Below are 97,345 nucleotides of genomic sequence, written 5' to 3' on the forward strand. Positions count from 1 at the left end.
GGGAATACCGCGACATCAACACCGCTTGGCAAGGCCAGATGACGAAGGCCGTTGATCAGCTCAGCGACGCTGGCGCGGGTACCGTGCATCTTCCAGTTACCAGCTACCATAGGGCGACGCATGCTGTACCTCGTCGGTCAAAGTGGGCGCAGATGTTACCCAACACAATCATGGCTTGCAAGCCGTATCAGGCAGAAACTTCAGTTACCAGTTTTGCCAGCTCTTCGGCGTAGTTGCGAACCTGGGTTTCATCCTCGCCTTCGACCATTACCCGCACCAAAGGCTCTGTCCCGGACTTGCGCAAAAGCACGCGCCCGCGTCCCGCCATTGCCTGGGTGACGCGCGCACTGGCCTCCTTGACAGCCGGGTGCTCCAGCGGACTTTCGCCACCACCAAAACGCACATTGATCAGTACCTGAGGGCACTTGCGCAATGCCTGGCGGGTTTGCGCCAAACCTTCATTACGGGTCTTCAGCGCCATCAGCACCTGCAACGCAGCGATGATCGCATCACCGGTCGTGGTGTGATTGAAGCAAACGATATGTCCCGAGTTCTCTCCGCCGACCAGCCAGTTGCGTTCAAGCAACTCGGCTATCACGTAGCGGTCACCCACATTGGCACGAATGAATGGAATCGAAAGATCCGCCAGCGCGAGTTCCAGCCCCAGATTACTCATCAGGGTACCAACGACACCGCCCTGCAATTTGCCCCGCTCATGCAGATCACGAGCGATGATAAACAGCAATTCGTCACCGTCGACGATGGCGCCAGTGTGATCGACCATCAGCACCCGATCACCATCACCATCGAAAGCGATACCCAGGTCGGCATGCTCGGCGAGCACCGCAGCCTGCAACTGACCCATATGGGTCGAGCCGCAGTTTTCATTGATATTCAGACCGTTTGGCTGCGCTGAAAGCACAACGACTTCTGCCCCCAATTCGCGGAAGACGCTCGGAGCCACCTTATAGGTCGCACCATGCGCACAGTCGATAACGATCTTGAGACCGGAAAAACTGGTCCCGGTTGGCACACTGCTTTTGCAGAACTCAATGTAGCGACCTGATGCATCGTTGATTCGCGACACTTTGCCGATCTTGCTCGACTCGACCACAGTCATCGGGGTATCGAGCAGCTCCTCAATCATCAGCTCCAGCTCATCCGGCAGCTTGGTGCCTTTACCGGAGAAAAACTTGATGCCGTTATCGTCATGCGGATTGTGCGAAGCACTGATCACGATACCGGCCTCAGCCTGGAACGTTCGCGACAGATAGGCGATAGCCGGCGTCGGCATAGGGCCCAGCAGCATCACATCAGCGCCCGCTGATGTCAGACCAGCCTCAAGTGCCGATTCGAACATATAACCGGAAATACGCGTGTCCTTGCCGACCAGCACCTTGCAAGCGCCCATTTTGCGGAACGCCATGCCGGCAGCCCAGCCGAGCTTGAGCATGAAGTCAGGAGTAATCGGGTATTCACCGACTCGACCACGAATGCCGTCAGTACCAAAGTATTTCTTGCTCATAAGTGCTCCATCATTCTTATTCGGCTGATTCCACGGCCGCGATCATGCGCACCACGTCTACCGTTTCCGCTACATCATGGACGCGCAATATACGCGCTCCCTTCACCGATGCCAGCGCCGCCAGTGCCAGACCACCGTGCAGCCGCTCGCCCACAGGACGATTAAGGGCGTGGCCAATCATGCTTTTTCGAGAAACACCAACAAGCAGAGGCCGACCCAACGCATGCAGGGCCTCCATGTGTTTGAACAAGCTTAGATTGTGCTGCAGGGTTTTGGCGAAACCGAAACCCGGGTCAAGAATGATCCGCCTCTCAGGAATACCGGCCGCCGCACACTGCGCCATGCGCTCGGCTAGAAAATCACCGACTTCGCGCGTGACATCCTGATACTGCGGATTGTCCTGCATATCCCCAGGCTCACCGAGCATATGCATGAGACACACCGGCAAACCCGTAGCCGCCGCCGCATCCAGCGCGCCATCGCGCTGCAGCGAACGCACATCGTTGATCAACCCGGCCCCTAACCGCGCGGTTTCGCGCATCACGGCGGGTGTGGAGGTATCCACCGAAATGATCACATCAAGCTCACGATTGATCAGCTCGACGATCGGCGCCACACGTTCAAGCTCTTCGAGCGGGGACACTGCTCGCGCGCCAGGACGAGTAGATTCACCACCGACATCAATCAGCGTCGCACCGGCAGCAACCATGGCTGCAGCGTGGCGCAAGGCCGCGTCCAGCTGGCTGTATTGGCCGCCGTCGGAGAAAGAATCAGGGGTTACATTAAGAATACCCATGACATGCGTCTGGGCTAAATCAAGAACCCGGTTGCCGCAAGGCAACCGGGTCAGGGACTGTACAGAAGTCATTTCAAACCTTAAACGTCAGCAGCCGGACCGCCAATCGGTGTTTCCGGACGCTCGTCACGAACCACCGGAGGAGGTGGTGTACCAGTGCCCCCCGACCAGTCACGTGGCTCGCGTGGTGTACGACCCGCCATGATGTCGTCGATCTGTTCAGCATCGATCGTTTCATACTTCATCAACGCATCAGCCATGGCATCAAGCTTGTCACGGTTGTCCGTGAGGATCTGCTTCGCAGTGCCGTAGCACTGATCAATGATGCTGCGCACTTCGGAGTCAATCAGCTTGGCCGTCTCGCCGGAGAAGCTGGCAGCCTGACCACCACCGCCGCGACCAAGGAATACCTCACCCTCTTCTTCTGCGTACATCAACGGACCGAGTTTTTCCGACAGACCCCACTTGGTCACCATGTTCCGCGCAATCTGGCTGGCACGCATGATGTCGTTGGAAGCACCGGTGGTGACTCCGTCGAAGCCCAAGGTCATCTCTTCAGCGATACGGCCGCCGTACAGCGAGCAGATCTGGCTGATCAGCGCACGCTTGGACAGACTGTAACGATCTTCTTCCGGCAGGAACATGGTCACACCCAGCGCACGACCGCGCGGAATGATCGATACCTTGTAGACCGGATCATGCTCAGGCACGACGCGACCGACAATGGCGTGGCCAGCTTCGTGATAAGCGGTGTTCTGTTTCTCTTTCTCGGACATGACCATGGATTTGCGCTCGGCGCCCATCATGATCTTGTCTTTGGCCAGTTCGAACTCTTTCATTTCGACGATGCGCTTGCCGCTACGTGCAGCGAACAAAGACGCTTCGTTGACCAGGTTAGCCAGGTCAGCACCGGAGAAGCCCGGAGTACCACGCGCGATAACGGCCGGAGCGACGTCGTCACCCATTGGCACTTTGCGCATGTGTACTTTGAGAATCTGCTCGCGACCACGGATATCCGGCAGCCCCACCACGACCTGACGGTCGAAGCGGCCCGGACGCAGTAGCGCAGGGTCGAGGACGTCTGGGCGGTTGGTTGCAGCGATAACAATGATGCCATCGTTCATTTCGAAGCCGTCCATCTCAACCAGCAACTGGTTGAGGGTCTGCTCACGCTCATCGTGACCGCCACCCATGCCGGCGCCACGATGGCGACCGACGGCGTCGATTTCGTCGATGAAGATGATGCAAGGAGCGTGCTTCTTGGCCTGCTCGAACATGTCGCGAACACGGCTGGCACCGACACCGACGAACATCTCGACGAAGTCAGAACCGGAAATGGTGAAGAACGGAACCTTGGCTTCGCCAGCAATCGCCTTGGCCAGCAAGGTTTTACCGGTACCCGGAGGACCGACCATCAGCACACCACGAGGAATACGACCGCCCAAGCGCTGGAACTTGCCCGGGTCACGGAGGAATTCAACCAGCTCGCCGACTTCTTCCTTGGCTTCGTCGCAACCGGCAACGTCAGCCAGAGTGGTTTTAACCTGATCTTCGGAGAGCAGGCGCGCCTTGCTCTTGCCGAAGCTCATCGGTCCGCCCTTGCCGCCGGCACCGCCCTGCATCTGGCGCATGAAGAACATGAACACCGCGATGATCACCAGGATCGGGAAGCTGGCTACCAGCAATTGGGTCCAGATGCTTTGCTGCTCAGGCTGCTTGCCTTCAACCACAACGTGGTTGTCGACCAGGTCGCCGATCAGGCCATTGTCCTGGATTGCCGGACGAATGGTCTTGAAGCTGTCACCATCGTTGCGCTTGCCGGTAATCACATAACCATCAACGGCTACGCGCTCGACCTTGCCATCCTTGACCTGCTGGATGAAGTCGGAATAGTTGAGGGTCTGCGGCTCGTTAGGGCTGGAGAAGTTGTTCATCACCGTCACCAGGACAGCCGCGATGATCAACCACAGGATCAGATTCTTTGCCATATCGTTCAATTAACTACCCTCTGAAGCAAGCTCCGCTACTGGCGCGCGCTTCGCATGATATTCACCGGCCTAACTTACTACATTACCTACAACTCTGGCAGGCGCCGTCTGTAACCCTTTGTGAAACACTTTCTACACAATATTCGCTTATGCACGCGGAGCGAAATACGAAAAACCTATCACCCCACCAAAAAACCTCGTTTTACTCGCTACGACCGCGGTAGCCCCAAGCCAACATGTATTGCTCACGGGAACTGCCACGGGAAGAGTCTGGCTTGATCATCTGGATCTTGTCGAACTTCTTCCGAGCATCCTTCAGGTAAACATCAAACCCTTCGCCCTGAAAAATCTTGATCACAAAATTTCCACCCGGCTTGAGGATCCGTTCCGCCAGATCAAGCGCCAGCTCGCAAAGGAACATGGCTTTCGGCATATCCACTTCAGGCGTACCACTCATATTGGGGGCCATATCGGAAATCACAAGGTCCACCTGCGAATTACCCACGGCGTCTAGAATCCGCCCGAGCACTTCGTCCTCGGTGAAATCGCCCTGAATGAAAGTCACGTCCGGAATGCTGTCCATTTCCAGGATGTCCGAAGCGATCAGACGTCCCTGACCACCGATCAGCCGGCTAGTCACCTGCGACCAGCCACCGGGCGCAGCACCCAGGTCGACAACGCTCATACCGGGACGGATCAGCTTGTATTTCTCCTGGATCTCCAGAAGTTTGTAACTCGCACGCGAGCGGTAGCCATCCTTCTGTGCTTGCTTCACATAGGGATCGTTGACATGTCGTTTCAGCCAACCAAGGCTTGTCTTGGAACGCGCCATTGGGCACCTCGATGATTAGGGTCGTGATTAATTGGGCGGATCCACGAACCCTCGGGTAAAATGGCCGCCATTTTACAGAATCCAGACGAAAGGGTCAGATTATGCCGCTCACTCCAGAGCAGAAGAAACAGTACAAATCCATTGGCCACCACCTGAAACCGGTTTTGACGGTGGCTGACAATGGTTTGACTGAAGGTGTGTTAGCCGAACTTGAACGCGCTTTGGCGGATCACGAGCTGATCAAGATCAAGCTCAACATCCTCGATCGCGAATCGCGCCTGGCGCACATCGCAGAGCTGTGCAAGGTCGGCAAAGCGGATCTGGTACAGGTCATCGGCAAGATGGCACTGGTTTACCGCAAGAACTTCAGCGTCAACAAGCAGCTGTCGAACGTTCATCGCTTCAAGTGATGACAAGGGTCAAGGGTGTGCTTCGCGCACCCTGCCACTCCACCCCGGTACAGGTTGCATCACCAGCACCAGCCCGGAAAAGCCCAGGATCAGAAAGCTGAATACCTGCCAGCGCTGCGCATCCGGCCAGCCGACACGCACTGCGACGAACATCGCACACGCATACAACGCCATCAACAGCACCTGCCCGCGAAAATCCCGCCATAGACTGGCAAGGCCCTCGGCCTGTACCAGCACCAAAACCTGAAAAATCACACAGGCGGCGGCAAACCCCACCACCAGCACTTCAAATGCACTGGCCACTTCATCGATCAGCAACGGCGCGAGGCCGATTTTGCCCAACGCCGGCTGCAAACCGAGATGAATCAGCCATAGGCCACCGACCCAAAGCATCTGGGTCAGCTGCCAAAGCATGGCGCCCGCATGCAGCGGGCGCCCGTTTTCAGATGTGACGGACTTCGACAATCTCGTACTCGATAACGCCACCAGGCGTTTTCACGGCGACCACATCGCCCTCTTCCTTGCCGATCAAGGCACGGGCCAAAGGCGAGCCGACGGAAATCTTGCCGAGTTTGAAGTCAGCCTCATCCTCACCCACGATGTGGTAAGTGACGCTTTCATCGGTCTCGACGTTGGCGATTTCGACGGTGGTGCCGAAAATCACCTTGCCGGTGTGAGGAATGGTCGTGACGTCGATGATGACCTGATTCTGAATCCTGCCTTCGATGTCACGAATCCGCGCCTCGACCATGCCTTGCTGTTCGCGAGCGGCATGGTATTCAGCGTTTTCTTTCAAGTCACCCAACTCGCGGGCCGTACCGATGTCCTGGCTGAGCTTCGGACGAACGACCTTGGTCAGGTGAGTGTGCTCTTCTTCCAGGGCGCGAGCGCCCTGAACAGTCATTGGGTACTTGGTTATGCTCATGCCTTCAATCCTGCGTGTAGATCCTGCAAGCGGCGCACGGTCTTTTCCGGACCGAACTTCAGCGCTTCACAGATAGCTTCGCCAGCAGCAATGGTGGTGGTGCAGTAAATCTTGTGCTGCAAGGCATTACGACGAATGGAGTACGAATCAGCGATCGATTGGCGACCTTCGGTGGTGTTGATGATCAGGGTGACTTCGTCATTCTTGATCATGTCGACCACGTGTGGACGACCCTCGGTCACCTTGTTCACACGGCGCACTTTCAGGCCTGCCGCTTCGATCAGCTTGGCAGTGCCGGCAGTGGCAACCACTTCGAAGCCCAAGTTGATCAGATCACGGGCCACGCCTGCAACCAGCGGCTTGTCGTCGTCGCGCACGCTGATGAACGCAGTACCGCCGGTCGGCAGCACTTCGCTGGCACCCATCTGGGCTTTGGCGAATGCTTCACCGAAGGTGTCACCGACGCCCATCACTTCACCGGTCGACTTCATCTCTGGGCCGAGGATCGGGTCAACGCCAGGGAATTTGGCGAACGGGAACACCGCCTCTTTCACGCTGTAGAAGTTCGGGATAATTTCTTTGGTGAAGCCGATTTCTTTCAGGGTCTTACCGGCCATTACGCGGGCAGCGATCATGGCCAGGGACACACCGATGCACTTCGACACGAACGGTACGGTACGCGAAGCGCGCGGGTTGACTTCGATGACGTAGATGTCTTCGCCTTGCAAAGCCAACTGCACGTTCATCAGGCCGACAACGCCGAGCTCGAGGGCCATTTTCTTGACCTGCTCGCGCATCTCGTCCTGGATGTGGGCCGGCAGCGAGTACGGCGGCAGCGAGCACGCGGAGTCACCAGAGTGAACACCAGCCTGCTCGATGTGCTGCATGATCGCGCCGATCACCACGTCTTTGCCGTCGCAGACCGCATCTACGTCCATTTCGATGGCGCAGTTGAGGAAGTGGTCGAGCAGCACCGGGCTGTCGTTGGACACTTGCACCGCGTCACGCAGGTAACGCTTGAGCTCGTCTTCCTTGTAAACGATTTCCATCGCACGGCCGCCCAGTACATAGGACGGACGCACCACCAGCGGATAACCGATTTTCGCGGCAGCACGAACAGCTTCGTCTTCGCTGCGCACGGTGGCGTTTGGCGGCTGACGCAGGTTCAGGCGCTCAACCATTTGCTGGAAACGCTCACGGTCTTCGGCACGGTCGATGGCGTCTGGGCTGGTGCCGATGATCGGCACGCCAGCGGCTTCCAGGGCACGAGCCAGTTTCAGCGGAGTCTGGCCGCCGTACTGGACGATCACGCCTTTCGGCTTCTCGACGCGGCAGATTTCCAGCACGTCTTCCAGAGTTACCGGCTCGAAGTACAGACGGTCGGAAGTGTCGTAGTCAGTGGAAACGGTTTCCGGGTTGCAGTTGACCATGATGGTTTCGTAGCCGTCTTCGCGCAGAGCGAGGGCAGCGTGAACGCAGCAATAGTCGAACTCGATGCCCTGGCCGATACGGTTTGGACCACCACCCAGAATCATGATTTTGTCGCGACCCGACGGCGCAGCTTCACACTCTTCCTCGTAGGTGGAGTAGAGGTAAGCGGTGTCAGTGGCGAACTCGGCGGCGCAGGTGTCAACGCGCTTGTAGACCGGGAACACTTCCAGCTTCTGGCGATGAGTGCGCAGGTTCTTCTCGGTCACGCCCAACAGTTTGGCCAGACGCTGATCGGAGAAGCCTTTACGCTTGAGCTTGAACATCAGGTCGCGGTCGATAGCGGACAGACCGAGGGTCTTGACCTTCTCTTCTTCCTTGATCAGATCTTCGATCTGCACCAGGAACCACGGGTCGATCATGTTCATGCCGAAGATGTCTTCGACCGACAGGCCAGCGCGGAAAGCGTCCGCCACGTACCAGATACGCTCGGCGCCCGGCACGGTCAGTTCGCGCTTGAGCACGCTCATGCTTTCCGGGTTGCTCAGGTCGAGCTTCTCGTCCAGACCGCAAACGCCGACTTCCAGACCGCGCAGGGCTTTCTGCAGGGATTCCTGGAAGGTACGGCCGATGGCCATGACTTCACCGACCGACTTCATTTGCGTGGTCAGGCGCGCGTCAGCCTTGGCAAATTTTTCGAAGGCGAAGCGTGGCAGCTTGGTGACGACGTAGTCGATCGACGGTTCGAAGGACGCCGGGGTCTTGCCGCCGGTGATGTCGTTCGACAGTTCGTCGAGGGTGTAACCCACTGCCAGTTTGGCCGCGACTTTGGCGATCGGGAAACCGGTGGCTTTCGAAGCCAGTGCCGAGGAACGCGATACGCGCGGGTTCATTTCGATCACGACCATACGGCCGGTGTTCGGGCAGATACCGAATTGAACGTTGGAACCGCCAGTCTCGACGCCGATCTCGCGCAGTACCGCCAGGGAGGCGTTACGCAGGATCTGGTATTCCTTGTCGGTCAGGGTTTGTGCTGGAGCCACGGTGATCGAGTCACCGGTGTGCACGCCCATCGGGTCGAAGTTTTCGATCGAGCAGACGATGATGCAGTTGTCCTTTTTGTCGCGGACAACTTCCATTTCATATTCTTTCCAGCCGATCAGCGATTCGTCGATCAGCAGCTCTTTGGTCGGCGACAGGTCCAGACCACGGGCGCAGATTTCTTCGAACTCTTCACGGTTGTACGCGATACCGCCACCGGTGCCGCCCATGGTGAAGGACGGACGGATGATGCACGGGAAGCCCAGGGTTTCGAGAACCGCGTTGGCTTCTTCCATGCTGTGGGCGATACCGGAACGCGGGCACGCCAGGCCGATGGACTTCATCGCCTTGTCGAAACGCGAACGATCTTCAGCCTTGTCGATGGTGTCAGCGTTGGCGCCGATCATTTCCACGCCGAACTTCTCCAGAACGCCTTCGCGCTCCAGATCCAGGGCGCAGTTCAGAGCAGTCTGGCCGCCCATGGTTGGCAGCACGGCGTCCGGGCGTTCTTTTTCGATGATCTTGGCAACGGTCTGCCACTTGATCGGCTCGATGTAGGTGGCGTCGGCCATGTCCGGGTCGGTCATGATGGTGGCCGGGTTGGAGTTCACCAGGATGACGCGGTAACCCTCTTCGCGCAGGGCTTTACAGGCCTGGGCGCCGGAGTAGTCGAATTCGCAGGCCTGGCCGATAACGATCGGGCCAGCGCCGAGAATCAGGATGCTTTTAATGTCTGTACGTTTTGGCATGGGTTTGTCACTCAAATCCGCAGGTCAGTCGGCAAGCCGTCTTGATCGATTTCTGAAGTCTCGAAGGGGCCGCCGGGATCGGGGCCACCCTCGAGGGGCTTCTCTCTACAGTCTCAAGGCGAACGCTTAGCGTCGCTTGGCCATCTCGTTGATGAAGCGGTCGAACAGTGGCGCGACATCGTTCGGGCCCGGACTCGCTTCAGGGTGACCCTGGAAGCTGAACGCGCTTTTGTCGGTGCGCTCGATGCCTTGCAGGGTGCCGTCGAACAGCGATTTGTGGATCGCACGTACGTTGGCAGGCAGGGTTTCTTCGTCTACCGCGAAACCGTGGTTCTGGCTGGTGATCATTACAACGCCAGTGTCCAGATCCTGCACCGGGTGGTTGGCACCGTGGTGGCCGTGGCCCATTTTCAGGGTCTTGGCGCCGGAGGCCAGAGCCAGCAGTTGGTGACCGAGGCAGATGCCGAATACCGGAATTTCGGTTTCCAGGACTTCCTTGATCGCCTTGATCGCGTAGTCGCACGGCTCCGGATCACCAGGGCCGTTGGACAGGAACACGCCGTCCGGCTTCAGTGCCAGCACATCAGCAGCTGGCGTCTGTGCAGGTACGACGGTGACGCGGCAGCCGCGCTCGACCAGCATGCGCAGGATGTTGACCTTGACGCCGTAGTCGTAGGCAACCACGTGGTATGGCAGCTCGGAAGCGTCGATGGTCGCGTGGCTGTCGGTTTTCAGATCCCAGACAGTCGAGCGCCATTCGTATTGGGTCTTGGTGCTGACGACTTTCGCCAGATCCATGCCTTTCAGGCCCGGGAAGCCTTGCGCCGCGGCGATGGCCGCTTCTTCGGAGATGTTGTCGCCGGCCATGATGCAGCCGTTCTGTGCGCCTTTTTCACGCAGGATGCGGGTCAGGCGACGGGTGTCGATACCGGCGATTGCCACAACGTTGTTGGCTTTCAGGTAGTCGGACAGGGACATCGTGTTACGCCAGTTGCTCGCTACCAGCGGCAGGTCACGAATGACCAGGCCAGCGGACCAGACGCGGTCGGACTCAGCATCTTCCGGCGTGGTGCCGGTGTTGCCGATGTGCGGGTAAGTCAGGGTAACGATCTGTTGGGCGTAGGAAGGATCGGTAAGGATTTCCTGATAGCCGGTCATTGCGGTGTTGAACACCACCTCACCAACGGTTTGACCGTCGGCACCAATGGCTTCGCCGCGAAAAATGCTGCCATCAGCAAGGGCAAGTATGGCTGGCTTAGTCAAGAAGACCTCCCGTAAATAACGCATGAAAGGGCGATCGCAGGTTGTAAAAAAGCGGAGTGACGTATGGACACGTCACCCCGCTTCTTCACTGAATTATTCTGCGCGCTTTTAGTGGACACACTAAAGCTGTAGCTTACAGAAAAAGGCTTTTTTGGTCCACCGCTAAAGAGCCGAAAAGGCCGGAGAATGCGACAGGTCGTCGCCGAGCGGAGAAAAACCAGCGCAAACAGGGCGTTTGCGCCGGGTTCAGCAGTGTATCAACGCAGGTCGAGCACGTCTTGCATGTCGTACAGACCCGGCTCGCGACCATCCAGCCACAACGCCGCACGCACCGCGCCCTTGGCGAATGTCATGCGGCTTGAGGCCTTGTGCGTGATCTCCAGGCGCTCACCTTCGCAGGCGAACAGCACGGTGTGGTCACCCACCACGTCACCGCCGCGCACGGTGGCAAAACCGATGGTTTCACGCTCGCGAGCACCGGTATGACCTTCGCGACCGTACACCGCGACTTTCTGCAGATCACGATCCAGCGCACTGGCAATCACTTCACCCATGCGCAACGCCGTACCCGACGGCGCATCGATCTTGTGCCGGTGATGGGCTTCGATGATTTCGATATCCGCATCATCACCCAGCACGCGCGCCGCCATGTCGAGCAGCTTCAGCGACAGATTGACGCCGACACTGAAGTTGGCCGCGAACACGATCGGGATATCTTTGCCCGCGTCGGCCAGCACCTGCTTCTGCGCCGCATCCAACCCGGTGGTGCCAATGACCATGGCCTTGCCGGCCTTGCGGCAGAACGCGAGGTTTTTCAGCATCACTTCCGGCAGCGTGAAGTCGATCAACACATCGAACTCTTCAGCCACGGCTTCGATATGCCCGGACAGTGGCACACCGATACGCCCCAGCGAGGCCAGCTCCCCCGCATCGACGCCGATCAGCGTGCTGCCAGGACGAACCACCGCGGCGGTCAAACCGGTCAGCGGCGCGCGCTGCTGCACGGCCTCGACCAGAATCTTACCCATGCGCCCAGCAGCGCCCATCACAGCTATACGTCGCATGCCGACTCCTTACAGATCGCCGAAGAAACGCTTCACACCGTCGAACCAACCGGTGGTTTTCGGCGAATGGCTATTGTCGTCCGCCAGCGAGCTGCGGAATTCTTCCAACAGTTCGCGCTGACGACGATTCAGATTGACCGGAGTTTCCACCGCAACGCGGCACATCAAATCGCCCGCACCGCCGCCACGCACCGGCGCCACGCCTTTACCGCGTACGCGGAACTGCTTGCCGGTCTGGGTGCCTTCAGGGATTTTCAGCTTGACGCGACCGTCGAGGGTCGGAATTTCCAGCTCGCCGCCCAGCGCCGCATCAACGAAGCTGATCGGCACTTCGCAGAACAGATGCTTGCCATCGCGCTGGAAGATGTCGTGTTCGCGGACATTGATAACCACATACAGGTCGCCCGTCGGGCCGCCCTGCGTACCCGCTTCGCCTTCGCCGGACAGGCGAATGCGGTCACCGGTATCGACGCCGGCCGGCACTTTGACCGACAGGGTTTTGTACTCTTCAACACGACCGTCACCGTGGCAGGAGTCGCACGGATCGGAAATGATCTTGCCCTGGCCATGGCAGCGCGGGCAGGTTTGCTGCACCGAGAAGAAGCCCTGCTGCATGCGCACCTGACCGATGCCGCCGCAGGTCGGGCAGGTCGATGGCGACGAGCCTTTCTTGGCGCCCGAGCCATCGCACGGCTTGCAATTGACCAGTGTCGGAACGCGGATATTCACGGTCGTGCCGCGCACCGCTTCTTCCAGATTCAGCTCGAGGGTGTAGCGCAAGTCGCTGCCACGCTGAGCGCCGCCACGGGAACCGCCGCGACCACCACCGAAGAAATCACTGAAGACATCACCAAAGATGTCCGAGAAGTTCTGACCGCCAAAACCGGCGCCACCGCCACCCATGCTCGGGTCGACGCCAGCATGGCCGTACTGATCGTACGCCGCACGCTTGCTCGAGTCGGACAGCACTTCATAGGCCTCGTTGGCCTCTTTGAACATTTCTTCCGACGCTTTGTCATCGGGATTACGGTCCGGGTGGTGCTTCATCGCCAGACGACGGTAAGCCTTCTTCAGGTCCGCATCGCTTGAGCCGCGCTCAACACCCAACACTTCGTAATAGTCACGCTTTGCCATAAGTCTTCTGCACTCTTGAGGACGTTCGGCAAACCCCTCCTGAGGATGGCCAAACTCGTTGAGCCCCAATACAGGCCCGGACCCAACTCACGTCAATTCAACGATCCTGGTCTTTGTTTCTTGCGGTACTTGCGGCGCGAAAAGCAGGAGCATTCCCGGCCATACCACCAGCACCCGAACCTTGTCGCATGCTGTAAAAATTCGCGTATTCCAGATACGCCAACGCGGGAGCTAGCTCCCGCGCGGCGACATCCTACCAGTCACTGCCTAAAGGCAGTCAACCGGCCGACCAACAACTTACTTGTGGTCTTTGACTTCTTCGAACTCTGCATCGACAACGTCGTCAGCCTTCTCAGCCGATTCGCCTTGCGGGGCTGCGCCATCAGCTGGCTGAGCCTGTTCGGCGTACATCTTCTGAGCAACCGGAGCGGAGACTTTCGACAGCTCTTCAACCTTGGCTTCGATAGCGGCCTTGTCGTCGCCTTTGACAGCAGCTTCCAGAGCAACCACAGCAGCCTCGATCGCAGTCTTCTCTTCGGCGGTGACCTTGTCGCCCGCGTCAGCAATCATTTTGCGCGTCGAGTGAACCAGTGCGTCACCCTGGTTACGGGCAGCGGCCAGCTCTTCGAACTTGCGGTCTTCCTCAGCGTTGGCTTCGGCGTCACGCACCATGCGCTCGATTTCTTCGTCGGACAGACCGGAGTTGGCCTTGATCACGATCGACTGGGTCTTGCCGGTAGCCTTGTCTTTCGCACCAACATGCAGGATGCCGTTAGCGTCGATGTCGAAGGTCACTTCGATCTGCGGCACGCCACGTGGAGCAGGTGGAATGTCGGCCAGGTCGAACTTGCCCAGGGACTTGTTCTGAGTGGCTTGCTTACGCTCGCCCTGCAGAACGTGAATGGTCACAGCACCCTGGTTGTCGTCAGCAGTCGAGAACACTTGCGATTTCTTGGTAGGAATCGTGGTGTTTTTCTCGATCAGCGCGGTCATCACGCCACCCATGGTTTCGATACCCAGGGTCAGCGGGCTGACGTCGAGCAGCAGAACGTCTTTCACGTCACCAGCCAGCACGGCGCCCTGAATCGCAGCACCCATGGCAACGGCTTCGTCCGGGTTAACGTCTTTGCGAGCTTCTTTACCGAAGAAATCGGTAACCAGCTTCTGTACCAGCGGCATACGGGTCTGACCACCGACCAGAATCACGTCGTTGATCGCGCCAACGTCCAGACCTGCGTCTTTCATGGCGATGCGGCAAGGCTCGATGGTGCGCTGAACCAGGTCTTCAACCAGTGCTTCGAGCTTGGCACGCGAGATCTTCACGTTCAGGTGCTTAGGACCGGTGGCGTCTGCAGTGATGTACGGCAGGTTGACGTCGGTCGACTGCGCGGACGACAGCTCGATCTTGGCTTTCTCAGCGGCTTCTTTCAGGCGCTGCATGGCCAGCGGGTCACCTTTGAGGTTCATGCCGCTTTCTTTCTTGAATTCGTCAACGAGGTAGTCGATCAGACGAATGTCAAAGTCTTCACCACCCAGGAACGTGTCACCGTTGGTGGCCAGAACTTCAAACTGGTGCTCGCCATCAACTTCAGCGATCTCGATCACGGAAACGTCGAAAGTACCGCCACCCAGGTCATAAACGATCACGGTGTGATCGCCCTTGGCCTTGTCCATACCGTAAGCCAGAGCAGCTGCGGTCGGTTCGTTGATGATACGTTTTACGTCCAGACCGGCGATGCGGCCGGCGTCTTTGGTCGCCTGACGCTGGCTGTCGTTGAAGTAGGCCGGAACGGTGATTACCGCTTCGGTCACGGTCTCGCCGAGGTAGTCTTCGGCGGTCTTCTTCATCTTCTTCAGAATTTCAGCCGAGATTTGTGGCGGTGCCATTTTCTGGCCGTTCACTTCAACCCAGGCGTCGTTGTTGTCAGCCTTGACGATCTTGTAAGGGACCATCTGGATGTCTTTCTGCACAACTTCTTCGTCGAAACGACGACCGATCAGACGCTTTACTGCGTACAGGGTGTTGTGCGGGTTGGTCACAGCCTGACGCTTGGCCGACTGACCTACCAGAATTTCGCCATCGTTGGCGTAAGCGATGATCGACGGCGTGGTACGCGCGCCTTCAGCGTTTTCAATAACTTTTGCTTTGCCGTTTTCCAGCACGGAGACGCAGGAGTTGGTGGTCCCCAGGTCGATACCGATAATTTTGCCCATGTTAACTCTCCCGAAACTTTGGATTTTTTTGCCGCAGCAGTGGTGGCTGACTGCGGTAATACTTAAACGCTTGACTTCTAAATGGGGGCCTTGCGGCTAATTTCAAGCCTTCTCGTCAATCGAAGGCGAAATTGGCGCAGGCGCCTTGCTGACCACAACCATGGCCGGACGCAACAGGCGACCGTTGAGCTGGTAGCCCTTCTGGAACACCTTCAGAACGCTGTTCGGTTCTACGTCGGCGCTTTCTTGCATGGCCATCGCCTGATGCTGAACGGCGTTGAACGGTTCGCCGTGCGGATCGATCGCTTCCAACTGATAACGCTTGAGGGTGTCGTGGAACATTTTCAGCGTCAGCTCGATGCCTTCGCGCATCGGACGAATGCTTTCGTCGTCCGGGTTCGACAGCTCGAGGCCGCGCTCCAGGCTGTCGACGATCGGCAACAGGTCGCCGGCGAATTTTTCCAGGGCAAACTTGTGCGCCTTCTCGACGTCCTGCTCGGCACGGCGACGGACGTTCTGCAGATCGGCAGCAACACGCAGAGATTGATCCTGCGCGGCGGCCAATTGCTCTTCGAGCACTTGTACACGGGTCGCCAGGTCATCACCCGAACCTTCGGGCGCCTGATTGGCTTCTGGGTTTTGCGTATCTACTGTCTGTTCGTCAGCCATAGAATTCTCCTTTCAATTTCGTCCGCGAGCCTGACTCGCGCTTCTGCCCCAATATATGGGGCCGCAAAATCAGGCTTCAAGGGCCTTCAAACATTAACCCTACAAAAAAGTGTCGAATATTCATTCCTCAATGCACTAAGCAGATTTACGGTTCAAGCAAATCGACCTAAGGGAGGGCATTGTCAGCGCGAAACAAAACACTGTATAAATAACCAGACCTTTTGCTTGGGAGCGGCCTTTATGCTGGTGCACCTGTCCGTACATAACTACGCCATCGTTGAACATCTCGATCTCGAACTTGATCGCGGGATGAGCGTGATCACGGGTGAAACCGGCGCCGGCAAGTCGATCATGCTCGACGCGCTGGGCCTGACCCTCGGCGATCGCGCCGACAGCGGCGTGGTGCGCCCCGGCGCCGACAAGGCCGACATCCTCGCGACTTTCGATCTGGCGGACATCCCTGAAGCCAGCGCATGGCTGGCCGAGCGCGATCTGGAGACCGATGGCCCGTGCATTCTGCGCCGGGTGATCACCTCCGAAGGTCGTTCACGCGGCTACATCAACGGCACCCCCTGCCCGCTCGGCGACCTCAAGTCATTGGGCGAGTTGTTGATCGATATCCACAGCCAGCATGAACACCAGTCCCTGCTGAAAACCGATACCCATCGTCGCTTGCTGGACGAGTACGCCGGCGCTACTGACCTGGCCCGCCAGGTTCAGCTTGCCGCCCAACGCTGGCGCCAGACTCGCCAGGAGCTGGAACGCCTTTCCAATTCCGGCGACGAACAACGCGCACGCCATCAATTGCTGAGCTATCAGCTTGAAGAGCTGGAAAACCTCGGCCTCGGTGATAACGAGCTGGAGCAACTGGAGCAGGAACACAAAAACCTGACCAACGCCGAAACCTTGCTGGGCATTTGTCGGCAAGTGGTCGAACAATGCAGCGAAAGCGATTCCGGCAATGTATTGAATGCACTGACTGCCAGCCTCAATCGCCTGTCGAGCGTGAACAATTCCGTTGGCGCACTGGGCGAAGCGAGCAGTTTGCTCACCAGCGCACAGATTCAGGTCGAAGAAGCCGTTGGCGAACTCAATCGCTTCCTCGATAACTTCGATGCCGATCCGGCGCGCCTGCAATATCTGGAAGAACGTCTCGACGCTATTTATACCCTGGCGCGCAAACACCGGATTCAACCCACCGAAGTCGGCGAAATGCAGCAGAAACTGCTGGATGAGATCGAAACCCTCAACGCCAATGACGAATCCATTGAGCGCCTGGGTGAAGAATTGGCCTCCTACGCCCGCCACTATCAGGAGAAAGCCCGAGAACTGAGCGATTTGCGTCATCAGGCCGCCGGCAGTCTCGCCAGTGCTGTTGAGCAGGAAATTCAGCGACTGGGCATGCCGGGGGGACGCTTCACCATCGAATTGAAGGCCAACAGCAGCGACGAGTTATTGCCCAACGGGCTGGAGCAGGTCGAATTGCTGGTCAGCGCCAACCCGGGCCAGCCGCTGAAGGCGCTGGCGAAAGTCGCTTCCGGCGGTGAGCTGTCACGGATCAGCCTGGCGATTCAGGTCATCACCGCACAGACATCCCGTGTTCCGACGCTGGTATTCGACGAAGTGGACGTCGGCATCGGTGGCCCGACCGCAGAAATTGTCGGCCAACTGTTGCGCCGTCTCGGCGATCGCGGCCAGGTACTGACTGTCACGCACTTGCCGCAAGTGGCCGCGCAAGGCCATCAGCATCTGTTCGTGCACAAGGTGCGCGGTGAAGAGGCGACGCACACTGCCGTTTCCAAGCTGAGCAAGAACGACCGTATAGAAGAAGTGGCGCGCATGCTCGGCGGCATTGACCTGACCAAGGAATCCCTGGCCCACGCGAAAAAAATGGTGGTCACTGCCAAGGTTTAGCAATGACAGAAAGCACGAAGGCGACCCTTGGGTCGCCTTCGTTCGTTTCGCGAATGTGAAATTCGCGCGACATGCTTACTTTTTCTTGCGCACGTACAGCACCAGATTGTGATCTACCAGATCAACACCGTGCTCCTCGGCAATTGCCTTCTGGAGCTTTTCGATTTCCGGGCTGACGAATTCGACGACTTCACCGGTTTCCACGTTGACCATATGGTCGTGGTGGCCACCGTCGGCCAATTCGAATACCGCATGGCCGCCGTCGAAGTTGTGACGGACCACGAGGCCAGCCGCTTCGAACTGGGTCAGAACACGGTAAACCGTGGCCAGACCGACGTCCTCACCAGCCTCCATCAACGCCTTGTAGACGTCCTCGGCACTCATGTGACGCTGCTCTGTAGAGTCGAGCATTTGCAGGATCTTGACCCGTGGCAGGGTCACTTTGAGGCCGGCTTTGCGTAGTTCGCTATTTTCAACCATGGTCAGCTTTCTCGCGATGCTGCTTCGCAGCTTCTCTTAATGCGGGTATGATCGGCGTTTACGTTGTCCCAGCCAAGATAGTGGAAGTCGCCCACCGATGCAAAACACCAAGCTCTTGCTAACCAGTTTCACCTTTGTGGGACTGCTCGCACTCGCCGGTTGTTCATTCCCCGGGGTTTACAAAATCGACATCCAGCAGGGCAATGTCGTCACGCAGGACATGATAGACCAGTTACGCCCGGGAATGACCCGGCCGCAAGTACGGTTTATCATGGGTAACCCTCTGCTTGTCGACACGTTCCATGCCGATCGCTGGGATTATCTGTACAGCCTGCAACCGGGTGGCGGTGAACGCCAACAGGAACGCATCAGCGTTATTTTCAACTCAAACGACCAGCTTGTCAGCCTGTCCGGTGACTTTATGCCGGGCGTAAGCCGTGATGAAGCCATTCTCGGCAAGGACAATGGCACGACCGTGACCGCTCCTGCTGAGAACGCCGAGAAGCCAAAACCGGAAAAACCGGTCAAGCCAGGTTCCTTGCTGGATCAGATCCAGAAGGACGTCGATGGTGTAGAAACCGTTCCGGTTCCAACACCAGAGCCGCTGGACACCTCGCCGCAATAATTTGCGACGCAATAAAAAACCCGGAAATTCCGGGTTTTTTATTGCCTGCGATTTGGCTTTTTACGCGTTTCGCGCTTTGGCCTCGGCAGCCTTGGCCGCTCGCAAGCGTCGAACCTCTTTCGGATCGGCAAGCAATGGGCGGTAAATCTCGATGCGCTCCCCTGCCTGAATAACCCGCGAGTCCCGGTCAGCAACCACTTTGCCAAAGATGCCCAGCGGGCACTCCGCCAGATTCAACTCGGGAAACTCGCTAGCGATACCCGACGCAAGCACCGCAGCCCGCACCGTCGCACCTTCATTGACGCTGAATGAGCGCAATACCTGACGATCCACCGCCGCGTATACCACCTCTATCTCGATCACCGGCTCAACCATACATCTGCTTGGCGCGCTGACAGAACGCGTCCACCAGCGTATTGGCCGCCTGATTGAACAGCGGCCCCAGCGTCGCGCGCACCAGCGGCCCGGCGTAATCGAACGACAGATCCAGACTGATCTTGCAGGCCTTCTCGTTCAACACCTTGAACACCCACACACCGTGCAACTGATTGAACGGGCCTTCTTCCAGGTTCATTTCAATCGACTGCCCCGGCACCAGCGTATTACGCGTCACGAAATGCTGACTGAGCCCGCCCTTGGCTACGCCAACACTGGCGCGCATATGCTCCGGCGAGCTTTCCAGCACTTCCGCCGAGGAGCACCACGGCAGAAATTCCGGGTAGCGCGCCACGTCGTTGACCAGGTCATAGAGAAATTGCGCCGGGTACGGCAGCAACGCCGATCGTTGAATATGTGTCGTCATGTGAGCGTTACTTCCAGAGCTGAGCGGCAAACACTACAAGAATGCCGATGGGCGCCACGTAGCGCATCAAGAACAAAGACAGGGCGAACAGTAGCGGATTGCGGATCGACAACTCGTCGCGTACCGCTTCACGCCCCATCACCCATCCGGCAAACAGCACGAAACACAGGCCACCGAGCGGCAGCATGATCCGTGAGGTGAAGAAATCGATCACACCAAAGAAGTCCAGACCGCTCTGCGCACCCCATTGGTAGAGATGGAACATCCCGCCTTCGTTCACGAAAAATTTGGCTTCCTTCCAGATATTGAAGGAGAACACCGTGCCCAGACCGACGAACCAGCAAGTGAAGGCAAGCCAGAAAGTCACCCACGCGCGGCTGACTTTGGTGCGCTCAACCAGATAGGCAACCATCGGTTCCAACAGGGAGATCGCCGAACTCCAGGCAGCAATCGCCACCAGCACAAAGAACACCACGCCCATCAGTTGCCCGAACGCGACGTTGCCAAATGCAAATGGCAGGCTGACGAACATCAGCCCCGGCCCTTCGCTAGGGTTCAGGCCTCCGGCAAATACAATCGGGAACAAGGCCAGACCGGCGATCAGCGAAACAAAGGTATCGAGCAGTGCCACGCCGACAACGGTGCCCGACAACGATGAGCTCTTCGGCATATAAGCACCGTAGATCATGATCGAACCGACACCGACGCTCAGCGAGAAGAACGCGTGCCCCATGGCCGGCAACAAGCCGTCGAGGACTTTTTCCGGGTGGAAGTCGAACATGAAATGCACGCCCTCCATGAAATGCCCGGTGGTCATGCTGTAACCCAGCAACACCAGAATCATCACGAACAGCAGCGGCATCATGATGCGCAGGCTGCGCTCAAGCCCGGCGACCACGCCCTTGGCGATGACGAAGGCCGACAGCAGCATGAAAATCGTATGCCAAAGTGTCAGACGCCATGGATTGGAGATGACATTGCCGAAATAGGCGCCGACTTGATCGGCTGTGGCGCCCTGGAAGTCGCCGCGGCCCATATCGACAATGTAGTCCAGCGACCAACCGCCGACCACACTATAGAAAGACAGGATCAACAATGCCGTGATCATCCCGGCAAATGCGCCCCACGACCATTTGCCCGAGTGCCCGGCTTCCAGTGCCAGCACCTTCAAGGCGTTCGCCGGACTTTGCCGGGCGCGCCGGCCGATCAGGGTTTCAGCGAGCATGACCGGGATGCCGATCAGCGCGATGCACGCCAGAAACATCAGCACAAAGGCGCCGCCGCCGTAGACCCCGACCATGTAGGGGAACTTCCAGATACTACCCAGTCCCACGGCCGAACCGGTCGCGGCGAGTATGAATACCCAGCGGCTAGCCCAACTGCCGTGGACAGAAACCTTGTCTGTCGACATCGTTTATCACGCCCAAGCGTTAGAAAAAGAGGCCGCATTGTCCGGGATTCACTCAACCTGCTCAAGCACGCAGCAACACCGTAGCCGACGGCGGTTTATCTCCATATAATGCCGCCCCTATGGCTAAACAGAAGAAACACCCAACAGGGACCATCGCGCAGAACAAAAAGGCGCGACACGATTACTTCATCGAGCATAAGTTCGAGGCTGGTCTGGTCCTGGCCGGCTGGGAAGTAAAAAGTCTGCGGGCAAGCAAGCTACAGCTGGTCGACAGCTATGTTCTGCTCAAGGATGGCGAAGCATGGTTGCTCGGCAGCCACATCACGCCTCTGATGACCGCAAGTACCCACGTCATCGCTGACCCGGTGCGCACACGCAAATTGCTGCTCAACCGCCGCGAGCTGGAAAAGCTTGCCGCCGCTGTGCAGCAAAAGGGTTACGCCTGCGTCTGCCTGTCCTGGTACTGGAGCAAGCACATGGTCAAGTGCGAAATTGCTCTGGGCAAGGGCAAGAAGGAATACGACAAGCGTGATACCGAGCGCGAGCGTGATGCCGGTCGTGAACTGCAACGTGCGGTGCGCAATAAGGGCAAGGAAGACTAGTCTTCCCCCCCTTGAAAGCAAAGATCGCAGCCTTCGGCAGCTCCTACACTGGGATTCGCCTTTCCCTGTAGGAGCTGCCGCAGGCTGCGATCTTTTGCTTTAAAGAATCACATCCCCTTGCGTCGCTCCGCCCGGGCCATGCGCTGAACCTCTTGCCGCACCTCTTCCAGCACTTCCTGCACATACAAGATATGTCGGCTGGAGACTTCTCGCGCCTGCTCCGCGCGACCTTCAATAATCGCCAGATACAATTCCCGATGCTGGGTAATCAGCATGTCGCGAGTTTCCGTACGCTGCTTGTACATGCCGCCGATGTTGGTGACGACGTTGCGCTTAAGCAGATCGAACAGCCCGCGAATGGTGTGCAACAGCACGGCGTTATGGCTGGCTTCGGCAATCGCCAGGTGGAATTTCGCATCTGCCGCGCCCTCCTCCGCCCGACTGACTTCATCGTGACGCGAATAGCAGTCCTGCAACTCTTCAAACGCGGCGGTCAGCCGCTCACGATCGACATCGGTGGCGCGCAATGCGGCGTAATAGGCGCACGATGCCTCCAAAGTATGCCGAAACTCCAGCAGATCGCGCTGTGCCTCAGGATTGCTTTCGAGCAACTGCAGCAGCGGATCACTGAACGTCGAGCCGAGGCTTTCCACGACATAGTTGCCGCCGCCCTGACGACTGACCAGCAGACCTTTGGCCGCCAGTTTCTGAATCGCTTCACGCAGCGACGGCCGTGATACGCCAAATTGTTCTGCCAGCGTGCGCTCCGCCGGCAACCGCTCACCGGACTTCAGCGTGCCCTCAAGGATCATCCCCTCAAGTCGCTCGACAATATCGTCAGACAAACGGCGCTGACGTATCTGATCAAACCCCATAACTCATTTCTCCACGATCCCGACCGCTCGCCGGGCTCTCTATTCTGGCCTATCGGCGCCTTGCCGACACCTACCAGACACCACTTGCGCAAACCAGATCAGATGCGATCTGCACCGCTTGTTCGACAAAAGTTTCAGGGCGACAAATTGACACACCGACACCAAGGCTTTTACCCTAGCCAACAGCGATTGTAAATTGGTCTTACCAATTATCCAAGAACGCTGACAGTGCCTGACCAACAACAATTAGGGGCCACCCCATATGCAAACCTGGCAACAGCTCTACAGCCCGCTCGGCAGTCTCGGCGTATCCGCACTCGCGGCCGTCATTCCCATCGTGTTCTTTTTCCTCGCATTGGCGGTGTTCCGCCTCAAAGGCCACGTGGCCGGGAGCATCACCCTCGCACTGTCGATTGCCGTGGCGATCTTCGCGTTCCACATGCCGGTCGACATGGCCTTCGCCGCTGCCGGGTATGGCTTCGCCTACGGCCTGTGGCCGATTGCCTGGATCATTGTCGCGGCGGTGTTCCTTTACAAACTGACGGTCAAAAGTGGTCAGTTCGAGGTCATTCGCAGTTCGGTGCTATCGATCACTGACGACCAGCGTCTGCAGGTGCTGCTGATCGGCTTCTGCTTCGGCGCATTTCTGGAAGGCGCCGCCGGTTTCGGCGCGCCCGTGGCGATTACTGCCGCGCTGCTGGTCGGACTCGGCTTCAACCCGCTGTACGCCGCCGGCCTGTGCCTGATTGCCAACACCGCACCAGTGGCGTTCGGCGCCCTGGGGATTCCGATCATCGTTGCCGGCCAAGTCACCGGTATCGACGCGTTCAAGATCGGCGCCATGACCGGTCGCCAACTGCCGTTGCTGTCGCTGTTCGTGCCGTTCTGGCTGGTTTTCATGATGGACGGCCTGCGCGGCGTACGTGAAACCTGGCCGGCTGCGCTGGTTGCAGGCCTGAGCTTCGCCATCACCCAATACTTCACCTCGAACTTCATTGGGCCAGAATTGCCGGACATCACCTCGGCGCTGGCCAGCCTGATATCGCTGACCCTGTTCCTGAAAATCTGGCAGCCAAAACGCACCGCAGGCGCGCAAATCGCCGGCGCCACGTCGAGCGCAGCGATCACCGCCAGCGTCGGCGGTTTCGGCCAGAAGCGCACCACCGTGGCGTCGCCTTACAGCCTCGGAGAAATTTTCAAAGCCTGGTCGCCGTTCCTGATCCTCACCGTACTGGTGACCATCTGGACACTGAAGCCTTTCAAAGCGATGTTCGCCGCTGGCGGTTCGATGTACAGCTGGGTATTCAACTTCGCGATTCCGCACCTTGATCAATTAGTGATCAAAAGTGCGCCCATCGTGGCCACCCCTACCGCCATTCCCGCGGTGTTCAAACTCGACCCGATTTCCGCGACCGGCACGGCGATTTTCTTCTCCGCACTGATCTCGATGCTGGTCTTGAAGATCAACTTCAAAACTGGTCTGACCACTTTGAAAGAGACCTTCTACGAACTGCGCTGGCCCATTCTGTCGATCGGCATGGTGCTGGCGTTCGCCTTCGTCACCAACTACTCCGGCATGTCTTCGACCATGGCGCTGGTATTGGCAGCGACCGGCGCGGCGTTCCCGTTCTTCTCGCCATTCCTCGGCTGGCTGGGCGTGTTCCTCACCGGTTCGGATACTTCATCCAACGCCCTGTTCAGCTCGCTGCAAGCGACCACCGCTCACCAAATCGGCGTCAATGACACCCTGCTGGTGGCAGCGAACACCAGCGGCGGCGTGACCGGCAAGATGATCTCGCCGCAATCGATCGCCGTGGCCTGCGCCGCGACCGGCCTGGTGGGCAAGGAGTCGGATCTGTTCCGCTTCACCCTCAAGCACAGCCTATTCTTTGCAACGATTGTCGGTTTGATCACCCTGGCTCAGGCCTACTGGTTCACTGGCATGTTGGTGCACTAAACCTACACCCGAAATGGAAATAACCGACGCCGATCCGTGATTTCGGCGTCCGCAATTCACAACCCGGTCTGTAAGGCTGCTGAAAGCAACGCTCTTTATATTCAGCAGCCGCCACAGACGGATAACCGGGCCCACCCGGAGACACGCCTGATGAGCGAGCTTTTTTACAACGCTGTGCCAAACGCGACCCGCGTGGCACCGCCACTGCCCGAACCTCGGCAATACCCCAGCGAGAAACCGTCGCGGGTCTACCTGTTCGGCACGTGTGTGGTCGACCTGTTCTACCCCGAAGCCGGGATGGACGCGATCCACTTGCTGGAGCGCGAAGGGATCCGAGTCGAGTACCCGCAAGGGCAGAGCTGCTGCGGCCAACCAGCCTACACCTCGGGTTACACCGAGCAGGCGCGGACGGTAGCGCGCTCGCAACTGGCGCTGTTTGCCGGGGATTATCCGGTGGTGGTGCCGTCGGGTTCGTGCGCCGGCATGCTGCGTGAGCATTACGCCGACTTGTTCAAGGACGAGCCGGAGACGTTGAAACAGGTTCAGGCACTTGCGGCCCGCACCTATGAACTGGCCGAGTTTCTGCTGTTCGTCTGCAAGGTGCAGCTCAAGGACAGCGGCGCACCGGTCAAAGTCGCGCTGCACACTTCGTGTTCGGCACGCCGCGAAATGAACACCCACCTGCACGGCCGCGAGTTGTTGGCGCAGTTGAGCAACGTGGAACGGGTCAACCACGACCACGAAAGCGAATGCTGTGGCTTCGGCGGAACATTCAGCGTCCGTATGCCAGACATTTCCGGCGCGATGGTGGCTGACAAAACCAAAGCGTTGAAGGATTCCGGCGCGCACAAGGTATTGAGCGCCGACTGTGGCTGTTTGATGAACATCAACGGCGCATTGGAGAAACAAAAAGAAGCGCTGCGCGGGCAACATCTCGCGAGCTTTCTGTGGCAACGAACCGGGGGTGCGCAATGAGCACTTCCGCGATTATTCCTACGGTCGCCGTAGAAGAAGATTTCCGCACCCGGGCACACAATGCCTTGGGCGATCAGCAGCTACGGAACAATTTCCGCACTGCCATGGACTCACTGATGGTCAAGCGGGCAGCCGCTTTCAGCGATGCCCACGAAAGAGAACATTTGCGCGCACTGGGCAATTCGATCAAGGCCCGCGCGCTGTCCAAGCTGCCCGACCTGCTCGAGCAACTGGAACAGAACCTGACCCGCAACGGTGTGACAGTGCACTGGGCGGAAACGGTGGACGAGGCCAATGGCATCGTCTTATCGATCATCCGCGCTCACGAGGCGCGGCAAGTGATCAAGGGCAAATCGATGGTCAGCGAAGAGATGGAGATGAACCATTTCCTCGAGGCTCGGGACATTGAATGTCTGGAGTCCGATATGGGGGAATACATCGTCCAGCTCGACCACGAGAAGCCTTCACACATCATTATGCCGGCGATCCACAAGAATGCCGGTCAGGTCGCGTCCTTGTTCCACGACAAACTTGGCGTGGAATACACCAAGGACGTTGACCAACTCATTCAGATCGGTCGCAGAGTCCTGCGGCAGAAATTCTTCGAAGCGGACATCGGCGTCTCCGGTGTCAACTTCGCCGTCGCCGAAACCGGCACCCTGCTGCTGGTGGAAAACGAAGGCAACGGCCGCATGACCACCACCGTGCCGCCGGTGCACATCGCTGTCACCGGCATCGAAAAAGTCGTGGAAAACCTGCGTGACGTGGTGCCGCTGCTGTCATTGCTGACCCGCTCGGCGCTGGGCATTCCGATCACCACTTACGTCAACATGATCTCCGGCCCGCGCAAGGAGCACGAACTCGACGGCCCGCAGGAAGTGCACCTGGTGCTGCTCGACAACGGTCGCAGCCAGGCTTTCGCCGACAGTGAACTGCGTCAGACCTTGAACTGCATCCGCTGCGGCGCCTGCATGAACCATTGCCCAGTCTACACCCGCGTCGGCGGCCACACCTATGGCGAGGTGTACCCGGGACCGATCGGCAAAATCATCACCCCGCACATGGTCGGCCTGGCCAAAGTCCCCGATCACCCGAGCGCTTCGTCGCTGTGCGGTGCCTGCGGTGAAGTCTGCCCGGTAAAAATTCCGATCCCGGCGATCCTGCGACGCCTGCGCGAAGAGAACGTCAAAGCCCCGGACAGCCCGAATCAAGTGATGCGCGGTCAGGGCAGCAAGTATTCGCGCAAGGAACGTTTCATCTGGAACGCCTGGGCCAAGCTCAACAGTTCTCCGACGCTGTATCGATTGTTCGGTTTCTTCGCCACGCGCCTGCGTGCCCTGACCCCGAGCAATGTCGGCCCATGGACACAAAATCACAGCGCGCCGAAACCCGCTGCCCGCTCACTGCACGACATGGCCCGCGAGCATCTGGCCAAACAGGGAGACCGCTGATGAGCGCCAAGCAAAATATCCTCGCCAAGCTACGGAAAAGTCTGACTGGCGCCACACCGATTGCCGACAACTTCGATGTCGATCTGGTGACGCAGCCTTACACCTACAGCGCCGAACAACGCATCCCGCAACTGCGCAAATTGATGGAAGCGGTGCACACCGAAATCCACCTGACCTCGGGCGAAGAATGGCCGGCGCTGCTTGCGCAATTGTTGCGCGACCGCCAGTTGCCGAGTCTGTTGATCGCACCGACGACAGCGCACGGGCAGAAAATCACACAGCATTGGGCGAACAATCCTGATCTGCCGACACTGAAATCCTACGACCGACCGATGGAAGAGTGGAAAGCCGAACTGTTCAACGACACTCCGGCCAGCCTCACCGGCACCCTCGGTGCGATCGCCGCCACCGGCAGCCTGATCCTCTGGCCAACCCGCGAAGAACCACGGTTGATGAGCCTGGTGCCGCCGGTACATTTCGCCCTGCTCAAGGCCAGCGAAATCCGTGACAACTTCTATCAGGTGCAAGAGGAATTCGCGTGGGCCCAAGGCATGCCGACCAACGCATTGCTGGTGTCCGGCCCGTCGAAAACCGCTGACATCGAGCAAGTGCTGGCTTACGGCGCCCACGGCCCGAAAGACCTCGTGGTGCTGATCCTGGAGGACCAATGACGCTTCCTGCGAATTTCCTGCGTGATGCGCAACAACTGATTCCAGACGAGCGCCGTTTTGATGACCCGTTATCGACTCTGGCCTTTGGTACGGATGCCAGTTTTTATCGACTGATTCCGAAGCTGGTAATCCGCGTCGAGTCCGAAGATGAAGTGGTGGCGCTGTTGAAACTGGCTCAGCGTGACCACGTTCCGGTGACGTTCCGCGCGGCCGGCACCAGCCTGTCCGGTCAGGCGATCAGTGATTCCGTTTTGATCGTGCTTGGGGATAACTGGAACGCTCGCGAAATCCGTGGCCAAGGCACGCAGATTCGCCTGCAACCGGGGGTGATCGGCGCGCAGGCCAACGCGTGGCTGGCGCCGTTCGGGCGCAAGATCGGCCCGGATCCGGCGTCGATCAACGCCTGCAAGATCGGCGGCATCGTCGCCAACAATGCCAGCGGTATGTGCTGCGGCACCGCGCAAAACACTTATCACACGCTCGCGGGGATTCGTTTGGTACTCGCCGATGGCACGCGTCTGGATACCGAAGACCCGGCGAGTGTTGCGGCATTCCAAGTCAGCCACGGTGATCTCCTCGAACGCTTGGCGACATTGGGCCGCGAGACCCGCGCCAATGCCGAACTGGCTGCACGAATCCGCCACAAATACCGTCTGAAAAATACCACCGGCCTGTCGCTCAACGCCTTGGTGGATTTCGATGAGCCTGTGGATATCTTGAGCCACTTGCTGGTCGGCTCCGAAGGCACCCTCGGCTTCATCAGCGCGGTGACCTACGACACCGTGATCGATCACCCGAACAAGGCCTCGGCGCTGATTGTGTTTCCGGATGTGGAAACCTGCTGCAACGCGGTCGCCGTGTTGAAAAGCCAACCGGTGTCCGCCGTAGAACTCCTGGATCGACGCAGCCTGCGCTCGGTGCAAGACAAACCGGGCATGCCCGCTTTCGTACAGCAGCTGTCGAACAATGCCTGCGCGCTGCTGATCGAATCCCGCGCCGCATCTTCCACTTTGCTACAGGAACAACTGGCGCAGATCATGGCGTCGCTCAGCGACTTCCCAGTGGAGAAGCAAGTCGACTTTACCGAAGACCCTGCCGAGAACGCCAAGCTCTGGGCGATCCGCAAGGACACCTTCCCCGCCGTCGGCGCCGTACGCAAAACCGGCACCACGGTGATCATCGAAGACGTGACCTTCCCGGTCGAACAACTGGCCATCGGCGTCAATCGCCTGATCGAGCTGTTCGACAAACATGCCTACGACGAAGCGATCCTTTTCGGACACGCACTGGAAGGCAATCTGCACTTTGTCTTCACCCAAGGCTTCAACAACCCGGAAGAAGTCGCACGCTATCAAGCGTTCATGGACGACGTCGCGCAACTGGTCGCGGTGGAATTCGGTGGTTCGCTGAAAGCCGAACACGGCACCGGACGCAACATGGCACCGTTCGTGGAACTGGAATGGGGCAGCGACGCCTATCAACTGATGTGGCAGCTCAAACGTCTGCTCGACCCGAACGGGATTCTCAATCCCGACGTGGTGCTCAGCGAAGATCCACAGATCCACCTCAAAAATCTGAAGCCGCTGCCGGCGGCGGATGAGATTGTGGATAAGTGCATCGAGTGCGGGTTCTGCGAACCGGTCTGCCCGTCAAAAGGCCTGACCCTCAGCCCGCGCCAGCGCATCGTGATCTGGCGCGATATTCAGGCGAAAAAACGTGCCGGAGTCGATACCCGAGAACTGGAAGAAGCCTACGAGTACCAAGGCATCGACACCTGCGCCGCGACCGGTCTGTGCGCGCAACGTTGCCCTGTAGGTATCAATACCGGTGAGCTGGTGAAAAAACTCCGTGGCCGACACGCAACGCATCAGAAAACCGCTGACTGGATCGAAGGAAATTTCGCCAAGACCCTGCAAGGCGCGCGCTTCACCCTGCATGTGGCCAACGGCGCACGAATGATGCTTGGCGCGCCGCGTCTGGCGAAACTTTCGGCAACCATTACGCGCCTGTCCAAAGGCCAGGTGCCGTTGTGGACGAATGCGATGCCGCAACCGGAGAAGGCCATTCGCTTCAGCCCCAGCGTGTCGGACGAGCGCCCGCGTGTGGTCTATCTGGCTGCCTGCGTGTCACGAGTCATGGGCCCGGCGGCAGGTGATAAAGAGCAGATGTCGCTGTACGACAAAACCCGTGGCCTGCTGGAAAAGGCCGGTTACCAAGTGGTGTTCCCGGACAATCAGGACAACCTCTGCTGCGGCCAGCCCTTCGCCTCCAAAGGCTACGCCGAACAGGCCGAGCACAAGCGCCAGGAGCTGATCAGCGCACTGCTGCATGCGAGTCGCGGCGGACTCGATCCGATCTACTGCGACACCAGTCCGTGCACGTTGCGCCTGGTGCAGGACGTAGGAGAAAACCGTCTGGATCTGTACGACCCGGTGCGCTTCATCCGTACGCACCTTCTCGATCGACTCGAGTTCTCCCCGCAAGACGCACCGATTGCCGTACACGTGACCTGCAGCACGCAGCATCTGGGCGAAAGCCAGGCGTTGATCGATCTGGCGCGTAAGTGCAGCAATAACGTGGTGATCCCGGAAGGCATTCACTGCTGCGGGTTTGCCGGCGACAAAGGCTTCACCACGCCGGAGCTGAACAGCCACTCGCTGCGCACGCTCAAGGATGCCGTACAGCATTGCAGCGAGGGGATTTCCACCAGTCGGACTTGTGAGATCGGTCTGACGCAACATGGCGGAATTGACTACCACGGGCTGGTCTATCTGGTGGATCGCGTGACCCGGGCGAAGGCCTGTTGAAGAAAAATAGAACCCTTGAGTTCGACTGTAGTCCACAGAATAACCCCGGCTGATCGGGGTTTTTCTTCCATACGGTTGCCCGTCCTGACGGCCAGCGAAGTCTGGACCCACTCGGTTCAAGGAGATACACATGAAACGTTCTGTACTGTTAGGTCTGTTCGTTACTGCATCGATGATGGCGTCCGCTTCGTTTGCTGACGGCAAACCTGCCGACCTGTGTGATGCCAATATTCAGACCATCAACAATGCCAAGGGGCAGCTGTCAGCGAATCCGGAACTGAGCCAGCGCGCTAACGCCAGTGTGAGCAAGGCCGAGGCGCTCAAGGCTCAAGGCAAAATCGACGATTGCATTGCGGAAACCTCGCAAACCATCGTGGAACTGCGCAAATCCACCGGCACCAACAACTGATCAGCGCCCCGGCCAACCTTCGGGTTGGCCTTGCGGGCTGATTGGCGTACACTGCGCAGGCTTGTTGCTCAAACAGATGTACTGAGCAATGAGTTCGGGGCCGTTTAGGATTCGACGCCGGTTGCGAAACTTTAGGTGCATGCCGACTTGGTAACAGAAGTCGTAAATCCACTGTTGCAACTACTTATAGTTGCCAATGACGACCAATACGGTGTTGCTCTCGCTGCTTAATTGCAGCTGACAATGCTCCTGGTACCTTCGGGTCCAGCAATCATCAGGGGATGTCTGTAAACCCAAAATGATTGTCATATAGAACAGAATCGCCGTGCAGTACGTTGTGGACGAAGCGGCTAAAACTTACACAACTCGCCCAAAGCACCCTGCCCTTCGGGTCGCTGAGGGTTAACTTAATAGAAAAGGCTACGCATGTAGTACCGACAGCGGAGTACTGGCGGACGGGGGTTCAAATCCCCCCGGCTCCACCACTTCATCATCTAAAGACGTCCACGGACGTCTTTTTTTGTGCCTGAAATCCAGAAAAATCAAGGGTTTAAGCGCTACTTGGCTCCGCAGAGGGTTTTTGAGTTCCAGCCGTTTGGGTATTCCAAATGGTATTCCAAGCCATCCGGTGCTATTTTTTGGAATACCAAAACGGTGTCAGAGGTAGCTCTCATGCCTGCTCCAGCCCTTCGCCTTTCCGACCGCCAGCTCAAGGCAGTCAAGGCAAAAGACAAGGATTACGTCCTCAGCGATGGTGACGGCCTCCTGCTCCGAGTCAGGAGCAACGGCTCGATGCTGTGGAACTTCAACTACCGCGAGCCGGTAACCAAAAGTCGTATCAATATGGGGCTGGGCACGTACCCAGAGCTCTCACTAGCGAACGCCAGGAAAAAAGTGGTGGAAGCACGCGAACTGCTTGCACAAGGCATTGATCCCAAGGTGCAACGCAATGCACAGGACGAAGCCAAACGAGCGGAGACGGAACATACGTTCGAGAACGTGGCCACCGCCTGGTTCGAGCTGAAGAAGGACTCCGTCACGCCGGCATACGCCGAAGACATTTGGCGATCGCTCACGCTGCATGTATTTCCAGACCTGAAAACAACGCCGCTCTCGAAAATTACCGCACCGATGGTCATCGAACTGCTTCGCCCAATCGAGGCCAAAGGCAGCCTCGAGACAGTGAAGCGATTGAGCCAACGGCTCAACGAGATCATGACCTACGGGGTGAACTCCGGGTTGATTTTCGCTAACCCCCTCAGCGGCATTCGGGCGGTATTCAAGAAGCCCAAAAAACAGAACATGGCCGCGCTACGACCCGATGAGCTTTCCGAGCTCATGATCGAAATCGCGAACGCCAGCATCAAGCGGATCACCCGCTGCCTGATCGAATGGCAACTGCACACTATGACCCGTCCTGCCGAAGCGGCTACCGCCCGATGGGTAGACATCGACTTTGACAAACGCATCTGGACCATCCCGCCGGAGCGCATGAAAAAGCGTCGCCCGCACACCATCCCGCTGACCGAACAGGCACTCGCGTTACTGGAGGCGCTCAAGCCCCACAGCGGCCACAGGGAATACGTGTTCCCGGCAGATAGAAACCCGCGCACCCACGCCAACAGCCAGACCGCCAACATGGCGTTGAAACGCATGGGCTTCCAGGACCGCTTGGTCAGCCACGGCATGCGCTCCATGGCCAGCACCATCCTGAACGAGCATGGGTGGGATCCGGAGCTGATCGAAGTCGCGCTGGCGCATGTCGACAAGGATGAAGTCCGTAGTGCCTACAACCGGGCGGATTACATCGAACGCCGGCGTCCAATGATGGCTTGGTGGAGTGAGCATATCCAAAAAGCAGCAACAGGCAGTCTGTCCGCAGCTGCCATCAATGACACCAGGAACGGCAATGTCGTGCCGATACACTGAGCACTCACTGCCGACAAACTGCCTTCCGGGTACAGCTGGCGCTCCTACCCACCGCGCGCGCTTTATCCGCTGGTACAGCTCACGTGCGAATACCTAGATATCGAGCCAAGTGGCCGACTGCCAAATGCGGAAGGAGATGCGGCCAGTGGGGCGTGAAGGTGTAGGACCTGGATTATCGTTGGGGCCATGTACTAAGGACGACTGACTGTACTTCCCCTGGAAAGCGATCCTAGTACCGACACGTATCGCTCAATTCGAGGTAGTTCAGGAGGTAGCTCAACTGCGCGAGCCGTTCCATACTCCCGCGTTCTGTTTACGCGTAGAGCGCGCCACACATGATTTCGCGCAGCGAAAGACTTGGCTGGCTTAACACGGAATTGATGTCGAAGGGATCTGAGAACCATGGCGGACTATTTCACTACCGAACACTTCGAGTTGCTGAACAAGTGGATAGGGCAAAAGCGTGACGAATCAAACCCTGAACAAAATCAGGCCTACGATGATCTGAAGAAGGCCTACGAGGTAACAGAAACGTGGGCGAAAAAGCTAAAGACTGAGTTGTTTCCAATGGGCCGCGTGGAGATTCGCAAGCGCCCTACCAACCAAGGTAATAATTTCGCTGGCTACAACTGGGCAAAAATCTACCCCTCGTCCGAGGCGCCGAAGGAGTTGGCCTACACCGTAGGCATCGATGCCGATGACGGCTTCGTGGTCAAGATTGATACCGTGGGACTAGATGAGTCCGGTGCGCTGCGAAAAGCCTATCTAGCGTTGCGCGGCCCCTATAACAACTCATCCCCCTTTATCACCAAAATGCCTACAGGCGATGGTCTGGAGAAATCACTGGACCAGCTCGTTTCGTGGAGTATCGAAGCGATCCGTAGCTTCAAGCTGCGCTACGACGAAGTGGTTACCAAATTGAACCTCGGTAAGACACTGAGCGACGAGGACCTGCTCAAGCACTTCGACAGTAAACCCGCATTCCAGACTTTCCGTGCCTCGTGGTCACCACCTGATAAAGCGCTGTTCTGTCGATTGGCGCGGGCTGTCCATACGGCAGGCCTGGACTGGTGGCACATGAATAAGGGCGTCCAAGTGCGGTTTGGCCGCAAGAATCCCGGAAGCGAGCGCGCGGTTGGTGTGCTTGGCGTGATTCGGGGCACACGGACGCGGAAGCTCTCATGGACGCGGGAGATGGGTGTGTTAACCAAGCTCAACCGCGAACCGCTGACTGAGGAATTAGTCTCGAAGATCGAAACAGCCCTTACTGCCGAGCGTGAATCACTCGACGACTGGCTGGCGCTTGAAACGGAGCGGCCGGGACTGTGGCCGGATCAACTGCGGGATGATCCAGTGGAGCAAGGTGATGATGCCGACGAAGACGAAGTAGCCGACTCTGATGCAGCGAGGTTTCCCATAAACCGTATCTACTACGGCCCTCCCGGCACGGGGAAGACCTACGAGTTGTCGAAGCTGCTTAAGCGAGAGTATGAGCAGGCCATGACCTCCGTATCCAAGGAAGAGTGGCAAAATCAATTTGTGGGCGAAAAGGCAGTGGGCCTCACCTGGTGGGAGGCAGCTGCAGCGGCTCTCTACCATCTGGGCGGGAAAGCGAGCGTCGACACACTGCTCAACCACCCTTTCATGAAAGCTATTGCCGTCGCCAAGAGTGCGAACAAGAATGTACGAAACACCGTTTGGGGTGCCCTTCAGTACCACACGATTGAATCATCTGAAACTGTCAAGATGAGCAAACGGATGGCACCGGCTGTATTTGACAAGCTACCGGATTCGTCCTGGATACTTGCAGGGGACTGGGAGGACGCAGCCGCCGACCTGAAAAAGCTCGTGGATGAGTACGATGCCGGCCCACCCTCAGCCGAATACATCAAACGCTACAGTTTCGTTACCTTTCACCAATCCTATGGTTACGAGGAATTCGTAGAGGGGCTCCGACCGGTTCTCAACGGCGATACAGAGACCGGTGAAATCCATTACGAGATCCGCGCGGGGGCTTTCAAGGATCTGTGCCGGAAGGCACGATTGGCACCGGATCAGCAATTCGCGATGGTGATCGATGAGATCAACCGAGGCAACATCAGCAAGATCTTCGGCGAGTTGATCACCCTGATTGAAGCTGATAAGCGCGAAGGAGCTGTAAACGCCATTTCGGTGACGTTGCCGTATTCCGGCGAAAGTTTTTCGGTGCCAGCCAACATCGACATTATCGGCACAATGAACACGGCAGACCGATCGCTCGCGTTGCTGGATACCGCGCTGCGCCGTAGATTCGAATTTGTGCCGGTGATGCCGGACGCTCGCGATGAGCCGGGTGCACCGCTCGCAGGCCTGCGGGTCAGTATGGGCGAGCAACTGGTAGACGTGCCTCGCATGCTTGATGCCATAAACCAGCGCATTGAGATGCTCTACGACCGCGATCATTGTATCGGCCACGCATACTTCACACCATTAGCGACGGTTCCTGATGGGGATGAACGATTTGTAGCATTGCAACAGGTGTTCAGTACTCGCATTTTGCCCCTGCTCGAAGAGTACTTTTTTGAAGACTGGCAAAAGATCCGTCTTGTATTGGCGGATAACCAAAAATCCCCCGCCGCAAGTTTTGTTGTAGAGGGGCAAGATCAGGAGGACGATTTGGCTCGTCTGTTCGGCAGCGACCATGGCATGTACAGCTACTCCACTAAGCGCCACTACGCTGTGCAGGAGGCTGCATTCTCAAATCCAGATGCCTACATCGGCATCTACCTGACGTTGTCGACTTGAATGGTGAGGGGCGCGTGAGCGGCATCTCGATCTACGAATTTGACGTGCTAACAGCTGCGACGTCGAATGATGTGCATTCCGAGGGTTTGCACACGGTTCCGGACAAGGTCTACGGATGGCTCGAACACCAGTGCCTGCGGGCAGCCAACGAAAGTGGTGCGCAATGGCTACGTCTGACTCAGCGGCGTGGGTATCGTGTCGTTCAGGTCACCAGTTTTGTCGGAGTGATCCGCGCACCGGACGGTTACCAGATCGAGGTGCTACCCAAGGTCGGCAAAGCGATAGGCGGAGGCGCGATGGAGGCGCGTCAGCTTCTAATTGAGATGCTCTGCTGTCTTCAAGGCTTCCGTCACGTTCAAACCGACAGCGCCAAGCTCTCGGCGACACGAATGCCCTTGCTGGAAGTTTTTATTGCCGAGTTTCTGCGCGCGGTTGAGCACATCGTCAAACGAGGGTTGCGCAGCAACTATTCCTGTCGGCAGGACAACCTGTTTGCACTTCGCGGCAAGCTGATGATGGCATCGCATCTGCGGCAAAACCTATATCGGGCAGACCGTTTCTTCACAGAGCACGACGAGTTTTCGATCGATCGCCCGGAAAACCGCTTGCTGCACACCGCATTGCGACGAGTACTAATGCTGTCGGCGTCTCAGACTCATCAGCAGTTGGCCTGTGAGTTGGAGTTCGTGTTTGCAGAGGTCCCGATGTCAATGCAGCCACGGATCGATTTCCAGCGGGTGCGGCTTGACCGGGGCATGGGCTACTACAGCGATGCGCTGGCTTGGGCGAGATTGATTCTAGAAGAGCAGTCGCCCTTGACTGGCCGCGGCGGTCACAATGCTCCATCACTTCTGTTTCCAATGGAGGCAGTGTTCGAAGCGTTCGTCTCCAAGCATCTCGCTAAACAACTGGCGAGACCGCTTGTCTTGAAAACTCAAGCACGCAGTCATCACCTGGTTCGCCATCGAGAGCAGAACTGGTTTTGCCTAAAACCAGACCTGTTGATTCGGGATACCAACAAGGATTTGCTGGTTCTCGACACAAAATGGAAACTTTTGGATGGACTGAAGGCGAATGGCACGAACAAATACGGCCTCGCGCAAGGCGATTTCTACCAATTACAGGCCTACGGACAGAGCTATCTGAATGGAAAGGGGGATGTGGTGCTGATTTACCCTAAGACGGCCGCATTCGACCTGCCGCTCTCAGTATTCGAGTTCCCCAAGGTAGACGGTCTGCGGCTGTGGGTACTACCCTTTTGCCTGAAGTCACGCCAGCTTTTGGTTCCGGGCAGTGCTTCGTTTACTGCAGTTTTCAAGGGCACGCAAAGGGAAATTACCTCCGAACTTGAGCTGCCGGTATTAGACTGACAACTGTCCACTCGTAGATCGCCAGAGCAACAATAGCCAGACCGCCAACATGGCCGTGAAACGCATGGCTTTGAGGGCGGTCGCGGTATCCAAACCTTTCTTGATTCTCTCGAAGCTACCCAGAAAGGTGTTGAGCTTATTGAATACAGCCTCGGCTTTGTTGGCCAATGCCGCAGTGTGTTTGTTCTGGTCTTCGTAACGCCACAGTTGCCGCACTATGTTCAGGCTGGTCAGCAAGGTGGTCGGCGTTGCGACCAGTACATGGTTTTCGATGGCTTGCTGGAACAGGGCTTCGTCGGCCTTCAATGCTTCCACAAAGGCGGACTCAATGGGGATAAACATGAACACCATATCCGGCGATTTCAGGCCGGGCAGCTTATAGTAGTTACGGTCAGCCAGCTCTTTGATACGGCTGCTTACGGCGCGTACATGTTCCTTTAAAGCCAAAGCACGTTCGGTCTCGTCCAAGGCGTTGACGTAGCGTGTATAGGCGTTAAGGGAGACCTTGGCATCAATGATCAGATGCTTGCCCTGCGGCAAATAGACGATGGCGTCTGGCCGCTGGCTTCCCTCTTCGGTCTTGATGCTCACTTCTCGCTGATAGTCCTTGCCCAGGACCAGGCCGGAACGGTCCAGCACGTTCTCGAGTATCAGTTCGCCCCAATTACCCTGCAGCTTTTTCTGGCCACGCAAGGCCGTGGAAAGCTCATGTGCTTCGGTGGTGATTTGCTGATTGAGCGCCTTGAGAGATTCCAGTTCTTTGCGTAACTCGCCCTGCTGAGTGGTTTCGCGGTGGTGGATCTCTTGCACCTCCTTCTTGAAGCTATCAATAGATTGCTGGAAGGGGCTCATTACAGAGCTCAAGGTGAGCTTGCTGCTTTCTTGCAGTGACTTGGCTTTGGCCTCCAGAATATCATTGGACAGCAGCTTGAACTGTTCCGCGAGACTGGCTTTTTGCTGTTCGAAGCTAGCCACCTCACGAACATGGCTGGCATCGCGCTCGTCCAGCTCTGTATTGAGCTTGGTGTACTGGCTATGGAGCTGTGTCAAACGCTCCTGTAGGGCATCGTGTTTTTCGGCTGCAGCACCCAGTGCTAGTTTTCGCTCCTGCAGTTGCTCGCGCGCCTCTTTCTCGCCCGCTTCGAAGGTCTTCGCTTTTTTACCTTCCTGCGCCAGTTCTTCCTTCAGATCACTGACAACCTTGCGCTCTTCCTGCACCGCAGATTCAGCCTGCCCGAGGCGATCACGCAGCTCTGATATTTGTGCTTTCAAGGCCCGAATATCAACCTGCGCGTTTTCATTTTGCTTTTCAACCGAATGACCCTGCTGAATGGCCTGTTCCAGTTTCTGAGCCAAAGCGTCCAAATCTGCAGTGCGGCCGATCAACTCCGCAGATAACCGGTCTGCGGTCGACTTCGCAGAGCTTAGCTGCTCCTGCACCCGACTTTCCGTTACCTGCTGCTGGTGATTGAGCATCTCTGCACTCTTGAGCTGTGCATGAGCCTCAAGCTGCTCAGAAGTAACTTTCTCGAGCGCCTGCTGACTCTGCTCAAGACGGGCCGAGAGTTCGCTCACCTTGCGCCCTTGCCGCAAGCCCGCGAACAGATAGGCGATAGTGGCGCTAGCAATCATTGCGAACACACAGATTGCGATGAAGTCGGCGGTCCATTGACTGGCTGGCATGGTCACTCCTGTGGATTGGCAGGCGGGGCATCGGCCCGCAGAAAGGGTTTAAGCACCAAGATCAATTCGCTCGCATCACTAGGAGCAAAAACGCCGTCGATACCCTCATGGGAGATGCTATCGAACGGCGGCTCATAGAGCTTGTCCACCACGATGGAGCCATGTTGGGCGATGTAGTTTTTCAACAGGTTCATGAAGCGCACCTGCTGGGCAGTGAGTCCGGGGTGAGCATGCAGAAAGCTCTGGAAGTGCTGCTCGATCGCCTGAGGATCCAGACCGATGATTTCACGGACTGTCAGGTGCAACTGATCAGCTGTACGCCCATAGAACTCATTTAACAGATCCAGGCTTACGCCGGGATGACTCGTCAGGATGGTGGAAGTCAGCGTTTTCAGCTCGGGCTCGGCAATCGGCTCGCCCTTGTGGATTTTCTGCAGTGTCGGATTGGCCGCCAGCATCACGGCGAGAATATCCTTGAAACGGCGTCGATAAATCATCATCTCATTGGCACCTGCGAACGTAACCTCCCGTTCCTTGACCTGCAGGCCCGTATCCCCGGCTCTGGTGGCTGGCATGGCGTATGGCCGTGGTCATGCTGCTGTTGGTGATGTCGGTGCTGCAGAAGACCTACTCCGACCTCAAGCACAAACAGGAGATGGAAAAGAGCAGCACCTCACAGCGCGAAAAGGTCGGCGTAATCCTCAGCCAGCTCAAAGCCTCGCTCGAGACCAGTGAGAACGACGGGCTGGTGGTACTGGATGTCAACGCCCAGAAGATGACCCTGCGCGACGGTATTTTCGGCCGCGGCAGCGCCTGCGTGACTGACCAGGCCAAGCAGGCATTCGCCAGCATCGAAGCGCGCATCGCCGATTTCCTGGCCACGTTCAGCAACGGCAAAGTGTATGTCGAGGGGCACACCGACAACCTGCCGGTATCGCGCCCAGTCACCAACTTCGAAGCGTTCTGCACGGTATACGACGACAACTTCACACTTTCCGCCGCTCGCGCACGCGAGGCCCGCAAGCTGATCATCGGCGACCTTGATACGGCCAGCGCCAAGCGCGTCGTGGTGGCCGGTTACGGCGACTCCCAGCCTATCCCTGGTATCGCACCAGAGGATGCCCAGCAACGGCGCATCGAAGTGCGTTGGGTGATACAGGAAGATCGCTAGACCGGGTTCGCCATACTTTTCACCACAAATAAAGGATTCCAGAAATGGGTATCACCTACAGACAAGATGACGACCTGGCGTTTCTCCAGTACTGCACGGAGGCAGACATCCGCCAGCTGGCCAAGTACCTGATGCTCGATAACGATGGCGAAAAACGGGTTGCCAGTGAGATCGCTAACGATGAGCAATTCAAAAAACTGGAGGGCCAACCGGACCAGTGGCGCCAGTGCTGGAAACTGGTGGCCGGTGAACTGCAGCATTTCGGTGGCGACTCGATCGTCAACTTGTTTCGCCGCCAGGGCGTGCTGTACAAGGAAATGCTTTGCGACGTTTGCGACAAGGCGAAAGCCAAGTACAACAGCAAAGCGTCTGCCTATGACATCGAAAACAAACTGATCGAGCGCCTGGTCGAGCAGTCTTGGGACAGCATGTCTGACGCCGAAAAACGCAAGGCCATGGAATCGATGAATATTCCTGGTGCCATTGAATCCATGCCCCTGGCCGCAATCATCAAAGCTATCAGTTCAGGTGGCATAGGGTCCTTTGAATGGTCTGCCTGGCTCGCCAATTCCGCCCGCCAGTACTTCGGCAATGCCTTGGTCATGGGTGCCGGTGGCGCCGCTGCGCTGATTGGCGGACGCGCCGTGGCCGCCTTCGCCGGGCCGGTCGCGGCGATCGCTGTGACCATACCGTTGCTGAGCGGCACCGCCTACCGGGTTACCATTCCAGCGGTCATCCAGATCGCCTACATGCGCCGCAAATACGAAAAAGAGGACCGTTTCTGATGCAAGCCGCCGCCGACCTACTGCAGAAAATCTGGGTTCTCGATGAAGCCGCCTTCTCCAAAAAACTGCTCGACGCCTTGGCTCAGGGTAAAGCTGTGATCCATGACGGCGTGGCCTACTGGAAAGCAGGTAGTGGCGAGAGTGGGATTATTCAACACCTGCCATTCAAGGAAACCATGATCAAGTCCGCCGAAGAAGCGATCAAAGCCGCACAAATGACAACCGTCATGGCCGCAGCCGCTTCCACCTGCGTGATCCTCGGCGCGTTGATCATCCAGACCAAATATCTGGCCGCAAAACTCGACAAGATCCAGAACACCGTCGACGAAATCGCCAAAGACCTGCACGCCCAGAACATTGTCTATTACATGGACAAAGTCACCGATTACATCGGAGGGATAGAAGTTGCCCGCACCCTGCTGAAGGACCGCAGCCTGGCCCATGAGATCAGGGAAGTGGCCTACCCACTGCTGGCCACCTCAGCGGCCAAGCGCAACCACGCGCTGTCCTTCATCGACAATATCCTCAACCTGGCGCATAACAGCAACGAACTGACCAACAAACACTACGAACTGGTGGTCAACTTCGCCCACATGATGCTGGAAATCATGCCCCTGGGAATGCACACCGAATACCTGCTGGCCGCCCGCGTCGGCAAACCACAATTGGCCCAGCAAATCCTGGAGGACGGTGCCGAGCGCTACCAGGGAGCCATGAATCTCTACAAAAACTTCCTAAACGAACAACACCGCAATCTGATCCGCGGCAGCATCGGCGAAAAGGCCGAAATCTTCCATCGCATCGAACACAAAGCCAAACAACTGATCCACTCGGAAGAAAACCGGCTGCTGCTGTCCCTGCCCAATGGTCGTATGGCTATTCTGGAAGCGGCCTGAGTCCCAGCCCTAGAGCTGAAGCCTGATCGCTTGTTACAGCTTGCATGCAAGCGATCAGGCCCGGATCTTCAACTGGGATGTAAGCTGCCTTCTGAGGGTGCTCAGCTGATCAAACTCAGGGCCTCACAATGCCGTTTACCAAGTCATAGACCAGCGTAAACGCTACGTCCGCTCGCGAGGTGTAATTGCTGCCCTTACTTACAGCCATAAACACCGCCGCAAAAACTCCGCCACCGCTTTCTCCAACCACCCTGCCGCCCGCATCCTCAATTCCTTGCTCCCACACTTCGGGCAGCGCTCAAACCACTCCCCAGGCCGCAGTGCATCGCTCAGGGGCACCACGGTTTGCTTCCAACCACAGTTGTCACATACAAAGGTAAAAGGCCTCGGAGGCATCGGCATCACTGTTCTCCTGAAGTCGTTTCAATAGCCGGGATACGCCCGCTCGATCTGCTCATCAAACTCCCCGCCAACCCCGCAGTACTCACGCGGAACACGGTCAATGTCCTCGGCCATTTGCTCGATCACCTCACGCAGTTCCAACTGGATGAGCCAGCGCGCCGGGATAGCGGCAGCGCCGTATTGCACGCCGAGCAGGTGGCCTGCTATCAGGCCGGTGCTATCGCTGTCGCCGCTGTGGTTTACGGCCGTGATGACGCCGCTTTCCAATGAGTCCGCAAACAACGCACACCATAGACCGATGGCCAGGGCTTCTTCGGCGACCCAGCCGCCACCGAGTTCGCCAATACGTTGTGGAGTGGGCTGGTAGCCTTCGTAAAAGAAGAACAACACGCGCTCTATGAGGCTACGAGTTTCTTCCATACCGGGATTTTGCCCGTAATGGGCCAAGCTCTGAGTGACTGCGTGCTCCAGGCTGTCTTGCCGATCGACAATGCGCTGGAGAATATCGGCGAACAGCCCGGCCGCCAGATAGCCCGTCGGATGTCCATGTGTCAGGCGCCCTGACTGGGCAGCGTAGTCAAAGGCATTAGCAAAGAAAGCACAGGGCGCAACACGCACCAAGGCGCCACAACCTTTGCTATTGTTCACGGCCACAGCGCCCAGCCGCGGACTGGTCTTGAGTGCACCGAGGCACGCAGTGCCAGGGGCGCGGCGAGACCAGAGCGCCAGTTGCTCGATCAGCCACCCATCCCTGCTGACTGGTATCGCCGCAGGGTTCCTGTTGACCTTGGCCGATGTTCTGCTTGATCGACTCAACAAAAGCCTGGAGATTCTCAGCCATTGCCTGTTGGCGAGCCTCGCTTTGAGCAAACAACTTCTCCAACTGCTCGGCCATTCGAGCACCTGCCCCCTCCCCTTCGTTGCCGATACGGGCAACCGAAGCCTGGAGATTGGCGAGCATCTCGTTCATCCCCGCTTGCATGGCGTTCTGTCCGGCCTGCATATCGGAGAGTAACTGAGCGATCATAGTCGAGCTGTTTTGGGTCGAGGACTCGCTAGCCGAACGCATATCTTGGATCAGCGTCGAAAAGCCTTGCTGCATCGACTGCATTGCGGCAACGGACTGACCCATCAGTTCGTGTAGACCGTTGAACTGTTGGCCGAACGTACCTTCCAGCTTATTCATGAAGGCAACTAGAACATCCTGAAGAAGGTTCTGTACTTGCCCTGACTGGTCGCCACTGGCGGCCTGAACCGCACCCGCAATAGCTTCAAGAGGGGATTTGAGACTGTTCTCAATCGCACTGCTTACCTGATCGGCCAACAACTGCCCAGAGTCACGGTAAGTCGTTGACAAGGTATCCGCTAATTTGAGGCTTTCGCGGACTTGGGTATCAACGAGGTTCTGCAGCATTTCCCGCAGATCGGTTACCAGGCTGTCCTTGAGCTGACGGGTTTGCACGGAGCTTTCAGCACTCGAGCGCACAAGCTCCGCTAGATATTCCTCACCGACACCGCTGTCGAAAAGCCCGTCGATGGTTTCGTTGAACGCTTCAAGAAGCCTGTAGCATTGGCCCAGACGCCACTTTTCAGTAATCGTGACGGCTATAGAGGCCATGATTGAAATAAAGGAGCCGATGAACGCAAACAACACGTCCTTGAGCAGCTTATCGACGCTGGCATTTACCTGCTCAGGGGTGCTTGGATCAAAATGCTGTAGGCCTAGCATCAAGCCGAAGAAGGTTCCGACAATACCGATGCCGGTCAAAATACCAGGCAGGTGTTTATAAAACTCGGTTCCCAGCGGGGTATCAACCACGCTTTGAGGTGAGAAAAAATGCGCGGCTCCGGCGGTGGCGCGCGACCGGACAAGAACCTGTTCGCCTTCTTGAAACTCAAACTGGTCGTGCAGCGTTTCAGCGTATTCGTGCCAAGAGTGCTCCAGCTTGCTTCCATTGAACAGTTGCTCCAATTCAGAGCGCCGTTGAGACGGGGCGAGCGCTTTCACACCGTGCACACGTTTAGTCAGTTTTTTCAGCTGACTGCTAAGTTTGAAGGATGGACAAAAATAACGGACAAAGTACCAAGCGCACAAAATGAAAACGAAGCCAACTACCGTTATTGGCGCGATCAGCTGCTCGGAGCTTGCTGCACCCCATAGATGCAACAGCGTCGAAAAATCCATACTTTCCGCCTTCAATTTAGCAATTTTTTGATGTTCGGGACGCTTGCAACAACCACATTGATGCGTCAATCGCCAATCCCGTTGGTGATCGATGACAGCACCTTGCTCGGCACGCGTTTTTCAGGGCACAACAAAGTCGGAAAGGAAGGGCGGTAGTTTCATTACGACTGATCAGGAACCTTCCGTGGACAAATGTTAGAGAATCATGTCCTTATGCCAGCACCTTAGCCTGAGCCTTGACCGTCGTAAAGCCGGACGCGATCAATGGATCCCTGATCTGAGAGATCCGATAGGCTTATCGGGTGTGTGCTCCGCGACCACTGTACAGAGACACCAAATCCCCTCCAGCCCCTCTGCAATTTAATCCGTGTCGAAACTTTGATTCTGCACAGCCAACTCGCGAACCATCAGCTCAATACGAGCGACATCTTCTGCATCGTCTGTTTGTGAGTACTGCTCGCGCAGCCTATTCACATCGGCCTGCACCGCGCGAAATCCGCCCCGCTCCTCGACAAAACTGATGCTATCAATTAAGAAGCCTGTCCAGCTCCGGTGCTGGTAAAGCTTGTTGTTCACAAAATAGCTAAACCATTTCTCTTCCATCGCAGACGGAATGTAACCTTTGCGGATCGCCTCACCGTCCTTAGGCCCAAGATAGAAGTCCAGGGGCAAGGTCACAAAACGGTCCGGCATTTCCTCGGTCATCCAGTCTCCTTTGATGGCCCATCCGCTTGAGCCTCTTTGTTCAAACGCAATCACCCCTTTGTAATTGACCTCCAACCATCGCTGAGTGGCCTCGAGTATCTGCAGGTCACGCTGCCGGCCTACGTGGTTGGTGGTCATTTTTATCAACACCCGTGCTTCTTCGTAGCTTGCCCAGCGAATGCTTTGGGTCTCTTGACTGGCCGAACCATGCCCATGGTCGGAAATCATCAAGAAATATGCGTTGGTCGTGGTCCCACCCCTATAGACACCTGGTAGTACGCCTATAACCTTCGCATCGTGCCCAACCTCTCCGCGCACTCCACGACGAGCCGTTTGCTCCGGTTTCTCATCACCCAGGGGCCGCGTTTTGGCGAATGTCCAGACATACCCATCGTAATGATTGGCTGGCTCGCGCAGGAGAACCTGACCACCGGAGTTCAAGAGGATGCCGCCGTAAGCGGTGGCCTCAGGGATGACCCATGTCATGATTGCTCCTCGAGTTCTTTGAAGGTTTCATACAATTTGCTGGATCCTTCTATTCGCATTGGCATCAATCGCCCAGAGCACTTTTTACATCCAAGTTCCAGCCCTTCATTGAGCTACGGTCAGCCCCGTGTTTGCGAATTTCCGCGCACATTAAGCCCCTGAGCCGCCGTCGCCAAGGCTGGACGTGCGCACAGGTAAACAATTCAAGCAGGCTTCCCTGACGACTCTGCGTCAGAATCGTAGGCTCGCTTACGCCGAGGCGTCTCCCGATGGCGAGGATTGGGTGGAGGAGTTGGAGCACGAGCGCATTTGCCGTACGCGACAGCAATAAGGCACGCGCCGACTCGCCAGAGCGAGTGAAGGAATGAACCAGGCGCCAGCAATCGCTATCAGTAGCCGTTGGTTCCGCTCAAAGGCGAAATCCGAAGTACAGCTGTGGAATTGAGCTTTGGTCGACGTAAAGGCAGGAATTTAAGAAGATTCGCGAATGGTATTCCATAAGGTATTCCAATAGAAAATCTAACCGAAAATAATCAATAAAAATCAATATGATACAGAATCAATTCAGATTACCCCGGCCCAACTCTAAACGACAAGGCCCGCCAAGTGCGGGCTTTGTCGCATCTGGACATCGGCCAAACCGGACACACAAGACCGCAGCCTGCAATCGATCAGGTTCGATAGCCCCGGCGATACGCCGCCCACACAAAGGACGACCTAATGTCGTGCTTTTCCATACCTGCACTCATAAACAATCAATGAGCAACGCCAAGCAAATCCGGACGACTAGACTTAAGCATCGCCTCATTAACCTTGCCCTGAATCGAGCAAGTAAACATCCCCTTACTCCCAGCGCTCAGCTCTTCCGGAGCCGGTTCAATCAAGAACACCCGCTCGGCACTGTCGACCACCAGCTTACCGGCAGTGGCAGCAGGATCTTCCGGCTGCCAGCTGGATTTGCCATGGGACCAGATTTCCGCGCGAGCGTAGAGTCCCTGCGACATGTCCAGGCGTGGGCCACCCGCTTTTTCCAGTTGAGTGTGGAGTTCCTTCGGCGTCTGTTTGGCGTAGAAGCCCCAACTGATGATGCGCGTGCCCATCAGGTCCATGTCTTCGGCGTAAAAGCCGGTCAACGACATGCCATCGATCTCGACCGGTTTGGCAAACATCCAGCGCTGGCCCATGTCGCTTTTGGTGCCGCCGGACAATTTGATCTGGCCATTTTCGACGGAGCTCGGCACCAGATCCTTGATCAAAGGTGATTGCACAACGGCCAGTGAGTGATCGTCACAAGCGGCAAACGACGCCACCGGTGAGGGTGCAGCGGCAACGCTAAAAGCAGAAAACAGGGTCACAAGGGGCAGCAGGAAAAAGGGTTTCATGGAATGACTCGAATGAAAGACTGAAGACAAAAAATGATATCACAATGATATCAGTCGCCAGTCTTCAGACGTTCAATCAATGCTCATGCCGATGATGCACATCCGGAAAATGCGCATGCCGATGCCGCATCGGCGTATGCACATGCGAATGACTGTGCGGCTCCGTTCCATCCCATTCAAACCCATGCGAATGCTGGTGATGCTCATCATGTGTGTGGCGATGATCATGCTCGAGCAATTCGTGCTGATGCTCATGAGCATGGTTCTCCATCAGATGAATCCATACCCCCACGGCCATTAACGCGGCAGCGAGCAGGAACGTCAGCGATACCGACTCGCCCAGCAGCAGAATCGAGATAGCTGCGCCCAGAAACGGTGCGGTGGAAAAGTATGCGCCGGTGCGTGCACTGCCCAGCCCGCGCAGGGCGAGGACGAACATCACCAGGCTGACGCCGTAGCCGAGAAATCCGACCAGCAGGATGGGCACCAGCGTGGTGGCCGCAGGCATTTGCGTGCCGATGAGCAAGGCCAAACCGCAGTTGACCAGACCGGCGACCAGGCCTTTGCTGCCGGCGATGAACAGTGCGTCCGAGGCAGAGACTTTGCGCGTGAGGTTATTGTCGATGGCCCAGCAAAAGCAGGCGAAGGCGACGGCCAGCGGGCCTGTCCAGTCCTGCGCCGACACGGTCTCTTGCGGCCAGGACAACACGACACCGCCGGCCACGATGGCGAGCATGCCGATCACGATTCGCCGATCGGCGTTTTCCTTGAACACTACCCACGCCAGCAGCGCGGTGAGCACTGATTCCAGGTTGAGCATCAGTGACGCGCTCGCGCCGGACGTTCTGGTCAAACCGAACATCAATGCCACTGGCGCCAGCACGCCGCCGAAGCCGATGGCTCCGACCAGCCACGGCCATTCGCCGGTGCCGAGTCCGGAACGCTGCCAGCCTCGATCGCGGGCGAAACGCAGGACGGTCAAACCCAGCCCGCTGCCCAGATAGAGCAACCCGGCCAATAGAATCGGTGAAATCTGTACCCCCAACAGCTTGGCGAGTGGCGTGCTGGCGCCAAACAATGCTGCCGCAACCAAAGCGTAGAGAACGCTCACATTCATGACGGGATCACTCGCTGGGGCCGATGGAATGCCGGTAATGATCATGGCAAAACTCAGGTGAGAATTATGTGAACAGCTGATTCGTGTCAGAAACATCACCTCAAGCACCTGCTCAAATCCAGCAACATTTAATCCGCGTAATCATGGGTGCCTGCTCGACGCAGCCTCTATGCTGCGTACATCGAGATGCAATGGAGTTGAAGATGAAAACCTGGATTGCCGCCGTGCTGGCCGCACTGATTTCTCTGCCAGTCCTCGCCGCAGACACTGGCGCTGTGCGCGTCGAACCGATCGATTTCACAACCAGCGCCGACAGCGTCCAGCGCAAACAGTCGATCAAGGGCGACCAGACGGCGGAGTACAGATTCAACGCCAAGGCCGGTCAGTTGCTCACCGTCGATTTCAAACCGTCCAACACCTCCGCCTACTTCAACATCACCGCCAAGGGCGCGGATTACGCCCTGTTTAACGGTTCGATCATGGGCAATCATTTCCTCGGAACATTACCGGCCGATGGCGAGTACACGGTTCAGGTCTATCTCATGCGCAATGCCGCACGGCGCAACGAAGTGGCCAACTACGAGCTGTCTCTGAGACGGGTCAATGGCGACGCCACCAGCGGGAAACAGCCATTCGAGCAGACGCTGGAATGGCAGGGCATTGCCTTTCACGTCAGCACCGCACAGGTCGACGGCAAACCGACGCTGCGCATCACCCCCAAAGGTCTGGAGATCGATAACGCGGTCATCAGCCGGGCGCTCACCGGTGAGGTCGTGCGTGCCGAGGTTGCTGACCTCAATAACGACGGCTCCCCCGAACTGTACGTGTTTACCCGCTCGCCCGGACGCGGCATGCCGGGCGAGCTGATCGCCTATTCCGCCAACAACAAGAAATCCCTGAGCGAAATCTACCTGCCGCCGGTCAGCGACAATCCGAAAATCGCCGAGGGTTATCAGGGCGAGGATTCGTTTGCAGTGGTGGAAAACGCGCTGGTGCAGCGCTTCCCGGTGTATGACAGCACTGATGCAGGCGCAGGCCGCACGGGGAAGATGCGCCAGGTTCAATACACGTTGATGGCGGGCGAGGCCGGGTGGGTTCTGCGCGAAGATAAGGTGGCGGAGTATTGAGTTCCCGTCACCGGGCTCACGCCAGCGGATAAACTCCAAAAGCGCTTCTACACTCACAGCGCCCCCTCCGCCACACCGAGTCCCCATGACCTCACTCAAAGACCGCATGCAACAAGGCAAGGACGCCCGCAAGCAGTGCTCGCGCAGCGCTCAGGCGGCCACCGGCAAGATGAACCGTGATCCGATTCCGTTGATCAAGGCCTCCAGCCAAGGCCGCGTCGCGTCGCTGGTCGAACTGCGTTACGGGCGCATGCTGGTGTCGCCGTTCACGTTCTTTCGCGGCAATGCCTTGTTGCAGGCGCACGATTTGTCGGGCACGGCGAACATGGGCCTGAACTTGCCCATCTGTGGTGACTGCCACCTGATGAACTTCGGCGGTTTCGCCACGCCTGAGCGCAATCTGCTGTTCAGCGTCAACGATTTCGACGAAGCACATCCCGGGCCGTGGGAGTGGGATCTGAAGCGTCTCGCGGCAAGTTTCGTGGTGGCCGCCCGTGACTTGCGCCACGGCGAATCGGTCGAGGAACAGGTGTGCCGTGAAATGGTCGGCGCCTATCAGACCACGCTGCTGGAATGCGCCGAGCAAAGCGTGCTGGAAAACTGGTACGAATCGATCAGCTACAACGATCTGCTGGCGCAGGCACGCAAAAGTACCCTTGAACATGTAGAGCGCGCCATCGAGAAGGCCGAACGGCGCACACACGCCGAACTGCTGCCGAAAATCAGCGAGCGCGATGCCCACGGGCGTCTGATCATTCGCGATGACCTGCCGGAAATTTTTCACCTGCACAAAAACACCACGCTGCTGGATGCCGAGGATGACTGGCTGCGGCTCGCGGACTGGCGGCCGCTCTTCGATACCTTCATGCGCGAGTATCGCAGCACGTTGCAACCCGACCGCCGCGAGTTGTTGTCGCGGTTTCACGTGCAGGATCTGGCGTTCAAAGTGGTGGGCGTCGGCAGTGTCGGCACGCGTTGTCTGGTGGCACTGCTGACGGACGATCAGGAGTTCCCGCTGTTCCTTCAATTCAAGGAAGCCCGGCGTTCGGTGCTCGCCGACTACGTCAAAAGCAAATCCAGGGTGCGTCATGAAGGGCAGCGCGTGGTCGAGGGGCAGCGCCTGATGCAGGCGGCCAGCGACCTGTTTCTGGGCTGGACGACCGGCCCCAGCGGTCGGCAATTCTACGTGCGGCAATTACGCGACATGAAGATCTCCGCCGAACTGGAAAACTTCGACGCTGAAACCTTTGCCGCTTATGGTCGCGTTTGCGGCCGCGCCCTCGCCCGGGCACATGCAAAAGCCTCCGGCCTCGCTGCGCAAATCAGTGGTTACATCGGCAAAGGCGATGCGCTGGCGGATGCGCTGTTGAAGTACGCGCAACATTACACCGCGCAAAACGAACGTGATTTCGAACGCTTCCAGACGGCGTGTCGCAAGGGGCAGTTGCGCGCGCGGTCAGAGGCTGACTTTGCTGCTGACCACCTGCCTTGAAATGACGTCCGTGATCACCGTGACTGTCATTGGTTTTGCCGCCACGCCCGCCTTCCCACATCGAACGTCCTAGGAAAATTCCCGCAACACGCGTCGACTTTGATGAACTGGTGCGCAGTTCCTCAGGGCGTTACGCTCCACGACCACTGCCATCCAGCGGACGGTTTGGCAGCCGCAATTGCAGTGAATGTTCACTCCACGGAGCTACGTCATGAAGAAAATCCCCCGCCTTTCGCTGGTTGGCCCGGCACCGTCCGATGCGCCAGCGTCCAGCACCCAACCGCAATCGAATACCAGCGCACGCAGCGAAGCGCACAAGCGGCGCCGTAGCATCCCGCTCAATCAGCTCATCAGGGTGCGCGACGATGTCGACACCCTGACCCTGCTCACCCACGCCAGTGAGATCCTCGATTCCCTCGCGGCCATCAGCGCAACCTTTGCCGATGAGTTCGACGGCTCGAAACGTCATGTGGCGGTGGCCATGAAGCAATTGAGCGCACTCGCCGAGATCCTGATTTGTCGGGCACGGGACAATCTTGATCCGCAGAAACCGCTGAACACTACCGGGCCTGAAACCCGCCATTGACGGGCGAAACCCCGGCGTTCGGTTGCGCATCGGACTGCATTGGAGCCGCCCATCGAGATGAATTTTTCTTCACTGCAGCTGCGCGGCCAAGCCTTGTACAGTCCGCTCGCTCATTCAAGAAACTACGGTTCGCCCGCGCTCCTGCGGGCTTTTTTTTGCCTGAAACAAAACCCCTTCTTCGTCACAACTTGCCGTAACCCCAGTGATTGCGCGACTCTGCGAGCAGATCCCACAAGCCGGAGCGCCCGATGCCGCTGTTGACCCTGCCCTGCCAACGCCTGACGCTCGCGATACTTGCACCGGAGCAGGCCGAGCTTGAAAGCCAGTTCTATCAACGCAACCAGCGTCACCTCGCGCCATGGTCGCCCATCCGCACCACCGAATATTTTTCCACCGAGCAGATTCGCCGACGCCTTGAAATACAGGCCAGTGCATTCGAGGCCGGGCTGGCCATGCATTTCGCGCTGCTGAGCCCGGACGGCCAGCAGATGATCGGCGCGTGCAACTTCAGCGGCATCATTCGTGGTGCCTTTCAGGCGTGTTATCTGGGTTATCACATCGACGAGGCCCAACAGGGTCAGGGCTTGATGCAGGAAGCGCTGGAGGCTGGCATCGCATACATGTTCGATACCCAGAACCTGCACCGGATCATGGCCAACTACATTCCCGGCAACGAGCGCAGTGCGCGCTTGCTGGAGCGCCTGGGCTTCGAACGTGAGGGTTACGCCAAGGCATATCTGAACATTGCCGGGCGCTGGCAGGATCACGTGCTGACGGCGCGGGTCAATTCAAGGTTCGAGACACCGGAAAAGCGCTGGTCGAAACCTTTAGCGTGAGTTTCACAATTCGTTAAGGATTGCCGTCGTATGCTCAGGCTTCCCGCCCCTTCCGGTTGCCTGAACCCTATGTCGCGTGCCGTCACTTCGCTGTTTCTGCTTGCCGCCCTGCTGTTTTTCTTCGCACTGGGCAACCATCAATTGCAAGGTTCCACCGAGGCCCGCGTCGCCGGCATCGCTATGGAGATGCACCTGGACGACGACTGGGTGACACCTCGTTTGTTCGGCGAACCGTTTCTGGAAAAACCACCGCTGAGCCTGTGGCTGGATGCGGGCGCCATGCGTGTGTTTGGCGTTTCACCGTGGGCCGTGCGGCTGGCGTCGGCGGTGGCCGGGTTGCTCAGTGTGATGCTGCTGTACGGCATGTTGCGGCGTTTCGAGCGGCCGAAAATGATTGCCTGGACCGCAGGCATTCTGCTCGCGACCATGGCCAGTTATTGGAGCAATGTGCGCGGCGTCGGCGAGGATGCGCTGCTCGCACTCGGCGTGACCACTGCACTGCTGGCCTTTTATCAGGCGCAGCGGGCCTCGACTCTGGGCAACTCGCTGCTGTTTGTCGTCGGGATCGCCATCGCCACGTTGAGCAAAGGTGTGCTGGGGCTGGCGATGCCGGGAGTGGTGATTTTTGCCTATCTGCTGGCTGACAACCTGATGGACAAGCGCCTGAAAATCACCGATTGGCTGCGGCCGGGCTTACTGACCCTGCTCGGTTTGATTCCGCTGCTGATCTGGCTCGTCATCCTCTTCCAGCACGGCGGCGCACAAGCCGTCAAAGAAGTGCTGCTGACCAACAGCGTCGGACGCTTCAGCGGTTCGTTCGTCGAGGCCGGGCACTATGAACCTTTCTATTACTACCTCGCCAAGCTGCCGGAAGCCTTCCTGCCGTGGAACATTCTGGTGTACCTGGGGCTCTGGCATTTCCGCAAACACCTGAAGGCCAACCGTTACCTGCTGTTTTTCAGCCTGTGGATCGTGGCGCAGTTCATCATGCTGACGTTGGCGTCGAGCAAACGCACGGTGTACCTGATGTCGATGACTCCGGCCGCTGCGGTGATCGCGGCAGAGTATGCGGGCGTGCTGTTTGAGCGCTTGAAACAGTACGAATCAGGCAATGGATTCGTAGGCCGAATCGCCCGTCACCGTCAGACATTGGCAATGGGTGTGCTCACGCTGGTGATCGGCAGTTACCTCGCGGCCGCGCAATGGGCCCTGCCCCACGCCGACAAAAAGCTTTCGTTCCTGCCATTGAGTGCAGAGATTCAGACGCTGCAAACCGCTGGCCATCAAGTTGCGCTGTTTCAGGCCAACGAGCGGGTCGGTGGCGCTACAGTCTTCTACACCCAGCAAGTACTCAAAGGACTGGATACCGAGGCGCAGTTGCGAGATTTCCTCACGGCCTCGCCCTCGCATGTCGTGGTGATGGCCGGCGACAGCGAACCCGCCGCCCCACTGAAAGTGCTCAAGACCATGATGGTCGGGCGCCAGGCGTATTACTTCGTCGGCTATTGAGGGCCTGCGCAGCTGCATAAAAAAACCCGCCGGTGATTGGCGGGTTTTTCATTCACCCGAACGGGTTCAGAGAGAAACCTCTGGCTGAGCACCGAAAGCTTTCTGCTCACGCTTGCCCAGCACCGGCACATCCAGCCGCGCCCGCCCGTAAAAGGCCAACGCCGTCAGCAAACACGCCAGCCACACAAAGATTCCAGCCCAGAACGTGTGTGACATGTAGTGCCAGCCCTGCAGAACGCGAGTAGTGCCATAAACGAACCCCAGCAACAGCGAGCCCCACAAGATGGCACTGGAAAAGCGCCACTGATAGCGCCGCGCCACGAAATACAGCGCCAGCATGGTGAAGCCACCCGACGCATGGCCACCCGGCCAGCAACGGCCACTGCCGGCTTCATGGAACAGTTGAAAATTGCTGTACCACTCGATGTGGGCCATTTTCCCGCCGTACAGCGTGGTCTCGATCGGGCAGTAAACGCTGGTGTGGGACTTGAGGAAGTGAATCACCCCGGTGCAAACGGCAAATGCGACCACCACAAACAGAAAATCCCTACGGTGATCAGCGGCAAATCGCAGTACCGGCGCGACTTTGCTCCGTTCCAGCATTGCGCCGAGGCGCGGACGCTTGTGCGGATTGACCAATGGCCAGACCACCGATAGCAGCGCGCCGATCAGGGCGATTTCCGCCGTCCAGTTGGGAATGATCCGCGCCCATTTGTGCGTGAGCTTTTCAAAGAAGTGGATTTTGTCGAGCGGGAAGGTCTGGGTCAGCGGATCGAACAGCAGGTTGCTGAAGGCGATGTCGATTTTGGTCAAGTCGAACATCAGGAACACCAACGCCGCACAGGCCAGCGGAATACCAAAGTTGTAAACGTAGAAGCGGGATTTCATCGGGTATTCACCGTGCGCCAGTCGGAGGCTTCAATAAAGCCGAGCATCTTGGGAGCCGCCGGGCTGGCAGCGGAAACAAACAATGACGAGCCGTAACCCATGTCCGAGGCCGAAACTTTGAGGTCTTTCTCGATTTGCGCCATGCATTCGCTGTGGGTCACCAGTACCAGGTTGCGACCGGGAACCTTGTGGGCCAACGCGTCCCGCAACATGCGGCCCCGGCAGTTGATCAACCAGTCGTCACCGCTGGCGGCATGGTTGAACATGTAACCGGCGGTCTGCACCGTGCGCATCGATGGGCTGTTATAGATGTCGGCGTTGTTCAAGCCCAGTTGTTCGAACCTTGCACCGACCGCCACCGCGACACTGCGTGAGCGATCGGTGATGCCGTCGTTGCCACTCAGGCAGGCAGCTTTAGAGTGATCGCAGCGCTCGACGTGACGCACCAGCACGATCATCTCGCCCTTGGCCCATCCCGCCGCCAACGCTTGCGCACCGGCAACATTGCCGTGGGCCAGGTCTGGCACCGCCGCCGGCGCCAGCAACCACAGAGTCAGCGGGATCACCAACACTGATGCCGCCAACACCACCCAAGTGTTGCGAAAACGCGCCAAAAAGCTCAGATCGATCGAGCGTTTGACGCCGAACAGACTCAGTCTCAATTCCACAAAAACCGCCTCGCCACTGTGCATCTCGGGTTCATTCGATGCGGCGAAGGTACAGAGGCGTGCGTGGCCAGCCAGTGAAACCCATGTGAAAAAAGTCTTGGGATCCCTTGTTACAAATTCCGTAGGACAAAATCCTTTCAGCTCTCGGATTTGCGGCCGATACAGTCCTGCTAACACCCTTGCTGGCTCAAAAAAACAACAATCTTCCAGCCTAACCGACGACAAGAAACCCAACGTTTCTGGAGGATTTTTGATGAATAGCTGGTTCGGCAACATCAGCGTGAACATGAAACTGGGCCTGGGCTTCGGCCTCGTGCTGGCCCTGACCTGCGTGCTGGCCCTGACAGGCTGGACCAGCCTCGGTGGCTTGATCGACCGCAGCAACTGGATGAGCGACATCACCCAGCTCAATGCCGGTCTGACCAAACTGCGCGTGGTGCGTCTGCAATACATGCTGACCAATGGCGATGAAACCGCCGCGCAGAATGTGCAAACCACCCTCGAAAGCTTTGCCGCGCAGCAACAGAAGCTGATCAACAGCTTCAAGAGCCCGGAAAACGTCAAGCTGCTCAAGGAGCAGGCCGCGACCATCGCTGAATACCAGACCTCGCTGAACAAAATGCGCAATGCCTACCGCACCGGCAACAGTGCGCGCGACAGCATGAGCGTGAGTGCCGAGACCGCGTACAACCAGATCGAGTCGATCAGCAAACGCGTGCAGCAGATGGACATGAGCGAACAGCGTTTCGAACAGTTCCAGGCGATCACCGCCGCCAAGGAAGCGTTCATCCTCGCGCGCTACGAAGTGCGCGGCTACACCGCCACCAGCAACGCCGAAACCGAGCAGAAAGCCGTCGGCCAGCTGGATGTCGCGATCGCCAGCCTCAAGCAACTGAACGTGCATTTCGCTGACTCTCAGCAAGACGCCCTGCGTCAGCTGGAAACCGCACTGGTCAACTATCGCAGCGCCTTGATGGCGTACAAAAACGCCAACACCGACGCCGTGCAAGCCCGTAAGGAAATGACCGATCAAGGCACCGCGATCGTCAACACCAGCGAGCAGCTGTACCAGATCCAGCTCGATCGCCGTGACGCTGAAAGCGCCCAGGCGCGCACCTTCCAGTTGATCAGCACCCTGCTGGCGCTGTTGGTTGGCGTGATTGCTGCGGTGATCATCACCCGTCAAATCACCCGTCCGCTGCAAGAAACCCTCGCCGTGGTCGAGCGCATTGCCAGCGGCGACCTGACCCAGAACGTCACCGTCACCCGCCGCGACGAACTTGGCGTACTGCAACAAGGCATCGCGCGCATGGGCGTGACCCTGCGCGACTTGATCAGCGGCATCCGCGACGGCGTCACCCAGATCGCCAGCGCCGCTGAAGAGCTCTCGGCCGTGACCGAGCAGACCAGCGCCGGCGTAAACAGCCAGAAGGTCGAGACCGATCAGGTCGCCACCGCCATGCATGAGATGACCGCCACCGTGCAGGAAGTCGCGCGCAACGCCGAAGAGGCCTCACAAGCTGCCGCTGCCGCTGACGGCGAAGCCCGTGAAGGCGACAAAGTGGTCAACGAAGCCATCGCGCAGATCGAACGTCTGGCCAGCGAAGTGGTGCGTTCGACCGAAGCCATGAGCGTGCTGCAACAGGAAAGCGACAAGATCGGCAGCGTCATGGACGTGATCAAGGCTGTTGCTGAACAGACCAACCTGCTCGCCCTCAACGCTGCAATCGAAGCCGCGCGTGCCGGTGAAGCCGGTCGTGGTTTTGCCGTGGTCGCCGATGAGGTTCGTGGCCTGGCCCAGCGTACGCAGAAGTCCACCGAAGAAATCGAAGGCCTGGTCGCCGGTCTGCAGAACGGCACCCAGCAAGTCTCGGCGGTAATGAGCAACAGCCGCGCCCTGACCGACAGCAGCGTCGCCCTGACCCGCAAGGCTGGCGCGTCGCTGGAAAACATCACCCGCACGGTGTCGAACATCCAGTCGATGAACCAGCAGATCGCTGCAGCGGCTGAACAGCAAAGTGCAGTGGCCGAAGAGATTAGCCGCAGCATCATCAACGTGCGCGACGTCTCGGAACAGACCGCAGCGGCGAGTGATGAGACGGCTGCATCGAGCGTTGAACTGGCGCGTTTGGGTGGTCAGTTGCAGCAGATGGTCAGCCACTTCCGGGTTTGATCCTGATTTCGCACTGAAGCCAAAAACCAATCGCGGGCAAGCCCGCTCCCACAGGGTTTGGAGTCGTTCACAGATGTTGTGTTCGACTCATGACGTGTGGGAGCGGGTTTGCCTGCGATTGCGTCAGGCCTTTCACCGCTTAGCGTCAAACCACACCGTGCATAAAAAACTCGACTGGCACTTTAAAGAACTCGGCGAATCCCTTTATCTGAGCAACGGTCATTTTTCGCTTGTTATTCAATATCTCTGAAACAGCACTCTGAGTTGCGATCTCAGACAAGTCCTTCTGTTTAACGCCTCTTTCCGACAGCAGAAACGCCAGCGCTTCAGATTGGGACGAATAAGCAATCAACACCGTTTCATTTTCGTACTCATAAACCCGATCAGCCACAAACTCCGCAAACCGTGCCGCAGCATGATCCTCGGTGTTCGCGTGGGAATAAAGCTCATCAATCAGGGCCATTCGCACTTGCAGATCGTCATCATTTTTTATCGGATCATGGCAGGCAGACAACAACTTGGACAAAGTCGCTAGCTGATCGCCCAGCCCCTCAAGCATGGGTGAAATATCGGCTATGAAGGAATCCAGTCCTGTCGCTTCGACTTTATTACGCTTCATTGAGATCACCTTTATTTTCGTTAAACATAAATAGCGTATTTCATTCTGGCCAACTACTTGACATCACCCTTCCACCATTTGTCATATCCGGCATGGGGAAGAATGTCCTTGATATAGATAGTGCCAGTCTTCGTGTTGATCCACGTAATGACACGGCACTCGTTTTTCTTGATATCAAAAACGTAAATATCAAGCGGACCTTTCTTGCTCGTCAGCCTCAGCTTCGAGTGAGGGATACGATCAACGTTCCAACCTGAGGCGCTGGCCCAGTCTTGACGAAGCTTCTCAAACGACTCGAAGCGCAGCGATGCTCTGTCGAAGATGGTTAGCCACAAGGTGAGAGGATCTCTCCACTGGCCATGAGTCTCAATGGCCCGCGCAACCGCCGCTTTTGTGATCACTCTCATACAATTTTCGGTTCTGGTATCCCTACATGCGCCAAAATTATCTCAAATACAGATATCTGTAAAGTAGATATATTTAGCTCCACAGAACAAACCCGAAGCCAAATGTATCAGTGGCTTCGGGCTTTTTTCTGTCAGTGGTGCGGACTTAAACTTCAGCCATCACCGCGTCCCACGCTGCCGCAACGCCGACGGCATAAAATACGCATCCTCCGGCACCGGCTGCGCGAAATCCACAGTCTCCGCCTCTTCGTTATCAAGGTTCTGCACGTAGTACCGACGCGCCTGCAAATCATGGAAAACATCCAGCGCACTCCACGTCGTCGGCAGGTCATAGAAGTTTTTCAGGTAGGCCATCGACACCCGCCACAACTCCCCTCGCCCGTCGTACTGATCGACCAGTGCCGCGCCCCAGCTGTCTTCATCGAGAAACAGCACACGCTTGGAATAGATATGCCGCGAGCCCGGTTTCAAGTTGCCTTCCACGACCCAGACCCGGTGCAGTTCGTAGCGGGTGTATTGCGGGTTGAGGTGGCCGGGGGTAAGCAGTTGCGCGTATTTCACGTCGGGACTGGCGACTTTGTAGTTGTTGTAGGGGATGTAGATTTCCTGTTTGCCCTTGAGCTTCCACTCGTAGCGATCAGGCGAGCCGTTGAACAGGTCGGTGTCGTCGGCGGTGCGCAGGCCATCGGAGGATGCGATCGGCGTGTCGTAGGCGAGGTTCGGGGCGCGACGCACGCGGCGTTGGCCGGCGTCGTAGATCCAGGCCTGGCGTGCGTCCTTGAGCTGATCGAGGGTTTCGTGCACCAGTGCGGCACCGCCGGCCAATCGTGCGGGGCTTTTCACGAAGGCAAGGTAGTAGAACAGGATGTTTTTCAGGTCGGCGAACTGGCCATTCGGGCGGTAGTAGTTGAACAGGGCTTCCTGCTGCGAGGTCACCAGCGCGAAACTGCCGTTGCGCTGGACCGGTGCTTCGGAGGCGCGGCGCACGACGTAGATGCCGCGATAACGGGTGATGTGGTTCCACAGCACTTCAACGCCGTCCTTGGGCACCGGGAACGGTACGCCGCCGTAAGCATCGGAGAAGCCGCTGCCGCCTTCGAGCAGCTTGGCCGAGGTCGCATTTTTCAAGGTGTTGTCGTACAGCCATTGCGGTGCTGAACCGGAGCGGCGGGACGGGTAAATCGGCATCTGAAAGGTGTCGGGGTAGCTGTTGAACAGGGCGATCTGGCCGGGGCTGAGGTGGGCTTTGTATTGGTCGAGATTGGCTTTGGTGATGGTGAATAGCGGTTTGTCTGCGGCAAAAGGATCCGGGTGATGCTGACCCGGTTTGTAACCGGCCGGGGCTTGAGTGATGCCGCCGGTCCAGGCGGGAATGGTGCCGGCGGCGTTGCCGGCACGCTCGGCGCCCATGGGGGTCAGGGTGGTTTTCAGTTGCTCGGCTTGTTGTGGGGTGATGGCGGCGAAAACGCTACTGGCCGCCAGCCCCATGACGAGCGCCAGCGTGGTCTTGGTCAATCGTGAAGTGTGAAACATGATCTTCTCCAGAATGCAGAAACCTGTGGGAGCGAGCTTGCTCGCGAAAGCGGTGTGTCAGGCGACACCGGTGTTGAATGTGCCGGCCTCTTCGCGAGCAAGCTCGCTCCCACAGGGGAATGAGGTGTCCCGGAAATCTCGTGTGAAACTCACAAGAAATACTTGAGGTTGAACCCGACGTTGTCGCGGTCGCGGATGCCGTTGTTCTGCCCGCCGCCGTAGAACTCGGTGTATTGCAGTTCGGCTTCAAGCTTGTTCTGGTAGTTGGCTTTTATCCCCAGCGTGTAGGCCTTACGCCCTTCGATGGTGTTGCCGGCCTGATAGCTGTTGCCCTCGAAATCGTCCTTGTAAACGATGTACGGCGAGACGTTGACCCCGGCGTACACATCGTTCCAGGTGCCGTTGAGCATCGCCGTGTAGCTGTAGGAATTGCGATTGACCTGATCGTCGCGATCACCGCCGGAGACATAGGAATAGTTACCGGTGCCGGCGTAGTAGCGACGGCTGCCGTCATACGCGGTGTATTGCAGACTGCTGCCGCGCAGGTGCTCGGAGGCCAGTTCGAAGATGCCGAACAGCGAGTCGAACGATGCCGTCGGACCGAAGTTGTAGATGGTCCCCAGCGAAGTATTGAACGCTTCCACACGCTCGGCGTTATTGATCTGGCTGTCGAGGTTGACCATCTGCCCGCCGACGTTGATCGACTTGCCCGTCACTGCCGCCGCAGCACCGTTGGCCAGGTCGCCAATCAAATCGTTGGTGGCGGCAACGCCGATTGGCAGGTTAGGCCGATAAGCAATCTCACCAAACACCGAGGCCTCGCCCAACGTGGTGTTGAAGCTGAAGCCGTACATGCGGATGTCTTCGGCATAACGCCGATGCGCCTGGATATTGCCCATCACGTCGGCCGTCGCCAACCCATTGGCCAGCGCCCCGGCCTGACTGCCGGCGACACCGGACAACAGGTTGGTCAGCGCATCCATGTCGATGCCTTTGTAGCCGCCCAGGTCCGCCGCGATGGTCGGCTCCTTGGCGTGGTAGTTGACCATGTACAAACCGAACTCGGTGCTGTTGAGCTGCTCGGCGATGTAGCGAAAGGCAAAGCCAAACTGGCCATCGTTGCGCGCGTTGTAGTCCTTGCCGATGCTCGCCACTTTCAGTGTGTTGCCGTAGGCCGGTGTCACGCCGTTGGCGTACAGGCCTGTGGTTTGCAGGGCGGAGTTGAGCAACGGGTTATTGCCCAGCGCGCTGTACAAACCGATGACGTTGCCAAACCCCGGGACCGGCGTGTCGAGCGCCGTGCCGCTGAAGTTGTTGTAACCGGTGTTGCCGCCGTCGGCGAACAGGTCGGTCTGCGAGTAGAAGGTGCCGACCGGATCGATGCGGGTTTCCTTCCAGTTGGTCTGGTAGAAACTCTCCATCGTCAGCGAGTCGGTGAGGCCGATGTTGAAACTCAGCGCCTCGACCGGCACCAGCACTTCCTTGACTTCGGCGCCGGGCAAGCGGTACTTGGCGGCGTCCACCGGGTTGGTGGTGTTGATCCCGCCGCGATAGAAAATCCCCTCACCCCAGTTGAACACCTGCCGACCGACGCGTGCGGTCACCGGCATCTGCGCAACGTCCCAACTGCCGTGTACGTAGGCGTCGAGCATCTCGATGCGGCTGCCGGCGATGTCGCGGGTCTGGCTGGTGAAATGGCTGTCCTGCGGGTAGCTCTGGCTCGGTTGCGAGGGGCTGTTGTTGTCGTAGTAGTCGTTGCGCTTGTCCATCAGCTGCGTGTCGTAGAACGCGGTGCCGCGCACGAACACACCGTAGTTCTGATAGTTGGCTTCAAGCTCGGAGGTGATCTTGTACACCTCGGAAACCAGCCCGGTATCGAAGTTGCGATTGCCGTCGTTGGTGTTGACGTCATCGTTAGTCTTGTCGCGGCCCTGCACCCGCCACAAACGACCGTAGGACAAGGTCGTATCGAGGGAGCCGGTGACCTGTTTGTCCATGAAGCTGAACTCCACCGCGTGCGCCGCATCGACTGCGCACAACTGCAGCAGCCCTGCCAGGCCGACACCGGGGAGCACGGCGCCCGTCAGGCGTAATCGAGAGTTGATCATGTGTTCCTCCTTCCCTGTTTTTTATTGTTTTGGTGTGCGTTGCCGCGCTACGGCGCCAATCCCGCGCTGACGTAAATCCGGCTGTGCGAGCCGAAATGCCCCAGTAACTTGAACAGTTGCTGGTTGAGTGCCGGATGGTCGAAATCTTCTCGATGCAGCTGATTACCGCTGCTGAAATCACTGCTGACCGGCGCCGTTTCCAGCCACTGGCCGATAGCTTCGTCGAAGGTGGCAGAGTCATTGACGGCTTCGGCACTGACCACTTCGCGCAGGTAGTCGACCGAGTACGGCGGGTAGCTTTTGTCCTGAGCCACATCGGTGTAAGCCGCAAGCATCGGGTGCGGCTGACCAGCGCGCAGCAAGCGCCGCAGCCAGGTCGACTGGTACTTCTCCACTTCCATATGTCGAGTGGCGACGCGCTCGATCGAGGCTTGTTTGTCGGCGGCGAAACCGGCCAGCGCCTTGCCTTCCAGCAGCAGAAGACTGGCGAGATCGACACCGGGCAAGGGCTTGGCATGATACGGCTGTGTCAGATCCTGAACGTGGTGCAGGCCCCAGCCGAGAAAGCGATACCCCCAATACCGATGACCGCTGGCAAATGCCAGTCGCGCCAGGCCCAGGTACTGATACGCGCGCCAGTCCGGCCAACTGCGCTCAAGGAAACCGGCAGCGGCGTACACCACCGCACTTTCGTGGAAGAAGCCCATGTGGAACGGCGCCTGCGAGCTGTACTGGAAACGCGCATCACCGAACGGTTGCGGGCCGAAACCGTAGATCGCGCCGACGTTGCCAGGGTTGTCGCTGAACAGATTGATGTCGTGGCCGTAATCCGGTTCGTCGGCGGCGCTGGCGAGCACCGCGAGAGGCGCGACTTTTTCGTGCTCGGCGACAACGATGAAACGCTGGCGATTCCACGGTGACAGGGTTTGCTCGACCATGACTTGATTGGCCTGCAGATGCTCACGTTCGGGCAGGTCTTTGCCGGGCAATGGCTGGATGACCATCGCCAGATGTATCTCGGGATTGATGCGCAACGCGGTGAGGAAGTCGTGGCGCAAATTTTCGCTCGGCACTGCGGGCAACTTCAGGTTGTCGGGGCGTGGCGGGTATTGCGCGAAGTGCTCGCGGGCGAAGCTTTCCTGCTGCTCCAACAGCGCCAGCACGGCCGGATATTGCTCGGTGAGAAACTGCTCAAGTGGCTCGACTGCAACCGCTGGCGCATCACGCAACGCCGGCAGATCCTGCAACGCCAGATAGCTGCCGACCGTATGGTTCGACCAGCCCCAGGCGCTCGGGGCCGTTGCACAAAGCAGTAACAGGAGGAAGGTCAGCTTCATTGCTTTTCGTTCTTATTGGCGGTGCCGTGGGGGATGAGCCTAACAACCGACCCCGCCGCTGGCACTGTCCGATCTCACCAGAAAAAGTCTCCGATGGCGCCACATCGAGTCGCAATACGGTTCCTGTAGGAGCTGCCGAAGGCTGCGATCTTTTGACGTTGATCTTGAAAAACAAGATCAAAAGATCGCAGCCTTCGGCAGCTCCTACAGGGGATTGGTGGTGTTCTTTCAGGCGGGGTAACCGGTGATTTTGCGGATGCTCTGATACAGCGGTTTGAGCTGGCGGTACATGCGCAGATAGACCTCTTTGTACAGTTGCTCATAGATTTTCTGAGCCTCGGGCTGCGGGGTGAAAACCGCACCGACGCGGGTCATCGCCGCGATGGCCGTGGGGAAATCCGCGTGCAGTCCCAACCCCACCGCACAACAAATCGCCGCGCCCAGACCCGAGGCTTCATACACGTGCGGCCGCTCCGCCGGCAGGCCGAAAATATTCGCCGTCAATTGCATCGCCGCATCACTCTGCGAGCCGCCACCGGCAACGCGCAGTCGCTTGACCGACACCTTCGAACGCCGTTCGATATTCTCCATGCCCTGGCGCAAGGCATACGCCAGTCCCTCAAGAATCGCCCGGTAAATATGCGCGCGGGTGTGCACATCGCCGAAGCCGATCATCGCGCCTTTCGCCTCGACACCCGGCTCGCGAATCCCCGGCGACCAATACGGTTGCAGCATCAAACCCATCGAGCCTGGCGGCACTGCATCGACCAGCGCATCGAACAACTGCTCCGGCTCGATGCCCTGCTCTTTGGCCTGCTGCATCTCGCGCAAGCCGAACTCGTTCTTGAACCAACTGACCATCCAGTAACCGCGATAAATCATCACTTCGCAGTTGAACTGATCCGGCACCGCCGACGGGTACGGCGGAATCAACGGGACGATTTCCAGATAGCGCGAACGGGTGCTGGTGATCGTCGCCGTGGTGCCGTAGGACAGGCACACCGTGCTCGCATCGACCACGCCGGCACCGACCACTTCGCAAGCCTTGTCGGCGCCTGCCGCAATCAGCGGCAAGCCTTCGGGAATGCCGGTGTGGCGAGCGGCTTCAGCAGTGATGTAGCCGAGGGTTTCACCGGGTTTATGCAGGATCGGCAATTGCTCGGGCCGCACCGCCAGTGCCTGCCATTTCCAGTCACTCGGCGCAGCCCATTTCAGGCGTTTGAAGTCAAACGGTAGATAGCCAACGCAGCAACCGACCGAGTCGACAAAACGCCCACATAGTCGATGGGTGAGAAATCCCGAGAGCAGTAAAAACTTGTCCGTCGCCGCCCACACCTCGGGCTGATGCTGAGCGATCCAGTTCGCCTCAGCCTGGGCACGAAAGTAATCCACAGTGCCCTGCGCACCGACCAGTTTGAAAAGCCAGCCCCACGGTCCTTTGATCCCGCCCTCGACTTCGCTCTGACGCTGATCGAGCCACAGAATCGCCGGGCGCAATGGCTTGCCCTCGGCATCGACGTTGATCACCGTGCCGCGCTGCGTGGTCAGGGAAACGCCGGCAATCTGCGCGCGATCAATCCCCGTTTGCTGCCAGACCTGCTGACACGCCTCACCCAGTTTCGCCCAGTAATACTGCGGATCCTGCTCGGCCCAGCCCGGTTGCGTCGAGTAATACGCCTGCAACTCGACCTTGCCTTTGCCAAGCAGATTGCCCTGCAAATCGAAGAGCAGCGCGCGCACGCTCTGGGTGCCGTTGTCGATGGCCAGCAGGTAACGCTTGTTCGGGTGGTTGTCCATGGAGCTCTCTTCAAGGGGCATCAAGGCGTGGCATCCGGCAAACCGTGATGGCGTTGCCACAACGCCCGATAACGCTGTTCTTCCTGCTGCCAGTGTTCGTCGCTCCAGCCCAGTCGAGGCTGGCAGAGTTGGCGGATGGCGGCGAAATACGCTTCGCCACCGCGCGGCAACAGCAGGCCCAGACGCGTGCGGCGCAGGAGCAGATCGTCGAGGTGCAAGACCATTTCCGCTTCGCTGGCGAAGGCCAGTTCTGCCCACAACGTGTCCGTAGCACCGACCGTTTCGTGGCTGACTTCTTTGATCAGTTGCGCCAGCCTCGGCAGGTCGCGGCCATGCCGTCCGGCCAGGCGTCGCCACTGATGGTTGCTCAATTCAGGGATCACCAGCGCAGGCACAGCGGCAAACACTGGCGCGGCGTCGTCAACGAAAGGACGCTCGAGCATCGCCGCGCAGGCCTTGAGCACTTCGATGGCTTGCGGGCGAAACGTGGTCAGTTTGCCGCCAGCCAGGGTCACGCAACCGGGCTCCTGCCACAGCACATGCTCGCGGGTTTCGTTCGACGGTTTGTCTTGATGATTGCCCGCCGCACTGCCGACTACCGGACGTACGCCCGACCATGTCGACAGCACGTCCGAAGCGTTCACTTGCGCTCCGGGAAACTGTTGCGTGCAAGCCGCCAGCAGATAGTCGAGTTCTTCGCCGCTGATACTCGCGCTCTGATCCAGATCCTCGCGATGATCGAGGTCCGTGGTGCCGACCACCGTCGCGCCTTCCCACGGGAAAACGAACACCGGACGCCGGTCGCGCTCATGCATGAAAGTGAACGCCTGCGCCACCGGCAGACGCCAACCCGGTAACAATAAATGACTACCGCGCAACGGCCGCAATTGCCGGGGTGCCGCTGGCGGGCGCAAGCGTTCAGCCCAGGCGCCGGTAGCCACCGCGAGCACGCCGCAGCGCAATTGCAGTGACGAACCGGCTTCGCAATCCTCGACCTGAACGCCGCACACTCGGCCGTTTTCCCGCAGCAGCTGTTCGACGCGCACGCCATTGACCACGACCGCACCCTCGGCCCGCGCTTCGCTCAACACGCGCATCACCAGCCGCGCATCATCGGTCAGCGCATCGACAAAACAGGTGCCGCCGAGCAAGTCGTTTTCCTTCACCCCCGGCGCCAGATATCGAAGCTGTTGCGCATCATGAAAGCGATGGCTGCGCCGTCCCGCCAAGGCGTCGTACACGCTCAGCAAACCACCCAGCACCCGCGGCCCGGGAAAGCCGCCGCGATAGTGCGGCATCAGGAAATTCATCGGCTCGACCAGCCCCGGCGCTTCGTCGAGCAGGCGTTGGCGTTCGCGCACCGAATCACGGGTCAGGCGCCACTGGCCTTTGGCGATGTAACGCAAACCGCCGTGGACCATTTTCGACGATCGGCTGGAGGTGCCCCAGGCAAAATCGCGCTGTTCCAGCAGCAGACAGCGCCAGCCTCGACGCGCCGCTTCACGCAGAATGCCGGCGCCACTGATGCCGCCGCCAATGACGATCAGATCCCAAGGTTCCTCGGCCAGCGTCGGCAGAATCTGCTGGCGCCACGCGGCGTTCCAGTCCTGACTCATGCCGGTCACTCCGGCAGCAGCGTGCCGGGGTTGAGGCGCCCGGCCGGATCGAAGTGTTTGCTCAGCGCCTGCAAGGTGTCCATCGCCAATACGCCCTTCTCGCGCAGCAGGTACGGCGCATGATCCTTGCCGACGCCGTGCTGGTGACTGATGGTGCCGTGGTTGTCGACGATGGTCTGGCTGGCCGCGTGTTTGAGTGCTTTCCAACGTGCCAGCGTCGCCGGGTAATCCGCCGCCGGGCGAAACACGTAGGTGGTGTAGATGCTTGAGCCTTCGCCGTAGACGTGGGACAGATGGGTGAACACGTGCACGCGTTCGCCTTCGGCGGCCAAGGCCTCGCGCAGACTGTTTTCAACGAGGTTGAGCAGGTTGTCGACATTGCTCCAGTCGGTGGCGGTTTCGAGGGTGTCGACCACGTAACCGGCGTTCCACAGGTTCTCGCGCAGATAGGGGAAACGGAAGCGGTTCTGCGCCCACTTCTTGCCGAGCAAGGTGCCGGTAAACACGCCGCCGAAGGCCTTGAGGTGTTGTCGCGCCTGTTTCAGCGACAGCGCGTTTTGCCGACGATTGCCGGTCACGCCGAAGGTCAGCAGGCATTTGCCCTCTGCCGCCCCTCTTAGCTTCAAATACCTTTCCAGCCAGGCGATTTGTTGCGGATGACCGGCGAGTGCCAGTTGCGTTTCTGTTTCTACGGCGTTGGATAAACGCAGCATCGACAGCGGTACGCGCGCCTGGGCCAATTGGCGGATGGCTTGCAGCGCCTTGGTCCAACTGGGTAAAAACACGCCGTAGAAACGCTCATCAGCAGGCAATGCGCTGACCCGCACCTTGACCTCGGAAATGATCCCGAAACGGCCTTCGCAACCGAGCACCACTTCGCGCAGATCAGGCCCCGCAGCCGACGCCGGGAAGGTTGGAATCTCCAGCGGCCCGGCGAAGGTTTCCAGCGTTCCGCCAGCGAATAATTGCTCGATCCGGCCATAGCGCAGCGACTGCTGGCCGCTCGAACGGCTGGCGACCCAACCGCCCAGCGTCGACAGCTCCCAGGACTGCGGGAAATGCCCCAGCGTGTAGCCCCGCGCCCGCAGCTGACTTTCCACCTGCGGCCCACTCGCACCGGGGCCGAACGTCGCCAGCAGGCTTTGTTCGTCCAGGTCGATCAGGCGGTTCATCCGCGCCAGTGACACCGTCACCACTGGCCGCGCCGAATCCGGTGGATTGATGTGCCCGGCCACCGACGTGCCGCCGCCATACGGGATCAGGCACACGTCCTGTTCGTGGGCGAGCGCCAGCAACTGGCGAATGTGTTCAGCGGTCTCGGGAAACGCCACGGCATCGGGATAATTGCCCAAAGCACCTTCGCGCAACGCCAGCCAGTCCGGCAGGCTCTGGCCCCGTGCATGCAACAAACGGTCGTGGGCATCAATGCTGTACAACGTGTGCGCCGGCAATCGCGAGGCCGGTACCCGGGCCAATGCCGCCTCAAGGGTCGCATCGGGCAGCGCGCGTCCCTCGCCCAGTCGCTCATGAAGAAACTCCGCGCCCTGGGCCGGCAGTTCGACCACCGTGGTTGCATCTCCCCAGCCGTTCCAGCGTCGCATGCGTGTGTCCTTCTTACCGTCAGATCAGTGATATTTCAGGCCTCCATACTAGCCAGCGGCCGCCAAGTGTCACGGTCGCATCCGGCCAGTTCGTGTAGCCAATTGAGTCAAACGTCGCGCAAGCGTCAGCCATTTACTTTAGTCGGGGTTTCAAATTACCTTTCAGGCTATTCGTCCGCCTCCGCTGCCGTTGATCAAAGGAATGGGATCATGCAATCGCTCGGCTACACCTCGGTTCCGCCCCTGCTCAAGTACCTGCGCCATGCCGAACAACTGGGCATGGCAGTCGAACCGGCGTTGGCGGCGGCGGGTTTGCAGGCGCAGCAGTTGAGCGACAACACCCTGCGTTTGCCCGGAGAGGCGCATGAGCGGCTGCTGGATTATTTCTGCGAACACTCGGGCGATCCGCTGTTCGGGCTTAACGCGGCGAATTTCGTCCTGCCCAATTCGTGGAGCGTGCTCGGTTACATCACCATGAACTGCGCGACCCTCGGCGATGCGATGAGCCGGATCATGCCATTCGAAAAGCTGGTCGGCGACATGGGTGTGAGCCGCGCCGAGGTGCAGGACGGCCATGTACATTTGATCTGGACCTGCCGCTATCAGCGCCCACGGATTCGTCGGCATCTGGTGGAAAATGTCCTCGGTTCGTGGCTGCACTATGCGCGCTGGATCGCCGACACGCAGATGTCGCCGGCCGGGGTTTGGCTGGAACATTCATGCCCGGCGGAGGCGACACCGGCGCAGTACGAAGCGTTTTTCGATTGCCCGGTGTTGTTCGATCAGCCGTATTCGGCGCTGGTCGTGCCGCTGGCGTATTTGCAGTTGCCGTTGCGTCAGGCGGATGCACAGTTACTGCGGACGCTGGAAGAACATGCGCTGGGCTTGATGGCGACGCTGGAGGATGCGTCGCTTGAGCAGCAGGTGAAGAACATCCTGCGGCAGTTGCTCAAGGAAGGCTTACCGCGCAAGGAGCAAGTTGCCGAACAGCTCGCTGTTTCAGTGCGCACATTGCAGCGGCAGTTGCATCAGGCGGGGACGTCGTATCAGCAGATTCTCGATGATTTGCGTCAGGAGCTGGCTGAGCATTATTTGCTCAACAGCACCTTGCCGATTCAGGACATTGCCCAGTATCTGGGGTTTACCGAACCGAGGTCGTTTCATCGCACGTTCAAGAGTCGTCGCGGGATGCCGCCGGGGGAGTTTCGGCAGATGCATAGGGGTTGATTGTTCGGGCCTCTTCGCGAGCAAGCTCGCTCCCACAGTAGATCTCGGCTGCTCACCAATTCGATGTTCACTGCAGATCCATTGTGGGAGCGAGCTTGCTCGCGAATGCGCCAGTTGCAGCACCCGATTCCCACAGGTAAATCTTCGATACTTGAGCGCAATAAACATCCCGCACCACAAATGTTTAAAGACACTCAGCGTTACGCGAAACCGCCCACAAATCCTTGCGCCGTAACCTACGCCTAAGCCAGAATCCGCCGGCTTGTGCGCCCTGAGCATGCTGCGTAACTTGATTGCGTCACTGATTCCCAGTGATCGGGTTTAGTAGCCCGGAGGTAACTCTGCTGGTCGTACATTCATCACAGGTACTCGCGTACCTGAGCTTGATGGTGGCTGTACGCAGGGCGCTTCGGCGCGCCGGCTTAGCTGAGTTCCCCGGTCTACTAACCTGCGTACAGCTGCCACCCTTTCGTTTAGTAGCCAAAGGGTTGCCGCTCAACAAAGGGAACACAGCTATGTTCAAGATAACGCCAAACCCGCCGGTCACCGACCCGGCCTCCCCCTACGAATCCGCCGATTCGAAGAAATTCCACGAAGCCGCCGAGCGCGCACTCGACCACTATCTCGGTCCGACGAACGCCGACCTCATGGCCACGCCCTACTCACCCAACACGCTGTACATGGCCAACCCCGAAGCCAACACCGAATCCCTGCTGGCCGACGCCAGCGAAACGCTGGGCTCGGCGACCGTCATGCTCAACAACCATGCCGCGCAGGTTGAAGGCACACACCGCAAGACTTTGCAGGGTATTGCGCAAGTAGTGATGGTGGCGGAAATGGCCGTCAATCGCGTGTTGGACAGGTTAGTGCCGACCGAATAACAAAAAAGCCCGCGACCCCAACTGTGATGGTTAGGTGGCGGGCTTCTTTTTGCGGTGTGTCATTTACCCTCACCCCAGCCCTCTCCCGGAGGGAGAGGGGGCCGAACGGGGGATATTGATTAGATACGCCGACCTGAAAGTGCTGCTGTGAATCCATAATCGACTCGGTCTTGCAGGTCGATGTATAGCGCCAGACACCTCGGTCAGTCCCCTCTCCCTCCGGGAGAGGGCTAGGGTGAGGGTGAAGGGGCGACCGTGAGATGTTCGCTAAATACACCGACCTGAAAGTGCTGCTGTGAATCCATAATCGCTGCAGATCTTTCAGGTCGGTGCATAGCGTCAGACAACTCGGTCAGTCCCCTCTCCCTCTGGGAGAGGGCTAGGGTGAGGGGCTTTTCAGCTCAGAGACAAATCGCGTTGGTAAACACCAACCGATTGCCAAACGGATCGACAATCGTCATGTCCTGGCTCCCCCACGGCATCGCCTGAATCCCTGGATGCGAGAACTTGTAATCCTTAGCCACCAACTGCTGCTGAAACGCCTCCAGCTCATCGGTCTCGATCCGCAGCGCCGAACCCGGGCACGCATCGCCATGATGCTCGGACAAATGCAGCACACATTCACCGCGCGACACCTGCAGATACAACGGAAAACCCGCCTCGAAACGGTGCTGCCAGTCGATCTTGAAACCCAGAAAGTCGACGTAAAACTCGACAGCCTTCGCTTCATCGAAGATCCGCAGGATCGGGGTGGTTTTGCCGAAGCTCATGGGGTGCTCCCTGACTGATTGGCCCCACAGTGTAGACGGGGTGGATGTCAGCAATTCGGCTTGGGCTGGCGTTTCTTTAATTGCACAGTGCCACTATGAGACACAGTTCAAAAGATCGCAGCCTTCGGCAGCTCCTACAGAAGGTCGCATTCCCATGTAGGAGCTGCCGAAGGCTGCGATCTTTTGACGTCAGCAGAATCACTTAAACCCGTCGCGTAAATTCCCATCGCGTGCGAGAAACCGCCCTTCCCGGCGACCGTTTGCCTGTCCATCGCGATAGCTCAACACTCCATTGATCCACACACCGTCAATCCCCTGCGCAGCCCGTTGCGGATCATTGAAATCCGCGACATCACGCACGGTCGCCGGATCGAACAGCACCAGATCCGCCCAATAGCCTTCACGAATCTCGCCGCGTTCCTTCAATCCAAATCGCGCCGCCGACAGACCGGTCATCTTGTGCACGGCGGTGTGCAGCGGAAACAGCCCGACATCACGACTGAAATGTCCGAGCACCCGTGGGAAAGCGCCCCACAGGCGCGGATGCGGGAACGGGTCTTCCGGCAGTCCGTCAGACCCGACCATCGACAATGGATGCGCGAGGATTCTTCGTACATCCGCCTCGTCCATGCCGTAGTACACCGCGCCGGCCGGTTGCAGGCGTTTCGCGGCATCAAGCAGCGGCAGATTCCATTCGACGGCGATGTCGATCAGGTCGCGGCCGCTGACTTCCGGGTGCGGCGTCGACCAGGTGATGGTGATGCGATGCGCATCGGTGACCTGCTTCAGATCCAGCGTCGAAGAACTCGCCGCGTACGGGTAGCAATCGCAGCCGACCGGGTGGGTTTTCGCGGCCTCTTCCAATGATGCGAGCAGCTCGGGACTGCGCCCCCAGTTACCGACGCCGGCGCATTTGAGGTGGGAAATGATCACTGGCGATTTCGCATGTCGACCGATTTGAAAAGCCTCATCCATCGCTTCCAGCACCGGGGCGAATTCGCTGCGCAAATGCGTGGTGTACACCGCGCCGAATGCCGTCAGTTCTTCAGTCAGTTGCATCACTTCATCGGTGGAGGCGTTGTAGGCGCTGGCGTACGCCAGACCTGTGGATAAACCCAACGCACCAGCCTCAAGGCTTTCGCGTAACTGTTCGCGCATCGCCGCGATTTCTTCTGGCGTCGCGGTGCGAAACAGGTCATCCAGATGATTGCTGCGCAGCGCCGTATGGCCGATCAGTGCCGCCACGTTCAACGTGGTATTGGCCGCTTCGACCGCCGCGCGGTAATCGCTGAAGCGTGGATAAACGAACGCTGCGGCAGTGCCGAGCAGGTTCATCGGATCTGGCGGATTGCCCTTCAACGTCACGGGCGACGCACTGATCCCGCAGTTACCGACAATCACTGTGGTCACGCCCTGGCTGAGTTTTGGCAGCATCTCTGGCTGACGAATCACCACGGTGTCGTCGTGGGTGTGCACGTCGATAAAACCGGGTGCCAGCACGCGACCGGCGGCGTCGATTTCTTCGGTTGCCGTGGCGTCGTGCAAGTCACCGATACGCTCGATGCGGCCCTCACCAATCGCCACATCGGCGCGGTAACCGGGCATGTTGCTGCCATCGATGATCAGGGCGTTGCGAATCAGGGTGTCGTACAGCATGTCAGTCTCCCAGCGGCAGGTGATCGTCGCCGCCACGGTATTCGTCGAGCGCCAGTTTGATCCGCCGCAGACGCTCTTGATTGTCTTCAGGATTGGCCAGCGCCAGCTCGGTCGCCAGCACATCGATGGCGAGTAGCATGCCGTAGCGCGCCGCCGTCGGTTTGTAGATGAACGAGGTTTCGGCGCCTTGCAGCGGCAGGACGATGTCGGCCAGTTGCGCCAGCGGCGAATCGGCGCGGGTGATCGCCAGAATGCGCGCGCCGTAGTTGCGCGCCAGTTCCACGGTCTCCAGCAACTCCGGAGTGATGCCGGTCAGCGAGCAGACAATCACCACTTGTTCGGCGTTCAGGCTGGCGGCGGTGACGCGCATCATCACCGCGTCATGGCACACGGCAATCGGGTAGCCGAGGCGCACCAGGCGTACCTGCAATTCGTCGCTGCACAGGGTCGAGCAACCGCCCATGCCGAACGCATGAATCATCCGTGCCTGACCAAGCATTTTCACCGCATCGGCGAAGCGTGATTCATCGAATCCGGCCAGGTGCTGGCGCAACGTGGTTTCGATGTCGCCGACGATCTGCCCATAGAATGCCGACTGCTCAGGCGTGCCCGCCGGGTCGAGAAAACGGCTGCCAACGCCGCTGGCCTGAGCCAGTTGCAGGCGCAGATCACGCAGGTCGCGACAGCCCACGGTGCGGGCAAAACGCGACAGCGTGGCGGTGCTGACTTCGGCGCGTTGCGCGAGGTCTTCGAGGCTGGCGCTCGCCGCGAAACCGACGTCGTCGAGCATCAGCCGGGCGATGCGACCTTCGCCGGCGCTGAAGGAATCCTGACGGGCGCGGATCTGGTAGAGGATGTCCATGGACGGCGGGCTCCGGTTACAGCAGGTAAGAAAGGCCGATGGTCAGACCGAAAGCGACCAGCGAGATCAGCGTCTCGAGTACGGTCCAGGTCTTGAACGTCTGCGCGACCGTCATGTTGAAGTATTCCTTGATCAACCAGAAGCCGCCGTCGTTGACGTGGGAAAAGATAACCGAGCCAGCGCCGGTCGCCAGCACCAACAGTTCAGGGTGTGGATAACCCAGACCAATGGCCACCGGCGCGACCACGCCGGACGCGGTGGTCATGGCCACGGTCGCGGAACCGGTGGCGACGCGCATCAACGCCGCGAACAACCAGCCCATGATCAGCGGCGACAGGTGGAATTCGTGGGCGAGACCGACAATCTGATCGGTGACGCCAGCCTCCACCAGAATGCGGTTCAAGCCACCGCCAGCGCCCACCAGCAACGTGATGCTGGCAGTCGGCGCCAGACATTCGTTGGTGAATTTCAGAATCGATTCACGGTTGAAACCCTGGGCGATGCCCAGCGTCCAGAAACTCAACAAGGTCGCCAGCAGCAGCGCAATCACCGAGTTGCCGATGAACAACAGAAACTGATTGAAACCGCTGCCCGGGGTGGAAATCAGGTTGGCCCAGCCGCCGATCAGCATCAGCACCACCGGCAATAGAATGGTCGCCATGGTGATGCCGAAACCCGGCAGTTTGTCGCGCGGCTCGCGGTCGAGGAATTGTTTTTCCAGCGGGTTATCCGCCGGCAATTGAATGCGCGGCACGATGAATTTGGCGTACAGCGGCCCGGCAATGATTGCGGTCGGAATGCCGATGGCGATCGCATACAGCAAAGTCTGCCCGACCGACGCCTGATAGGCCTGCACCGCGAGCATCGCCGCCGGGTGCGGCGGCACCAGCGCATGCACCACCGACAGGCCGGCGACCATCGGCAAACCGACCATCAGAATCGACACGCCGACGCGTCGCGCCACGGTGAAAGCGATCGGCACCAACAGCACAAAACCGACTTCGAAGAACAGCGGCAAGCCGACCAGAAACGCGATGCAGACCATCGCCCAGTGCGCATTCTTCTCGCCGAATTTGTAGATCAGCGTACGCGCCATCTGCTCGGCACCGCCGGACTCGGCCATCATCTTGCCGAGCATCGTCCCCAGCGCCACCACCAGCGCAATATGCCCCAGCGTCTTGCCCACCCCGGCCTCATACGCCCCTACCACACCCGAGGGCGGCATCCCCGCCACCAGTGCCAGGCCGATGGAAATCAGGGTGATGACAATGAACGGGTTGAGCCGGTAACGGGCAATCAACACGATCAGCGCAATGATGGCGACGGCGGCATAGACCAGCAGCCAATAGCCGAAGGAAGGCGTCATGCGGTACTCCTCGAAAGGGTCACGTTCGAATGGGTTGTGAAACTCATAGATCATTTCGAGATCGAGATTTCAAACCGTATGAAAGTAATTTTCGTGGAGAGGCAAGGCGTGTCGCTAATGGATATGTCTTGTCGTGATTAATGAAAATTGCGGGGCGGGATTTACATGGTTTTACAGCCAACACAGCCCCCTGTAGGAGTGAGCCTGCTCGCGATTGCGTCGTAACAGTCAATATCATCATTGGCTGAATGACCGCTATCGCGAGCAGGCTCACTCCTACAGTTTGATCGCATTCTTCCAGACAGAATGCGCAACCTGTGGGACGTAGCGTACGGATCACACCATTTCGTTACGAATCCATTCAACCACCGACGTGCGCTTCGGTGCCCAGCCCAGCAGTTCGCGGGCGTGTTTGCCGCGTACGCGGCTGTTGGAGCCGAGGCCGTAGTTGGCCATTTCATAGCCCCATTCGGCTTCGGCGTCTTTCAACGGCCAGTCTTGCGGTTGACCCAGGTTCAGGGCTGCGGCCATGGCGGTGGTCATGTCGATGAACGAGGCTTCGCCGCTTTCGACGAAGTAGAACGTGCCCGGAACGTTTTTGGTCAGCGCCAGCAGGTACAGGGCGACGACGTCTTCGATGTGCACGTTGGACCAGATGTTCTGGCCGGTGCCGACGTGGCGCACGACGCCGCTTTTACGCGCCTGCTTGAGCAGACGCGGCAATTGCACGCTGTCGCGGATAACGCCCAGGCTGTGGCCGTAGATCAGCGTGTTGCAAATCACCGCCGAGTTCACGCCGTCCTTCGCCGCTGCGAGGATCAGGTTATCGATTGCCACGCGCGCTGCTTTGTCGACAGTCGGCTCTGGCAAGTTGTCTTCGTAGTAGATGACATCGCTGGACTTGCCGCCGGATGCATCGCCAACAATGCTCGAACCGCTGGTGTGCAAGAAGACTTTGCTGGAACCGCGCATCGCGTCGAGCAATGCTTCGACGGCGCCGCGATGGTCGCTGCTGGCGGCGTTGATTACTGCGTCGGCAGCACGGGCCTGTTCGGCGAGCAATGCTTTGTCGTCGAGGGTGCCGATGACCGGGGTCATGCCCAGTGCCTTGAGCTCAGCCGCTTGTTCAGGGTTGCGCACCAGACCGGTGACTTGATGCCCGGCCTTGACCAGACCGCTGGCGATGGAGCCGCCGATAAAACCGGCAGCGCCGGTGACGAATACGTTCATGGAGAAACTCCCTGCGTGAATAAGTGATGGGTCGAGTATCGGCCTGTGGGTCCGAGGGAAAAACCCGCCCTCGACCAATTCACTCTTGCGCAGAGGTCACGAATCAGCCCTTGAAATCGGCGCTGGCGTAAGCGGCGAGTTTGCTCTGGATAAAGTCGAGGAAACACTGAATGCGCAACGCCAGTTGCGAGTTCCGGTAGTACACGGCGTTGATCGGCTGGCGATAACCGCTGTTGAATTCAGCGAGCAAGACTTTCAGGCGCCCGGCCCGAATGTCATCGATGGTCATGAAGTGCGACAGGCAGGCGATGCCCTGCCCTTCCAGCGCCAGATGGCGCACGGTCTCACCGCTGGAGGCGCTGATCGCCGGGGTGATCGGCCAGCGGTCACCGTGCACGTAGCGCAGCGGCCATTGGTTGAGGCCTTCGTTCTGAGTGAAGCCAAGCAAGGTGTGTTCGCTCAAGTCCGCGACTTGCTGCGGCGCGCCATGTTTTTTCAGGTAGGCGGGACTGGCGACGATCAGCAGCGGACTGCAACCGAGCGAGCGCGCATGCAGCGTCGAGTCAGCGAGGGTGCCGATACGGATGGCGATGTCGGTGCTTTGTTCCAGCAGGTCAATGATCAGGTCATTGCTGTTGAGTTCGAGCTGAATGTCCGGATAGAGGCGGCGGAACTCGTCGATGTACGGGACCACTGCGTGGAGCATGAACGGTGACGCGGCGTTGATGCGCAGGCGCCCGGACGGCGTTTGCTGGCGCGAGGACAGGCGTTCTTCGAGTTGATCCATCTGATCGAGAATCAGCTTGGCCTGCTCGAAGAAATACTTGCCCTCTTCGGTCAGATCCATGCGCCGCGTGGTGCGGTTGATCAGTGTGGTATCGAGCTTGGCCTCCAGCTTCGACAACGTACGGCTGACCGCCGACGGCGTTTGCCCGACCTGTTCTGCAGCGGCGGAAATCGAACCGCATTCGATCACGCAGACGAAAATCTGCAACTCATCGGATCTGGCTTTCACGGGTGTCCTCTTTGAAATCGCCAAGATCGCAGATGACTGCAACTCTCTGTAGGAGCTGCCGCAGGCTGCGATCTTTCGCTGTTACCACCGATAGTAGCCCGAAACCATTCAGGCCTTCAGACCAAACACCTCGGTCAGATGCTGCTCGTAACGCGCGACATCAGCCTCGATGTTCGGCCGCTTCATCACGTCCACACAAAGGAACGTCGGCAATCCGGTCATACCGAGAAACTCGTTGGCCTTGTGGAACGGGAAGTACACCGCGTCGACGCCTTTGGCTTCAAAGAAATCCGTCGGGTCATCGAAGGCCTGCTGCGGTGCATTCCAGGTCAGCGACAGCATGTATTGCTTGCCCTGAATCAGACCGCCGCTGCCGTACTTCTGGGACGCATCGGAACGGGTGCGGCCATCGCTGGCGTAGAGGCTGCCGTGGCCTTCGGTGAAGACTTCGTCGAGGTACTTTTTCACCGTCCATGGCGCGCCCATCCACCAGCCCGGCATCTGATAAATGATCACGTCGGCCCAAAGGAATTTGGCGACTTCTTCAGCAACGTCGTAACCCTCGTCGATGAAGGTGGTTTTAACGTCGACGCCGCCGCGATCAAGCACGCTCAGTGCGGCTTCGTGCAGGGTGGCGTTGTAGCGACCGTCAGAGTGGGCGAATTTTTTACCGCCATTGAGCAACAGCACTTTTTTCATGAGAAAGCCTCGGCGCAGCCATTGGGCTGGATGGAGAAGGGAAACTGGAATGGCGGCAGATTAACGATCCGCCTCGCGCGGAATAAGGCCTGATTGCGCAAAATACATTTGATTAAAAAGCACGAATCCAGCGCCGATTGTTGCAATAACATCCGCGGCATTCTGAATGTGAGGAGTCGTTGTAATGAGTGAACGCTTGGGTTTTATCCTGCACGCCAAGACCCGCCCGGAACAATCCGTGGCTTTCGAAGCGCTGTTTCGCGCCTACGTCGAACCGAGCCGCGCGGAGCCAGGTTGCATCGAGTACCACATGCTGCGTGATAAGGAAGATCCGACGCTGTTTATCTTCTACGAGATCTGGGCCTCCCAGGCGCACCTGGACGTGCATTCGAATTTGCCGCACATGAAGGCTTTCTTTGAACAGCGCATGGACTATCTGGAGCGCGATTTCGATATCCGCCAGATCGAAATGCTCAGCGAAGCCTCGGCTAACCGCTGATCAACAAATGCGCGCCGAGCGCGCCCATACCGACAAAGAACACCCGTTTGAACAACACGGCGCTGATCCGTTCGCGCAGCCATTGGCCCAGCAACATACCGAGAATGGCCGGGATCAGCGCCACCAGCGAAGCACTCAGCTCGCCGCCACCGAGGGCACCACGCCAGAGCAATCCAGCGGCCAGTGCCAACGTCGAAACGGTGAATGACAGGCCCAGCGCCTGCACCAGTTGATCGCGACTCAAGCCCAGCGCTTGCAGGTACGGCACCGCAGGAATCACGAAGACGCCGGTGGCCGAGGTGATGACACCCGTGATCAAACCGCACGCCGGACCGAGCCAGCCTTCATGGCGCGGATTGACGCTCAGCGTTGGCAGAAACAAGCCACTCAACGCATAGAGCAACAGCGCCGCGCCCAACCCGCGCACCACCCAATGCCCGCCCGCCATACCGATCGATAACGTGCCGATTGCGGTGCCGAAGAAGATCATCAGCAGCATCGGCCACAGGCGTTTGACCAGTCCTTTCAAGTGCCCGCCGAATGCCAGTTGCCAGACATTGGTCAGGGTGGCCGGGATGATCAGCAACGCGGCTGCCTGCGACGGCGCCATAGCCAGACCGAGCAAGCCCATGGCGACAGTGGGCAGGCCGAGGCCGATCACGCCTTTGATCAGGCCGGCAACAATGAAGGTCGCGATGACCAGCATAGACAGGGCCAGGCCGAGGTGTTGGTAGAAATCTGTGAGTGTGTGCATGGCGCTACTCTGCGCCAGTCAGGGTTGGCTGAAAATCTGCCATATACTGATGCTGCCTCTTGCTGGACAAGAGGCTGATATTTTTTTGAAGCTGTCGGCCTCATCGCTGGCTTGCCAGCGATGGAGCCAGCCCAGACACCACAAAAACCAGAGGCTGCCAATCATGCACTTCGACCTCACCGACCTGCGCCTCTACCTGCACATCCTCGACACCGGCAACATCACCGCCGGCGCCGCCCGCAGCCATTTATCCCTGGCCGCCGCCAGTGCAAGGATCCGTGCCATGGAAGCCTCGCTTGGCGTCGATTTCCTCGAACGCGGCCGACGCGGCGTCACACCGACGCCGGCTGGAAAGGCGCTGGCCCAACACGCGCGCATCCTCCTGCAACAGACCGAACGCCTACAGCAGGATCTGGCCGACTACGCCCAAGGCGTCAAAGGTCAGGTGCGCTTGCTGTGCAACACCACGGCGATCACCGAATACCTGCCGGAAGTACTCGCGGACTTCCTGCGCGATCACCCCAATCTCGACATCGACTTGCAGGAACTGCCCAGCGCGCGCATCACCCACGCCCTGCGCCAGGGTGCGGCGGATTTAGGGATTGTGTCCGACGCAGTGGACACCAGCGACCTGCAGACCCAGCCATTTCGCGACGATCCGCTGGTGCTGATTCTGCCTCTCGACCACCCATTGTCTGACGCCACTGAGGTCAGTTTCAGCGACGCTTTGCACCATGACTTCGTAGGACTCAGCGCCGACAGCGCTCTGGCGATTTACCTGGAGGAACAAGCCCTGCACAGCGGCGCGCGAATGCAGGTGCGTATCCGTGCCGACGGTTTCGATGGCGTAATGCGCATGGTCGGCCGTGGCGCCGGGCTGGCCATCGTGCCGCTGGCCGCCGTCGAACGCGCGGGGCAGCGCTCATTCAACAGCGTGACATTGAACGAACCCTGGGCGCGCCGCACGTTGATGCTGTGCGCCAAGGATTTCACCGCCCTGCCCGGTTACGCCAAAGCCCTGCTGCACGCCTTGACTCTCCCCTAAGGGGCAGACTTCATCCTAGGCTTTTCTTCAGCACGGACAACGACGATGGGCAAACGCATTCTGCTGATTCTCGGCCATCCATCCGGCGCCAGTTTCTGCGCCGCACTGGCCGAGCGTTACGTCCAGTCAGCGATCGACGCCGGCCACGAAGTTCGTCAGTTACGCCTCGGCGAACTGGATTTTGACCCGGTGCTGCGCGAAGGTTATCGACAGATCCAGGCGCTGGAAGAGGCCTTGAGCGTGGCGCAGTCCGACATCCTTTGGGCCGAACACCTGACGCTGGTTTACCCGATCTGGTGGGGTGGCATTCCGGCGTTGCTCAAAGGCTTTTTTGACCGAGTGTTCCTGCCCGGTTTCGCCTTCAAATACCGTAAAGGCAAAGCCTTCCCCGATAAGCTGCTGAAGGGGCGCACCGCGCATTTACTGGTGACCATGGACACGCCGCCCTGGTACTACCGCTGGTTTTATCGCATGCCCGGTCTGCATCAGGTACGCAAGACCACGCTGGAATTCTGCGGGATCAAACCGTTGCGCACCCTGACGTTTGGCCCGGTACTTGGCTCAAGTGACCACCAGCGAAAAACTTGGCTACGGCAGGCACAGGCTATCGCCGCTCACTGACTCTGCTGATAATGCAGCGCGCTGTTTCCCACTGAAAAAGGACTTTTATGTACATCGGCCAAGCCGCGCAACGCTCCGGCACCACCATTAAAAGCATCCGGCATTACGAATCGATCGGCCTGCTGCCCAAGCCCCGGCGGCAGGGCAATTACCGCCTCTACGATCAGCAGACCGTCGAGTTGCTGGTGTTCATCAAATGCGCCAAAGACATGGGTTTTCGTCTCAAGGAATTGCAGGTGATTTTCGCCGACCATCAGGGTGAGGCAATGCCTTGGGCACGTGCGCAGCAGGCCATCGAAGCGAAGAAACGCGAAATCAGCAACACTCTGGCCGAACTCACCCGGCAATTCGCGCAACTGGAGGTATTCGAATCCAGCCTCGAACAGGCCCGAGCCGAATGCCCGCTGGAAAAACTCTGAGCCCGCGCGCGTTTCTGAGCAGTTCGATGTCGACCCCAGACAACTGAGCACTGACCGGGCGCTATAGGGTGCGAGTTCATTTCTCAAGCCCACTGCCCGGAGTCCTCATGACCGCGACCGCCCCTATCACTGTTCTGCGCGACACCCATCCGCTGCCGGTACTCGATGCCTGCAAATGGGAAAAACTCGAAGGCGACCCGCACACCGTCAACCTCAATGCCTACACCAGCGAAGACGGCAGCAAGATCATGGGCACGTGGATCTGCACACCAGGCAAGTGGCGCGTTGATTATGTGAAGTGGGAGTACTGCCATTTCCAGGAAGGCTACTGCGTGATCACCCCGGACGGCATGGCGCCGATCCATTTGCGTGCCGGCGATATTTTTGTGGTTGAACCGGGCATGAAAGGTACGTGGGAAGTGGTTGAGACTGTGCGCAAATATTTCGTGTTTGCCTGATGCAAAAAAGCCGGGAGATCACCCGACGTGATTTCCCGGCAAACAATGTCTGATACACGCAAGTCCCCTGTGGGAGCTAGCCTGCTAGTGATTGCGGTGGATCTGGCAAAGAATGGTTGCCTGACACTCAGCCATCGCTAGCGGGCTAGCTCCCACAGTTCGTTCAGCGCTGTCCTTCTATTGCAGGCTTGCGATAGCTGTTGATGATCGCCGAGAAATCTTTGCCGCCATCCCCACGCTGACTCATCGCCTGATACAACTGCTGCGCCACCGCGCCGAGCACCACCGGTTGGTGCGCCTGACGCGCCGCCTCGGTCGCCAGACCCAAATCCTTGAGCATCAGTTCCGCACCGAATCCACCGGTATAACCGCGCGAGGCCGGCGCCGTTTCGACGATGCCCGGCCACGGGTTGTACATCTCCGAACTCCAGCAACGCCCGGTCGAGCTGTTGATGATCCCGGCCAGCACCGAGGTGTCGATGCCCAACGCATCGCCCAGCGCCATCGCTTCGCTGACACCGACCATCGAGATCGCCAGTAGCAGGTTGTTGCAGATCTTGGCGATCTGCCCGGTGCCGACTTCGCCGCAATGCACAATGTTGCGGCCCATTTGCGCCAGCACCGGTTGCAGGGTGGCGAACAGTTGCGGGGTGGCGCCGACCATGAAGGTCAGCGTCCCCGCCGTCGCGCCACCGGTGCCACCGGACACCGGCGCGTCGGCCATGGCCACGCCTTGTTTCGCCGCAGCGGCAGCCACATCGCGAGCGGTCTGCGGATCGATGGTGCTGCAATCCACCGCTGGCACACCTTGGCGAATGCCAGCCAGCACACCGTCCTCACCGAGCCAGACGCTGCGCACATGCACCGCCGCCGGCAGCATGGTGATCACCAGTTCGGCATCTTCAGCAGCTTCACGGGCCGAAGCACGAATGCTGCCGCCCAGTTGCTCCAGCTCCGCCAGCACGGTTTTGTTCAGGTCGACCAGATTCAGCGAGTGGCCAGCCTTGATCAGGTTGCGCGCCATCGGCGCGCCCATGTTGCCCAGACCGATAAATGCGATTTTCATGATCGATTCCTCAGCGCAGGTTGATGGTGGTGTTCACGCCGTCGTTGACGCTGTCGTCATCGAACCAGCGCGCCGTGACCGTTTTGGTCTGCGTGTAGAACTGCACCACTTGCTTGCCGTACGGGCCGAGGTCGCCGAGTTTCGAGCCGCGCGAACCGGTGAAGCTGAAGAATGGCACCGGCACTGGAATCGGGATGTTGATGCCCACCTGGCCGACGTCGATTTCCGTCTGGAATTTACGCGCCGCCGCACCGCTCTGGGTGAACAGGCCGGTGCCGTTGCCGAACGGGTTGGCGTTGACCAGCGCAATCGCCTGATCAAGGGTGTCGACTTCCAGCACCACCAGCACCGGACCGAAGATTTCCTGGGTGTAGATCTGCATGTCGGTGGTCACGCCCGAGAACAGGGTCGGGCCGACAAAGTTGCCCTGCTCGTAACCCGGCACCTTGATGTCGCGACCGTCCAGTTCCAGCTTGGCGCCTTCCTTGATGCCGCTTTCGATCAGATCGAGAATTCGTGCTTTGGCTTTTTTCGAGATCACCGGACCAACATCGGTGCCGGGCTCGTTACCGGCGTTGACGGTGAGTTTCTGCGCCAGCGCTTTCAAATCTGGCAGCCATTGTTTCGCCGCGCCGACCAGCACCACCACCGAGGTGGCCATGCAACGTTGCCCGGCGGCACCGAAACCGGCGCCGACCAGCGCATTCAGCGCCTGCTCACGATTGGCATCGGCCAGCACCACGGCGTGGTTCTTCGCGCCCATCATCGATTGCACGCGTTTGCCGTGCTTGCCGGCCAGGTCGTAAACGTGAGTGCCGACAGCGGTCGATCCGACGAAGGACACGGCTTTGATGTCCTTGTGCGTGCACAGGCCATCGACCACATCTTTACCACCATGAACCACGTTCAACACGCCCGCCGGAACACCGGCCTCGATTGCCAGTTCCACCAGCAACATGGTCGACAGCGGATCCTGCTCCGAAGGCTTCAAGACGAAAGTGTTGCCGCAAGCGATGGCCATCGGGAACATCCACAGCGGAATCATCGCCGGGAAGTTGAACGGCGTGATGCCGGCGCACACGCCGATCGGCTGACGCAGGGTGTAAGTATCGACGCCGCCGGCGACGTTCTCGGCAAACTCGCCCATCTGCAGGCTGCCGATCGAGCAAGCGTGCTCGACCACTTCCAGACCACGGAAAATATCGCCCTCGGCGTCGGCAATGGTTTTGCCTTGCTCGGCGCTCAGGACCACGGCGATGCGTTTGGAGTGTTCGCGGATCAACGCTTGCAGCTTGAGCATGATGCGCATGCGTGCGCCGATCGGGGTCAGTTTCCAGGTCTGGAAGGCGCGCTGGGCGGCGCTGACGGCAGCATCGACTTCAGCGGCGGTGGCGAACGGGACTTTGGCCAGCACTTGCTGGGTCGCCGGGTTGACGATGTCGTGCCATTCGGTGGTCTGCGACTCGACCCACTCGCCATTGATCAGCAGCTTGACCTTCTGGACCGTGGTTTCGTTGGGCGTAAGCGATGCGTTCATGCTGGTCTCCGAAACTTGTTTTTATCGTAGGAGCCAAGGCGAAGGGTTCGCCTTGAGATGAGGCGTGTGTCACGAATTGGTTGTCGGACTGTTTTTGGAGTATAGATGTGCAAACTTCTAATAAGAACGCACATATAAGCCCGTCCATCATGCAAAAAAACATCACCTCTCTAGGTTCGCTGAACTGGGACGACCTCAAGTTTTTCCTCGAAGTCGCCCGCACCCGCAAGGCCAGCACCGCGGCCAAACGGCTGGCTGTCGACTACACCACGGTGTCGCGGCGGATCAGTTCGCTGGAAGCGGCACTCGGCACGCTGTTGTTTGAAAAGTCGCGCACCAGCGGCTTCGTCCTGACCAGCGAAGGTCAGCGCTTGCTCGGTTATGCCGAGTCGATTGAAAGCACATTGCACATGGCCTGCGAGCAGGTATCCGGCTCTGGCGTTGCACTCTCCGGGCACGTGCGCATGGGTTGCACCGAAGGCTTCGGCAGTTTTTTCATCACCCCGCAGCTGAGCCATTTCGTCGACGCCTACCCGGCGATCTCGGTGGACATCCTGCCGCTGCCGCACTTCATCAGCCTGTCCAAGCGCGAGGCCGATATCGTCATTGCTCTGGAACGCCCGGAGCATGGACCGTACGTCTGCTGCAAATTATGCGACTACCGTTTGCAGCTCTACGCAACCCAAGACTATCTGGACAAACATCCACCGATCCGCCGCCCGGCCGATTTGAGCAAGCATCAATTCATCAGTTATGTGGATGACCTGGCGTTCAGCTCGGAGCTGCTGTACCTGGCGAACGTGTTGCCGGGCGCCAGCGCGCATTTGCGCAGCACCAGCGTGATCGCGCAGTTCGTCGCCGCACAGCAGGGGCGTTCTCTGGCGATTCTGCCGTGCTTCCTCGCCGCGCAGGATCCGCGTCTGCTGCCGGTGTTGCCGGAGGACATCGACATCACCCGGCAGTTCTGGATGTACTGCCGGGAGGATCTGCGCAAGCTGAAACGGATCACCCTGTTGTGGGATTACATCCGTGAGGTGACCGAGCGTAATCAGAGTCTGCTGATGGGGCAGACCCGCGACATGCAGTTCGCCGACTAGTCGGCGCTGACCACAATCGAGACCCGGCGGTTTTCCGTGCGACCGGCTGCCGTATCGTTGGACGCCACCGGCTCTTTGCTGCCCAGGCCCTGCAGCTGGATGTTTTCGTCCCTCATGCCGACTGTGCGCAGGACGTTGGCAACACTTTTCGCACGGCGCAGGGACAGTTGCTGGTTGTAGGTTTCCTTGCCCGATGCATCGGTGTGACCATCGACGCGCACGCGCTCGATACCGACGCCCAGCAATGCTTTGCCGATGCGTTCGACGATCTCGGTGCTTTGCGTATTCAGGCTTTCGACGTCGCTGCCAAACAGCACTTTGCCGGACAGGCCAAACTCCCAGCCCTCGTCAGTCAGTTCAAAGCCCTGTTGTTTGAGGACCGCAACTTGCGCCGGGGTCAGGCCTTTTTGCGGCGCGGTCTGGCAACCGGTCAGGGCCAGTACGGCCATCAACAGCACAGCGTAAAAAGATCGAATGGTCAGTGTGGACACGAGAGTCAGCTCCTGGTTTGCACGGAATCGACCGGGTGCTCCGCCCCGGCCGTGAATTGGGCGCCGCGCGACAGGCGCTTGGCTTGATACATCGCCGCATCGGCGGCATCGAGCAAGACCCCGGGCGTGACACCATGATCGGGAAAAACCGCAATGCCGATACTGAGCGAGGTCACCACACTGGTGTCGCCCGGCAACGCGATGGGCATGTCCATGCTGGCGAGGATCTTGTCGGCAATCCGCTCGGCATCTTCGACTTTGTGCAGCGGCGTAAGCAGAACAGCGAACTCGTCACCGCCCAGCCGGGCCACCAGATCCTCTTCGCGCAACTGCGCACGAACGCGGTTGGCCACGGCCACCAACACCGCATCACCGGCGGCGTGGCCGAAGTTGTCGTTGATGCCTTTGAAACGGTCACTGTCGAGAAACAACACGGCCACGCGCTCATCGTGTTTGCCGGCATTGCGCAACGCGCGGATCAACCGCCCTTCGAAAAAGGCGCGGTTTGGCAAACCGGTCAGGCTATCGTGACTGGCTTGGTGAGCGAGGGTTTCATTTTCGTTTTGCAGATGGGTTTGCCACGACTCCAGTTCGTCGAGCAAGGCGTTGAAGTCATTGCCGAGATTATCGAGTTCGGCGATCTGCGCCGGCGGCACGCGGCGGTCCAGCGCGCGTTCACTACGTGCGGCGTGGGCCACGGCGGCCAGGCTGCGCAGGGGGCCGGTGATGCCGCGTAACTGGCGCCGCGCCAGGTAGAGCGCGACCCAGGCGCTGATCGCGGTACAGAGGATGATCCCCGCCAGACCACTGAGCAGAAAGCGCATCAGACTACCACCATGACCAGTGAGCAATACGCGACCGATTTCACGGTCCTGATGCTCGATCGGCAGGCTGATGGGTTTTTCCAGGACGGCGCGGGTGATCTGCATTTCCAGCTCAGAGAACAAGCCGTTTTCCGGACGCTGCCAATGCGCGAGCAGTTGTCCCTGGCTGTCCAGCACCTGGGCATCAGCGACCTCTTCGGCGGAAGCAATCAGCGCCAGCGATTCGTTGGCGGCCGTCTTGTCGTTGAACACCACCGCAGCTTCCACGGTGTAGCTGATCGAACGGGCGATCAAGTGCAGGTTATGGTCGGCGTAAACCCGTAACGCCAATACACCGAGCAAAGTCAGCGAAACACTGGCCATCGCCACGCCCACCAGTGCGACAATCAAATGCCCTCGGCCGATGACCGCCCCCAACGTCGCGCGTTTTTCCGCTCGGAACAGTTTCATGGCGCCGCCGGTTTGCGACGCGACAATTGCAGCACGCTTGGATGAATACGCACGCCGCTGCGGGCAACAGAGTCGAGGTTGACCTCGAAAGACACCTGTTCATCGCCAACGCGTAGACAGAACAGACTGCCGACCGTGCACTGATCGCCGCCTTCGCTGATGCTCAGCACCGGATGACCGATCAGCGAAGCGAACAAGCGAGCGCGCTCATCCACCGTGAGTTTGCCGATGTACACCGCATCGCAGTCGCTGACGATGGCCGGGTTGTCGGCCAGCAGGCGACGTACGGTCACCGGCCGGCCGGTGGCTTGAGTGGTGCCTTTGACCAGATCATCGGTGTATTCAGTGGGGCCGACGATGCACAAGCGCAATTGCGCCGGTTCCACCGGCCAGCGCGCGTAGCTGAGAATGCCAAGAACAACCTGAGTGACAGATTTGGCCCGTTGTTCGGCCATGCCCGTCGGCGCTTGCGACTGTGCGACAGCCGCCCCCGTCAACAACCAGAGCAGACCGACAAGCAACGCGTGCTTGCAGGCAACTACGCGCTCTGTCGCCCAGACAGACACCTTCATGCAGGGATTCTCTTGGATCGTAGCGAAATGATGCCGCAACGATAGCACAGCACTGGAACGCCAGCGAGACAGCGACCTCTGACCGGTCGGTCAGTAATCGTCGTCAATCGTCTGGATTTTCACCCCCGAGGCACGGCGCCCTCCTCCAGTTCCAGCATCAGCCCGCTCAGGCGTTTGACCTTGCGCTGCACTGCCTCCTCGAACACCCCCGGGCGGGATTCGATCAGGGTGAACCAGTGCTTGGCGCGGGTGATGCCGGTGTAGATCAATTCTTTGGTCAGCACCGGGTTCAAGGCATCCGGCAGGATCAGCGCCGTGTGGGCAAACTCCGAGCCCTGGGACTTGTGTACCGTCATGGCGTAGACGGTTTCTACGTCATTCAGGCGGCTGGGCAGCACAAAGCGCACGCCGCCCTGGCCATCGTTGCGCGGGAACGCCACGCGTAACACCGCTTTGCCCGCGTCTGGACCTTCGCGCTCGGGCAGCTTGAGGGCGATCCCGATGTCGCCGTTCATCAAGCCCAGACCGTAATCGTTACGAGTCATCAGAACCGGACGGCCTTCGTACCATTGCTGATCGTTTTCAATCAGACGTGCTTTGAGCAATGCGGCGGTGATTCGTTGATTCAGGCCTTCGACACCCCATGGCCCTTTGCGCACGGCGCACAGCAACTGGAAAGTGTCGAAAGCTTGCAAGACTTCGCGGGCCCAAACGACCCAGTCCGGATGTTCGAGGGGCCGGCCCGAGGGTGGGCGCTGATCACGCAGCACACTCAGATAATCGCGGTAACCCTGCGGGCCGTCGCCGTGCCCTTCCAGCAGCAGGCGCTCCAGCTTGTGATCGTGTTCACCCTTGAGCGGCAACGAATACACATCGTCATGGTGTCCGGCGGTGAGCAACTGACGCGCTTCATCCGGCAACTGTTGATTGACCCGACGCGCGAGCTGACCGATCCCGCTGCCCTCGCCGAAGCGCCGGGAGTGGCGCAGCATGACCACCTGCTGGGCCAGCGGGTGAGCGCCATCGAAGTCTTCATGCAAGCCGCTGTCCTGCAACGACTCACCGCTGACTGACTCCAGCCACTGTCGGGTCTGCGGGCTGTACCAGCCACCCTCGGCGTCACGGCACAAATCCCCCAGCACAGCGCCGGCCTCCACAGAGGCCAGTTGGTCCTTGTCGCCCAACAAGACCAGGCGTGCATGGGGTGGCAAGGCATCGAGCAGATTGGCCATCATTTCCAGGTCGATCATCGAGGCTTCGTCGACCACCAGCACATCCAGTGGCAAACGATTGCCGGCGTGGTGGCGGAAATGGCGGGTGCCGGGACGGCTGCCCAGCAGACGATGCACGGTGGTGACGTCACAAGGAATCTTCGCCCGCACCTCTTCGGTGACTTTCAGCGACTGCACCTGTTGGCTGATGGACTCGGTCAACCGCGCCGCCGCCTTGCCTGTCGGTGCCGCCAGACGAATCCGCAGCGGGTGGCCGGTGGCTACGGCGGGTGCTTGAAGCAAGGCCAGCAAACGCACCACGGTGGTGGTTTTGCCGGTGCCCGGCCCGCCGGTGACAATGCTGAAGGCGCCGCGAGTGGCGAGGGCACAGGCGAGCTTCTGCCAGTCGATCACTGCTCCCGCCTTGGCGGATCCGAACAGCTCACTCAGTCGCTGCGGTAGATCGTCCGGTGTCGGCTCAACCTGTTGCAGACGCTGACGCAACGCCGTATCAATCCGCCGTTCGTAGGCCCAGTAGCGTCGCAAGTACAGGCGCTTGCCCGACAACACCAGCGGGCGCTGCTGTGCCGAATCACTGCTATCGGCCGCCAGTGCGACCAGAGAACTGCCCGCCAGAACCTTGCACCAGTGCGCGCCATCCAGCGCCTCGAGCAATTGCGAAGGCAGCAGCAACACACCACCTTGCACGTCCCCTTCGGGCGGCAGCGACAGAGCAAAGTCGGGAGCTTTCAGGGTTTCGTACAGATCGAGACAGACATGACCGTGGCCAAGTTGATGGCTGGTCAGGGCGGCCGCGAGCAGCACCAGTGGATCCGTGCCGCGCTCAAGTTCGTGCAGGAACCCGACAAACGCTTTGTCCAGCGCACGCAGCCAGCCGCGCTCGACCCAACGAGTCAGCAGTATCAACAGATCATCCGCGCTGGTCAGCGGCGACAGCCTCGACAGACTGTCGGCTGCCAACGGTGTCGGTAGCAGGTCGGCAAAGGTGCGGCTCATAGCAGGACTCCCTGTTCCCAGGCGGGTTCGGTCTTGGGTTCGGGTTTGCCTTGAAACATCCGGTCGAGACGCTCGATCAGCTCACGGGGCGGACGAGCGAAATACACACCGCGACTGTCCGCGCGAGTACCGCGCAGGAACAGGTACAACGCGCCGCCAACATGCCGGTCGTAATCGTAATCAGGCAGCCGTGCCTTGAGCTGGCGATGCAACGCCAACAGGTACAGCACGTATTGCAGGTCATAGCGGTTGTCGAGGATCGACTGTTCCATGGCCTGCTCGGTGTAAGCCAGATCATCCACGCCGAGCCAGTTGGATTTGTAGTCCGCCACGTAATAACGGCCATCGTGTTCAAAGGTCAGGTCGATGAAACCTTTGAACATGCCGTTGAGTTGCACCGGTTCGGCTGCCACGCGGGCTACGCCCAAGTGCGTGTGCTGACGCACCAGTTCGTCGAGTTTGACTACATCGACTTTATGGCTGGCGAACCAGAACTCCATCTCGACCCGATACTGCTTCAGTTGTTCGAGTACAACCGGTGGCTGCCCGCCGGCAATCGGCAGTGGCGATTTGAGCAAATGCTGCAACCAGTCACTCAAGGTGGTGATCCAACCCTCCCAACCGCGCAGGTTGCAGCGTCGGGCAATCGCATCCTCCAGCGCCTCGCGTGAAACGGCAAAGCCGTCATCTCCGGCCCATTCCAGCAAACCGTGGAGAAACGTTCCGGGATTGGGGCCGCGCGGAAAGCGGTGAATATCGGCACCGCCGGCAATGATTTCCCGTGGAGCATCGGGGTCGAGGCGTTCGTCATCAAACAGCTTTTGCGCTTGCGGGCTGTCCGGTGCTTCATCGCTGCCGCCACTCAACACGTCGCTGATCCGCAGAGCGCTGTAGGAGGCGATCCACCAGTTTTCGCTGGCCTTGCGCTTGGGCAACAGTGTGGCACTCAGCACGGCGTCATTGCGTGGCGGCTGGTAATGCTCGTCAGTGGGTTGGGGCATTTCATCGATATGAATAGCCGGGCAATCCTGTTGCAGGTCTTGCAGCCAGCGTTTCAGTTCGCTGGACTCGCCAAGCGATGCGCCGCCACCAAGCAGATAACCCAGCGCCGAGAGGTGCAGCACCGAGCTGTTGTTATTACCCCGTTTGAGATCCGTCACGCCCAACCAGCAGGCATGTTGTGCGCGAGTCAACGCAACGTAGAGCAAGCGCAAGTCTTCGGCCAGACGCTCATCGTCAGCTTGCGCTACCAACTCGGCAGTTGGTTTCAAACTCACCTGAGCCTTGCCCTCTGCATCATGGTAATGCAGTGGCAGGCGACTGCCATCCACGGGTTTTGCCGAACAAATGAACGGCAAGAACACCAATGGATATTCCAGGCCTTTGGACTTGTGGATGGTCACGACCTTGACCAATTGCTCATCACTTTCCAGACGCAGAATCTGCTCTTCGCCGGTCTGGCCAGACACTGCCAGCAGTTCAGCCAGATGGCGAATAAGCGCTTGTTCACCGTCCAGCTCTGCTGCTGCTTGCTGCATCAATTCCGACAGGTGCAAAAGGTTGGTCAGGACACGCTCGCCATCGGTGCGCGTCATCAAGGTTTGCGGCAGATGGAAGTTGTGCAGCAGGCGGCGCAACATCGGCAGCACGCCTTGCTTGCGCCATAGCTCGCGATAGCCACGGAACTGCATGACCCGGGTTTCCCAGACCAGTTCGTCCTGGTTCAGACGTTCCAGTTCAGCCAATGGCAGATTCAGGGTGATGCAAGCCAATGCGGCTTTCAGGGAGCGTTCGACATCCGGCTCGGCACAGGCCTTGAGCCAGGACAACAAATCGTGGGCTTCTTGTGCCGCGAATACCGAATCCTTGTCCGACAGGTAAACGCTGCGCACGCCACGGGCGGCGAGTTCTCCACGTACGGCCTGGGCCTCTTTGCCATCGCGCACGAGAATCGCGATGTCGGACGGCCTCAGGCCTCTGAAGTCTTTGCCGTCCTGAATAAACCCTGCGCTAGCGTTTTGCCCACCATTGAGCAGCGAGGTGATTTCGCTGGCGCACGCTGCCGCCAACTGCTGACGATAGACCGCACCTGACAGTGGCTGGTCGGTGGACAAGTGCCAGACATTCAACGCCGCGACAGCTTGCCCGGCAACTTGCAGCTGTTCCTTGCGACCTTGAGATTCGACGGGGAGGAACGGCACCGGGTTGTCGCCGTTTTTCTCGCGGAACAAAAACGCCCCGCGGCCCTGCTCTCGGGACTCGGCGCGTGCGAAAACATGATTGACCGCGTTGACCATGCCGTGGCTGGAACGGAAGTTGGTGCCCAGCGTATGCAGCCGGCCAGTGGTGGCCTGACGCGCGCGCAGGTAGGTATAGATGTCTGCACCGCGGAAAGCGTAGATCGCCTGCTTCGGATCACCAATCAGGAACAGGCCGGTTTCAGGACTATTGTCTTCGATGCGATAGATGCTTTCGAAGATTCGATACTGCACCGGGTCGGTGTCCTGAAACTCATCGATCAGCGCGACCGGGAACTGCTCGCGAATCAACGTCGCAAGACGTTCGCCCCCGTCGAATTGCAGAGCGGCATCAAGGCGCAACAGCATGTCGTCGAAACCCATCTCTGCGCGCCGCCGCTTCTCCTCTTCAAAGCGTGTGCCTACCCATTTGGCGGCATGTTGCAGCACCGCGGCATCAGGGGTTGGCAATGCATCGAGGCTCGACTTGAGCTTCGGCATGGCATCAAGGCCCGGGTGACTTGGAGCCTGACCTTTCCACGCTTCGGCCATTCCGTCGGGGGTCAGGCGGGTGAAACCGGTGCCGATATCCAGTTGCTCGAGGGACTCGTCTTCAGCCCACGCCTTGAGCTTATCGAACCAGGGTTCAAAGTAACGCGCCTGCATCTTGCGGCCATCGACGGTCTTGCTGGCGACGCCTTGGTGACAGATGGCGAGCAACTCATCTGCCCACTGGCGCCAGGGCATTTTCAGTTCGATCAGCGCCGCACGGCGTTCTTGCAGACATTCATCAATCAACTGCGCGGGCGCCTTGCCCTCGTCGCTGTCGCGCTCACTGGCGAACAGGCCGCGTACGCGAGGCAACAACGCCGCCGGCCCACCCCAATTGCTGCGAACCCAATTCAAGGCATCGCCCTGCATCGGATAACAGAACAGCCGCCAGTAATCGCGCAGCACTTCGCCGAGCAACTCGCTGTGATCGGTTTCCAGGGATTGGGTGAACAAGCTGCCGCTGTCGAACGCATGCTCACGCAGCATGCGCTGACACCAACTGTGGATCGTCGAGACAGCTGCCTCGTCCATCCATTGCGCGGCGACATCGAGGCGGTTGGCGCAACCGGGCCATTGTGGGGAGTCGAATTGATCACGCAATTCGGCGATCAGCGCGTCGGGCGCAGGCGTTTCGTCACGAAAGAATCGAGCGGCCTCAGCCAGACGCGTGCGTATGCGCTCACGCAGTTCCTTGGTCGCGGCATCGGTGAAGGTCACCACCAGAATCTGTGGTGGCAACAATTCTCGGCCGAATCCACACGCCTCGTCACCATGCCCGAGGATAAGCCGCAGATACAAAGCCGAAATGGTAAAGGTTTTACCGGTCCCGGCACTGGCTTCGATCAACTGGCTGCCACGCAGGGGGAAAGCCAGAGCAAGCGGTGTCTTCGTGCTCATGAGCGTGTCCCTTCGCTGGACAGTGATCGCCATGGTGCTTCGAACAATGGGCGATACAAGGCGTCGCACCAACCGGAGAATGTTTCGTCCGCAAGCAATGCATCGAAGTTGGCATATTGCCGGGCCAGTGCCGGACTCTCGCGGCGCTCGCCTTCGCTGGTCTGCCCATCGCCCTCATAGGCTTTGCGGGCAGCCGCTTCGGCCTTCAGCGGGTCGGTCTGAGAGAGCCACGCGAAAGCGGTTTTTACTGCAATCGGCAGTGGCTGTCGCATCCCGGCTTGCCAGGCGAGGAGCAAATCGCCGAGGAAACGTATCGCCCGATCTGGTTCCATCGGCTCAAGCAGCAACGTATCGTCGCTGGCCACCAGTGCGGTACTCAGGGACAATCCGCTGACGCAGGCCACCAGATGATTGACCCAGGGTTTGATCAGACGATGCCATTTACGGCTTTTTATCGAGCCAATGCTGTTGGGAATGGTCGTGACCGACAACAGGCCACCGTCAGCACGCTGATGCAAACCGGCGAGCCAGCCTTCGAGTCGCAAGCCCTGCAATTCAAGGTTGACCGGCGTGGCACTGCTCAACGGGGTCGGCCACAGTGTCAGCAATTGCTGATAACGCTGCAGTAGATCCGGCAGAGGTTCGATCAGCTCTCGTTGCAGGCACTCGCCAAACCCCGCCATTGGCAACAGACCGCTGTTTTGCAGACGTCGTGCCTGGGCAGTCAGCGCCTGTTCGACATTGTCCGGTTGCCTGAGAGCAGCTTCGAGCAGGCTGTCGCTGAGCGTGTAACGCTGCAATGCGTCCAGCACGAAGGGTTCTTCATCGGCCAGGGGGGCTTCGGCCGCTTCGAAATACACTTTGAGACGTTGGGTAAAAAAGTGCCGGACCGGGTTGCGCAAAAAGTCCTGCAACAACGCCAGGCTCAGGGGCTCATCTTGTACATAAGGCGTCAGCACCTGTGCTTCGTTTTGAGACTCATGCTGTTGATGCAGAACCTGCCATTCGCTGGCATAGCTGAAGAGTTGATCACCTTCATGAAAATAGCGCGCACTGAACGGTTGCAGTGGATGCTCTTGGGTCATGGCACTCAACAGATCACGATTTTCGTCGGGCAATCGCCAACCGCTGGCGAGGTGATCGCGCAGTTGGCCAATCAACACGGAGGCGGGTCGCTCACTGTTATCGCGGATGCTGCGCCCCACCCAGCTTATGTACAGCTGATTTCGCGCCGACAAAAGCGCCTCAAGCAAAAGATAACGGTCATCTTCACGTCGTGAGCGATCTCCCGGACGGTAATCGCTGCCCATCAGGTCGAAGTCCAGCGGCGGCTGTGCGCGTGGATAGTCTCCGTCGTTCATTCCCAGCAGGCAGACCAGTTTGAACGGTATGGCACGCATGGGCATCAGCGTACAAAAATTCACGGCACCAGCCAGAAAGCGCTGAGATAAACGCCCTTGGTCCAGACCGGCGAGCCAGGCTTCACGAACCACGGTCAGTGGTAGCTCATCCGCCAGACCTACAGCGTCACAGGTTTCCAGCCAGGTTTCACGCAGCTCTTCGAGTTGGGTCAACAAGTAGTCGTCATGCTCGTTACTGGCCTTGAAGAACAGTTGCATCAGGGCCTGCAAACGGTATCCCCACTCCTTGGGTTGAGCGGGTTGGGTGAGCTGTTGGTGGGCGAGCTCCAGCGCATCGAGCAGAGCCACCAACGGTCCGATCAGTGCGGCGTCGAGTCCGCCGATCTCATCGTAGGGTTCAATCCCTTCACATGCATTGGCACTGCCGACGGCATAGCCTAGAAGCATGCGACGCAGGCCGAAATGCCAACTGTTTTGCTCAAGCTCGTCGGGTAAACCCAGACCCGCTCGCTGCTCGGCATTCATGCCCCAGCGCACACCCGCGCCTTCGATCCAGCGATGCAGTGTCGGCAGGTCGCGCTCCTCCACACCAAAGCGCGCGCGGAGTGCAGGAACGTCGAGCAGGTCGAGAATTTCACTGACCGGGAAACGACTGTCGGGAAGCTTGAGCAGGTGTTCGACCGCGATCAGCAGTGGATCACGGCCACGTTGTCCCTGGTCCGCCAATGTGAAGGGGATAAACCGCGAATCATGCCGGTCAAGCTGACCAAATACTGCGCGGATATGCGGAGCATAGCTATCGACGTCAGGCACCATGACGATCACATCGCGCGGACGCAGATCCGGGTTGGCACTGAAGCGTGCCAGGAGCTGGTCATGCAGTATTTCGACTTCACGTTGAGCGCTGTGGGCAATATGAAAGCGGATCGACTCGTCATGCGCCAGATCGACTGCAGGCCAGTGTTCACGGGTTTCATTGAGTGGGCGCAACTCCAGGATGTCGTCCTGGAGTTGATTGAGCAGATTGTGTGGCTGAGTTTCGCTGAACAGGTCTATGCGGCCGTCGCGAAAAGCCGCCCGATAGCTATTGGGATCGTCATAACTGTCGAGCAGGTTGATGTAGTCTCGGCCCTGTTTGCCCCACGCAGCCAATAGTGGATGGGCGTGTTGATGCAGTGTTTCAGGATCCAGCACTGCTGGCATTCCGGTCTTGCGCGATTGCCGTTTGTATTGATGCCGCAGCAGATCCTTGTCGGCGACAATGTCGGCCCAATGGTGGCGGCACGGGTTGTGTACACACAGCAGAACCTGACTGAAACGCGCGAGCCCGGCCAGCGCTTCAAGCACTTGGGCTGGCAGCGAAGAAATCCCGAAAACGATCACTCGTGAAGGCAGTCCCGCAGGAGCCTCGGAGAGGTTGTTGATGCGCTCGATAAACCGTTGATGAACGCCAGCGCGACTCTGCGCCATACCCTGTTCGCCTACGTCATCCAGCAGCGCACGCCACAACTCAGCTTGCCAGCAACTGGTCGGGGGGAGAGGTTTTACCTCACCTCTGACATTGCGCAATTGATGCCGGCCTTCTGCCCAGTCTTCAAGCCAGTCAGCCCGGTACACCTGATACTGGTCGAACAGATCCGCCAAGCGTTCGGACAATTGATAGCGCTTGCGCAGGTCGGTGTCATGGGTGAGGAAGCGTTGTAACGGCTCAAAATGCGGACGATCAATGACCTGGGGAAGCAGGCGCATGAGGCGCCAGGTCAACGGGGCTTTATCGAGCAGGGATTTGGGAGGAATTTCATCTCGGCCCAATACCATGCGGTAGAGCTGCCACATGAAACTGCCTGGCAGTTGCACATCAATCGCTGCGGCAATACCGCAACCGCCAAGGTCGTCTTCCTCAGGGTCTTCGGCCAAAGCCAATTTGAGCCATTGGGCAATACCGTTGCTCTGCACCAAGGCAATTTCGTTTTCCAGGGGAGCCAGCGGATAGCGCCGCATGATGCTGATCACAAGGCTGCGCAGTTCATCCAGGCTGTTGCTCTGGACGACCATGAATGCAGCGTTGAGGGACTGAGCGTCCGGCATAAAGGATTCCTTGGAAAGTACGAAAGCCAGGGCAGAACCTTAGCATTGTCGGCAGGTTGTGACAGCCGGACGGCGTCCGTGAATGCTGTACGAACTTTCCTGCAGGCAAAACAAAACCCCAACTGCTTTCGCAATTGGGGTTTCGGAATTTAATCTTGACGATGACCTACTCTCACATGGGGAAACCCCACACTACCATCGGCGATGCATCGTTTCACTGCTGAGTTCGGGATG

80 protein-coding genes, 1 rRNA gene, 1 other RNA gene and 2 pseudogenes (1 of these 84 only partly in view) are annotated in these 97,345 nt (G+C 58.7%); 32 read left to right on the plus strand and 52 right to left on the minus strand.

What is annotated here, in order from left to right:
• The 5 genes from tpiA to rlmE form a co-directional block, all read right to left on the minus strand.
• A protein-coding gene (gene tpiA / locus H8F23_RS03625) for a triose-phosphate isomerase (protein WP_194933438.1) crosses the window boundary here: on the minus strand, window positions 1-122 show its start. The gene continues 634 nt to the left of window position 1, outside the view; the window shows 122 of its 756 coding nt (coding positions 1-122); its start codon is at window positions 120-122; the stop codon falls past the left edge of the window.
• Window positions 123-187: 65 nt separating this feature from the next.
• On the minus strand, window positions 188-1,525 hold the full coding sequence (gene glmM / locus H8F23_RS03630; protein ID WP_064119464.1) for a phosphoglucosamine mutase: 1,338 nt from the start codon (window positions 1,523-1,525) through the stop codon (window positions 188-190).
• 16 nt (window positions 1,526-1,541) lie between these two features.
• Complete coding sequence (gene folP / locus H8F23_RS03635) at window positions 1,542-2,393, minus strand: dihydropteroate synthase (protein WP_194933439.1); 852 nt, start codon at window positions 2,391-2,393, stop codon at window positions 1,542-1,544.
• An 8-nt stretch (window positions 2,394-2,401) separates the two neighbouring features.
• On the minus strand, window positions 2,402-4,309 hold the full coding sequence (gene ftsH, locus H8F23_RS03640; protein WP_016986501.1) for an ATP-dependent zinc metalloprotease FtsH: 1,908 nt from the start codon (window positions 4,307-4,309) through the stop codon (window positions 2,402-2,404).
• A 202-nt stretch (window positions 4,310-4,511) separates the two neighbouring features.
• On the minus strand, window positions 4,512-5,141 hold the full coding sequence (gene rlmE / locus H8F23_RS03645) for a 23S rRNA (uridine(2552)-2'-O)-methyltransferase RlmE (RefSeq protein WP_194933440.1): 630 nt from the start codon (window positions 5,139-5,141) through the stop codon (window positions 4,512-4,514).
• 101 nt (window positions 5,142-5,242) lie between these two features.
• On the opposite strand from rlmE, the gene H8F23_RS03650 reads away from it, so the two are divergent.
• Complete coding sequence (locus tag H8F23_RS03650; RefSeq protein WP_003221534.1) at window positions 5,243-5,551, plus strand: YhbY family RNA-binding protein; 309 nt, start codon at window positions 5,243-5,245, stop codon at window positions 5,549-5,551.
• 9 nt (window positions 5,552-5,560) lie between these two features.
• On the opposite strand, the gene H8F23_RS03655 is transcribed toward H8F23_RS03650, so the two are convergent.
• From H8F23_RS03655 to grpE, 8 genes are all read right to left on the minus strand, one after another.
• Complete coding sequence (locus H8F23_RS03655; protein ID WP_194933441.1) at window positions 5,561-5,965, minus strand: MFS transporter; 405 nt, start codon at window positions 5,963-5,965, stop codon at window positions 5,561-5,563.
• 28 nt (window positions 5,966-5,993) lie between these two features.
• Window positions 5,994-6,470: a transcription elongation factor GreA gene (greA, locus tag H8F23_RS03660; protein ID WP_064387939.1), complete on the minus strand. Its 477-nt coding sequence runs from the start codon at window positions 6,468-6,470 to the stop codon at window positions 5,994-5,996.
• Window positions 6,471-6,472: 2 nt separating this feature from the next.
• Window positions 6,473-9,694, minus strand: coding sequence for a carbamoyl-phosphate synthase large subunit (gene carB, locus H8F23_RS03665; protein ID WP_007915231.1), 3,222 nt, complete (start codon window positions 9,692-9,694; stop codon window positions 6,473-6,475).
• A gap of 126 nt (window positions 9,695-9,820) precedes the next feature.
• Window positions 9,821-10,957 carry a glutamine-hydrolyzing carbamoyl-phosphate synthase small subunit gene (gene carA, locus H8F23_RS03670; RefSeq protein ID WP_007915228.1) on the minus strand — a complete coding sequence of 379 codons (1,137 nt, stop codon included), beginning with the start codon at window positions 10,955-10,957 and terminating at the stop codon, window positions 9,821-9,823.
• Between the two features lie 257 nt (window positions 10,958-11,214).
• Window positions 11,215-12,021, minus strand: a complete 807-nt coding sequence (dapB, locus tag H8F23_RS03675; RefSeq protein WP_194933442.1) for a 4-hydroxy-tetrahydrodipicolinate reductase — start codon at window positions 12,019-12,021, stop codon at window positions 11,215-11,217.
• Between the two features lie 9 nt (window positions 12,022-12,030).
• Complete coding sequence (gene dnaJ, locus H8F23_RS03680) at window positions 12,031-13,155, minus strand: molecular chaperone DnaJ (RefSeq protein WP_007915222.1); 1,125 nt, start codon at window positions 13,153-13,155, stop codon at window positions 12,031-12,033.
• A gap of 297 nt (window positions 13,156-13,452) precedes the next feature.
• Window positions 13,453-15,369, minus strand: a complete 1,917-nt coding sequence (dnaK, locus tag H8F23_RS03685; protein ID WP_007915221.1) for a molecular chaperone DnaK — start codon at window positions 15,367-15,369, stop codon at window positions 13,453-13,455.
• A gap of 102 nt (window positions 15,370-15,471) precedes the next feature.
• Window positions 15,472-16,038 carry a nucleotide exchange factor GrpE gene (gene grpE, locus H8F23_RS03690; protein ID WP_007915219.1) on the minus strand — a complete coding sequence of 189 codons (567 nt, stop codon included), beginning with the start codon at window positions 16,036-16,038 and terminating at the stop codon, window positions 15,472-15,474.
• Between the two features lie 240 nt (window positions 16,039-16,278).
• Between grpE and recN the strand changes: the two genes are divergently transcribed.
• Window positions 16,279-17,952: a DNA repair protein RecN gene (gene recN, locus H8F23_RS03695; protein WP_007915217.1), complete on the plus strand. Its 1,674-nt coding sequence runs from the start codon at window positions 16,279-16,281 to the stop codon at window positions 17,950-17,952.
• Between the two features lie 75 nt (window positions 17,953-18,027).
• Here recN and fur read toward each other — a convergent pair whose 3' ends face one another.
• Entirely contained in the window at window positions 18,028-18,432 is a 405-nt protein-coding gene (gene fur, locus H8F23_RS03700; protein WP_003221515.1) for a ferric iron uptake transcriptional regulator, read from the minus strand.
• Window positions 18,433-18,529: 97 nt separating this feature from the next.
• On the opposite strand from fur, the gene H8F23_RS03705 reads away from it, so the two are divergent.
• Complete coding sequence (locus tag H8F23_RS03705; protein WP_093435741.1) at window positions 18,530-19,057, plus strand: outer membrane protein assembly factor BamE; 528 nt, start codon at window positions 18,530-18,532, stop codon at window positions 19,055-19,057.
• 60 nt (window positions 19,058-19,117) lie between these two features.
• Here the strand turns inward: H8F23_RS03705 and H8F23_RS03710 are convergent, their stop codons facing one another.
• The 3 genes from H8F23_RS03710 to H8F23_RS03720 are packed head-to-tail and all read right to left on the minus strand — an operon-like array spanning window position 19,118 to window position 21,270.
• On the minus strand, window positions 19,118-19,432 hold the full coding sequence (locus tag H8F23_RS03710) for an RnfH family protein (RefSeq protein ID WP_194933443.1): 315 nt from the start codon (window positions 19,430-19,432) through the stop codon (window positions 19,118-19,120).
• Window positions 19,425-19,859, minus strand: a complete 435-nt coding sequence (locus H8F23_RS03715) for a type II toxin-antitoxin system RatA family toxin (protein ID WP_194933444.1) — start codon at window positions 19,857-19,859, stop codon at window positions 19,425-19,427. The genes H8F23_RS03710 and H8F23_RS03715 overlap by 8 nt, the downstream gene beginning before the upstream one ends.
• A 7-nt stretch (window positions 19,860-19,866) precedes the next feature.
• Window positions 19,867-21,270 (minus strand): sodium-dependent transporter, encoded by a 1,404-nt coding sequence (locus H8F23_RS03720; RefSeq protein ID WP_093435729.1) that lies wholly within the window; start codon window positions 21,268-21,270, stop codon window positions 19,867-19,869.
• Window positions 21,271-21,389: 119 nt separating this feature from the next.
• On the opposite strand from H8F23_RS03720, the gene smpB reads away from it, so the two are divergent.
• The gene (gene smpB / locus H8F23_RS03725; RefSeq protein WP_007915208.1) at window positions 21,390-21,872 is read left to right on the plus strand and encodes an SsrA-binding protein SmpB; all 483 of its coding nucleotides are present in this window, start codon (window positions 21,390-21,392) and stop codon (window positions 21,870-21,872) included.
• Between the two features lie 107 nt (window positions 21,873-21,979).
• Here the strand turns inward: smpB and H8F23_RS03730 are convergent, their stop codons facing one another.
• Window positions 21,980-22,747 carry an FCD domain-containing protein gene (locus H8F23_RS03730; RefSeq protein WP_007915207.1) on the minus strand — a complete coding sequence of 256 codons (768 nt, stop codon included), beginning with the start codon at window positions 22,745-22,747 and terminating at the stop codon, window positions 21,980-21,982.
• A 262-nt stretch (window positions 22,748-23,009) separates the two neighbouring features.
• Here H8F23_RS03730 and H8F23_RS03735 point away from each other — a divergent pair, with 262 nt between their 5' ends.
• The 10 genes from H8F23_RS03735 to H8F23_RS03785 all read left to right on the plus strand — a co-directional run bounded on the left by H8F23_RS03735 (window position 23,010) and on the right by H8F23_RS03785 (window position 37,100).
• The gene (locus H8F23_RS03735; RefSeq protein ID WP_194933445.1) at window positions 23,010-24,704 is read left to right on the plus strand and encodes a lactate permease LctP family transporter; all 1,695 of its coding nucleotides are present in this window, start codon (window positions 23,010-23,012) and stop codon (window positions 24,702-24,704) included.
• Window positions 24,705-24,854: 150 nt separating this feature from the next.
• Window positions 24,855-25,679 (plus strand): (Fe-S)-binding protein, encoded by an 825-nt coding sequence (locus H8F23_RS03740; protein WP_141127803.1) that lies wholly within the window; start codon window positions 24,855-24,857, stop codon window positions 25,677-25,679.
• Window positions 25,676-27,130 carry a LutB/LldF family L-lactate oxidation iron-sulfur protein gene (locus H8F23_RS03745; RefSeq protein ID WP_093435718.1) on the plus strand — a complete coding sequence of 485 codons (1,455 nt, stop codon included), beginning with the start codon at window positions 25,676-25,678 and terminating at the stop codon, window positions 27,128-27,130. Before H8F23_RS03740 ends, H8F23_RS03745 begins: the two co-directional genes overlap by 4 nt.
• Window positions 27,130-27,801, plus strand: coding sequence for a LutC/YkgG family protein (locus tag H8F23_RS03750; RefSeq protein ID WP_194933446.1), 672 nt, complete (start codon window positions 27,130-27,132; stop codon window positions 27,799-27,801). Before H8F23_RS03745 ends, H8F23_RS03750 begins: the two co-directional genes overlap by 1 nt.
• Window positions 27,798-30,608, plus strand: a complete 2,811-nt coding sequence (locus H8F23_RS03755; protein ID WP_194933447.1) for an FAD-binding and (Fe-S)-binding domain-containing protein — start codon at window positions 27,798-27,800, stop codon at window positions 30,606-30,608. The genes H8F23_RS03750 and H8F23_RS03755 overlap by 4 nt, the downstream gene beginning before the upstream one ends.
• A 130-nt stretch (window positions 30,609-30,738) precedes the next feature.
• Window positions 30,739-31,017 carry a hypothetical protein gene (locus H8F23_RS03760; protein ID WP_194933448.1) on the plus strand — a complete coding sequence of 93 codons (279 nt, stop codon included), beginning with the start codon at window positions 30,739-30,741 and terminating at the stop codon, window positions 31,015-31,017.
• A 96-nt stretch (window positions 31,018-31,113) separates the two neighbouring features.
• Window positions 31,114-31,502, plus strand: a transfer-messenger RNA (tmRNA) gene (gene ssrA / locus H8F23_RS03765).
• Window positions 31,503-31,689: 187 nt separating this feature from the next.
• Window positions 31,690-32,946, plus strand: coding sequence for an integrase domain-containing protein (locus H8F23_RS03770; protein ID WP_194933490.1), 1,257 nt, complete (start codon window positions 31,690-31,692; stop codon window positions 32,944-32,946).
• 402 nt (window positions 32,947-33,348) lie between these two features.
• Window positions 33,349-35,730, plus strand: a complete 2,382-nt coding sequence (locus H8F23_RS03780) for an McrB family protein (RefSeq protein ID WP_194933449.1) — start codon at window positions 33,349-33,351, stop codon at window positions 35,728-35,730.
• Window positions 35,731-35,744: 14 nt separating this feature from the next.
• On the plus strand, window positions 35,745-37,100 hold the full coding sequence (locus H8F23_RS03785) for an McrC family protein (protein ID WP_194933450.1): 1,356 nt from the start codon (window positions 35,745-35,747) through the stop codon (window positions 37,098-37,100).
• Here the strand turns inward: H8F23_RS03785 and rmuC are convergent.
• Together rmuC and H8F23_RS03795 are read right to left on the minus strand one after the other, a co-directional pair.
• Window positions 37,092-38,783 (minus strand): DNA recombination protein RmuC, encoded by a 1,692-nt coding sequence (gene rmuC, locus H8F23_RS28775; RefSeq protein WP_228759088.1) that lies wholly within the window; start codon window positions 38,781-38,783, stop codon window positions 37,092-37,094. The two genes, H8F23_RS03785 and rmuC, sit on opposite strands and share 9 nt — an antisense overlap.
• 2 nt (window positions 38,784-38,785) lie before the next feature.
• Window positions 38,786-39,358 (minus strand): type I restriction-modification enzyme R subunit C-terminal domain-containing protein, encoded by a 573-nt coding sequence (locus tag H8F23_RS03795; protein ID WP_228759089.1) that lies wholly within the window; start codon window positions 39,356-39,358, stop codon window positions 38,786-38,788.
• Window positions 39,359-39,363: 5 nt separating this feature from the next.
• Here H8F23_RS03795 and H8F23_RS03800 point away from each other — a divergent pair, with 5 nt between their 5' ends.
• Genes H8F23_RS03800 through H8F23_RS03810 form a run of 3 tightly spaced genes read left to right on the plus strand, consistent with a single transcriptional unit; the run spans window position 39,364 to window position 41,635 of the window.
• Window positions 39,364-39,954 (plus strand): OmpA/MotB family protein, encoded by a 591-nt coding sequence (locus H8F23_RS03800; RefSeq protein ID WP_194933451.1) that lies wholly within the window; start codon window positions 39,364-39,366, stop codon window positions 39,952-39,954.
• Window positions 39,955-39,998: 44 nt separating this feature from the next.
• The gene (locus H8F23_RS03805; protein ID WP_194933452.1) at window positions 39,999-40,739 is read left to right on the plus strand and encodes a DUF3944 domain-containing protein; all 741 of its coding nucleotides are present in this window, start codon (window positions 39,999-40,001) and stop codon (window positions 40,737-40,739) included.
• Entirely contained in the window at window positions 40,739-41,635 is an 897-nt protein-coding gene (locus H8F23_RS03810; RefSeq protein ID WP_194933453.1) for a hypothetical protein, read from the plus strand. Before H8F23_RS03805 ends, H8F23_RS03810 begins: the two co-directional genes overlap by 1 nt.
• Window positions 41,636-42,058: 423 nt before the next feature.
• On the opposite strand, the gene H8F23_RS03815 is transcribed toward H8F23_RS03810, so the two are convergent.
• From H8F23_RS03815 to H8F23_RS03835, 5 genes and pseudogenes are all read right to left on the minus strand, one after another.
• Complete coding sequence (locus tag H8F23_RS03815; protein WP_324187876.1) at window positions 42,059-42,907, minus strand: ADP-ribosylglycohydrolase family protein; 849 nt, start codon at window positions 42,905-42,907, stop codon at window positions 42,059-42,061.
• Window positions 42,813-44,222, minus strand: a pseudogene (gene zorA1, locus H8F23_RS03820) (type I Zorya anti-phage system protein ZorA1); the annotation flags it as partial. The gene H8F23_RS03815 and the pseudogene zorA1, both read right to left, overlap by 95 nt.
• Before the next feature lie 360 nt (window positions 44,223-44,582).
• On the minus strand, window positions 44,583-45,413 hold the full coding sequence (locus H8F23_RS03825; protein WP_194933454.1) for an NUDIX hydrolase: 831 nt from the start codon (window positions 45,411-45,413) through the stop codon (window positions 44,583-44,585).
• 755 nt (window positions 45,414-46,168) lie between these two features.
• Window positions 46,169-46,795, minus strand: a complete 627-nt coding sequence (locus tag H8F23_RS03830) for a hypothetical protein (protein ID WP_194933455.1) — start codon at window positions 46,793-46,795, stop codon at window positions 46,169-46,171.
• Window positions 46,796-46,871: 76 nt separating this feature from the next.
• The gene (locus tag H8F23_RS03835) at window positions 46,872-47,912 is read right to left on the minus strand and encodes a DMT family transporter (RefSeq protein WP_194933456.1); all 1,041 of its coding nucleotides are present in this window, start codon (window positions 47,910-47,912) and stop codon (window positions 46,872-46,874) included.
• Window positions 47,913-48,115: 203 nt separating this feature from the next.
• On the opposite strand from H8F23_RS03835, the gene H8F23_RS03840 reads away from it, so the two are divergent.
• The 5 genes from H8F23_RS03840 (at window position 48,116) to H8F23_RS03860 (ending at window position 53,462) form a co-directional block, all read left to right on the plus strand.
• Window positions 48,116-49,039 carry a PliI family lysozyme inhibitor of I-type lysozyme gene (locus H8F23_RS03840; protein ID WP_194933457.1) on the plus strand — a complete coding sequence of 308 codons (924 nt, stop codon included), beginning with the start codon at window positions 48,116-48,118 and terminating at the stop codon, window positions 49,037-49,039.
• An 85-nt stretch (window positions 49,040-49,124) separates the two neighbouring features.
• Window positions 49,125-50,531, plus strand: coding sequence for a DUF2252 domain-containing protein (locus tag H8F23_RS03845; RefSeq protein WP_194933458.1), 1,407 nt, complete (start codon window positions 49,125-49,127; stop codon window positions 50,529-50,531).
• A 211-nt stretch (window positions 50,532-50,742) separates the two neighbouring features.
• Window positions 50,743-51,117 (plus strand): DUF6124 family protein, encoded by a 375-nt coding sequence (locus H8F23_RS03850; protein ID WP_099757951.1) that lies wholly within the window; start codon window positions 50,743-50,745, stop codon window positions 51,115-51,117.
• 248 nt (window positions 51,118-51,365) lie between these two features.
• Window positions 51,366-51,953: a ribosomal protein S5-alanine N-acetyltransferase gene (gene rimJ / locus H8F23_RS03855; protein WP_194933459.1), complete on the plus strand. Its 588-nt coding sequence runs from the start codon at window positions 51,366-51,368 to the stop codon at window positions 51,951-51,953.
• Window positions 51,954-51,983: 30 nt separating this feature from the next.
• Window positions 51,984-53,462, plus strand: a complete 1,479-nt coding sequence (locus tag H8F23_RS03860; RefSeq protein WP_228759092.1) for an ArnT family glycosyltransferase — start codon at window positions 51,984-51,986, stop codon at window positions 53,460-53,462.
• A gap of 66 nt (window positions 53,463-53,528) precedes the next feature.
• Here the strand turns inward: H8F23_RS03860 and H8F23_RS03865 are convergent, their stop codons facing one another.
• Both H8F23_RS03865 and pmrG read right to left on the minus strand, forming a co-directional pair.
• The gene (locus H8F23_RS03865; protein WP_194933460.1) at window positions 53,529-54,350 is read right to left on the minus strand and encodes a phosphatase PAP2 family protein; all 822 of its coding nucleotides are present in this window, start codon (window positions 54,348-54,350) and stop codon (window positions 53,529-53,531) included.
• On the minus strand, window positions 54,347-55,018 hold the full coding sequence (gene pmrG, locus H8F23_RS03870) for a lipopolysaccharide core heptose(II)-phosphate phosphatase PmrG (RefSeq protein ID WP_194933461.1): 672 nt from the start codon (window positions 55,016-55,018) through the stop codon (window positions 54,347-54,349). Before pmrG ends, H8F23_RS03865 begins: the two co-directional genes overlap by 4 nt.
• Before the next feature lie 388 nt (window positions 55,019-55,406).
• Between pmrG and H8F23_RS29185 the strand changes: the two are divergent.
• Window positions 55,407-56,333: pseudogene (locus H8F23_RS29185) on the plus strand (methyl-accepting chemotaxis protein); the annotation flags it as partial.
• 144 nt (window positions 56,334-56,477) lie between these two features.
• Window positions 56,478-57,191, plus strand: a complete 714-nt coding sequence (locus H8F23_RS29190; RefSeq protein ID WP_371042694.1) for a methyl-accepting chemotaxis protein — start codon at window positions 56,478-56,480, stop codon at window positions 57,189-57,191.
• A gap of 145 nt (window positions 57,192-57,336) precedes the next feature.
• Here H8F23_RS29190 and H8F23_RS03880 read toward each other — a convergent pair whose 3' ends face one another.
• The 8 genes from H8F23_RS03880 to H8F23_RS03915 form a co-directional block, all read right to left on the minus strand.
• The gene (locus H8F23_RS03880) at window positions 57,337-57,810 is read right to left on the minus strand and encodes a helix-turn-helix domain-containing protein (RefSeq protein WP_007911534.1); all 474 of its coding nucleotides are present in this window, start codon (window positions 57,808-57,810) and stop codon (window positions 57,337-57,339) included.
• A gap of 53 nt (window positions 57,811-57,863) precedes the next feature.
• A complete protein-coding gene (locus H8F23_RS03885) occupies window positions 57,864-58,217 on the minus strand; it encodes a type II toxin-antitoxin system HigB family toxin (protein ID WP_228759094.1) in 354 nt (117 codons plus the stop codon).
• A gap of 159 nt (window positions 58,218-58,376) precedes the next feature.
• Window positions 58,377-59,750, minus strand: coding sequence for a DUF1329 domain-containing protein (locus tag H8F23_RS03890; protein ID WP_194933463.1), 1,374 nt, complete (start codon window positions 59,748-59,750; stop codon window positions 58,377-58,379).
• Window positions 59,751-59,899: 149 nt separating this feature from the next.
• A complete protein-coding gene (locus H8F23_RS03895; protein ID WP_194933464.1) occupies window positions 59,900-61,858 on the minus strand; it encodes a DUF1302 domain-containing protein in 1,959 nt (652 codons plus the stop codon).
• Window positions 61,859-61,905: 47 nt separating this feature from the next.
• Complete coding sequence (locus H8F23_RS03900; protein WP_194933465.1) at window positions 61,906-63,195, minus strand: phospholipase C/P1 nuclease family protein; 1,290 nt, start codon at window positions 63,193-63,195, stop codon at window positions 61,906-61,908.
• A 228-nt stretch (window positions 63,196-63,423) separates the two neighbouring features.
• Entirely contained in the window at window positions 63,424-64,992 is a 1,569-nt protein-coding gene (locus tag H8F23_RS03905; RefSeq protein ID WP_194933466.1) for an FGGY-family carbohydrate kinase, read from the minus strand.
• A 20-nt stretch (window positions 64,993-65,012) separates the two neighbouring features.
• Complete coding sequence (locus H8F23_RS03910; protein ID WP_194933467.1) at window positions 65,013-66,608, minus strand: glycerol-3-phosphate dehydrogenase/oxidase; 1,596 nt, start codon at window positions 66,606-66,608, stop codon at window positions 65,013-65,015.
• Between the two features lie 5 nt (window positions 66,609-66,613).
• Window positions 66,614-68,209, minus strand: coding sequence for an FAD-binding oxidoreductase (locus H8F23_RS03915; protein WP_194933468.1), 1,596 nt, complete (start codon window positions 68,207-68,209; stop codon window positions 66,614-66,616).
• Between the two features lie 210 nt (window positions 68,210-68,419).
• Between H8F23_RS03915 and gliR the strand changes: the two genes are divergently transcribed.
• Window positions 68,420-69,436 (plus strand): AraC family transcriptional regulator GliR, encoded by a 1,017-nt coding sequence (gene gliR / locus H8F23_RS03920; RefSeq protein WP_194933469.1) that lies wholly within the window; start codon window positions 68,420-68,422, stop codon window positions 69,434-69,436.
• Between the two features lie 515 nt (window positions 69,437-69,951).
• Complete coding sequence (locus tag H8F23_RS03925) at window positions 69,952-70,317, plus strand: DUF6124 family protein (RefSeq protein ID WP_194933470.1); 366 nt, start codon at window positions 69,952-69,954, stop codon at window positions 70,315-70,317.
• 401 nt (window positions 70,318-70,718) lie between these two features.
• Here H8F23_RS03925 and H8F23_RS03930 read toward each other — a convergent pair whose 3' ends face one another.
• From H8F23_RS03930 to H8F23_RS03960, 7 genes are all read right to left on the minus strand, one after another.
• Complete coding sequence (locus H8F23_RS03930) at window positions 70,719-71,087, minus strand: glyoxalase superfamily protein (protein WP_194933471.1); 369 nt, start codon at window positions 71,085-71,087, stop codon at window positions 70,719-70,721.
• Window positions 71,088-71,285: 198 nt separating this feature from the next.
• Complete coding sequence (locus tag H8F23_RS03935) at window positions 71,286-72,743, minus strand: N-acyl-D-amino-acid deacylase family protein (RefSeq protein WP_194933472.1); 1,458 nt, start codon at window positions 72,741-72,743, stop codon at window positions 71,286-71,288.
• A gap of 1 nt (window position 72,744) precedes the next feature.
• A complete protein-coding gene (locus H8F23_RS03940; protein WP_194933473.1) occupies window positions 72,745-73,605 on the minus strand; it encodes a MurR/RpiR family transcriptional regulator in 861 nt (286 codons plus the stop codon).
• 16 nt (window positions 73,606-73,621) lie between these two features.
• A complete protein-coding gene (locus H8F23_RS03945; RefSeq protein ID WP_194933474.1) occupies window positions 73,622-74,971 on the minus strand; it encodes a GntP family permease in 1,350 nt (449 codons plus the stop codon).
• Window positions 74,972-75,307: 336 nt separating this feature from the next.
• Window positions 75,308-76,201 (minus strand): NAD-dependent epimerase/dehydratase family protein, encoded by an 894-nt coding sequence (locus H8F23_RS03950; RefSeq protein WP_194933475.1) that lies wholly within the window; start codon window positions 76,199-76,201, stop codon window positions 75,308-75,310.
• Between the two features lie 103 nt (window positions 76,202-76,304).
• Window positions 76,305-77,216, minus strand: coding sequence for a LysR substrate-binding domain-containing protein (locus H8F23_RS03955; RefSeq protein ID WP_194933476.1), 912 nt, complete (start codon window positions 77,214-77,216; stop codon window positions 76,305-76,307).
• 108 nt (window positions 77,217-77,324) lie between these two features.
• Entirely contained in the window at window positions 77,325-77,915 is a 591-nt protein-coding gene (locus H8F23_RS03960; protein ID WP_102901516.1) for an NAD(P)H-dependent oxidoreductase, read from the minus strand.
• A gap of 184 nt (window positions 77,916-78,099) precedes the next feature.
• On the opposite strand from H8F23_RS03960, the gene H8F23_RS03965 reads away from it, so the two are divergent.
• A complete protein-coding gene (locus H8F23_RS03965; protein ID WP_194933477.1) occupies window positions 78,100-78,414 on the plus strand; it encodes a putative quinol monooxygenase in 315 nt (104 codons plus the stop codon).
• Here the strand turns inward: H8F23_RS03965 and H8F23_RS03970 are convergent.
• Window positions 78,404-79,168 carry a sulfite exporter TauE/SafE family protein gene (locus H8F23_RS03970; protein WP_194933478.1) on the minus strand — a complete coding sequence of 255 codons (765 nt, stop codon included), beginning with the start codon at window positions 79,166-79,168 and terminating at the stop codon, window positions 78,404-78,406. The genes H8F23_RS03965 and H8F23_RS03970 overlap by 11 nt on opposite strands.
• Before the next feature lie 163 nt (window positions 79,169-79,331).
• Between H8F23_RS03970 and H8F23_RS03975 the strand changes: the two genes are divergently transcribed.
• The 4 genes from H8F23_RS03975 (at window position 79,332) to H8F23_RS03990 (ending at window position 81,711) form a co-directional block, all read left to right on the plus strand.
• The gene (locus H8F23_RS03975; RefSeq protein WP_150691776.1) at window positions 79,332-80,213 is read left to right on the plus strand and encodes a LysR family transcriptional regulator; all 882 of its coding nucleotides are present in this window, start codon (window positions 79,332-79,334) and stop codon (window positions 80,211-80,213) included.
• Window positions 80,214-80,258: 45 nt separating this feature from the next.
• Window positions 80,259-80,834, plus strand: coding sequence for an NAD(P)H-dependent oxidoreductase (locus H8F23_RS03980; protein WP_095114179.1), 576 nt, complete (start codon window positions 80,259-80,261; stop codon window positions 80,832-80,834).
• Window positions 80,835-80,881: 47 nt separating this feature from the next.
• Entirely contained in the window at window positions 80,882-81,253 is a 372-nt protein-coding gene (locus tag H8F23_RS03985; RefSeq protein WP_038357439.1) for a MerR family transcriptional regulator, read from the plus strand.
• A gap of 107 nt (window positions 81,254-81,360) precedes the next feature.
• Window positions 81,361-81,711, plus strand: coding sequence for a cupin domain-containing protein (locus H8F23_RS03990; protein WP_016770579.1), 351 nt, complete (start codon window positions 81,361-81,363; stop codon window positions 81,709-81,711).
• 163 nt (window positions 81,712-81,874) lie between these two features.
• Here the strand turns inward: H8F23_RS03990 and mmsB are convergent, their stop codons facing one another.
• Complete coding sequence (gene mmsB, locus H8F23_RS03995; RefSeq protein WP_150691775.1) at window positions 81,875-82,777, minus strand: 3-hydroxyisobutyrate dehydrogenase; 903 nt, start codon at window positions 82,775-82,777, stop codon at window positions 81,875-81,877.
• 10 nt (window positions 82,778-82,787) lie between these two features.
• A complete protein-coding gene (locus H8F23_RS04000) occupies window positions 82,788-84,314 on the minus strand; it encodes a CoA-acylating methylmalonate-semialdehyde dehydrogenase (RefSeq protein ID WP_007911618.1) in 1,527 nt (508 codons plus the stop codon).
• Between the two features lie 149 nt (window positions 84,315-84,463).
• On the opposite strand from H8F23_RS04000, the gene H8F23_RS04005 reads away from it, so the two are divergent.
• Window positions 84,464-85,411: a LysR family transcriptional regulator gene (locus H8F23_RS04005; protein WP_194933479.1), complete on the plus strand. Its 948-nt coding sequence runs from the start codon at window positions 84,464-84,466 to the stop codon at window positions 85,409-85,411.
• Here H8F23_RS04005 and H8F23_RS04010 read toward each other — a convergent pair.
• From H8F23_RS04010 to rrf, 7 genes are all read right to left on the minus strand, one after another.
• Window positions 85,408-85,860: an OmpA family protein gene (locus H8F23_RS04010; RefSeq protein ID WP_194933492.1), complete on the minus strand. Its 453-nt coding sequence runs from the start codon at window positions 85,858-85,860 to the stop codon at window positions 85,408-85,410. The genes H8F23_RS04005 and H8F23_RS04010 overlap by 4 nt on opposite strands.
• 47 nt (window positions 85,861-85,907) lie before the next feature.
• Entirely contained in the window at window positions 85,908-87,176 is a 1,269-nt protein-coding gene (locus H8F23_RS04015) for a diguanylate cyclase domain-containing protein (protein WP_194933480.1), read from the minus strand.
• A complete protein-coding gene (locus H8F23_RS04020) occupies window positions 87,173-87,748 on the minus strand; it encodes a YfiR family protein (protein WP_194933481.1) in 576 nt (191 codons plus the stop codon). Before H8F23_RS04020 ends, H8F23_RS04015 begins: the two co-directional genes overlap by 4 nt.
• Window positions 87,749-87,867: 119 nt before the next feature.
• Window positions 87,868-89,976, minus strand: coding sequence for an exodeoxyribonuclease V subunit alpha (recD, locus tag H8F23_RS04025; protein ID WP_194933482.1), 2,109 nt, complete (start codon window positions 89,974-89,976; stop codon window positions 87,868-87,870).
• Window positions 89,973-93,662, minus strand: coding sequence for an exodeoxyribonuclease V subunit beta (gene recB, locus H8F23_RS04030; protein WP_194933483.1), 3,690 nt, complete (start codon window positions 93,660-93,662; stop codon window positions 89,973-89,975). The genes recD and recB overlap by 4 nt, the downstream gene beginning before the upstream one ends.
• Entirely contained in the window at window positions 93,659-97,111 is a 3,453-nt protein-coding gene (gene recC, locus H8F23_RS04035; protein ID WP_194933484.1) for an exodeoxyribonuclease V subunit gamma, read from the minus strand. Before recC ends, recB begins: the two co-directional genes overlap by 4 nt.
• 153 nt (window positions 97,112-97,264) lie before the next feature.
• Window positions 97,265-97,345, minus strand: a 5S ribosomal RNA gene (gene rrf, locus H8F23_RS29435); the annotation flags it as partial.

The organism is Pseudomonas neuropathica (genome assembly GCF_015461835.1).
Lineage (GTDB): Bacteria > Pseudomonadota > Gammaproteobacteria > Pseudomonadales > Pseudomonadaceae > Aquipseudomonas > Aquipseudomonas neuropathica.

Coding starts and splice junctions, on each gene's coding strand:
- H8F23_RS04015 (WP_194933480.1), bottom strand. CDS start 87,176: ATGAAACTGTTCCGAGCGGAAAAACGCGCGACGTTGGGGGCGGTCATC.
- H8F23_RS03650 (WP_003221534.1), top strand. CDS start 5,243: ATGCCGCTCACTCCAGAGCAGAAGAAACAGTACAAATCCATTGGCCAC.
- H8F23_RS03965 (WP_194933477.1), top strand. CDS start 78,100: ATGAGTGAACGCTTGGGTTTTATCCTGCACGCCAAGACCCGCCCGGAA.
- H8F23_RS29190 (WP_371042694.1), top strand. CDS start 56,478: ATGCATGAGATGACCGCCACCGTGCAGGAAGTCGCGCGCAACGCCGAA.
- folP (WP_194933439.1), bottom strand. CDS start 2,393: ATGACTTCTGTACAGTCCCTGACCCGGTTGCCTTGCGGCAACCGGGTT.
- H8F23_RS03810 (WP_194933453.1), top strand. CDS start 40,739: ATGCAAGCCGCCGCCGACCTACTGCAGAAAATCTGGGTTCTCGATGAA.
- H8F23_RS03865 (WP_194933460.1), bottom strand. CDS start 54,350: ATGAAATCCCGCTTCTACGTTTACAACTTTGGTATTCCGCTGGCCTGT.
- H8F23_RS03750 (WP_194933446.1), top strand. CDS start 27,130: ATGAGCGCCAAGCAAAATATCCTCGCCAAGCTACGGAAAAGTCTGACT.
- H8F23_RS03900 (WP_194933465.1), bottom strand. CDS start 63,195: ATGAAGCTGACCTTCCTCCTGTTACTGCTTTGTGCAACGGCCCCGAGC.
- glmM (WP_064119464.1), bottom strand. CDS start 1,525: ATGAGCAAGAAATACTTTGGTACTGACGGCATTCGTGGTCGAGTCGGT.
- H8F23_RS03830 (WP_194933455.1), bottom strand. CDS start 46,795: ATGAAACCCTTTTTCCTGCTGCCCCTTGTGACCCTGTTTTCTGCTTTT.
- H8F23_RS03930 (WP_194933471.1), bottom strand. CDS start 71,087: ATGAGCTTCGGCAAAACCACCCCGATCCTGCGGATCTTCGATGAAGCG.
- H8F23_RS03760 (WP_194933448.1), top strand. CDS start 30,739: ATGAAACGTTCTGTACTGTTAGGTCTGTTCGTTACTGCATCGATGATG.
- H8F23_RS03905 (WP_194933466.1), bottom strand. CDS start 64,992: ATGGACAACCACCCGAACAAGCGTTACCTGCTGGCCATCGACAACGGC.
- H8F23_RS03780 (WP_194933449.1), top strand. CDS start 33,349: ATGGCGGACTATTTCACTACCGAACACTTCGAGTTGCTGAACAAGTGG.
- H8F23_RS04020 (WP_194933481.1), bottom strand. CDS start 87,748: ATGAAGGTGTCTGTCTGGGCGACAGAGCGCGTAGTTGCCTGCAAGCAC.
- H8F23_RS03895 (WP_194933464.1), bottom strand. CDS start 61,858: ATGATCAACTCTCGATTACGCCTGACGGGCGCCGTGCTCCCCGGTGTC.
- dnaK (WP_007915221.1), bottom strand. CDS start 15,369: ATGGGCAAAATTATCGGTATCGACCTGGGGACCACCAACTCCTGCGTC.
- H8F23_RS03795 (WP_228759089.1), bottom strand. CDS start 39,358: ATGCCAGCCACCAGAGCCGGGGATACGGGCCTGCAGGTCAAGGAACGG.
- H8F23_RS03745 (WP_093435718.1), top strand. CDS start 25,676: ATGAGCACTTCCGCGATTATTCCTACGGTCGCCGTAGAAGAAGATTTC.
- H8F23_RS03715 (WP_194933444.1), bottom strand. CDS start 19,859: ATGACGACACATATTCAACGATCGGCGTTGCTGCCGTACCCGGCGCAA.
- mmsB (WP_150691775.1), bottom strand. CDS start 82,777: ATGAAAATCGCATTTATCGGTCTGGGCAACATGGGCGCGCCGATGGCG.
- dapB (WP_194933442.1), bottom strand. CDS start 12,021: ATGCGACGTATAGCTGTGATGGGCGCTGCTGGGCGCATGGGTAAGATT.
- H8F23_RS03890 (WP_194933463.1), bottom strand. CDS start 59,750: ATGTTTCACACTTCACGATTGACCAAGACCACGCTGGCGCTCGTCATG.
- H8F23_RS03960 (WP_102901516.1), bottom strand. CDS start 77,915: ATGAAAAAAGTGCTGTTGCTCAATGGCGGTAAAAAATTCGCCCACTCT.
- H8F23_RS04000 (WP_007911618.1), bottom strand. CDS start 84,314: ATGAACGCATCGCTTACGCCCAACGAAACCACGGTCCAGAAGGTCAAG.
- fur (WP_003221515.1), bottom strand. CDS start 18,432: ATGGTTGAAAATAGCGAACTACGCAAAGCCGGCCTCAAAGTGACCCTG.
- H8F23_RS03915 (WP_194933468.1), bottom strand. CDS start 68,209: ATGCGACGCTGGAACGGCTGGGGAGATGCAACCACGGTGGTCGAACTG.
- dnaJ (WP_007915222.1), bottom strand. CDS start 13,155: ATGGCAAAGCGTGACTATTACGAAGTGTTGGGTGTTGAGCGCGGCTCA.
- H8F23_RS03825 (WP_194933454.1), bottom strand. CDS start 45,413: ATGACATGGGTCATCCCTGAGGCCACCGCTTACGGCGGCATCCTCTTG.
- H8F23_RS03720 (WP_093435729.1), bottom strand. CDS start 21,270: ATGTCGACAGACAAGGTTTCTGTCCACGGCAGTTGGGCTAGCCGCTGG.
- H8F23_RS03860 (WP_228759092.1), top strand. CDS start 51,984: ATGCTCAGGCTTCCCGCCCCTTCCGGTTGCCTGAACCCTATGTCGCGT.
- H8F23_RS03800 (WP_194933451.1), top strand. CDS start 39,364: ATGGCCGTGGTCATGCTGCTGTTGGTGATGTCGGTGCTGCAGAAGACC.
- H8F23_RS03950 (WP_194933475.1), bottom strand. CDS start 76,201: ATGAACGTATTCGTCACCGGCGCTGCCGGTTTTATCGGCGGCTCCATC.
- rlmE (WP_194933440.1), bottom strand. CDS start 5,141: ATGGCGCGTTCCAAGACAAGCCTTGGTTGGCTGAAACGACATGTCAAC.
- H8F23_RS03985 (WP_038357439.1), top strand. CDS start 80,882: ATGTACATCGGCCAAGCCGCGCAACGCTCCGGCACCACCATTAAAAGC.
- rmuC (WP_228759088.1), bottom strand. CDS start 38,783: ATGCCAGCCAGTCAATGGACCGCCGACTTCATCGCAATCTGTGTGTTC.
- H8F23_RS03945 (WP_194933474.1), bottom strand. CDS start 74,971: ATGACGCCTTCCTTCGGCTATTGGCTGCTGGTCTATGCCGCCGTCGCC.
- H8F23_RS03740 (WP_141127803.1), top strand. CDS start 24,855: ATGAGCGAGCTTTTTTACAACGCTGTGCCAAACGCGACCCGCGTGGCA.
- H8F23_RS03990 (WP_016770579.1), top strand. CDS start 81,361: ATGACCGCGACCGCCCCTATCACTGTTCTGCGCGACACCCATCCGCTG.
- H8F23_RS03710 (WP_194933443.1), bottom strand. CDS start 19,432: ATGGTTGAGCCGGTGATCGAGATAGAGGTGGTATACGCGGCGGTGGAT.
- H8F23_RS03935 (WP_194933472.1), bottom strand. CDS start 72,743: ATGCTGTACGACACCCTGATTCGCAACGCCCTGATCATCGATGGCAGC.
- H8F23_RS03845 (WP_194933458.1), top strand. CDS start 49,125: ATGACCTCACTCAAAGACCGCATGCAACAAGGCAAGGACGCCCGCAAG.
- H8F23_RS03940 (WP_194933473.1), bottom strand. CDS start 73,605: ATGGACATCCTCTACCAGATCCGCGCCCGTCAGGATTCCTTCAGCGCC.
- ftsH (WP_016986501.1), bottom strand. CDS start 4,309: ATGGCAAAGAATCTGATCCTGTGGTTGATCATCGCGGCTGTCCTGGTG.
- H8F23_RS04005 (WP_194933479.1), top strand. CDS start 84,464: ATGCAAAAAAACATCACCTCTCTAGGTTCGCTGAACTGGGACGACCTC.
- H8F23_RS03970 (WP_194933478.1), bottom strand. CDS start 79,168: ATGCACACACTCACAGATTTCTACCAACACCTCGGCCTGGCCCTGTCT.
- recD (WP_194933482.1), bottom strand. CDS start 89,976: ATGAGCCGCACCTTTGCCGACCTGCTACCGACACCGTTGGCAGCCGAC.
- H8F23_RS03885 (WP_228759094.1), bottom strand. CDS start 58,217: ATGAGAGTGATCACAAAAGCGGCGGTTGCGCGGGCCATTGAGACTCAT.
- grpE (WP_007915219.1), bottom strand. CDS start 16,038: ATGGCTGACGAACAGACAGTAGATACGCAAAACCCAGAAGCCAATCAG.
- recC (WP_194933484.1), bottom strand. CDS start 97,111: ATGCCGGACGCTCAGTCCCTCAACGCTGCATTCATGGTCGTCCAGAGC.
- H8F23_RS03770 (WP_194933490.1), top strand. CDS start 31,690: ATGCCTGCTCCAGCCCTTCGCCTTTCCGACCGCCAGCTCAAGGCAGTC.
- H8F23_RS03850 (WP_099757951.1), top strand. CDS start 50,743: ATGAAGAAAATCCCCCGCCTTTCGCTGGTTGGCCCGGCACCGTCCGAT.
- H8F23_RS03925 (WP_194933470.1), top strand. CDS start 69,952: ATGTTCAAGATAACGCCAAACCCGCCGGTCACCGACCCGGCCTCCCCC.
- rimJ (WP_194933459.1), top strand. CDS start 51,366: ATGCCGCTGTTGACCCTGCCCTGCCAACGCCTGACGCTCGCGATACTT.
- recN (WP_007915217.1), top strand. CDS start 16,279: ATGCTGGTGCACCTGTCCGTACATAACTACGCCATCGTTGAACATCTC.
- gliR (WP_194933469.1), top strand. CDS start 68,420: ATGCAATCGCTCGGCTACACCTCGGTTCCGCCCCTGCTCAAGTACCTG.
- H8F23_RS03805 (WP_194933452.1), top strand. CDS start 39,999: ATGGGTATCACCTACAGACAAGATGACGACCTGGCGTTTCTCCAGTAC.
- smpB (WP_007915208.1), top strand. CDS start 21,390: ATGGCTAAACAGAAGAAACACCCAACAGGGACCATCGCGCAGAACAAA.
- carB (WP_007915231.1), bottom strand. CDS start 9,694: ATGCCAAAACGTACAGACATTAAAAGCATCCTGATTCTCGGCGCTGGC.
- H8F23_RS03735 (WP_194933445.1), top strand. CDS start 23,010: ATGCAAACCTGGCAACAGCTCTACAGCCCGCTCGGCAGTCTCGGCGTA.
- H8F23_RS03705 (WP_093435741.1), top strand. CDS start 18,530: ATGCAAAACACCAAGCTCTTGCTAACCAGTTTCACCTTTGTGGGACTG.
- H8F23_RS04010 (WP_194933492.1), bottom strand. CDS start 85,860: ATGGCCGTACTGGCCCTGACCGGTTGCCAGACCGCGCCGCAAAAAGGC.
- H8F23_RS03840 (WP_194933457.1), top strand. CDS start 48,116: ATGAAAACCTGGATTGCCGCCGTGCTGGCCGCACTGATTTCTCTGCCA.
- H8F23_RS03910 (WP_194933467.1), bottom strand. CDS start 66,608: ATGAGTCAGGACTGGAACGCCGCGTGGCGCCAGCAGATTCTGCCGACG.
- H8F23_RS03835 (WP_194933456.1), bottom strand. CDS start 47,912: ATGAATGTGAGCGTTCTCTACGCTTTGGTTGCGGCAGCATTGTTTGGC.
- H8F23_RS03980 (WP_095114179.1), top strand. CDS start 80,259: ATGGGCAAACGCATTCTGCTGATTCTCGGCCATCCATCCGGCGCCAGT.
- H8F23_RS03755 (WP_194933447.1), top strand. CDS start 27,798: ATGACGCTTCCTGCGAATTTCCTGCGTGATGCGCAACAACTGATTCCA.
- H8F23_RS03880 (WP_007911534.1), bottom strand. CDS start 57,810: ATGAAGCGTAATAAAGTCGAAGCGACAGGACTGGATTCCTTCATAGCC.
- recB (WP_194933483.1), bottom strand. CDS start 93,662: ATGAGCACGAAGACACCGCTTGCTCTGGCTTTCCCCCTGCGTGGCAGC.
- H8F23_RS03655 (WP_194933441.1), bottom strand. CDS start 5,965: ATGCTTTGGCAGCTGACCCAGATGCTTTGGGTCGGTGGCCTATGGCTG.
- H8F23_RS03975 (WP_150691776.1), top strand. CDS start 79,332: ATGCACTTCGACCTCACCGACCTGCGCCTCTACCTGCACATCCTCGAC.
- H8F23_RS03730 (WP_007915207.1), bottom strand. CDS start 22,747: ATGGGGTTTGATCAGATACGTCAGCGCCGTTTGTCTGACGATATTGTC.